At 65.2% G+C, this 114409-nt stretch carries 102 protein-coding genes, 1 tRNA gene, 1 other RNA gene and 4 riboswitches (1 of these 108 cut by a window edge); of the genes, 49 read left to right on the top strand and 55 right to left on the bottom strand.

Annotation, left to right across the window (positions count from 1 at the left end):
• The 3 genes from gcvT to MO486_RS12035 form a co-directional block, all read right to left on the bottom strand.
• Window positions 1-324: the beginning of a glycine cleavage system aminomethyltransferase GcvT gene (gene gcvT / locus MO486_RS12045; RefSeq protein ID WP_242907963.1), read on the bottom strand. It extends 777 nt beyond the left edge of the window; the window shows 324 of its 1101 coding nt (coding positions 1-324); its start codon is at window positions 322-324; its stop codon lies off the left edge, out of view.
• Window positions 325-422: 98 nt separating this feature from the next.
• Window positions 423-854 (bottom strand): NfeD family protein, encoded by a 432-nt coding sequence (locus MO486_RS12040; protein ID WP_242907961.1) that lies wholly within the window; start codon window positions 852-854, stop codon window positions 423-425.
• A 3-nt stretch (window positions 855-857) separates the two neighbouring features.
• A complete protein-coding gene (locus tag MO486_RS12035; protein ID WP_242907959.1) occupies window positions 858-1808 on the bottom strand; it encodes an SPFH domain-containing protein in 951 nt (316 codons plus the stop codon).
• A 341-nt stretch (window positions 1809-2149) separates the two neighbouring features.
• On the opposite strand from MO486_RS12035, the gene MO486_RS12030 reads away from it, so the two are divergent.
• Genes MO486_RS12030 through MO486_RS16445 form a run of 3 tightly spaced genes read left to right on the top strand, consistent with a single transcriptional unit; the run spans window position 2150 to window position 4472 of the window.
• On the top strand, window positions 2150-2728 hold the full coding sequence (locus tag MO486_RS12030) for a sigma-70 family RNA polymerase sigma factor (RefSeq protein ID WP_242907957.1): 579 nt from the start codon (window positions 2150-2152) through the stop codon (window positions 2726-2728).
• Window positions 2721-3263, top strand: coding sequence for a hypothetical protein (locus MO486_RS12025; RefSeq protein WP_242907955.1), 543 nt, complete (start codon window positions 2721-2723; stop codon window positions 3261-3263). Before MO486_RS12030 ends, MO486_RS12025 begins: the two co-directional genes overlap by 8 nt.
• A 51-nt stretch (window positions 3264-3314) precedes the next feature.
• Entirely contained in the window at window positions 3315-4472 is a 1158-nt protein-coding gene (locus MO486_RS16445) for a PDZ domain-containing protein (protein WP_305037371.1), read from the top strand.
• A gap of 162 nt (window positions 4473-4634) precedes the next feature.
• On the opposite strand, the gene MO486_RS12015 is transcribed toward MO486_RS16445, so the two are convergent.
• A complete protein-coding gene (locus tag MO486_RS12015; protein ID WP_242907953.1) occupies window positions 4635-5606 on the bottom strand; it encodes an aldo/keto reductase in 972 nt (323 codons plus the stop codon).
• Between the two features lie 81 nt (window positions 5607-5687).
• Here MO486_RS12015 and MO486_RS12010 point away from each other — a divergent pair, with 81 nt between their 5' ends.
• From MO486_RS12010 to metE, 6 genes are all read left to right on the top strand, one after another.
• Window positions 5688-6824: a GGDEF domain-containing protein gene (locus MO486_RS12010; RefSeq protein ID WP_242907952.1), complete on the top strand. Its 1137-nt coding sequence runs from the start codon at window positions 5688-5690 to the stop codon at window positions 6822-6824.
• 123 nt (window positions 6825-6947) lie between these two features.
• Entirely contained in the window at window positions 6948-8246 is a 1299-nt protein-coding gene (locus tag MO486_RS12005) for a nucleoside transporter C-terminal domain-containing protein (protein WP_242907950.1), read from the top strand.
• Window positions 8247-8330: 84 nt separating this feature from the next.
• A complete protein-coding gene (locus MO486_RS12000; RefSeq protein ID WP_242907948.1) occupies window positions 8331-9299 on the top strand; it encodes a ribokinase in 969 nt (322 codons plus the stop codon).
• A 21-nt stretch (window positions 9300-9320) separates the two neighbouring features.
• Window positions 9321-9917, top strand: coding sequence for a DUF4893 domain-containing protein (locus MO486_RS11995; RefSeq protein ID WP_242907946.1), 597 nt, complete (start codon window positions 9321-9323; stop codon window positions 9915-9917).
• A gap of 26 nt (window positions 9918-9943) precedes the next feature.
• Window positions 9944-10957 (top strand): tRNA dihydrouridine synthase DusB, encoded by a 1014-nt coding sequence (gene dusB, locus MO486_RS11990; protein WP_242907941.1) that lies wholly within the window; start codon window positions 9944-9946, stop codon window positions 10955-10957.
• 75 nt (window positions 10958-11032) lie between these two features.
• Window positions 11033-11262, top strand: a riboswitch (cobalamin riboswitch).
• A 234-nt stretch (window positions 11263-11496) separates the two neighbouring features.
• The gene (metE, locus tag MO486_RS11985; RefSeq protein ID WP_242907939.1) at window positions 11497-13788 is read left to right on the top strand and encodes a 5-methyltetrahydropteroyltriglutamate--homocysteine S-methyltransferase; all 2292 of its coding nucleotides are present in this window, start codon (window positions 11497-11499) and stop codon (window positions 13786-13788) included.
• Between the two features lie 54 nt (window positions 13789-13842).
• On the opposite strand, the gene MO486_RS11980 is transcribed toward metE, so the two are convergent.
• Genes MO486_RS11980 through MO486_RS11970 form a run of 3 tightly spaced genes read right to left on the bottom strand, consistent with a single transcriptional unit; the run spans window position 13843 to window position 17485 of the window.
• Window positions 13843-14910: a metal-dependent hydrolase gene (locus MO486_RS11980; RefSeq protein ID WP_242907937.1), complete on the bottom strand. Its 1068-nt coding sequence runs from the start codon at window positions 14908-14910 to the stop codon at window positions 13843-13845.
• Between the two features lie 44 nt (window positions 14911-14954).
• On the bottom strand, window positions 14955-15776 hold the full coding sequence (locus MO486_RS11975; protein ID WP_242907935.1) for a UDP-2,3-diacylglucosamine diphosphatase: 822 nt from the start codon (window positions 15774-15776) through the stop codon (window positions 14955-14957).
• Window positions 15773-17485 carry a lysophospholipid acyltransferase family protein gene (locus MO486_RS11970; protein ID WP_242907933.1) on the bottom strand — a complete coding sequence of 571 codons (1713 nt, stop codon included), beginning with the start codon at window positions 17483-17485 and terminating at the stop codon, window positions 15773-15775. Before MO486_RS11970 ends, MO486_RS11975 begins: the two co-directional genes overlap by 4 nt.
• 207 nt (window positions 17486-17692) lie before the next feature.
• On the opposite strand from MO486_RS11970, the gene metK reads away from it, so the two are divergent.
• The 6 genes from metK (at window position 17693) to MO486_RS11940 (ending at window position 23843) form a co-directional block, all read left to right on the top strand.
• Window positions 17693-18916: a methionine adenosyltransferase gene (metK, locus tag MO486_RS11965; protein WP_242907931.1), complete on the top strand. Its 1224-nt coding sequence runs from the start codon at window positions 17693-17695 to the stop codon at window positions 18914-18916.
• 72 nt (window positions 18917-18988) lie between these two features.
• Window positions 18989-19066, top strand: a riboswitch (S-adenosyl-L-homocysteine riboswitch).
• 39 nt (window positions 19067-19105) lie between these two features.
• Entirely contained in the window at window positions 19106-20542 is a 1437-nt protein-coding gene (gene ahcY / locus MO486_RS11960) for an adenosylhomocysteinase (protein ID WP_242907928.1), read from the top strand.
• 73 nt (window positions 20543-20615) lie between these two features.
• Window positions 20616-21446, top strand: a complete 831-nt coding sequence (metF, locus tag MO486_RS11955; RefSeq protein WP_242907926.1) for a methylenetetrahydrofolate reductase [NAD(P)H] — start codon at window positions 20616-20618, stop codon at window positions 21444-21446.
• Window positions 21447-21552: 106 nt separating this feature from the next.
• Window positions 21553-22188: a hypothetical protein gene (locus MO486_RS11950; protein WP_242907924.1), complete on the top strand. Its 636-nt coding sequence runs from the start codon at window positions 21553-21555 to the stop codon at window positions 22186-22188.
• A 66-nt stretch (window positions 22189-22254) separates the two neighbouring features.
• Window positions 22255-22839, top strand: coding sequence for a hypothetical protein (locus MO486_RS11945; RefSeq protein WP_242907922.1), 585 nt, complete (start codon window positions 22255-22257; stop codon window positions 22837-22839).
• A gap of 92 nt (window positions 22840-22931) precedes the next feature.
• A complete protein-coding gene (locus tag MO486_RS11940) occupies window positions 22932-23843 on the top strand; it encodes a branched-chain amino acid transaminase (RefSeq protein ID WP_242907920.1) in 912 nt (303 codons plus the stop codon).
• A gap of 136 nt (window positions 23844-23979) precedes the next feature.
• Here the strand turns inward: MO486_RS11940 and MO486_RS11935 are convergent, their stop codons facing one another.
• The 5 genes from MO486_RS11935 to MO486_RS11915 form a co-directional block, all read right to left on the bottom strand.
• Window positions 23980-25287 (bottom strand): HAMP domain-containing sensor histidine kinase, encoded by a 1308-nt coding sequence (locus tag MO486_RS11935; RefSeq protein ID WP_242907918.1) that lies wholly within the window; start codon window positions 25285-25287, stop codon window positions 23980-23982.
• Window positions 25277-25957, bottom strand: coding sequence for a response regulator transcription factor (locus MO486_RS11930; protein WP_242907916.1), 681 nt, complete (start codon window positions 25955-25957; stop codon window positions 25277-25279). Before MO486_RS11930 ends, MO486_RS11935 begins: the two co-directional genes overlap by 11 nt.
• A 329-nt stretch (window positions 25958-26286) precedes the next feature.
• Window positions 26287-27186 carry a 30S ribosomal protein S6--L-glutamate ligase gene (rimK, locus tag MO486_RS11925; protein WP_242907914.1) on the bottom strand — a complete coding sequence of 300 codons (900 nt, stop codon included), beginning with the start codon at window positions 27184-27186 and terminating at the stop codon, window positions 26287-26289.
• Entirely contained in the window at window positions 27183-27656 is a 474-nt protein-coding gene (locus tag MO486_RS11920; RefSeq protein WP_242907912.1) for a RimK/LysX family protein, read from the bottom strand. Before MO486_RS11920 ends, rimK begins: the two co-directional genes overlap by 4 nt.
• A gap of 59 nt (window positions 27657-27715) precedes the next feature.
• Window positions 27716-27789: transfer RNA gene (locus MO486_RS11915), tRNA-Gly, on the bottom strand.
• A gap of 57 nt (window positions 27790-27846) precedes the next feature.
• Between MO486_RS11915 and thiS the strand changes: the two genes are divergently transcribed.
• Window positions 27847-28047, top strand: coding sequence for a sulfur carrier protein ThiS (thiS, locus tag MO486_RS11910; RefSeq protein ID WP_242907910.1), 201 nt, complete (start codon window positions 27847-27849; stop codon window positions 28045-28047).
• A gap of 59 nt (window positions 28048-28106) precedes the next feature.
• Here the strand turns inward: thiS and MO486_RS11905 are convergent, their stop codons facing one another.
• Window positions 28107-30788, bottom strand: a complete 2682-nt coding sequence (locus MO486_RS11905; protein ID WP_242907908.1) for a hypothetical protein — start codon at window positions 30786-30788, stop codon at window positions 28107-28109.
• 44 nt (window positions 30789-30832) lie between these two features.
• Window positions 30833-30911, bottom strand: a riboswitch (cyclic di-GMP riboswitch).
• Window positions 30912-30951: 40 nt separating this feature from the next.
• Window positions 30952-31040: riboswitch (cyclic di-GMP riboswitch) on the bottom strand.
• Window positions 31041-31217: 177 nt separating this feature from the next.
• On the opposite strand from MO486_RS11905, the gene MO486_RS11900 reads away from it, so the two are divergent.
• From MO486_RS11900 to MO486_RS11890, 3 genes are all read left to right on the top strand, one after another.
• Window positions 31218-32021, top strand: a complete 804-nt coding sequence (locus MO486_RS11900) for a thiazole synthase (protein ID WP_242907906.1) — start codon at window positions 31218-31220, stop codon at window positions 32019-32021.
• Window positions 32022-32038: 17 nt separating this feature from the next.
• Window positions 32039-32788, top strand: coding sequence for a tRNA (guanosine(46)-N7)-methyltransferase TrmB (gene trmB / locus MO486_RS11895; RefSeq protein ID WP_242908333.1), 750 nt, complete (start codon window positions 32039-32041; stop codon window positions 32786-32788).
• A gap of 279 nt (window positions 32789-33067) precedes the next feature.
• A complete protein-coding gene (locus tag MO486_RS11890) occupies window positions 33068-34909 on the top strand; it encodes an SLC13 family permease (protein WP_242907904.1) in 1842 nt (613 codons plus the stop codon).
• 77 nt (window positions 34910-34986) lie between these two features.
• Here MO486_RS11890 and MO486_RS11885 read toward each other — a convergent pair whose 3' ends face one another.
• Entirely contained in the window at window positions 34987-35346 is a 360-nt protein-coding gene (locus MO486_RS11885) for a Rieske (2Fe-2S) protein (protein ID WP_242907902.1), read from the bottom strand.
• 80 nt (window positions 35347-35426) lie between these two features.
• On the opposite strand from MO486_RS11885, the gene MO486_RS11880 reads away from it, so the two are divergent.
• From MO486_RS11880 to MO486_RS11865, 4 genes are all read left to right on the top strand, one after another.
• The gene (locus MO486_RS11880; RefSeq protein WP_242907900.1) at window positions 35427-35705 is read left to right on the top strand and encodes a hypothetical protein; all 279 of its coding nucleotides are present in this window, start codon (window positions 35427-35429) and stop codon (window positions 35703-35705) included.
• The gene (locus tag MO486_RS11875; protein WP_242907898.1) at window positions 35702-36421 is read left to right on the top strand and encodes a fumarylacetoacetate hydrolase family protein; all 720 of its coding nucleotides are present in this window, start codon (window positions 35702-35704) and stop codon (window positions 36419-36421) included. Before MO486_RS11880 ends, MO486_RS11875 begins: the two co-directional genes overlap by 4 nt.
• A 44-nt stretch (window positions 36422-36465) precedes the next feature.
• Entirely contained in the window at window positions 36466-36870 is a 405-nt protein-coding gene (gene mscL / locus MO486_RS11870) for a large-conductance mechanosensitive channel protein MscL (protein WP_242907896.1), read from the top strand.
• Window positions 36871-37007: 137 nt separating this feature from the next.
• Complete coding sequence (locus tag MO486_RS11865; protein WP_242907893.1) at window positions 37008-38453, top strand: M28 family peptidase; 1446 nt, start codon at window positions 37008-37010, stop codon at window positions 38451-38453.
• A 367-nt stretch (window positions 38454-38820) separates the two neighbouring features.
• On the opposite strand, the gene MO486_RS11860 is transcribed toward MO486_RS11865, so the two are convergent.
• The 3 genes from MO486_RS11860 to MO486_RS11850 form a co-directional block, all read right to left on the bottom strand.
• On the bottom strand, window positions 38821-39612 hold the full coding sequence (locus tag MO486_RS11860) for a TrmH family RNA methyltransferase (protein WP_345779213.1): 792 nt from the start codon (window positions 39610-39612) through the stop codon (window positions 38821-38823).
• Between the two features lie 89 nt (window positions 39613-39701).
• A complete protein-coding gene (locus MO486_RS11855) occupies window positions 39702-42827 on the bottom strand; it encodes an efflux RND transporter permease subunit (RefSeq protein ID WP_242907891.1) in 3126 nt (1041 codons plus the stop codon).
• 4 nt (window positions 42828-42831) lie between these two features.
• Window positions 42832-43890, bottom strand: coding sequence for an efflux RND transporter periplasmic adaptor subunit (locus MO486_RS11850; protein ID WP_242907889.1), 1059 nt, complete (start codon window positions 43888-43890; stop codon window positions 42832-42834).
• Between the two features lie 123 nt (window positions 43891-44013).
• On the opposite strand from MO486_RS11850, the gene MO486_RS11845 reads away from it, so the two are divergent.
• Window positions 44014-44538, top strand: a complete 525-nt coding sequence (locus MO486_RS11845; protein WP_242907887.1) for an O-acetyl-ADP-ribose deacetylase — start codon at window positions 44014-44016, stop codon at window positions 44536-44538.
• Complete coding sequence (locus MO486_RS11840; RefSeq protein ID WP_242907885.1) at window positions 44535-45158, top strand: DUF6498-containing protein; 624 nt, start codon at window positions 44535-44537, stop codon at window positions 45156-45158. Before MO486_RS11845 ends, MO486_RS11840 begins: the two co-directional genes overlap by 4 nt.
• A gap of 52 nt (window positions 45159-45210) precedes the next feature.
• On the opposite strand, the gene MO486_RS11835 is transcribed toward MO486_RS11840, so the two are convergent.
• From MO486_RS11835 to pyk, 4 genes are all read right to left on the bottom strand, one after another.
• Window positions 45211-46221, bottom strand: coding sequence for a class I fructose-bisphosphate aldolase (locus MO486_RS11835; RefSeq protein WP_242907883.1), 1011 nt, complete (start codon window positions 46219-46221; stop codon window positions 45211-45213).
• Between the two features lie 147 nt (window positions 46222-46368).
• Window positions 46369-46971 (bottom strand): energy transducer TonB, encoded by a 603-nt coding sequence (locus MO486_RS11830; RefSeq protein ID WP_242907881.1) that lies wholly within the window; start codon window positions 46969-46971, stop codon window positions 46369-46371.
• A gap of 40 nt (window positions 46972-47011) precedes the next feature.
• Window positions 47012-47587, bottom strand: coding sequence for a hypothetical protein (locus tag MO486_RS11825; RefSeq protein ID WP_242907879.1), 576 nt, complete (start codon window positions 47585-47587; stop codon window positions 47012-47014).
• 111 nt (window positions 47588-47698) lie between these two features.
• Window positions 47699-49165 carry a pyruvate kinase gene (gene pyk / locus MO486_RS11820; RefSeq protein ID WP_242907877.1) on the bottom strand — a complete coding sequence of 489 codons (1467 nt, stop codon included), beginning with the start codon at window positions 49163-49165 and terminating at the stop codon, window positions 47699-47701.
• 39 nt (window positions 49166-49204) lie between these two features.
• Between pyk and MO486_RS11815 the strand changes: the two genes are divergently transcribed.
• Window positions 49205-49801 (top strand): GNAT family N-acetyltransferase, encoded by a 597-nt coding sequence (locus MO486_RS11815; protein WP_242907875.1) that lies wholly within the window; start codon window positions 49205-49207, stop codon window positions 49799-49801.
• A gap of 61 nt (window positions 49802-49862) precedes the next feature.
• Here the strand turns inward: MO486_RS11815 and MO486_RS11810 are convergent, their stop codons facing one another.
• From MO486_RS11810 to gap, 6 genes are all read right to left on the bottom strand, one after another.
• The gene (locus MO486_RS11810; RefSeq protein ID WP_242907873.1) at window positions 49863-50072 is read right to left on the bottom strand and encodes a hypothetical protein; all 210 of its coding nucleotides are present in this window, start codon (window positions 50070-50072) and stop codon (window positions 49863-49865) included.
• Between the two features lie 110 nt (window positions 50073-50182).
• Window positions 50183-52453 (bottom strand): tetratricopeptide repeat protein, encoded by a 2271-nt coding sequence (locus tag MO486_RS11805; protein WP_242907871.1) that lies wholly within the window; start codon window positions 52451-52453, stop codon window positions 50183-50185.
• Entirely contained in the window at window positions 52453-54492 is a 2040-nt protein-coding gene (locus tag MO486_RS11800) for a DUF3857 domain-containing protein (RefSeq protein WP_242907869.1), read from the bottom strand. Before MO486_RS11800 ends, MO486_RS11805 begins: the two co-directional genes overlap by 1 nt.
• An 83-nt stretch (window positions 54493-54575) precedes the next feature.
• A complete protein-coding gene (locus MO486_RS11795) occupies window positions 54576-55748 on the bottom strand; it encodes a phosphoglycerate kinase (protein WP_242907867.1) in 1173 nt (390 codons plus the stop codon).
• Window positions 55749-55821: 73 nt separating this feature from the next.
• Entirely contained in the window at window positions 55822-57597 is a 1776-nt protein-coding gene (locus tag MO486_RS11790; protein ID WP_242907865.1) for a diguanylate cyclase, read from the bottom strand.
• 106 nt (window positions 57598-57703) lie between these two features.
• Window positions 57704-58708, bottom strand: a complete 1005-nt coding sequence (gene gap, locus MO486_RS11785; RefSeq protein ID WP_242907863.1) for a type I glyceraldehyde-3-phosphate dehydrogenase — start codon at window positions 58706-58708, stop codon at window positions 57704-57706.
• 75 nt (window positions 58709-58783) lie between these two features.
• Between gap and MO486_RS11780 the strand changes: the two genes are divergently transcribed.
• Entirely contained in the window at window positions 58784-59635 is an 852-nt protein-coding gene (locus MO486_RS11780; protein ID WP_242907861.1) for a S1/P1 nuclease, read from the top strand.
• 89 nt (window positions 59636-59724) lie between these two features.
• On the opposite strand, the gene MO486_RS11775 is transcribed toward MO486_RS11780, so the two are convergent.
• Window positions 59725-60075 (bottom strand): VOC family protein, encoded by a 351-nt coding sequence (locus tag MO486_RS11775; protein ID WP_242907859.1) that lies wholly within the window; start codon window positions 60073-60075, stop codon window positions 59725-59727.
• A 246-nt stretch (window positions 60076-60321) separates the two neighbouring features.
• On the opposite strand from MO486_RS11775, the gene MO486_RS11770 reads away from it, so the two are divergent.
• Genes MO486_RS11770 through MO486_RS11750 form a run of 5 tightly spaced genes read left to right on the top strand, consistent with a single transcriptional unit; the run spans window position 60322 to window position 64782 of the window.
• Window positions 60322-61188, top strand: coding sequence for an MBL fold metallo-hydrolase (locus tag MO486_RS11770; RefSeq protein ID WP_242907857.1), 867 nt, complete (start codon window positions 60322-60324; stop codon window positions 61186-61188).
• A gap of 11 nt (window positions 61189-61199) precedes the next feature.
• Entirely contained in the window at window positions 61200-61631 is a 432-nt protein-coding gene (locus MO486_RS11765) for a YeeE/YedE thiosulfate transporter family protein (RefSeq protein ID WP_242907855.1), read from the top strand.
• Window positions 61628-62047 (top strand): YeeE/YedE family protein, encoded by a 420-nt coding sequence (locus MO486_RS11760; protein ID WP_242907853.1) that lies wholly within the window; start codon window positions 61628-61630, stop codon window positions 62045-62047. The genes MO486_RS11765 and MO486_RS11760 overlap by 4 nt, the downstream gene beginning before the upstream one ends.
• Window positions 62044-62793, top strand: a complete 750-nt coding sequence (locus MO486_RS11755; RefSeq protein ID WP_242907851.1) for a sulfite exporter TauE/SafE family protein — start codon at window positions 62044-62046, stop codon at window positions 62791-62793. The genes MO486_RS11760 and MO486_RS11755 overlap by 4 nt, the downstream gene beginning before the upstream one ends.
• Before the next feature lie 27 nt (window positions 62794-62820).
• On the top strand, window positions 62821-64782 hold the full coding sequence (locus MO486_RS11750; RefSeq protein ID WP_242907849.1) for an acetyl-CoA hydrolase/transferase C-terminal domain-containing protein: 1962 nt from the start codon (window positions 62821-62823) through the stop codon (window positions 64780-64782).
• Between the two features lie 73 nt (window positions 64783-64855).
• On the opposite strand, the gene tkt is transcribed toward MO486_RS11750, so the two are convergent.
• The 14 genes from tkt to MO486_RS11680 form a co-directional block, all read right to left on the bottom strand.
• Window positions 64856-66847 carry a transketolase gene (gene tkt / locus MO486_RS11745; RefSeq protein ID WP_242907847.1) on the bottom strand — a complete coding sequence of 664 codons (1992 nt, stop codon included), beginning with the start codon at window positions 66845-66847 and terminating at the stop codon, window positions 64856-64858.
• Between the two features lie 280 nt (window positions 66848-67127).
• Window positions 67128-67373 (bottom strand): PDZ domain-containing protein, encoded by a 246-nt coding sequence (locus tag MO486_RS11740; protein ID WP_242907842.1) that lies wholly within the window; start codon window positions 67371-67373, stop codon window positions 67128-67130.
• A gap of 70 nt (window positions 67374-67443) precedes the next feature.
• Window positions 67444-68760 (bottom strand): dicarboxylate/amino acid:cation symporter, encoded by a 1317-nt coding sequence (locus tag MO486_RS11735; protein ID WP_242907840.1) that lies wholly within the window; start codon window positions 68758-68760, stop codon window positions 67444-67446.
• 47 nt (window positions 68761-68807) lie between these two features.
• The gene (locus MO486_RS11730) at window positions 68808-70442 is read right to left on the bottom strand and encodes a BatD family protein (RefSeq protein WP_242907838.1); all 1635 of its coding nucleotides are present in this window, start codon (window positions 70440-70442) and stop codon (window positions 68808-68810) included.
• On the bottom strand, window positions 70442-72202 hold the full coding sequence (locus MO486_RS11725; protein WP_242907836.1) for a VWA domain-containing protein: 1761 nt from the start codon (window positions 72200-72202) through the stop codon (window positions 70442-70444). Before MO486_RS11725 ends, MO486_RS11730 begins: the two co-directional genes overlap by 1 nt.
• Window positions 72199-73215, bottom strand: a complete 1017-nt coding sequence (locus tag MO486_RS11720; RefSeq protein WP_242907834.1) for a VWA domain-containing protein — start codon at window positions 73213-73215, stop codon at window positions 72199-72201. Before MO486_RS11720 ends, MO486_RS11725 begins: the two co-directional genes overlap by 4 nt.
• Window positions 73212-73670 (bottom strand): DUF4381 family protein, encoded by a 459-nt coding sequence (locus MO486_RS11715; protein ID WP_242907832.1) that lies wholly within the window; start codon window positions 73668-73670, stop codon window positions 73212-73214. Before MO486_RS11715 ends, MO486_RS11720 begins: the two co-directional genes overlap by 4 nt.
• A 1-nt stretch (window position 73671) precedes the next feature.
• Entirely contained in the window at window positions 73672-74595 is a 924-nt protein-coding gene (locus tag MO486_RS11710; protein ID WP_242907830.1) for a DUF58 domain-containing protein, read from the bottom strand.
• Between the two features lie 17 nt (window positions 74596-74612).
• Window positions 74613-75605: a MoxR family ATPase gene (locus MO486_RS11705; protein WP_242907828.1), complete on the bottom strand. Its 993-nt coding sequence runs from the start codon at window positions 75603-75605 to the stop codon at window positions 74613-74615.
• 125 nt (window positions 75606-75730) lie between these two features.
• A complete protein-coding gene (locus MO486_RS11700) occupies window positions 75731-77659 on the bottom strand; it encodes a type IV pilus secretin PilQ family protein (protein WP_242907826.1) in 1929 nt (642 codons plus the stop codon).
• Window positions 77660-77674: 15 nt separating this feature from the next.
• The gene (locus MO486_RS11695; protein ID WP_242907824.1) at window positions 77675-78223 is read right to left on the bottom strand and encodes a pilus assembly protein PilP; all 549 of its coding nucleotides are present in this window, start codon (window positions 78221-78223) and stop codon (window positions 77675-77677) included.
• A gap of 7 nt (window positions 78224-78230) precedes the next feature.
• Window positions 78231-78902: a type 4a pilus biogenesis protein PilO gene (pilO, locus tag MO486_RS11690; RefSeq protein WP_242907822.1), complete on the bottom strand. Its 672-nt coding sequence runs from the start codon at window positions 78900-78902 to the stop codon at window positions 78231-78233.
• Entirely contained in the window at window positions 78899-79624 is a 726-nt protein-coding gene (locus MO486_RS11685) for a PilN domain-containing protein (RefSeq protein WP_242907820.1), read from the bottom strand. Before MO486_RS11685 ends, pilO begins: the two co-directional genes overlap by 4 nt.
• Window positions 79624-80682, bottom strand: a complete 1059-nt coding sequence (locus MO486_RS11680; protein WP_242907818.1) for a pilus assembly protein PilM — start codon at window positions 80680-80682, stop codon at window positions 79624-79626. The genes MO486_RS11685 and MO486_RS11680 overlap by 1 nt, the downstream gene beginning before the upstream one ends.
• A 238-nt stretch (window positions 80683-80920) precedes the next feature.
• On the opposite strand from MO486_RS11680, the gene MO486_RS11675 reads away from it, so the two are divergent.
• Window positions 80921-83410, top strand: a complete 2490-nt coding sequence (locus MO486_RS11675) for a penicillin-binding protein 1A (protein ID WP_242907816.1) — start codon at window positions 80921-80923, stop codon at window positions 83408-83410.
• An 86-nt stretch (window positions 83411-83496) separates the two neighbouring features.
• Entirely contained in the window at window positions 83497-84153 is a 657-nt protein-coding gene (locus MO486_RS11670; RefSeq protein ID WP_242907814.1) for a hypothetical protein, read from the top strand.
• Between the two features lie 61 nt (window positions 84154-84214).
• On the opposite strand, the gene MO486_RS11665 is transcribed toward MO486_RS11670, so the two are convergent.
• The 11 genes from MO486_RS11665 to MO486_RS11615 all read right to left on the bottom strand — a co-directional run bounded on the left by MO486_RS11665 (window position 84215) and on the right by MO486_RS11615 (window position 96280).
• Window positions 84215-85516 carry a citrate synthase gene (locus MO486_RS11665; RefSeq protein WP_242907811.1) on the bottom strand — a complete coding sequence of 434 codons (1302 nt, stop codon included), beginning with the start codon at window positions 85514-85516 and terminating at the stop codon, window positions 84215-84217.
• A gap of 282 nt (window positions 85517-85798) precedes the next feature.
• Window positions 85799-86044 (bottom strand): type B 50S ribosomal protein L31, encoded by a 246-nt coding sequence (locus tag MO486_RS11660; protein WP_242908320.1) that lies wholly within the window; start codon window positions 86042-86044, stop codon window positions 85799-85801.
• A gap of 88 nt (window positions 86045-86132) precedes the next feature.
• Complete coding sequence (locus MO486_RS11655; RefSeq protein WP_242907809.1) at window positions 86133-87083, bottom strand: nucleoside hydrolase; 951 nt, start codon at window positions 87081-87083, stop codon at window positions 86133-86135.
• 8 nt (window positions 87084-87091) lie between these two features.
• A complete protein-coding gene (recG, locus tag MO486_RS11650; protein ID WP_242907807.1) occupies window positions 87092-89203 on the bottom strand; it encodes an ATP-dependent DNA helicase RecG in 2112 nt (703 codons plus the stop codon).
• 329 nt (window positions 89204-89532) lie between these two features.
• Entirely contained in the window at window positions 89533-90957 is a 1425-nt protein-coding gene (locus MO486_RS11645; protein WP_242907805.1) for a coniferyl aldehyde dehydrogenase, read from the bottom strand.
• A gap of 26 nt (window positions 90958-90983) precedes the next feature.
• Entirely contained in the window at window positions 90984-91367 is a 384-nt protein-coding gene (locus MO486_RS11640; RefSeq protein WP_242907803.1) for a RidA family protein, read from the bottom strand.
• A 56-nt stretch (window positions 91368-91423) separates the two neighbouring features.
• Entirely contained in the window at window positions 91424-93595 is a 2172-nt protein-coding gene (locus MO486_RS11635; RefSeq protein WP_242907802.1) for a bifunctional (p)ppGpp synthetase/guanosine-3',5'-bis(diphosphate) 3'-pyrophosphohydrolase, read from the bottom strand.
• A gap of 106 nt (window positions 93596-93701) precedes the next feature.
• Entirely contained in the window at window positions 93702-94001 is a 300-nt protein-coding gene (gene rpoZ, locus MO486_RS11630; protein ID WP_242907800.1) for a DNA-directed RNA polymerase subunit omega, read from the bottom strand.
• Between the two features lie 232 nt (window positions 94002-94233).
• Window positions 94234-94851, bottom strand: coding sequence for a guanylate kinase (gmk, locus tag MO486_RS11625; protein ID WP_242907798.1), 618 nt, complete (start codon window positions 94849-94851; stop codon window positions 94234-94236).
• Window positions 94848-95381: a GNAT family N-acetyltransferase gene (locus MO486_RS11620; RefSeq protein ID WP_242907796.1), complete on the bottom strand. Its 534-nt coding sequence runs from the start codon at window positions 95379-95381 to the stop codon at window positions 94848-94850. Before MO486_RS11620 ends, gmk begins: the two co-directional genes overlap by 4 nt.
• A 38-nt stretch (window positions 95382-95419) precedes the next feature.
• Complete coding sequence (locus MO486_RS11615; protein ID WP_242907794.1) at window positions 95420-96280, bottom strand: YicC/YloC family endoribonuclease; 861 nt, start codon at window positions 96278-96280, stop codon at window positions 95420-95422.
• A gap of 91 nt (window positions 96281-96371) precedes the next feature.
• On the opposite strand from MO486_RS11615, the gene rph reads away from it, so the two are divergent.
• From rph to MO486_RS11580, 7 genes are all read left to right on the top strand, one after another.
• The gene (gene rph, locus MO486_RS11610) at window positions 96372-97094 is read left to right on the top strand and encodes a ribonuclease PH (RefSeq protein WP_242908318.1); all 723 of its coding nucleotides are present in this window, start codon (window positions 96372-96374) and stop codon (window positions 97092-97094) included.
• Window positions 97091-97699, top strand: a complete 609-nt coding sequence (gene rdgB / locus MO486_RS11605) for an RdgB/HAM1 family non-canonical purine NTP pyrophosphatase (RefSeq protein ID WP_242907792.1) — start codon at window positions 97091-97093, stop codon at window positions 97697-97699. Before rph ends, rdgB begins: the two co-directional genes overlap by 4 nt.
• 61 nt (window positions 97700-97760) lie before the next feature.
• Window positions 97761-98915 (top strand): radical SAM family heme chaperone HemW, encoded by a 1155-nt coding sequence (hemW, locus tag MO486_RS11600; RefSeq protein ID WP_242907790.1) that lies wholly within the window; start codon window positions 97761-97763, stop codon window positions 98913-98915.
• Between the two features lie 83 nt (window positions 98916-98998).
• Window positions 98999-101314, top strand: coding sequence for a DUF1631 domain-containing protein (locus MO486_RS11595; protein ID WP_242907788.1), 2316 nt, complete (start codon window positions 98999-99001; stop codon window positions 101312-101314).
• On the top strand, window positions 101311-101661 hold the full coding sequence (locus tag MO486_RS11590) for a PilZ domain-containing protein (protein WP_242907786.1): 351 nt from the start codon (window positions 101311-101313) through the stop codon (window positions 101659-101661). The genes MO486_RS11595 and MO486_RS11590 overlap by 4 nt, the downstream gene beginning before the upstream one ends.
• A gap of 67 nt (window positions 101662-101728) precedes the next feature.
• Window positions 101729-103057, top strand: coding sequence for a Xaa-Pro dipeptidase (gene pepQ, locus MO486_RS11585; RefSeq protein ID WP_242907784.1), 1329 nt, complete (start codon window positions 101729-101731; stop codon window positions 103055-103057).
• Between the two features lie 26 nt (window positions 103058-103083).
• Window positions 103084-103407: a low molecular weight protein tyrosine phosphatase family protein gene (locus tag MO486_RS11580; RefSeq protein ID WP_242907782.1), complete on the top strand. Its 324-nt coding sequence runs from the start codon at window positions 103084-103086 to the stop codon at window positions 103405-103407.
• 7 nt (window positions 103408-103414) lie between these two features.
• Here the strand turns inward: MO486_RS11580 and MO486_RS11575 are convergent, their stop codons facing one another.
• Both MO486_RS11575 and MO486_RS11570 read right to left on the bottom strand, forming a co-directional pair.
• Entirely contained in the window at window positions 103415-104740 is a 1326-nt protein-coding gene (locus MO486_RS11575; RefSeq protein ID WP_242908316.1) for an aminopeptidase P N-terminal domain-containing protein, read from the bottom strand.
• 19 nt (window positions 104741-104759) lie between these two features.
• Window positions 104760-105293, bottom strand: a complete 534-nt coding sequence (locus MO486_RS11570) for a UPF0149 family protein (protein WP_242908314.1) — start codon at window positions 105291-105293, stop codon at window positions 104760-104762.
• A gap of 134 nt (window positions 105294-105427) precedes the next feature.
• On the opposite strand from MO486_RS11570, the gene MO486_RS11565 reads away from it, so the two are divergent.
• The 8 genes from MO486_RS11565 (at window position 105428) to MO486_RS11530 (ending at window position 114215) form a co-directional block, all read left to right on the top strand.
• Window positions 105428-110005 (top strand): EAL domain-containing protein, encoded by a 4578-nt coding sequence (locus MO486_RS11565; RefSeq protein ID WP_242907780.1) that lies wholly within the window; start codon window positions 105428-105430, stop codon window positions 110003-110005.
• 31 nt (window positions 110006-110036) lie between these two features.
• Window positions 110037-110258: a TIGR02449 family protein gene (locus MO486_RS11560; RefSeq protein WP_242907778.1), complete on the top strand. Its 222-nt coding sequence runs from the start codon at window positions 110037-110039 to the stop codon at window positions 110256-110258.
• Window positions 110259-110286: 28 nt separating this feature from the next.
• Entirely contained in the window at window positions 110287-110595 is a 309-nt protein-coding gene (locus MO486_RS11555; protein ID WP_242907776.1) for a cell division protein ZapA, read from the top strand.
• Between the two features lie 71 nt (window positions 110596-110666).
• Window positions 110667-110850, top strand: a non-coding RNA gene (gene ssrS, locus MO486_RS11550) — 6S RNA.
• A gap of 56 nt (window positions 110851-110906) precedes the next feature.
• On the top strand, window positions 110907-111530 hold the full coding sequence (locus tag MO486_RS11545; RefSeq protein WP_242907774.1) for a 5-formyltetrahydrofolate cyclo-ligase: 624 nt from the start codon (window positions 110907-110909) through the stop codon (window positions 111528-111530).
• Entirely contained in the window at window positions 111527-111994 is a 468-nt protein-coding gene (locus MO486_RS11540; protein ID WP_242907772.1) for an EVE domain-containing protein, read from the top strand. Before MO486_RS11545 ends, MO486_RS11540 begins: the two co-directional genes overlap by 4 nt.
• Window positions 111995-111997: 3 nt before the next feature.
• Complete coding sequence (gene rpiA / locus MO486_RS11535; protein ID WP_242907770.1) at window positions 111998-112645, top strand: ribose-5-phosphate isomerase RpiA; 648 nt, start codon at window positions 111998-112000, stop codon at window positions 112643-112645.
• A gap of 91 nt (window positions 112646-112736) precedes the next feature.
• Window positions 112737-114215, top strand: coding sequence for a hypothetical protein (locus MO486_RS11530; RefSeq protein WP_242907768.1), 1479 nt, complete (start codon window positions 112737-112739; stop codon window positions 114213-114215).
• Window positions 114216-114409: the final 194 nt, after the last annotated feature.

Genomic DNA, 114409 nt, shown 5'->3' with positions numbered 1-114409 from the left:
GAAGTCTTCGCCCAGGTAATAGACGATGAGGTCGTCGATCACGCCGCCGTCGGCATTGAGCATGGCGGTGTACAGGGCTTTGCCCGAGACCTTGAGCTTGTCGACAGAATTGGCGACCAGTTGGCGCAGGAAGTCGCGCACACGTGCGCCCTTCAGGTCGACCACGGTCATGTGCGAGACGTCGAACATGCCGGCGTCGCGCCGCACCAGATGGTGTTCCTCGACTTGCGAGCCGTAATGCAGCGGCATGTCCCAGCCGCCGAAGTCGACCATCTTGGCGCCGAGTGCGCGATGGGCGTCGTTGAGGATGGTTTTCTGGGTCATGCCGGCTCCGTGGGGGATGCGCGGCCGCACAGCGCGGCCGGAAGCCGGCAATTATCACATGTGGCGCCGGTGCGGCCGGCGCCACCGTATGGCTGCGATCAGGCGACTTCGACCTTCAAGGTCATGCCGTCCGCGGCGATGATTTTCACCGGTGTGCCCATGGGTAATTCCGGGCCGGTGACAGTCCAGTAGGCATCGGCAATCTGCACGCGGCCCTGGCCGTTGACGATGGCACGATCCAGCGGTACCACGCGCCCGACCAGCGCGGCGGCACGGCGGTTCAACGCCGGCTGGTCGCTCTGGCGCTGGCGGCCGCGGAAATACTTCCGGTAGATCTGGATCGAAACGAAGCTGAGCACGATGAAGGCCGCAACCTGCGCCAGCACCGGAATCCCCGGTACCAGGAACACGACCAGGAACACCACCACCGCGGCGAAGCCCAGCCACAACATGAAAGCGCCCGGCGCCAACGCTTCCGCCGCGAACAGCAGCAGCGCCACCGCCGCCCAGGTGAAGACATCCCAACGCATGGCTCAGCCCCCTTGGCGCGGCGCGACCGCGGTGCGGCTCGGTTGGCGATCCATCGCTTCCTTGGCCAGTTCGGCGATGCCGGCAAGCGAACCGATCACGCCGGCGGACTCCATCGGCATCATCACGAACTTCTGGTTCGGCGCCTCGGCCAGCGCCTTGAACGCCTCGATGTACTTCTGCGCGACGAAGTAGTTGATCGCCTGCACGTTGCCCTGCGCGATCGCGGTCGACACCAGCTCGGTCGCCTTGGCTTCGGCGGCGGCGAGACGCTCGCGCGCTTCAGCAGCGCGGAACGCGGCCTCCTTGTTGCCTTCGGCTTCGAGGATCACCGACTGCTTCTCGCCCTCGGCCTTGAGGATCGCCGCCTGGCGGAAACCCTCGGCTTCGAGGATGTTGGCGCGCTTCTCGCGCTCGGCTTTCATCTGTCGCGCCATCGAATCGACCAGGTCGCGCGGCGGCTGGATGTCCTTCAGCTCGATGCGGTTGACCTTGAGCCCCCACGGATGCGTCGCGGCATCCACCGCCAGCAGCACCTTGGCGTTGATCTCGTCGCGTTTGGACAGCGACTCGTCCAGGTCCAGCGAACCGATCGAGGTACGGATATTGGTCATCACCAGGTTGAGGACCGCCACTTCCAGCTGCGCGACCTCGTATGCGGCCTTGGCGGCATCCAGCACCGAAAAGAACACGATGCCGTCGACCTTCACCACCGCGTTGTCCTTGGTGATCACGTCCTGCGACGGCACTTCGAGCACCTGTTCCATCATGTTGATCTTGCGCCCGACGCCCTGGTAGATCGGCACCAGGAAATGCAGGCCCGGAGTCAGCGTATGGGTGTATTTGCCGAAGGCCTCGACGGTCCATTCGTAGCCCTGCGGCACCATGCGCACGGCCTTGAACAGGACGACGACACCGGCGACTAGCAGGACGATGGCAAGCAGCGATCCAGTCATTGCACGAACTCCCCTATGGATGGGTCGAGTATAGGGGCAGGCTGCGACCGTTTCCGTCCGGCGCGCATCTAGACTCGATACATGGCCAAAGGAGCTGATGACATGGGCGAAGTAGGTCGCGCCGGGCCTGAGGGCGTGCGAGGCAAGGAAGAGCGAGGACGCGTATGTCGATACGCAACCGAGCGATGACGCGGCATCGCGCGTCCTCAGGCCCGGCCCTTCGGGTTGCTCCTCAGTGGCCACCATGCGGCGCCGCGCGCCTTGACCTTGCAGCCAGCAAGGCGCTGCGGCACGCACCACCACCTGGCGGCCACTGAAGAGCAACGCGACCTACTTCGCCCATGTCATCAGCTCCTTCCAGCTTCGCGATCGAGGTGCCCGACGCCCTGCTTGCCCGCGCGCGAGCCGGCGAGCGGGCGGCGTTCGAGCAGCTGTACCGCTGGTTCGAGCGGCCGGTATTCACGCTGGCGCTGCGCATCGCCGGCAACCGCGAGGAAGCGCAGGACGTGTTGCAGGAAACGATGTTGAAGGTGCTTGGGCGGATCCGGGAATTCCGTGGTTCGAATGGCAGCCCGTTCTGGGGCTGGCTGCGGCAGATCGCGGTCAACGAGGCACTGATGCGGCTGCGCAAGGATCGCAAGTTCGCGCACGAAGTCGCGGTCGAGTGCGATGACGATTTCGCCGAGGACCACGGCCCGTTACCGCCGGCAGCAGCGGACGCCGCCGCACTGCAACGCGCGCTCGCCACCCTGCCCGTCGCCACGCGCAGCGTGCTGTGGCTGTACCACGCCGAAGGCTATACCCACGAGGAGATCGCGGTGCTGATGGAACGCACTGCCAGCTTCTCCAAATCGCAGCTCGCGCGCGGCACCCGTCGCCTGCGCGTGCTGCTCGATGTACCGGAGCCGATCCATGTCTGACACACGAACACCCAAGCAATGGAGTGACGCCTTCGCCGCCTTGCCCCTGGAGCAACCGGCGACAGACGGTTGGTCGCGTGTCGCTGCCCGGCTCGACGCGCGCAAGCGCGCACGCTGGCCGATGTGGCTGGCGACCGCGGCCGCGCTGCTGCTCGCCATCGCCCTGCCGTGGCGCATTGGCCAGCGCTCCACAGATCTCGCCCCGCATACCCCTGCCAAGCCTGCAATCGTCGCGACCACCGATTCACTCGAACAGTTGTATGCCGAATCCGCCCAACTCGAGGCCCTGCTGGCGATGGCGCGCGACGAGCGCGTGTCGAGCGGCAGCGCGGCCGCAATGGCGGGCGACCTCGACCGGCAGCTCGCCAGCATCGATGCCGCGCTGATGCAGCCGGACCTGCCACCCGCGCGGCAACTGGCGTTATGGCGCGATCGCGTCGAAGCCCTGCGTGCGGTGGTGGGTTTCGAAGGCACGCGCCGCTGGTTGGCCGCGCAAGGCGAGCGTTACGACGGCGCCTTGGCCTTGGTCGATTGACGGCTGCGACGTTTGCGGCGCTTCGATCATCTCTTGAATCGTGATCCATCCATGCACGAGGTCGATATGAAGTCCTTCGCTCCGAAACCGGCCGCACTCGGCCTTGCTCTGGCCCTGCTCCTCGGCAGCGGCATCGCGTCGGCGCAAACGCCGACGCCGAAACCAACCCCCAAGGCCGATGCCGCGGCGCAGTCCGAACTCGACGCTGCGCGGCGCGACCTGGACCGCGCTGCGCGCCGCGTGGCGGAACTCTCGCACCAGCTTGGCCATGAAGACGAGGACATCCGACGCGTCGAGCGCCGCATGGTCCGCAAGCCGGTGATCGGCGTGCTGCTTGCCCCGGACGAACGCGCTGGCGTCCGCATCGCCGGGGTCACGCCCGACAGTGCCGCAGCGAAAGCGGGACTACGCAGTGGCGAACGCATCGTCAGCATCAATGGCGTGCAGGTGCTCGGTAGCGATGGCGAACTGCGGGTCGAGAACGCACGCAAGTTGCTCGGCAACCTGGATACCAGGACCGAAGTGAAGCTGGTCACCTTGCGCGACGGCAAGACCGTGGTCACCAAGGTCACGCCGACGCTGGACCGACAGGTCGCCGTCATGCGCCGCGGTGCGCCGATCGCATTAAGCCTTCCCCGGCCGCTCGGCATCGATCCGGACATCCGTACCGAAATCATCACGATGGGCCCCGAAGGGCATTGCAGGGGCGACAACTGCAAAGTGCTGGCCGAAGCCTTCCGCTGGAACGGCCTCAACCTCGCCTCGATCGACCCTAAACTCGGTCGCTACTTCGGAACCACCCGCGGCGTGCTGGTGCTGAGCACCGGCCCGGACCTGGCCGGACTGCAAGCCGGCGACGTGATCCACAAAGTCGATGGCAAAACGGTGAACTCACCGCGCGAAACGATGGCCGCATTGCGCGGCAAGCCCGCCGATAGCCTGGTCGCGATCGATTATCTGCGAGATCGCAAATCGGCCAGCACCAAGCTCAAGGTGCCGAAAGCGCTGCCCCGCATACCGCTGCCGCCAACTCCGCCCGCACCGCCAGTGGCGCCGAGAGCGCCAGCGCCACCGCCTCCACCGCCGGGCACGGCGTTCGAGCACGAAATCATCCTCAACGGTGAGGCGCCGGCCATGGCCTTCGCGCCGGAGGCGCCGCTGCCACCCGAGGCGCCGGAGATCATCGAGATCCAAGTCGAAGCACGCTGACCGCCTCTTGTAGGAGCGGCTTGCAGCCGCGAGCTTTTGTTCTTGCCCCTGTGGGAGCGAATGTATTCGCACGCTGTTCGATTAGCGAAAGGGCGTGCGAATACATTCGCCCTCCCCGAACCCAAGCGCAAAGCTCGCGGCTGAAAGCCGCTCCTACAAAAACTAGGACGTCGCGGCCTCAAGCCGCGCCCAGATGCTTTCATCGAAGCGTTCGACGAGGTCGAGCGCCTCCAGGTTCTGCAGCAACTGTTCCTTGCGCGTGGCGCCGAGCAGCACCGTCGACACGTGGGGGTTGCGCAGACACCACGCGATCGCGAGCGGCGCCGGCGGCACGCCCAGTTCCTGCGCGAGTGCAGTGTATTTGCGGGTGCGTTCGATCCGCCGTGATTCGGCATCGCCTAATACCCATCGCTGCAGCCAGCCGTAGCCTTCCTGGCCGAGTCGCGAGTCGTTCGACACACCTTCGTTGTATTTGCCGGTCAGCAGGCCGGAGGCGAGAGGCGACCAGATCGTGGTGCCGAGGCCGTATTCCGAATACAGCGGCGCATATTCGAGTTCGACTCGCTCGCGGTGCAGCAGGTTGTATTGCGGCTGTTCCATCGTCGGCGCATGCAGATGATGTGCGCGCGCGATCTTGTGCGCCTCGCGGATCGCCGCGGCGGGCCATTCCGACGTGCCCCAATACAGCACCTTGCCCTGGCGGATCAGGTTGTCCATCGCCCACACCGTTTCCTCGATCGGCGAGTCGGGATCGGGGCGATGGCAGAAATACAGGTCGAGGTAATCCACGCGCAGGCGCTTGAGCGCGCCGTGGCAGGCGTCGACCACATGCTTGCGGGACAGGCCCTTCTGCGTCGGCCGCGGATCCTTGGCCGCACCGAAGAACACCTTGCTCGACACGCACCACGAATCCCGCGGGAAGCGCAGGTCCGCAAGCACGTCGCCCATCACCCGCTCCGCCTCGCCATCGGCATAACCCTCGGCGTTGTCGAAGAAGTTGATGCCGTGGTCCCAGGCCGCGGCGATCAGCTCGCGTGCTTCGCTGCGCCCGATCCGGGTACCGAAGGTGACCCAGGCGCCGAACGACAGCGCCGACAGCTGCAGGCCGGATGATCCGAGACGGCGGTATTGCATGGCTTTGGCTCTCCTGAAGCGTAGACGCAGTTTAACGCCCGTCCCCGCGCTATCCTCGCCATGGGCATGCTGGGGGAACCGATGGGAGCTTCGGGACAGAAGATTCGCGACATCGCGACCGCACTGCTGTCGCGGCCGGACGAGATCATGCTCGAGGTCGGTGCGGGTGGCGAACTGCTGGTGGCGCGGCTGCGCGTCGTCGTCGCGGCAATGCTGCTGCTGTTGCCGCTGGTGAATGCAATGACCGGTGGCACCGTCGCGGAAACGATGATCGGCCTGGCCGGTGCGGTTTTCGTCAACGTTTTCGCACAGGTATGGCTGGCGCTGGCGCGGCGCAAGCGGCGGTTCCAATGGTTGCCGTTCGCGTCCGGCGCCTACGATGCAACCGCTGCGACGCTGGTGCTGATCCTGCTGGCATTCAACGATCTGCCTTCCGCGCTCAACAGCATGATCGTCTGGTGCGGTTACGTACTGGCCATCGTGCTGACGGCATTGCGTAGCGATGGGCGTGTCACCTTGTTCGTCGGTGCGCTGACGATCGCGCAATATGCGTTGCTGATATTCGTGGTGTTCGCGATCGCGGCCTCGCCCGAGAACCTGATCTCCAGCGAGTACGGCACCGTCACCCTGAGCAACCAGGTCCAGCGGCTGGTGCTGCTGGTGATCTTCACCCTGATCACCACGATCGTGGTGTACCGGATGCAGCGTCTGGTGGAGATGTCCGGCACCGACGGCCTTACCGGACTACCCAACCGGACCTGGCTGCTGCACCGCTTCCCACGCCTGCTCGACGCGGTGCGCGGCGACGGTGTCAGCCTGTGCGTGGCGCTGATCGACCTCGACCATTTCAAGCGGATCAATGACGAAGTCGGCCACCAGGCCGGCGACCGGGCGCTGCTGCACGTGGTGACGACGCTGCAGGAGCAGATGGAAGAGGGCGAGTGGTTGGTGCGGTTGGGTGGCGAGGAGTTCGTGTTGCTACTGCGCAAGCCGCTGGGCACATCGTGGGAACGCGTCGACGGCATGCGCCGCATGGTCGCCGCGCGCCGCTTCATCCCCGATCAGGGCGCAGACGCATTGCCACTGACATTCAGCGCCGGCGTCTGCAGCTATCCGAACGAAGCCACCGATCTCTCCAGCCTGCTGCGTCGCGCCGATTTGCGCTTGAACCTGGCCAAGCGCAGTGGCCGCAATCGGGTGCTAGCGCGGGACGCGTAATCCAGGACTTGCGGACGCGCTCCGAGCAGGTCGCACCGAGCCTTCGGGTGACTCCTCGGTTGCCGCACTCCACTCCCTGCACTAGGCTGCGGCGTCGACGGTGACAGTACTCAGGGGTAGGGGATGGAAGTTTTAGCGCGGATCGGCTTCGGCCTGTTCGGCCTCGCAGTGCTGATCGGCATCGCCTGGCTGTTCTCGAATAACAGGAAAGCCGTCGACTGGCGCCTGGTGTTGACCGGTATCTCGCTGCAGGTCGCCTTCGCCGCGCTGGTGCTGCTGGTACCGGGCGGGCGCGACGTGTTCGACGCGCTCGGCCGCGGTTTCGTGAAGATCCTCGGCTTCGTCGCCGCGGGCTCGAACTTCATCTTCGGCTCGCTGATGGACACCTCCAAGTTCGGCTTCATCTTCGCCTTCCAGGTGCTGCCGACGATCATCTTCTTCGCCGCGCTGATGGGCGTGCTCTACCACCTCGGCGTGATGCAGACGGTCGTGCGCGGCATGGCCTGGGCGATCACCAAGGTGATGCGCGTGTCCGGCGCCGAAACCACCAGCGTCTGCGCCAGCGTCTTCATCGGCCAGACCGAGGCGCCACTGACCGTGCGCCCGTACATTTCGCGCATGACCGAATCGGAACTGATCACGATGATGATCGGCGGCATGGCGCATATCGCCGGTGGCGTGCTCGCCGCGTACGTCGGCATGCTCGGCGCCGGCGATCCGGTGCAGCAGGCGTTCTACGCCAAGCATCTGCTCGCCGCTTCGATCATGGCCGCGCCGGCGACGCTGGTCGTGGCCAAGCTGTTGATCCCGGAAACCGGCAATCCGTTGACACGCGGCACGGTGAAGATGGAAGTGGAGAAAACCGCCAGCAACGTCATCGATGCCGCTGCCTCCGGCGCGGCCGACGGTCTGCGCCTGGCGCTGAATATCGGTGCGATGCTGCTCGCCTTCATCGCGCTCATCGCCCTGATCAACTCCCCGCTGACCTGGCTCGGTGAAGTCACTGGGTTGCAGCAGGTACTCGGCAAGCCGACCGACCTCGCCGCGGTCTTCGGCTACCTGCTCGCCCCGCTCGCCTGGGTGATCGGTGTGCCGTGGCAGGATGCGACGACCGTCGGCTCGCTGATCGGGCAGAAAGTCGTGATCAACGAATTTGTCGCCTATCTGCAACTCGCCGACATCGTCAACGGCAAAGTTGCGGGGGTGACGCTGACCGACCAGGGCAAGCTGATCGCAACATATGCCTTGTGCGGCTTCGCCAACTTCTCGTCGATCGCGATCCAGATCGGCGGCATCGGCGGCCTTGCGCCGGAACGCCGCCACGACCTCGCCCGCTTCGGCCTGCGCGCGGTGCTCGGTGGTTCGATCGCGACCTTCATGACCGCGACGATCGCGGGCGTGCTGACATACCTGGGTTCGTAGGGTGGGTCTTGACCCGCCAGCGAATCTGTATCGACATGCGGCGGGTCAAGACCCGCCCTACGGGAATCATGAACCGCCAACGTCATGACTAACGTCGTCGTCATCGGGTCGTTCAACGTCGACCACGTCTGGACCGCAGCCACGTTGCCGCGACCGGGCGAGACGCTGAGCGGTGGGTATACAACCGGCCCCGGCGGCAAAGGCTTCAACCAGGCCACTGCGGCGGCACGGGCCGGGGCCGACACTTTGTTCGTCTGTGCTCTTGGCGATGACGTCGGCGCGCAACTCGCACGCGCGTTGGCGGCTGCCGATGGCATCGCGCTGCACGACCAGCGCAGCGAAGCGCCAACCGGCACGGCGGGCGTCTTCGTCGATGCATCGGGGCGCAACAGCATCGTGATCGGCCCGGGCGCCAATGCCACGTTGTCGCCGGCGTTCGCCGCACAACAAGCTGCTGCCGTCACCAGCGCACGCGTGCTGCTGGGCCAACTGGAAACGCCATCGGACGCCATCGCCGCGGCCTTCTCGCTCGCGCGCGATGCCGGCGTTACGACCCTGCTGAATCCCGCGCCGGCGAACGCGGCCGTGCCGGCTGCGCTGCTCGCGCTCACCGACGTGCTCACTCCGAACGAAACCGAGTTCTGCGCCCAGCTCGAACGCCACACCGGCGAACGTGCCAACGCCAACACGCTCACGACGCAGGACGACGCGACCCTGCACGCGCTGTGCCGCCGCCTGCTTCCACACGGCAGCGTCGTCATCACCCTCGGTGCTGCCGGCTGCTTCGTTTCGCACGCCGGATCCAATGTCCGCGGCGACGGGAATGCGCATTACCGCCTTCCCGCCGAAGCGGCCAACGTGATCGACACCACCGGTGCCGGCGATGCGTTCAACGGCGCATTGGCGGCATCGCTGGCGAACACGCCGGATGCGTCGTTCGCCGCGCACGTCCGTTTCGCCAATCGCTATGCCGCGCTCTCGACCGAAACCGCGGGCGCGGCCGCATCGATGCCGCGACTGGCGCAGGTCGCGGCTCGTTTCGGCACTATTTGAGCCCCCCATGGAGACAGGGTCATGTTGCGCGCATTCCTGATCACCGCATTGCTGCTGGCAGCCGATGCCACTGCAGCCGAACGCTGCAACTGGAAGGCGATCGCACTGCCGCGACATCAGGCGATGGTCGAAGCCGAAGTGACACCGCTGCTGACGCGCATTCCGACCCAGTCGGACGATCCCGAATACATTTCCGGCGCCGGCCTGGCGCGCACGCTGCTCGCACAGGCGCGCAAACCGCAACCCCTCGGGCGCATCGAGGGCGATTGGCGCGTGTGCTCGATCCAGGTCCATGCCGATTTCGCCTATGCCTACCCGACCTTCAAGGCGCGCATCGACAAGGCCGCCTGCGGTTATCGTTTTGCCAAGATCAGCGGATCGCAGCGGCGCTCCGGGTTCCTTTGGCCCATCGCAGGCGACGTACGCCAGCTGGCGTTCCTCGGTGCGAACACCGTCAACGACGACCCGCCGCTTGACTACGACCCGCGCCGGCCGTCGATCGACGGCTTCGAGCACACCAACAGCGCAGGCCGCCTCCTGCGCACCGGGCCCAACGAACTCCTGCTGATCCTTGATGCCGACGGCAGCAGGTTCGAGCTCTACCAGCTCACGCGGTAGCCGTACGGTCCGGCGATAATGCCCGGATGCAGATCGGCTCCCACAGCATCGTCCCGAAGGTGATCCTCGCCCCGATGGCGGGTGTCACCGACAAACCGTTCCGGGTGCTGTGCAAGCGCCTTGGTGCTGGTTCGTGCGTGTCGGAGATGACGACGTCGGATCCGCGTTTCTGGAATACCAGCAAATCGCGCCACCGCATGGATCACGACGGCGAACCGGCCCCGATCAGCGTGCAGATCGCCGGCACCGTGCCCGCCGTGATGGCGGAGGCCGCACGCTACAACGTCGATCACGGCGCGCAGCTCATCGACATCAACATGGGCTGTCCGGCGAAGAAGGTCTGCAACGCCTGGTCTGGTTCGGCGCTGATGCGCGATGAAACCCTGGTGGCCCAGATTCTCGAAGCCGTAGTCAACGCCGTCGACGTGCCGGTGACGCTGAAGATCCGCACCGGCTGGGCTGCCGATCAGCGCAATGCGCTGACCATCGCGCGCATCGCACAGGACGCCGGCGTGCAGGCACTCGCGGTGCACGGACGCACGCGCGACCAGCAATACACCGGCGTCGCCGAGTACGACACGATCGCGGCGGTGAAGGCCGCGCTGACGATCCCGGTGATCGCCAACGGCGATATCGACTCGCCGCAGAAGGCCGCGTTCGTGCTGCATCACTCCGGTGCCGACGCGGTGATGATCGGCCGTGCCGCGCAAGGTCGGCCATGGATCTTCCGCGAGATCGCGCACTACCTCGCCACCGGCGAATTGCTGCCGGAACCCTCGCTGCAGGAGGTCCGCGATGTGCTGCTCGGCCACCTCGCGCATTTGCACGCGTTCTATGGCGAACCGGCCGGTGTCCGCATCGCGCGCAAGCACCTGGGTTGGTATGCGAAGGATCGTCCCGAGCATTCCGATGAGCAGCGGGCCGCATTCCGTGCCCTCGTGAATCGCGCCGAGTCCGCCGAAGCGCAGTTGCAGCTGACACGCGATTATTTCGACGCGCTGATCGCCGGGGTCGCCCCGGAGTTGCCGGCCGCAGCCTGAGGCCTCGTATGCTCATGCCTACCCGGCCCGCATGCCCGCGGCATCGGTGCATTGACGCAACCCCTCGCCGCGCGTAACTTCCCCCTCGCCAGCGGTCTTTATCGCTCAATCCTTATGGAGCGATAAAGCTAAGAGGGAACCCGGTGCGGCTCATCGAGCCAATTCCGGGGCTGCCCCGCAGCGGTATGTGGAAACGACCTCCGTCATGCACTGGGTGAAAGCCTGGGAAGCGACGGACAGTAGGTGAGGCCCACAACGCCTCGTGTCCACGAGCCCGAAGACCTGCCGCAGGCCGGCGTGCCGCAACACGCGCAAGCGTGCAAGGCGCGTCGTCCGACCTGGGTTTCCGCGGGGAAACGCCGGAGCGTCCGCATGTGCCGCCACGACTGGCGGTGCGGTCGTTCCTGCCTGCCCGCGGTGTCCGGTTCGCCCGTGGGGGCGAAGGTCGAAACCGCGCGGCGCGATTCACAACAACGCGATTCGCTCACGCGGTTGCCTTCGTTCCTCTTGATCACCCATCCGGCAAGAGGAATTTCAACATGTCACTCGTTACACATCTGGGTTTCCCGCGCATCGGCCGCAAACGCGAACTCAAGCGCGCACTGGAAAACTACTGGCGCGGCGACAGCAACGCCGACGCGTTGCAGGCAACCGCGCGCGAACTGCGACAACGGCACTGGGCGCTCGCTCGCAAGGCCGGCACCGACGTGGTGCCGGTCAACGACTTCTCGCTGTACGACCACGTGCTCGATACCGCGGTGCTGTTCGATGCGATCCCGACACGCTATCGGCCGCTGCTCGCCGACGATCCCCTGCGTGGTTATTTCGCGCTCGCACGGGGCCACAAACGCGACGGCCACGATCTGCACGCGCTGGAAATGACCAAGTGGTTCGACACCAATTACCACTACCTGGTGCCGGAACTCGAACGCGGCCAGCGCTTCGCGCTGGTCGGCGACAAGCCGGTCGCCGAGTTCCTCGAAGCGAAGGCGCTCGGCCACGACGCCAGGCCGGTGTTGCTGGGGCCGGTGTCGTTCCTGTTGCTGGCCAAGACGGTCGACGGCAGCGATCGGCTCGATCTGCTCGATGCGCTGTTGCCTGCCTACGCCGAACTGTTGGAAAAACTCCACACCGCCGGCGCCGACTGGCTACAGCTCGACGAGCCCTGCCTAGCACTCGATCTGTGCGATTCCGCGCGCGCCGCATACCGGCGTGCGTATGCGCAACTGAACGTCCTGGCGCGACGTCCGCGACTGCTGTTGGCAACGTATTTCGGTGCACTCGACGACAACCTCGAGCTCGCCGCGACGCTGGGCATCGATGGCCTGCATGTCGACCTCGTGCGCGCACCGCAGCAACTCGATGCCGTGCTCAAGAGCCTGCCCGCGCGCGCCGTGCTCTCGGCGGGCGTTGTCGACGGCCGCAATATCTGGCGCAGCGCGCCGGATCAGACCCTTGCACTGCTGCGTCGCGCGCACCAGCAGCTCGGCGATGAACGGTTGTGGCTGGCACCGTCGTGCTCGCTGCTGCACACGCCGATCGATCTCGAACCCGAAACCGCACTCGACCCGCAGCTGCGCGGCTGGCTGTCGTTCGCCCGCCAGAAACTCGAAGAGCTGCGCTGGTACGCCGACGCGCTCGCCGGCAATGCCGAGGCGCAGGCGAGGCTCGACGCCCAGCAGTCGGTGCTGACGCAGCGCCAGCATGCGCCCGGCGTGGTGCGTCCACGCGTGCGCGAGCGCCTCGCTGCACTGGGTCCGGGTTCCTCCCAACGCCAGAGCGACTACCCCACCCGCCGCACGCTGCAGGCCAAGGCGCTGGCGTTGCCACCGTTGCCGACCACCACGATCGGCTCGTTTCCGCAGACCGACGAACTGCGCCAGGCGCGCGCCGCGCATCGTGCCGGCCGTCTTGGTGATGACGAATACGAAGCGCTGCTACGGCGCGAGGTGGAGATCGCCGTGCGCTTCCAGGAAGAGGCCGGCCTCGACGTACTCGTGCATGGCGAGCCCGAACGCAACGACATGGTCGAATACTTCGGCGAGCAGCTCGAAGGGTTCGCCTTCACCAAGCAAGGCTGGGTGCAGAGCTACGGCTCGCGTTGTGTGAAGCCGCCGATCATCTACGGCGACGTCGCGCGACCGAAGCCGATGACGGTGGCATGGTCGCGCTACGCGCAATCGCTGACCACGCGGCCGATGAAGGGGATGCTGACCGCACCGGTGACGATGCTGCAGTGGTCGTTCGTACGCGACGACCTGCCACGTTCGGAAGTGTGCGGGCAGATCGCACTCGCCCTGCGCGACGAGGTGCGCGACCTAGAAGCCGCCGGCATCCGCGTCATCCAGATCGACGAACCCGCATTGCGCGAAGGCCTGCCACTGCGCCGCGCCGATTGGCCGGCCTACCTGGCCTGGGCGGTGCGCAGCTTCCGCATCACCGCCAGCGGCGTCGACGACGCGACCCAGATCCACACCCACATGTGCTACTCGGAGTTCAACGACATCATCGAGGCCGTCGCGGCGATGGATGCCGATGTGATCTCGATCGAAACCAGCCGCTCGCGGATGGAACTGCTCGACGCGTTTGTTCGGTTCCAGTATCCGAACGAGATCGGCCCCGGCGTGTACGACATCCACTCGCCACGGGTGCCCGATACCGCCGAGATCACGGCCCTGCTGCGCAAGGCACTGGACGTGCTGACGCCGCAGCAGCTGTGGGTGAATCCGGACTGCGGCCTCAAAACCCGCGGCTGGCCGGAGGTCGACGCGGCGCTACGCAAGATGGTGGCGGCGGCGCAGGCGATGCGCGCCACGTTGGCAGCGGCATAACGCACCAAATCTGCATGTAACCGGGCCCCGCGGAACGATGCTTCCGCGGGGCTTCTAATCGGATGACATGTAATCGGCTGACATCGTCTCGGGACGGCAACCGGCACCGCATTCGGCTGGCTCGGGTTGCCGCCAGATGCGAAGCCACATCGCACCAAGGCGCCGTCGCGCCTGCCACGGCCATTGCAGTTGTTCGACCGGTATCGCACGCCAGCCACCACCGTCGCGGGCGGCCACGGCGAAACGGAACGAATAGTCGGGTTCGGCGCCCATGCGCAGGTCCGACAACACCAGTTCGCCATCGCGCGCTTCCGCTTTCACGAAGTGGTGGTTGAACCACAGCAGTCGCGCCACCGCGGGAAAACCGCGCACCGCTTCGAGTGCCGGGACATCGGAGCGATAGGCGCGGAATTGCATCGGGCCGCGGTCGGCCACCAGCGAACGCTCGCCTTCGACGAAGCCGTCCGGCGTAATCGCCACTACTCGCCACAACAACGTGTTGAAGGGCATCGGCACCGAGAAACGTGGCGCGTCCTCCAGCCCGATCATCGCCAGCGACCGTTGCGCTTCCCGCTCGATCATCGTCTTGGCCAGCAGCGACCAGCCGAGATAAGCGACCGCGACCGCCAGCCCGCACGACAGCGCACGTTGTGCCAGCAGCCGTTCACGAGCGAGCCAGGCCACCACGCACGCCAGCAACAGCGGCAAGGTCAACGCCGGATCGATGATGAAGAGGCTCGACCACATCGCCGGCGGCAGCGGCAACGGCCACAGCAGCTGCGTGCCGTAGACCGTGAAGGCATCCAGCAATGGATGCGCGAGCAGCGTGACCATGAATACCCAGAACCAGCGTCGCGGCGCTTCCGCCACGCGGCCGCCCCGCTGCTTGAACCAGGCCCAGAGCGCCCAGGCCATGAACGGCAACACCAGCAGCGAATGCGTCGCGCCTCGATGCCAGGTCATGCGCACGACCGGATCGTCGCTCAGCAGCAGTGGGAGCACGTCCAGATCGGGCAACGAATTCAGCGCCGCGCCGGCGAGCAGGGCCGCACGCCGATGCTGCGGCGGTGCGATGGCGGCAGCGATCGCGCCGCCGACGAAGAGATGGGTCAGGGAATCCATGACCGGCATGCTACCCCGGCCATCGACTCTGCCCGCGGCTTAGATCACGCCGCGCGCGGCCACGATGCTTCCATCACCAATTGCAACCGAGGTGGCAACGATGCGAGCGTCTCGCCGTTGTGCGACAACAACCGTAAGGTGCCATCAGGATCTTCCGCAAGCGCGGTGAGGCTTTCGACCCAGTCGCCGTCGTTGGCGTAGACCAGGCCATCCTGCTGGATCAGTGCCGCGCGATGGATATGGCCGCAGAGGATGCCGTCGAGGCCGCGCTTGCGTGCATCGTCGAGGCCCGCCTGGACGTAGCGGGCGATGTAGCGTTCGGCGGCGCCGCTCTGGCGCTTGAGGAATTCGGACAACGACCAGTAGCGTTTGCCCAGGCGACGCCGCACCAGGTTCAACAGTTTGTTGCCGGTGAGGATGCGGTAGTACAGCCAGTCGCCAAATTTTTCCTGCAGGCTGCCGAAGTGGGTAGCGCTGTCGTAGTCGTCGCCGTGGGTGACCAGCAGGCGGCGGCCGTCGGCGGTGGTGTGGATGGTGCGGCGGCGGATCGACATGCGCGGCAGCATCAGGCCGCAGAAGCGGCGGATCGGGCGGTCGTGGTTGCCGGGCACGTAAATGATCTCGGTGCCGTCGCGACGCAGCCGGTGCAGTGCTTCGACCACGCGGTTGTGCGCTGCGCCCCAGACCGCGCGCCTTTGCGCCATCCACCAGAGATCGACGATGTCACCGACGAGGTACAGGCGCTGGCATTGCAGGTTGCCGAGGAAATCCGCCAGCTCCGCCGCGTGGCAGTGCTTGGAACCCAGATGCACGTCGGAGAGGAAGACCGCGCGCCGATAACTGGGGAGCGCGGTCGCCGGGCTCATGCCGCGGCCTCCACTGGAGCTGCTGCTTCGAGGTAGCGCTTGCGCTTCTTCGGCTGCACGCGTTGCAGGTCGACTTCGATCAGGCCGTCGACCGAATCGCTGAAATCCGGATCGACGCCGAACGCGAGGAATCGTGCCCCGCCCGGCTCGCACAGGTCGGTGTACTGCTTGTAGAGCATCGGGACGGTGGCACCGAGCGCGTCGAGGTTGGCCTTGAGCACGCGGAAACTGGTGTCGGCGTCGAGTTCGCCGAACTGCGGCGGTGCGGCGCGATACACGAACGGCCGCTTCGACACCGCTTCGATTTCCTGCGCACCGAAGAACCGTGCGTAGTAAGCGACGATCTGCTCTCGTGCGGCGATCGGCAATGCGGCGCTGATCGACACCGCGCCGAACAGGTAGCGAACGCGCGGATGCAGGCGCAGATAGGCGCCGATGCCCTGCCACAGGTAATCGATGCTGCGACCACCCCAGTATTCCGGCACGACGAAACTGCGGCCGAGTTCCATGCCCTGCGCGATGCGCGGCAGCGCGTCGTCCGCATAGTGGAAGAGTGTCGCGGTATAGAGCCCCTTGAGGCCGTGCTCGGCCAGCACGGATGCGCCACGCGCAATGCGGTAGGAACCGGCGATCTTCGACTGGGCGTCATCCCACAGCACGATATGTTCGTACCAACTGTCGTAGACATCGAGGTCGAGACTGCGGCCGGTGCCTTCGCCGACCGCGCGGAAGGTCAGTTCGCGCAGACGGCCGATCTCGCGCAGCAATGGCGAATCGGCCTGCAAGCGGCCGACGCAGATGCGTTTGCCGTCACCCGTCATACCGAGTGGCGCCAAGCGTTCGACTTCTGCGCGCATCAATCCGGGTGCCACCGGGGTCGCCAGCGGCTCCGGACCGATCGGTACCTGTTCGCGTGGCGTGCCGAGCGCATACAGCGCACGGCGGACGTCGCGCAGCTGGCTTTCCGTATCGCCGTCTGGGGGGATCGTAATCGGATGCCCCACGCGTAACGCGGCGCGACGCGCATGCCGGGTGAACATCTCGCGCGCCAGCAGCGCCGTCCCAGCCGGCTTGAACATCGCCGAGATGCCGTAGAACAGCGCCGAATTGCGTGCCGCGATCCGCACCGGCAGCACCGGGGCATCGCAGGCGCGGGCGAAGCGCAGGAAGCCCCGGCGCCAGCGCGTATCGCGCACGCCACGCGGGCCGAAGCGCGAGACTTCGCCTGCCGGGAACACGATCACGCATTCTTCGTTGCGCAAAGCCTGCTCGACCGCGCGCAGGTTTTCCGCACTCGGCTTGCCGCCGAGGATGCGCACCGGCAGCAGCAGGCCGTCGAGGTTCTCGATCGCGCCGAGCAGGTCGTTGGCGATGATCTTCACATCGCTGCGTACGCTGCCCACGAGATGCAGCAGCGCGAGTGCATCGAGCGCACCGGAAGGATGGTTGGCGACGATCAGCAACCGCCCACGCGCTGGAATGCGCGCCCGTTCAGCATCATCGACCTCATAGCGTGCCTGCAGGAATTGCAGCGCCGCCTCGACGAAAGCGAAGCCGCGCAACGAGGCATTCGCGGCGAGGAAGGCATCGATCGCGTCCAGCCGCGACCAGCGTTCGATCGTGCGCAGCAAAGGTTTGGCGATCCGGGCGCGACGGCCACGGAACCAGTGCGGATAACGTTCGGCAAGGCGGCGTTCGAGCTGGATCATGGGCGCGGATTGGACGCAGTGCTGCACACTGGCCAGCAGCCTGCACGTGCTCCGCGACATTCAGGTGGCGGTTACGCGACAGCCCGATGACAGCGTCCCATAGCGTCCTATGGCCCTCTCAGGGCAAAAAAGCGCAAGATGCGCATCCGCGCCGGGGCCTGTACAATACCGGCCATCTTTTCATCCGAATTAAGGGATATTCGCCTGATGTCCAGCTACCTCTTCACCTCCGAATCCGTCTCCGAAGGCCATCCGGACAAGATCGCCGACCAGATCTCCGATGCGGTCCTCGACGCGATCCTCGCGCAGGACAAGCGCGCGCGCGTGGCTTGCGAAACGATGGTGAAGACGGGCGCCGCGATCGTCGCCGGCGAAGTCACGACCACCGCATGGGTCGACATCGAAGCGCTGGCACGCAAGGTCATCAACGACATCGGCTACAACAATTCCAATGTCGGCTTCGACGGCCACACCTGCGCCATCATCAACATGCTCGGCAAGCAGTCGCCCGACATCGCCGCCGGCGTTGACCGCAAGAAGCCCGAGGAACAGGGCGCGGGCGACCAGGGCCTGATGTTCGGCTACGCCTGCAACGAGGCACCGGAATTCATGCCGGCGCCGATCTACTACTCGCACCGCCTGGTCGAGCAGCAGGCCAAGATCCGCAAGCAGAAGAATTCCAAGCTGCCGTGGCTGCGCCCGGACGCCAAGTCGCAGGTCACCCTGCGCTACGACAGCGCGCACAAGGTCGTCGGCCTCGATGCGGTGGTGCTGTCGACGCAGCATGACCCGGGCATCAAGCAGAAGGACCTGGTCGAGGGCGTATATGAGCACGTACTCAAGCCGGTGCTGCCGAAGGAATGGCTGAAGTCGCTGCCGAAGAACAAGATCCACATCAACCCGACCGGCATCTTCGTCATCGGCGGCCCGGTCGGCGACTGCGGCCTGACCGGCCGCAAGATCATCGTCGACAGCTACGGCGGCATGGCCCGCCACGGTGGCGGCGCGTTCTCGGGCAAGGATCCGTCCAAGGTCGATCGTTCCGCTGCGTACGCCGCGCGCTACGTCGCCAAGAACATCGTCGCCGCCGGCCTGGCCGACCGCTGCGAAGTGCAGGTGTCCTACGCCATCGGCGTGGCCGAACCGACTTCGATCTCCGTCACCACCTTCGGCACCGGCAAGATCAGCGACGACAAGATCGAGAAGCTGATCCGCAAGCACTTCGACCTGCGCCCGTACGGCATCGTGAAGATGCTCGACCTGATCCACCCGGTCTACCAGGACACCGCCGCCTACGGCCACTTCGGCCGCAAGCCGAAGGAAGTGACCTATGTCGACGGCAACGGCAAGAAGCAGAAGGCCACGGCATTCTCCTGGGAGAAGACCGACAAGGCCGACGAGCTGCGCAAGGATGCCGGCCTGAAGAAGTAACCATCGCCATTCCGGACATTGCGTCCGGAACGGCAAACAAACAGGCACGCGGCGCAATACCGCGTGCCCTGCCCCGCCGAGGGGCGCTGCGACCGTCGCAAGGACGGCCAGGCTCGGCGAGGTTCCACGCAACAACGGCGCCCGTTAATGCGAGTCCGCAGTAGGGACTCCCAACAACGGAGCAACACCATGAACGCACAAGTCAAACCTGCCCACGATTACAAGGTCGCCGACATCTCGCTCGCCGACTGGGGCCGCAAGGAAATCGACATCGCCGAGCACGAGATGCCGGGCCTGATGTCCATCCGCAAGAAGCACGCCGCCGCGAAGCCGCTCAAGGGCGTCCGCGTCACCGGCTCGCTGCACATGACCATCCAGACCGCCGTGCTGATCGAGACGCTGAAGGACATCGGTGCCGACGTGCGCTGGGCGTCGTGCAACATCTTCTCCACGCAGGACCACGCCGCCGCCGCGATCGCCGCGACCGGCACGCCGGTGTTCGCATGGAAAGGCGAAACGCTGGAAGAGTATTGGGACTGCACGCTCGACGCGGTGACCTTCCCGGGCCACGCTCCTAATCAGTATCTCGGGCCGGAGTTGGTCGTCGACGACGGCGGCGATGTCACCCTGCTGATCCACAAGGGTTACGAGCTGGAACAGGGTTCGAAGTGGGTCGATGAACCGGCGTCCTCGCACGAGGAGCAGATCATCAAGAACCTGCTCAAGCGCGTCGCCAAGGAGCGTCCCGGCTTCTGGACCAACGTGGTCAAGGACTGGAAGGGCGTGTCCGAAGAGACCACCACCGGCGTGCACCGCCTCTACCAGATCGCCGAACAGGGCAAGCTGCTGGTACCGGCGATCAACGTCAACGACTCGGTCACCAAGTCGAAGTTCGACAACCTGTACGGCTGCCGCGAGTCGCTGGCCGACGGCCTCAAGCGTGCGATGGACGTGATGCTCGCCGGCAAGGTCGCGGTCGTCTGTGGTTACGGCGACGTCGGCAAGGGCTCGGCGCACTCGTTGCGTGCCTACGGCGCGCGCGTGGTGGTCACCGAGATCGATCCGATCTGCGCGTTGCAGGCAGCGATGGAAGGCTTCGAGGTCAACACCATCGAAAGCACGCTCGGCCGCGGCGACATCTACGTCACCACCACCGGCAACAAGGACGTGCTGACGCTCGATCACATGAAGGCGATGAAGGACCAGGCGATCGTCTGCAACATCGGCCACTTCGACAACGAGATCCAGGTCGATGCGCTGAACGCTTCCGGCGCCAAGCGCATCAACATCAAGCCGCAGGTCGACAAGTACGTGTTCCCGAACGGTAACGCGATCTTCCTGCTCGCCGAAGGCCGCCTCGTCAACCTCGGCTGCGCCACCGGCCACCCGAGCTTCGTGATGTCGAACTCGTTCTCGAACCAGACGCTCGCGCAGATCGACCTGTGGGCGAACAAGGACAAGTACGAGAAGACCGTCTACCGCCTGCCGAAGCAGCTCGACGAGGAAGTCGCGCGCCTGCACCTCGAGAAGATCGGCGTGAAGCTGACCAGGCTCACCAAGGAACAGGCCGACTACCTCGGCGTCGCAATCGAGGGCCCGTACAAGCCCGAGCATTACCGCTACTGAGTACTACAGGCGGGCGGCTCCGGCCGCCCGCCCTGTTTCTGGCAATGCCCCGGCCACCGAGACGGATGTTGCGATGACCCGCTTCCCGATTTCCTTCGAGTTCTACCCGCCCAAAACCGACGAACAACGCGCGCAGCTCGACAAGACTGCGGCGAAGCTCAAGGCGCAGAAGCCCGAGTACGTGTCGTGCACGTTCGGTGCCGGCGGTTCGACGTTGTCGTACACCCCGGAAACGGTCGAGCGCCTGCATCACACCCACGGCCTCGATGCCGCGCCGCATATTTCCTGCGTCGGCGGTACCCGCACCGAACTGGGCGAGTTGCTCGAACGCTACAAGGCGATGGGCTGCAAGCGCATCGTCGCGCTGCGTGGCGACCTGCCCTCGGGCATGGGCCATACCGGCGATTTTCGTTATGCCTCGGATCTCGTCGAGTTCATCCGCAAGGAACATGACGGCTTCTTCCATATCGAAGTCGGCTGCTATCCCGAGATGCATCCGCAGGCCGACGACGCGCTCGCCGATCTGCGCCACTTCAAGGCCAAGGCCGACGCCGGCGCCGACGGTGCGATCACCCAGTATTTCTACAACGCCGACGCCTATTTCCGCTTCGTCGACGATGCACGCAAGCTCGGCGTGCAGATCCCGATCGTGCCGGGAATCATGCCGATTTCCAACTTCACCCAGCTGCGTCGCTTCTCGGACGCGTGCGGCGCCGAGATTCCGCGCTGGATCGCAAAGCGCATGCTCGCCTACGGCGATGATGTCGAAAGCATCCGCGCCTTCGCCGCCGATTTTGTTGCGGATTTGTGCCGACGCCTGATCGACGGCGGCGCACCGGCATTGCATTTCTACACCCTCAATTTGTCGAAACCGACCCTGAACGTCCTCGCCAACCTGCGCTGAATTCTTGTGGAGTTCAGCGCAAGCGCGCATTCAAGTAGTTTTTGCGACGGTGCATTGATCCAGGCAGGGTGACGCTACGCACATCCGATTTGGTGGATGTGCCCTCATGAAAGCCGTCATTGCAGGATTCGTACTCGCCGTATTCATAGCGATCATGGGTTCGCAACCGTTGCAGGCCGCGGACGGCCTCCAGCGCTGTGAATCCCCCGACGGCATCCTCGTCTATACCGACAAGCCCTGCGCATTGTTCGGCGCTAAGGCAGTGCCGATGTCGGGTGAGATGCTGGGGCGCATCGCGCGCGAAGAAGCCCAGTCGCTCGCCGCTGCCATCGAGCAGGGCATCGCCATCGAGATTGATTTGCCGACGACGCGACCTGTCGGGCGGCGCTCGCTCGCCAATGGCTGCGCGCGCACACCGACGCAGCTGGCGATGGACCTGCAGGGTGCGTTCGCGCTGGGCAACGTCAACCGTGTGGCCGAGAGCTATCACTGGGTCGGCTTGGATCATGCCCGCGGCCAACGCATCATGGATCGTCTCGACCACCTTGCACGCCGGCCGGTCGTCGACAGCCACTATTACGCCGCACGGATTTACGGTGCGGATGACGCCGGCGCCTGGCTCGCGACCAGCGCTGCCGACTCCGGCAACGGGGGCGTGTTGCAAGTCGTGTTCGGCGAAGGCGGCTCGGTGACCGATTTCGAGGTCGTGCGTCATGCCGGCTGCTATTTCGTGAAGTTCTGATCGCAATCACGCTCACCACTCGCCTGCGCACTTTCCGCCATTCCCGGCCGGCGTTAGGCTGCGGGGATGCCTTTCCTGTCCCGTTTGCTGCTCCTGCTCGCACTCGTGCTCTGGCTGCCGTGGGGATCTTCCGCGCAGGCGCAGGTACGCCGCTGCACCCGACCGGATGGCACCGCGGTTTTCACCGATCAGAAATGCGCCGAGCTCGGCGCCGCCGATCGGTTGCCGCGGGCGTCATCGGAAGCACGCGGGTTGCGGCTCCGTCAGGTCGGCTGCTCACGCAACCTGCAGGACCTGGTCTACGAAATGACCACCGCGATCGACGCGCAGGATGCGAATCGCCTGGCCAGCGTGTACCACTGGGTGGGCATTTCGAGCAGCGGCGCGGAAAGCGTGATGAGCCGGCTCGATGCGATCGTCCATCGCCCACTGGTGGACATCATTCCGGTCACTGCGCGTCCTCCCGAAGATGTGGACGATCCCGATGGCAGCGGGAATCCTGGCGTCAGCGACGACTACTACCCGCAAACCACCGTGCGCGCGCCGACGGTGGCCTTGCGGGTCGAGCAGACCCTGGCCAACGGCAGCACGCCGTCCCATACGGTGTTCGGCTTGCGCCGCCACTTCGATTGCTGGTGGGTAAGCCTGTAGTGTCCTGCTAAAGCCGCCTGTTAACGCCATACGCGCAGCGTTCCAGCCTTGCGCTAGGGCAAAATAGCGGTTTCCCCGCGCAGGCAGCGAACATGAACTACCCCGAATGGATCTGGCACAACGGCAAGATCAAGCCATGGGCCGAGGCCACCACCCACGTGATGTCGCATGCGCTGCATTACGGCTCGTCGGTGTTCGAGGGCATCCGCTGCTACCAGACGCACAACGGTCCGGCGATCTTCCGCCTCACCGACCATAACCGTCGCCTGTATGCCTCGGCCAAGATCTACGACATGCCGGTGCCGTACACGCTGGAGCAGATCAACGCCGCGTGCCGTGAAGTGATCACCGCCAACAACAACACCACCGACTACCTGCGCCCGGTCGCATATCGCGGCCTCGGCGGTTTCGGGTTGTCCGCGGAAACACCGGTCGACGTCGCCGTCGCCACGTGGAAGATGGGCCAGTACCTCGGCGCCAGCGTGCTCGAGCAAGGCATCGATGCCTGCGTGTCGAGCTGGCAGCGATTCGCGCCCAATACCATTCCCGCGGGCGCCAAGGCCGGCGGCAATTATCTGTCGGGCCAGCTGGTCGCGCGCGAGGCGCGCCGCCTTGGTTTCGGTGAAGGCATCGCACTCGCTTCCACCGGCCTGCTGAGCGAAGGCGCCGGCGAGAATCTGTTCCTGGTGTTCGATGGCGCGTTGCATACCACGCCGGTGAGCGCCGCACTGCTCAACGGCATCACCCGCAACACCATCATCGCCCTCGCCCGCGACAATGGCATCGAAGTGATCGAACGCGACCTGCCGCGTGAATACCTCTATCTGTGCGATGAGTTGTTCATGTGCGGCACCGCGGCCGAGATCACGCCGATCCGTTCCGTTGACGGTCGCCAGGTTGGCGCCGGCAAGCCGGGACCGGTGACCAAGCAGTTGCAAGCACTGTTCTTTGGCCTGTTCGATGGCAGCACGAGGGACAAGTACGGCTGGCTCGAGCCGGTGTAAGTCCCTCCACCTGCTTGCAGGGGGGCTAGGAGGGGTTCGAGGCGCGTAAGCGCCGAGCCTGCTCCTCTCGCGACAAGATTCGGCGCTGCGCGCCTCACACCCCACCCCACCCCTTCCCTGCAAGCAGGGGAGGGAGTCAAAAACTCAACGTCGCCACCACGCCGCGTTCGGCTCCTGGCACGACGCGCACGTCCCAGCCGTACAGCTCGCACAGGCGACGCACGATCGACAGGCCGATGCCGCCACCCTGCGAATGTTCGGCATGGGTGCCGCGATAGCCGCGCTCGAACAGGCGCGCGGCGTCCTCTGGAGTGAGGCCCGGGCCGGAATCGACGACTTCCACGGAACTGGGGTGCAGGCGCACCACCACGTCACCCTGCGGGGTGTACTTCACCGCGTTGCCGATCAGGTTGCCCAGGGCCACGGCAACCGCAGCTTCCGGCGCATCCACGATCAATCCGCTCTCGCCTTCCAGCTGCAAGGTGAGCGGCTTGCCACCGAGCTGCGCGCGATGGGCATCGAGGAGTTGCTCGGCGACCTTGCCGACATCGCAGATGCCATGGCCCCGCTCGTTGCGCGACAGCAACAGCAATGCACTGATGAGATCGGTGCATTGCTGCTCGGCGCGTTGGATGCGGCGCAGCCGGGCCTGCATGCGGTCGTCGAGCTCCGGCCGCGACAGCAGGAGCTCGGTGGCACCGCGGATCACCGCCAGCGGCGTACGCAGCTCGTGGCTGACGTCGGCGTTGAATTCGCGATCGCGCTGCACGACTTCGGTCAGGCGCGCAGCATAATCGTCGAGCGCGGCTGCGAGCTGGCCGACTTCGTCGTCGGGGAAATGCTCGGCCAGTGCTTCTGGTTGCGAGCTGCGACCGGACTGCTTCAGGCGATTCGCAAGCTCCGACACCGGGCTCATCACCCGCGAAGCCGCCCACAACCCGACCAGCAAGGACAACAGGGTGAACACGACCACCGCGGCGTAGATCGCGCGGTTGAACTGTTCCTGCCCGCGCAACGTCGTGGTCATGTCGTAGGCGAGGAAGAACCACACCTGGGGCGTCTTGCGCACCGCCAGCCTGTACGAGAACGGTCGGCCCGCCTCGTCGACGCCGCTGAGGCCGTGGATGCCATCGGACAGCTCGTACCAATCGGGCTGGCTCTGGCGCACGCTTTCGAACTTGTCCGGCGTGAACGCGAATGCGCGCATCTGGTCGACCGGCAGGCTCGGGTTCCGCGGATCGCGCTCGTATTGCTGCGCATACAAGTCGATGTTGCGGTTCATCACATCGACGACCAGCTTGTCCTCGACCTGATCGCGCACTCGATTGACCGACCAGGCGAACAGCGCGGTCAGGCCGAAGCCGAGCAGCACGAACGACAGGATGATGCGGCTGCGGAGCCGCCGTCGGTAGCGACGCGCGCGGCGCGTACTCTCAGCCGCCATCGGGTGCGGCGATGCGATAGCCGATGCCGTGGCGCGTCTGGATCAGCGGCGTCGCGAACGGCTTGTCGACCACCGCGCGCAGGCCGTGGATATGCACGCGCAGCGAATCAGAATCCGGCAGTTCCTCGCCCCACACGCGGGTTTCGAGTTCCTGCCGCGTCACCACCGCCGGGGCGGCTTCCATCAGCGCCTGCAGGATCTTCAGCGCGGTCGGATTGAGTTGCAGCAACTTGCCTTCGCGCCGCACTTCCAGCGTGTCGAGGTTGTATTCGAGCTCGCCGACATTCAGCACCCGGGTCTGCACGCCGCGGCCGCGCCGTGCCAGCGCGTTCAGGCGCACTTCGACTTCCTGCAGCGCGAATGGCTTGATCAGGTAGTCGTCGGCGCCGGAATCGAAGCCGGCCAGTTTGTTGTCGAGTGAATCGCGCGCAGTGAGCATCAGTACCGGCGTCTGCTTGCGGGCCTCGTTGCGCAGTTTGCGGCATACCTCGAGGCCATCGAGGCCGGGCAGGCTGAGGTCGAGCACGATCGCATCGAAGTCATGGACCACCGCGAGGTGCAGGCCGGTGACACCATCAGCGGCGAAGTCGACGGTGTGGCCGCGATCCTCGAGGTAGTCGCCGAGGTTGGCGGCGATGTCCTGGTTGTCTTCAATGACGAGGATGCGCATGGCGGTTCCTGAATGTGTGGGGTTGTTCGACCCGGCGCTCGCGCTGGGGTTCCGCACGTCTTAACAATTCTGCCAGAGCCTGCCGCGATGAACGCATGCAGGACGACCGCAGACGGGCATGCAGACAAAAACAGGCCCAGGCACGGGAGCACCGTACCTGGGCCAAAGTAAAGCCCCGATTACCGTAATCTGCTTCGTCCGTTTCGGTTTGCCGAGCGGCTTACAGGCAGAGCTGCGGTCCGGACAGGCTACGCAGGGGGCGATTAAAGCCGCGTTAAAAACCTGTATGAAATGGCCTTAAAAATTCGTTAATCCGGCCAAGCGCCCATTCAGCCCGTGGCTTTGACCCGTTTGCGCTGGGCACTGCGATGGACGTGGTCGATCACCGCCCCCGCCACGTCCACGCCGCTGGCGGCCTCGATCCCCTCCAGCCCCGGCGAAGCGTTGACCTCCAGGATCAGCGGGCCGCGCCTGGAGCGGATCAGGTCCACGCCGGCCACTCCCAAGCCCAACAGCCTGGCGGCCCGGACCGCGGTTTCCTGCTCAGCCGCCGAAGGGGTCACTGCCTTGGCCGTGCCGCCGCGGTGCAGGTTGGAGCGGAAGTCCCCTTTCGGTGCCTGCCGGCGCATTGCTGCTACCACCTGGCTGCCGACCACGAAGCAGCGCAGGTCAGCGCCCTTGGCTTCGGCGACGAATTCCTGCACCAGGAAATTGGCGTACAGCCCACGCAACGCCTCGATCACGCTGCGCGAGGCCGACAGCTTCTCGGTCAGCATCACACCCGCGCCCTGGGTCCCTTCGTTGAGCTTGATCACGTGCGGCGTCGGGCCAAGCATCGCCAGCAGGTCGTTGGTGTCGTCGGGGTTGTCACCGAACACCGTCGCCGGCAGGCCCAGGCCCTGGGCCGCCAGTAGCTGGTGGCAACGCAGCTTGTCGCGCGCCTTGAGGATGGCGTCGGACGGATTCGGGGTGTAACTACCCATCAGTTCGAACTGGCGCAGCACTGCGCTGCCATAGCGTGTGACCGATGCGCCGATACGCGGAATCACCGCGTGGTAGCCGGCCAGGGCGCGGCCCTGGTGGTGCATGGCGAAGCCGTCGGACGCGATGCGCATGTAGCAGCGCAGTGGATCCAGCACGCGCACGCTATGCCCACGCTCGCGCGCGGCTTCGACCAGGCGCCGGGTGGAATACAACTTGCTGTTGCGCGAGAGGATCGCCAGTTTCATGGGTGCAGGTCGCTCTCGTCAGAAGCCCGCGCGAGTTGGGCCGGCAGGTCGCCGTGGAGGAAGGAGCGTGCCGGGTCGACCGTGAACGTGCGCGCCATCGCGGTGCGGCCAAGCAGCATCGGGAACAGCATGCCGCGGCGATCGGTCAGATTGATTTCAACCTCGCGCTCGATCCCTGCCAGGAGCAGCGGTGTCCGCAGAAAGATGCGCCGGCTGCGGTTGCCACCGGAATCGGTGACTTCACGTTCGTCATGCACCGGCGCGCTCGCTTCGATCACCTGTTCGTCGCGCACGCCGGTGGTGATGCGGAACCCTGCCCACGGCGCACCGCCTTCCACGAAGCGCCAGTACGCATCGACATGCAGCGATGAACTGCGCGCACCGGTGTCGATCTTGGCGCGGATCGCCGCGATCCCGAGCGCCGGCAACGCCAGCCACTCCCGCCAACCAAGCACGATCCGAGGGCGCATCGCGCCTCCTGCAAAGGAAAAACGGCGGCCACCGTAAGCGAGCCGCCGTCGAACGTATGTGGAGCGGGTGATGGGAATCGAACCCACGCTAGCAGCTTGGGAAGCTGCAGTTCTACCATTGAACTACACCCGCGTCCGGGGAAGTCTAGGCCTTGCGCGCACGGATTGGCAACGCGCGACAATACGCACCATGGATATCACCCTTAACGGCGAATCGCGGACGCTCCCGGACGATTACCGCATCCTCGACCTGCTGCGGAACGAAGGCCTGGCCGAACGCCGGGTTGCAGTGGAGATCAATGGCTCGATCGTGCCGCGCAGTGCGCATGCAGCTCATCCGTTGCAGCCGGGCGACCGGGTCGAAATCGTGCACGCCCTTGGTGGCGGATAAGCGCAAAAGAAAACCCCCGGGCCGAAGCCCGGGGGTTTGCTAGGTCTAGCTGCAATCGATTACTTGACCATCAACACCAGCGCTTGTGGCGCTTCGGAGCAGTGGCCAGGACCGGTCGAACCTTCGTTGTAGGACGCAAGCAGACCGGCTGTGGTGATCACCAGGTTCTTGTTGGTCTTCCAGAAGGTGTGGCTTGGCGGATACAGCGAGAACCATGCTTCTGCATCGGCTATCGCAGCGGCCACGTCGGCCGGAACACTCGCACCGGCATAGCCGTTCAACTTCGCCGCCATGTACTGGTGGGCGAGGTTGTAGTAGGCGTTGCCCTTCGGCGGAGTCCAGAACACATTGATCCAGCTGGTGCCACTGAGGAAGAACGTCGTGTTCTCCGCCTGTGCCCCAACCAAATCCCAAGTGTCGTCACGCTTCTTGGTGAATTGCGGCTTCGCTGCAAAGATCGCGTGCGTCTTCCAGTAGCCCTGCGTCAGGGTGCAACCCTGGTTGCAGGCATCCGAGACGAACACACCGATCACTGCCTCGTCGCTCTCGACCAGCCCGTCATCCAGAGCCAGCTTGAGCAGGTTCGGCACATAGAACGTGCATGCCGGAGTGAACTGCTCGAAGCCCGGCGGTGCCCAGTCGGCCAGGATATCCAGGTCGATGCCCGGGATTTCGGTCGCGGTGCGATACAGCGTGGCGCTGTTGCACAGCGGATCGATCACGGTGCCTTCCGGGAACAGCCCAGCACCGAGATTGAGACCCGGGGTGCCGTTGAACAGATCGCTTAGCGCGACACAATCATCCGCAGTCGTAGTCGGAGCACCGAAGCTGAAGGCCTGCGATCCGGTGTAAGTGCTTTCGCCCGGAACAGCGCACACCTTGGTCGTTTCATCCGCGTTGTAGCAAACCCACGGACGCACGATGCTTGCTTCGTTGATACCGCTACGGTCGTCGCCGACGTCGGCCACGTAGTCGCACGTGATCTCGTTGGTGCCGAGCACGCAGTTGCTGACGGTCGCGTTGATCGAGGCCGGCAAACCTGCCGCGTACTGCAACACATCGGTCGGATCGCCAGTGAACACCGGTTCCGGTGCATCGGCCGGCCAACTGACCGTGATCACGCCATAGACCTGCTGCCCGCTATCCGTGCCGGCATCCTTGGTGGCAGTCAGCGAATACACCGTGTCGTACACGCTGCCCGACAACAGTTCGATGGTGATGTCGTCGCACAGGTAGTTGCCCACGTACGGACCGCTGCCCAGCAGCGAGCAATGCACGGTCTTGTCTTCCACCGTCAGATCTTGCGGACGCACCACGATCTTCTTCTCAGGCGTCCAGTCGAAATCGCGATGGAAGCGGGTCAGTGCCGTCTTCGTCACCGTGACGACGTGGCAATCCACGTTCACGTTGGCCTGGTCCACCACCTCGCCGGTCGTGCCGGGGCCTGTGGTGTAGGTACCAGTCGCGGTGTTCGGGTTGTCGCCCTCGTCATCCGGGCAAGCGAAGGTGTGCGGATACTGGAACACGCCGTCGTCCGTGAAGGTGTGGTCCGGCGCGCCGGGCACCATGGTGTCGTCGAGCACCAGCTCATCGCCGAAGCTTTCCGACGGCTCAGCCGGGAACAGGAAGTTCGCGGTGGCCTCCGTGGGATCGGTCAGGACGGGCTGTCCATCCAGGCTGACCTGCGCCACTGCAGTGTTGACGCCGCCCGTACCTCCAGCGAGGAACGAGTAGGTCTTGCTGCTCAGGGTGATGCTGTAGGTGCAGCGATGGAATACGTCGCTACCATCGTCCACGTTCGCGCAGTTCAACGTCGGGTGGAACGGCGTGTTGGCTGCGTCGGCGTCGAAGATGATGGTGTCCGCAACGCTATCGACAGTGAAGCCCTGGTCGAGCGGATCGCTCAGCTCGATGACGCCGGACACCGTGAAGTTGCCCCACGGATCCTTGGCCGCCGTGATGGTGTAATCCACGTCGTGGGTATCGCCGTTGAACATCTCGATCGCTTCCGGATCGACTTCCTTGTTCAAGGTCCAGTCGTGGTAGCGAATCCAGGTGCCATCCGCCGTCTTCGAAATGTTCGGCGGGCGCACGATCGGCTCGCTGTTGAAGAAGCAGAACTCGATATGGCTGATGCCCTGGGTGATGCCGGCAGGCGAATCGAGGTTGTCGTCTTCGATCTGCGGGCCCGGATAACCACCCGGATAGGGATCCGGCCAACCGTAGTCGACTAGGTCATTGTTCGGACCAGGGACCGGAATCGATGCCGGCGGTTGCTCATAGGGATAGACGCTGGACGACTGCGGTGAGCCGCCAGAGCCTGCCTTGATGATGACGCCGCTGACGCCGAGGAAGGTCCCGTCGTTGTAGAAATTGATCGCGTTGTTGTCGCCGACAACGTCGGTGACTACGATCGTGCCCGCAAAGGACAGGCCGCCGCCGGGTGCCGGATCGCCAGATGGCACGGCCGTGCCGCTGCCGGTTTCATCGGAGGGCAAGTAGATATCCCAAGTGCCGGTGCCTTTGCCGTCGAGCTTGACGCCCATGGGGTAGCCGAGCCCGAGGGTCGAGCCGGTGTTTTCCATACAGGTGACCGGATTGCCGGTTGCCGGCTGTAGCGGCAACGCAAAGTAAGTTGGTGTCACATCCGGTCCATCCGCTTCGGCGGCAAGTGCTGCCGCCCCCACCGTGGCCACGGTGAGTGCCGCCCAGAGGGCGGGCTTTCTCCAGTTGAGTTTCATGTCTGCGGTTCCCGTTTGGGAGCAGAAAACGCTCCCCCATTACACTCGGTAGCTCAGCCGTGCCTGGGAGGGCACCCGGATGCTTTGCGGCCCCGGTTTGCACCGGGTGTGCGTTTGACGAGACCTGAGTGTTGAAGACCGCGCGATGCGAACCACCGGCGGTAACGGGAACCCGGCTATCCGCGGCGGGGGGAGTCGCCGGGACCCGTAGCTTTGCGACGCCGGCTTGCGCCGGGTGTGCTCTGTGCGTACCGCGCAATGGTGCACATCGCGCGCGGGTGGAACGCCGCCGCACGTGCAGGTTCAGGGGTGTCCCGACCGCACGGTTTTGATCCACTCGACCACCCACACGGTGCAGCCGACAAAAACCGGCCATGGGGCCGACCAGAGGACCACTTCGACCGACCAACGGCGCGGTAACATGCACATATGTCCGACACTCATTTTCCCGCGCCCGACGACGCCCTCATCGTCGCCGGCCGCCGCTATCGTTCGCGTCTGCTCACCGGAACCGGCAAGTTCAGGGATCTCGACGAAACCCGCCGCGCCACCGAGGCCGCCGGCGCGGAAATCGTGACCGTCGCCATCCGCCGCACCAACATCGGCCAGACGCCGGGCGAGCCGAACCTGCTCGACGTGCTGCCGCCGGATCGCTACACGATCCTGCCCAACACCGCCGGCTGCTACACCGCCGACGACGCTGTCCGTACCTGCCGGCTGGCACGCGAATTGCTCGACGGGCATCAACTGGTGAAGCTCGAAGTGCTGGGCGACCAGAAGACGCTGTATCCGGATGTGGTGCAGACCCTGAAGGCCGCCGAGATCCTGGTCGCCGACGGTTTCGAGGTGATGGTCTACACCTCCGACGATCCGATCCTCGCCAAGCGCCTCGAAGAGATCGGCTGCGTCGCGGTGATGCCGCTGGCGGCGCCGATCGGTTCCGGCCTCGGCGTGCAGAACAAATACAACCTGCTCGAGATCGTCGAGAACGCCAAGGTGCCGATCATCGTCGACGCCGGCGTCGGCACGGCCTCCGATGCCGCCATCGCAATGGAGCTGGGCTGCCACGGCGTGCTGATGAACACCGCCATCGCCGGCGCCAGGGACCCGGTACTGATGGCAAGCGCGATGAGGAAGGCGGTGGAAGCCGGACGCGAGGCCTTCCTCGCCGGGCGCATTCCGCGCAAGCGTTACGCCAGTGCTTCGTCGCCGGTCGATGGCCTGATCGGCTGATGGCGCCTTCCCCCCACATGACCGATCCCTTCAACAGCGACGGCGCCAAAGCCCCGCCCAAGCCCTTCACTGCCGAGCCTGGCCGCCGCCAGGTCCGCAGCTTCGTGCTGCGCCAAGGGCGTTTCACCCCAGCGCAGCAGCGCGCGTTCGATCTGCTGTGGCCACGCTTCGGGCTCGATTTCATGCCACTTGAGAGCCGGGGCATGCCGCGCGATTTCGACGCGGTGTTCGGGCGCAAGGCCAAGCGTGTGCTCGAGATCGGCTTCGGCAACGGCGAAGCGCTGCGCTTCGCCGCACAGCACGACCATGCGCGCGATCTGATCGGCATCGAAGTGCATGCTCCTGGCGTCGGTCGCCTGCTCAACGCGCTGGCCGAAGACGGCAGCGATCACGTCCGCGTCTACCACCACGACGCGGTGGAAGTGCTGCAACACGAGATCGCAGACGGATCGCTCGATGAAGTCCGCATCTACTTCCCCGATCCCTGGCACAAGAAGCGCCACAACAAGCGTCGCCTGGTCCAGCCCGACTTCGCGAAGCTGATCGTCAGCAAACTCGCGGTCGGTGGACGCTTGCACCTCGCTACCGATTGGCACGACTATGCGGAGCAGATGTGGGATGTGCTCGATGCCACGCCCGGCTTGCGCAACCGAGCCGGTCCGCGTGGCTCGGTATCGCGGCCGGAATGGCGGCCGCAGACCCACTTCGAGACCCGTGGCCAGAAGCTCGGCCACGGCGTGTGGGATCTCCTTTACGACCGGAATTAGGGCCAGTTAACACATATGGAGCGGGTCGCGTTGCTTCTCAGTGGCTGCCAGGCGGTGTTGCGCGACGCAGTGCCTTGCTGCTTGCAAGGCCAAGGCGCGCGGCGCCGTCTGACGGCCACTGAGAAGCAACCCGAAGGGCCGGGCCTGAGCGCACGCGATGCCGCGTCATCGCTCAGTTGCGTATCGGCATGCGCGCCCTCGCTCTTCCTTGCCTCGCACGCGCTCAGGCCCGGCGCGACCCGCTCCATATGCGTTAACTGGCCCTAAGACCGCAGCCGAATGGACACCGCGCTGACGCTCACCACCGACATGAAGCTCGTGCTCGGGCTGGTGGGTTTCACGATGGCGATGTTCGTCTTCGAGCGGATCCGCGCCGACGTGGTGGCGCTGGTGGTGCTGGTGTTGCTCGGGCTGACCGGGCTGGTCGCACCGGAAGAATTGTTCGGCGGCTTCTCTGGTAACGCGGTGATGAGCATCATCGCGACGATGATCCTCGGCGCCGGGCTCGATCGCACCGGCGCACTCAATCGCCTCGCCGGCTGGCTGCTGCGGCGCGCGAACGGCATCGAGCAGCGCCTGTTGCTGCTGACATCAGCGGTTGCCGGCCTCAATTCATCGTTCATGCAGAACCCATCGGTGATGGCGCTGTACCTGCCGGTGGCTTCGCGTTTGTCATCGCGCACGGGCCTGCCGTTGTCGCGTTTCCTGTTGCCGCTGGCTGTGGCGATCGTGATGGGCGGCGCGCTCACCATGGTCGGCAACTCGCCGTTGATCCTGCTCAACGACTTGATGGTGTCGGCCAACGCCAACCTGCCGTCGGGCGCGGCGACGCTGGAACCGCTGCACATGTTCACGCCGCTGCCGATCGGCCTGGGCCTGCTCGGCGCCGGCCTGCTGTACTTCTATTTCTTCGGCGACAAGCGACTGGCGCAGGACGATGTCGACGCGGGCGTGACGCCGGCGCGCACGCAGAGTTACTTCGCCCAGGCCTACGGCATCGAAGGCGATGTCTACGAATTGCACGTCAGCGCCGACAGCCCGTTGGTGGGCATGTCATTGGGCGAGGCCGAGGCGCTGCGCAACGCACCACTGTTGCTCGCGCTGAAGACCGGCAACGAAGAGCGCCTGGCGCCTCCGGCGGATGCACGCATCTGGGTTGGCAGCGTGCTCGGCGCGATGGGGCCCAAGCAGCAGGTCGCCGACTTCGCGCAAAACAATTTCCTGCGCCTGAGCACGCGCCTGCGCACCTTCGGCGACCTGTTCAATCCGAGTCGCGCCGGCATCGCCGAAGCAGTGGTGCCGCCGACTTCCAACTACATCGGCAAGACCCAGGCCGAGCTGCAATTGCGCAAGCAGTTCGGCATCAGCCTGCTTGCGGTCAACCGCGACAAGCAGGTACATCGCGAGAACGTTCGCCAGCTGCCGCTGCGTTCCGGCGACATGCTGGTGCTGCATGGCATCTGGCAGGACCTCGCGCAGGCATCCGAGGGCAAGGACTTCGTGGTCGTCACCGACTACCCGAAAGGCGAGCAGCGCCCGCACAAGTTCAAGATCGCGATGGGCATCTTCGCCATCACCATGCTGCTGGCGTTGTCGACGCGCATCCCGGTATCGATCGCCCTGATGACCGGCGTCGCCGGCATGCTCATCGCCGGCGTGCTGCACATCGACGAGGCCTACGCCGCGATCAACTGGAAGACCGTGTTCCTGATGGCCTGCCTGATTCCGCTGGGCTGGGCGATGGATTCCAGCGGTGCGGCTGCGTGGATCGCCGGCCACACCATCGAGCGATTGCCGGAAGATCTACCGGTGTGGGTGATCGAAGTCGCCATCGGCGTGCTTACCACGATCTTTTCCCTGGTGATCAGCCATGTCGGCGCCACCATCGTGATGGTGCCGATGGCGATCAACCTCGCCCTCGCCGCAGGCGGCAATCCGACCGCATTCGCGTTGATCGTCGCGCTGTCGGCCTCCAACAACTTCATGACGGCGTCGAATCCGGTGATGTCGATGATCACCGGACCTGCCGGCTACCAGCCGCGCGACCTATGGCGCATCGGCGGACCGCTGGCGCTGGTCTATCTGCTGATCGTCGTGATCGCAGTCAACCTGATGTTTTGATCGCAGGGTGGGCCTTGGCCCACCGTCGTCACTACGTCGAATTGGGAACGGTGGGCTAAAACCCATCCTACAGCCCACTACGTTTTGAGATAGACCGCGCCATCGCGGACCGCGACATCGACCGCGCGCAGGTATGCGCCACGGCACGGTCCGGCGACGCATTCGCCTGCCCCCAGTTCGAAGGTCGCGCCATGCACCGCGCAGACCAGGTGCCCGTCCTTCGATTTGAGGAACTTGCCCGGCGCCCAGTCGAGTCGGCGGCCGGCATGGGGACAGACGTTGAGCCAGGCGCGCACACCGTCGCCATCGCGAAACAGGATCAGCGATTCGGCGTCGCCGTCGAGCGTGGCTTCGACTTCGGCGAAGCCGCCGTCCTCGATCTGCGCGATCGCGACCAGCGATCCTTGCGCTTGGTCACTATTTAACGAATTTGTCACAACAATTCTCGCGCCTCGCCCGATACTCGCCGCCTCCGGCCGGACAAGGATTGTGTCACGGTCATTACGACATCCCGACGATGCCCGCCACCTCGTTTCGCTTCGACAGCAATACCTTCCGCAACGCCTTCGCGCCGCGCAAACCGCGGCATCCGCTGCTGCGGCTCGCGTTCGGCCTGGTGGGTCTTGGCCTGCTACTGGCATTGGTGTTCATCAGTGTGTTCGTCGGCGTCGCCATGCTGGCCGTCGGGCTGCTGTATCGGCTGTGGAAGCACCGCGGCAAACCCATCGCGCGTGACCAGCGCGTGGTCGACGGCGAGTTCCGCGTAGTCGGCAAGACCGCCCTGCCGTCGGCGTGACCGACGTCATCCCTGCAGCGAGTACGCCGCGTATTCCGGTCCGCGGCGGCGGCCTGCCCTCGGACAGCACGTTCCCGGTACGCCGCATCTACTGCGTCGGCCGCAATTTCGCCGATCACGCCAGGGAGATGGGGGCCAGCATCGATCGTGGCCAGCCGGTGTTCTTCTGCAAGCCGGCCGATGCCATCGTCGTCGATGGCGTGGTGCCCTACCCGCCGGGTACACAGGATCTGCATCACGAAGTCGAGCTGGTGGTCGCGCTCGGCCACGATGCGCCCATCGGCGTGCTCGATCCTGCCGACGCACCCGCGCTGGTCTTCGGTTACGGCATCGGTCTCGACCTGACCCGTCGCGACCTGCAGGCCGCGGCCAAGGCCAAGGGCCTGCCCTGGGATACCGGCAAAGCGTTCGACCATGCCGCACCGGTGAGCGAGATCGTGCCCGCGCATGAAGTCGGCCCGCTCGCTGCGCGCGGCTTGTCGCTCAAGGTCAACGACACGCTGCGCCAGCAGTCCGGACTCGACCAGATGATCTGGAACGTCGCCGACATCCTCCGCGAGCTGTCGAAGTTGTATGCCCTGCGCGCTGGCGACCTAGTCTTCATGGGTACGCCCGCCGGAGTCGGCCCGCTCCAGGCGGGCGATCGTTTTGTCGCCAGCCTGGACGACCTGATCACCCTGCGCGGCGTAGTCGCGCCCCCGCGCGCCCCGGGTTAACCTCGCCCGGCAGCCGGTGCGTGACCGGCGCCGGAGGAGCGCTCATGGGCATGGTCAGCGAGTTCAAGGAATTTATCGCACGTGGCAATGCGATCGATCTGGCCGTAGGCGTGGTCATCGGCGGAGCGTTCGGCAAGATCGTCACGTCACTCGTCGACAAGATCATCATGCCGCCCATCGGACTGCTGCTCGGTGGTATCGATTTTTCGAAATGGGCGATCACGCTGAAAGATGCAACGGTGGATGCGGCCGGCAAGGAAGTGCCGGCGGTGATGCTCGGCATTGGTGATTTCCTCAACACGATCATCCAGTTCCTGATCATCGCGCTCGCCATCTTCATCGTGGTCAAGGCCATCAACCGCATGCGCAAGCCGGTCGAAGCCACGCCCGCCGCCCCGCCGGAAGACGTGCTGTTGCTGCGCGAAATTCGTGATTCGTTGAAGCGGTAGGCGACTCGCTGAACAGCCCCAAGCCACGCTGCGGGCAGCGGCAAAAACTGCTCGGGTCGCGCATGACTTGAGACAGGGCCATACGAAGCCACGGGTTGCTAAGCTCGTGGCTTCGTGTTTCTCCGTTGGAGTCCTGCATGCGTTTCGCTTCGTGTCTGCTCGCACTTGCCCTTTCGCCTGCCGCGCTGGCCGCGGAGAACACGCCAACGGAGAGCACGCCGGCTCCAACCACCATCTCCGATGCCGCCATGCAGTCCGCCGCGCAATTGCGCGAACGCGCGCTGGCCGACAACACGGGCTGGGATGTCGTCGAATCGCTCACCACCGAAGTCGGTCCGCGCCTGGCCGGCAGCGAAGCCGATGCGCGGGCGGTGCAGTGGGCCGAAGCGAAGTTCAAGCAGCTCGGCTACGACAAGGTGTGGCTGGAGCCAGTGACGTTCCCGAAATGGGAGCGCCGCAGCGAACACGCCGAAGTGCTGGGCGCGAGTGCACAGCGATTGGCGATCACCGCGCTCGGCGGCAGTCCGGGCGGCACGGTCGAGGCCGAGGTCGTGCGTTTTGCCGACCTCGCCGCGCTACAGGCCGCGCCCAAGAATTCGCTCAAGGGCAAGATCGCGTTCATCGACTACACGATGGCGCGTGCGCGCGACGGCAGCGGCTACGGCCCGGGTGGGCGCGTGCGTGCGGCGGGACCGTCGGCGGCGATCCGCGCCGGTGCGAGCGGCTACCTGATGCGTTCTGCCGGCACCGATTCGCATCGCAACCCGCACACCGGCATCACCCGTTACGACGATGGGCTGACTCCGATTCCCTCGGCGGCGCTGGCGGCACCCGACGCCGACCAACTCACGCGCCTGCTCAAGCGCGGCCCGGTCCGTGTGCGCCTTGCGCTCGATTGCGGCTGGGACGGCACCGCGACCTCGCACAACGTGATCGGCGAAATCACTGGTTCAGGAGCGGGCGGCCGCGGCAAGCCTGACGAAGTCGTGGTGATCGGTGGCCATCTCGATTCCTGGGACCTCGGCACTGGCGCGATCGACGACGGCGCCGGCGTCGCCATCGGTATGGCCGCGGGGCACCTGATCGGCAAGTTGCCGCAGCGCCCGGCGCGCACGATCCGCGTGATCGCTTTCGCCAACGAGGAACAGGGCCTGCATGGCGGTGGCGCGTACGCGGCCAAGCATGTCGGCGACATCAACAAGCACCAGATCGCCGCCGAAAGCGACTTCGGTGCCGGCCGCATCTATGCCTTCAATACCAGCGCCCCCGATCACGCCAAGGCAGCGGCCGCGCAAATCGCCACCGCGCTGGCGCCGCTCGGCATCGCGTACGTCACCGACAAGGGCGGTCCCGGCCCCGATATCAGCCCCTTCGCGGCGCAGGGCATGGCGTGGGCGTGGTTGGCGCAGGACGGCAGCGACTACTTCGACTACCACCACACGCCGGACGACACCCTCGACAAGATCGACCCGAAGGCGTTGGCGCAGAACGTCGCGGCATACGCGGTGTTCGCATACCTGGCCGCGGATGCGGAAGGTAATTTTGGCAGTGAACTGAAGAAGGTCGAGCCGCCGAAGGAGTGAGCATCTGAAGCTCTTGCTTCGAAAGAAAAATGACTGACTGACTTGGCTCACAACCCGGAGGGCGGCGCACAGGATGTGCGCCGTTTTTCGACCGAGGCATGGATGCCGAGTCGAAAAATCTCCGCAGCCTCCCACGCCGCAGGGTGTGCTCTTGCCAAGGAGGCCATTTCTTTTGGTTACTTTTCTTTGGGCCAGCAAAGAAAAGTGACCCGCTGCGCAGCAGTGGAATGCTCTTACCTTCTAAAAGCGAAAGAGCCAAAGTCACTGGATCCCTGCTTCCGCAGGGATGACGAACAGGGCAAAGTCACTGGATCCCCGCGTGACCAGCCATTCGGCTGTTGAAAGCCGCGGGGATGACGAGCAAGGGCTAGTGTCGCAGTCGTGCCCACTCGGCCAGGAACACCGCAGTCGCTGCGGCGACATTGAGGCTTTCGACCGCGCCGCTGCCGGGAATCGACAGACGAAGATCGCAAACCGCAGCAAGCGCTGGGTCCATGCCCTCGCCTTCGGCACCGAGCACATACACCAACCGTGTCGGCAGCTCGTGTCCGAACAGCGCCGCGCCACCGCGCACCACTGTCGCCGCCAACCCGAACCCTGCCCCGTGCAACTGCGCGATGGCGTTGTCCTCTCGGCCCAGGCGCACGAATGGCACCGCTTCGGCAGCACCCTCGGCGACACGCGCTGCGGCACCCGACAGTGCCAGCGCAGAATGCTTCGGCAACAGGATCGCGCCCACGCCGAAATGCGCGGCCGAACGCAGGATCGCGCCGAGGTTGTGCGGATTGCCGACACCATCCAACCACAGCGCGCATTGCGGACCGGCGGGCAAGTCGCGTAGCCAGGTCGTCAACGGCTGCGGTTCTTCGCGCAGCACTTCCGCGACCACGCCCTCATGGTGCGAGCTCGCCGCGAGTTTCTGCAGGTCGCTGTCCTCGACCACGCGATAGCCGACGCGATTGGCGACGCACCACTTGAGCAAGGGCTGCAATTGGGGGATGCGCTGCTCGGTGAGATACAGCTTGCGGATCGCCTGTGGCCGGCGCGCGAATACGGCGCGGATCGCATTGAGGCCATACAGCCGCAATTCGACTTCACGATGTTCGCGCGCGTGCGAGTGCGCAGGCTCTCCATCGTGATGCACGCCTTCCCTCGGCATGCGCTGCGGAGCGTGTTGCGGCTCCGGGTGCTTGCCGCGAGGCGGCGCCTTCGAGCCACGTCCCGACCACGGCGAGCGCGGTTTTTCGCTCATCCGTGGCCTCCGACGGGCTGCACTTCGGCTTCCAATTGTTTCAACTCCTGCGCCACCGCTTCCGGCGAACGCGTATACGGTGCGAGCAGCGCGTAAAACGCCGGCACCACGAACAACGACAGCAGCGTCGAGAAACCGACGCCAAAGATCACGACCACGCCAATCGTGCCACGACTGGCCGAACCCGGCCCACCGGCCAGCACCAGCGGCAAGGCACCGACCATGGTCGCGATGGAGGTCATCAGGATCGGACGCAAGCGCACGCCGGCGGATTCGACGATCGCCTGATGCACGCTGCGCCCCTGGTCACGCAGCTGGTTGGCGAATTCGACGATCAGGATGCCGTTCTTCGCCGCCAGGCCAACCAGCATCACGATGCCGATCTGGCTGAAGAGATTGAGCGTCCCGCCGGTCAGCCACAACCCGATCAGCGCGCCAAGCACACCCAGTGGCACCGTCAGCATGATCACGAACGGGTGGATGAAGCTCTCGAACTGCGCGGCGAGCACCAGGTACACGATCAGCAGCGCCAGGGTGAAGGTCAGCAGCACCGCACCGCCGGCGCGCTGGTATTCGCGCGACTCGCCCTTCCAGTCGATCTGCGCCTGCTCGGGCAATTCTTCTTCGACCGCCTGCTGCAGCCAGGCGATCGCATCGCCTATCCGGTATCCCGGCGCAAGGCCGGCGTTGATCGTGATCGCGCGCAGGCGGTTGAAGCGATTGAGGCTGCCGGCCTCGGCCGTATCGCCCAGCGTGACCAGGTTCGACAGCGGCACCAGCTCGCCATCGCGTGTACGCACCTGGATCGCAGTCAGGTCGGCAGGGCTCGCGCGACCATCCTTTGTCGACTGGACGACGACGTCGTACTCCTCGCCGCCACGGACGAAGGTGGTGACGCGGCGGGAACCCATCATCGTCTCCAGCGCATGGCCGATGTCGGCCACGCTGACGCCGAGATCGGCGGCACGCTGGCGATCGATCTGGACGCGCATCTGCGGGCGCGTTTCCTTGTAATCGGAATCGGCGCCGACCAAACCCGGATTCTGTTCGATGCGCGCCAGCAGCCGGTCACGCCACTGCGCCAATTCGGCATAATCCGGCCCGCCGATCACGATCTGCACCGGCTGGCCGCGCGTGCGCACCAGGCCACCACCGACCTGGGTCGAAACGCGCACCCCAGGCAACTTGTCCAAGTCGCCTTTCACCTGCTTGGCGACGTCGCCGGTCTCGACATCACGCTCGCGCCAGTCCTTGAGGAACACGCTGACCCGACCGATATGCATGTCTTCGCTGGCGCCGAAGCTGCCCGGTACGCGCGTGTTCGCCCGTCGTACCGGCCCACCGTTGCCGACGTGCCTGGCCATGATCTGCTCGGCTTGCGTGATCTGCTTGACGGTGTAGTCGTAGCCCGCGCCTTCAGGGCCCGTCAGCGTGATATTGAACGAACCGCGATCCTCCGGCGGTGCGAGCTCCGACGGAACCAGCTTGAACAAGCCGAAGCTCAGCACGAGCGCGAGCAGCATCAATGCGCCGAAACGCCAGGGCCGCTCGACGTTGCCCTCGATGAAACGCTTGTAACGCGTAGTGACCGCATCAAGCCGCCCATTGACCCAACGATGCAGTGGGTTGGATTTTTCTTCGCGGTGCGGCCGTACCAGCTTCGAGGACAGCATCGGCGTCAAGGTCAGCGCGACGAAGGCCGACAACGCGACCGCGCTGGCAAGCGCGACCGACAATTCGCGGAACAGCCGCCCGGTGTTGCCCTGCATGAAACCGATCGGCAGGAACACCGCGACCAGCACGGCAGTGGTAGCGATCACCGCGAACGCAACCTGGCGGGTGCCGCGCGCCGCCGCAACCAGCTTGGGTTCGCCAAGATCGGCGCGGCGCTGGATGTTCTCAAGCACCACGATCGCATCGTCCACGACGAGGCCGATGCACAGCACCAGCGCGAGCAGGGTCAGCAGGTTGATCGAGTATCCGAAGGCGTACAGCGGGATGAACGCCGCGATCAGGCAGACCGGAACGGTCAGCGCCGGGATCAGCGCTGCGCGCACGCTGCCGAGGAACAGCCAGATCACGATCAGCACCAGCACGATCGCCTCGGCCAGCGTGTGGTAGACGCGCTCGACCGCGGATTCGATGAACACCGTGGTATCGAACGCGACGAAGATGCGGGTGCCTTCCGGCAGGCTGGGCTGCATGCGTTCGGCTTCGGCCCGCGCTGCGAGCGCCACGTCGAGGCTGTTGGCAGTCGATGTCTTGACGATGCCGAGGCCGATGTTCGGCTCGCCATTGCTGCGGAAATAGGAGCGGCGTTCGGCGGAAGCCAGTTCGACTTTAGCCACGTCGCCGAGACGCACCACGTAACCGTCGGCACCTTTGCCCAGCGGGATTTGCGCGAAGTCCTCGGGCTTTTCGTAATTGCGGGCAACGCGCAGGGTGAAGTCGCGCGCCTCGGATTCGATGCGGCCTGCTGGCAGCTCGACATTCTCCGCACGCAAGGCGTTCTCGACATCGTTGACCGTGATGCCACGCGCGGCGAGCGCATCGCGATCGAGCCAGACCCGCATGGCGTAACGCTGTTGCCCGCCGATGCGCACCTGCGCAACGCCATCGATGCTGGAGAGCCGGTCGACGACGTAGCGCTCGGCATAGTCGCTGAGCTGCAGCGTGTCCATGCCACTGGAACTCATGTTGAGCCAGAGGATCACGTCGGCATCGCTTTCGACTTTCGTCACCTGCGGCGGATCGGCTTCGTCCGGGAGGCGGTTGGCAACGCGGCTGACCGCACCGCGCACGTCGTTGGCTGCACCTTCGATGTCGCGCGAGAGAGTGAACTCGATCGTCACCGACGCGCGGCCGTTGACGCTGTTGGATTCGATCGTCTCGACGCCTTCGATGCCGGACAGCGCATCCTCCAGCACCTGGGTGACGCGGCTCTCGACCACGGCCGCCGAGGCGCCGGGATAGCTCACTTCCACCGAAACCACCGGCGGGTCGATCGCGGGCAATTCGCGCAAGGTCAGCCGCGAAAACGCCATCACGCCGAGCACGATCAGCAGCAGGCTGAGCACGGTGGCGAACACCGGCCGCTCGATCGAGAGGTTGGACAGCCGCATCTGCTCAGCCCCGCTTTGGCGTTGTCGGCGTCGTGCCCTCGGCGACACTCGCACCTGGACGCAACTTGCCAGTGCCGTCGACCACCACGCGATCGCCGGCTTTCAAGCCGGACACGATCTCAGCCTGTCCGTCACGGCGCGCTCCAACCGCGACTTCTGCCTGCTCGACGCTGTGGTCCGCCTTCACCCGGTACACGAAGGTCTTCTGACCGACCTGCACGATCGCAATCTCAGGCAACAGCAGTGCCTGCCGTTCCGATCGGTGCAGTTCGACATTTACCAACATGCCCGGACGCAGTGCGCGATCCGTATTGGGAAAATCCGCGCGCACCGTCACTGCGCGCGTGGCCGGATCGATGCGGGCATCGATGGTGCTGACCAAACCATCGAAAGTGCGCTCCGGATACGCGGCGACACGGCCACTGATGTGCTGGCCTGGAGCGACCTGGGCCAAGGCGGCTTCCGGTACCGGGAAGTCCACGTACATCCGTGACACGTCATCGAGCGTGGCGATCACGGTACCGGGCGTGATCAACGCGCCCGGGCTGATCTGGCGAATGCCGAGCACGCCGGCGAATGGCGCGCGGATGTTGCGGTCGCCGATGGCGGCACGCATCTGCGCAACGCGCGCCTGCGCGGCATCGCGAACGGCGCGTTGCGTATCCAACTGTGCGCGCGCGATCAGTTGCTGCACAGCCAGCTCATTCTGCCGACGGTACAGGCGATCGGCTTCATTCGCCGCAGCCTGCGCCTCGGTCAGCGCGGCCTGCTGTGCCTGTCCGCTCAACGTCACCAGCACCGCGCCGGCACCGACCTCGTCGCCACTGTCGAAGTGCACGCGCTGCACGGTTTCGCTGACTTTTGCCGTCACGGTGATCGATTCTCGCGCACGTGCGGTGCCGATCGCCTGCAGGGTGTCACTGAAAGTGCGCGGCTGCACGCGCGTGGTCGTCACCGGGACCGGACGATCATCGCCGCGGTTGTTCGCCGCCGCTTCATCCTTGCCGCAGGCGGACAGGGACAGCAGGAGCGCCAGGGCGCAGATCGCGGTGGGGATTCGCATGCGTTTCTCTGGCCTGAGTGGAGCCGTGGATCTACGGGCGGCCGGGGCATTCTAGCCGTGGGGCGGTAACGTCCGCGTAGGCCATCGGTTGACCTGCGCCGCCGCCGGGCTTGCAATGAGCACATGCGCATCGAAGTCATCCATGGCGACATCACCACGCTGGCGGTGGACGCCATCGTCAATGCCGCCAACGAGACCTTGCTCGGTGGCGGCGGCGTCGATGGCGCCATTCATCGTGCCGCGGGGCCGGGGTTGCTCGCGGAATGCCGCTCGCTGCCGGAAGCGGGGCCGGGCGTGCGTTGCCCGACTGGCGAGGCGCGCATTACCTGGAGCCATCGCCTGCCCTCGCGCTACGTGATCCACACCGTTGGCCCGATCTGGAACGGCGGCACTTCCGGCGAACCGGTGTTGCTCGCGAGCTGCTATCGGGCATCGCTGCACCTGGCCGCAGAACATGGCCTCGACTCGATCGCGTTTCCCGCGATCAGTTGCGGCGTTTACGGCTATCCCCCGGTACATGCGGCGCCGCTGGCAGTGGCGGAAGTACGGGCCTGGCTCGCGGTGCATCCGTTGCCGCAGCGTGTGGTGTTCTGCTGCTTCGACGCGGCGATGGCCACGCGTTATCGCGCTATCCTCGCCGGGCGATGAGCCCGTCCGCCCGCAACCTGCTCCTGTCCAATGCCGCCACGCTGACGGCCGCGCTGGCGTTCGACTGGAACGTCGGCTGGCTGCTGTGGCCGTACTGGATGCAGAGCGTGATCATCGGCTGGTATGCGCGCAAGCGCATGCTGGCACTGCACAAATTCAGCACCGAAGGCTTCACGTCGAACGACAAACCTGTTCCGGAAGACGACAGCGGCAAGCGCTCAACCGCGAATTTCTTCGCGCTGCACTACGGATTCTTCCACGTCGGCTACCTGGTGTTCCTGCTTACCGGGCACGCCGTCGTCGGCTGGCGCGACGCGCTCGTCCTCGCTGCCTGCGGCGTATCGTTCGTGCTCTCGCAACAGCAGACGTACGCCGCGCAACACGCCGCGGACGTGCGTGGCAAACCCAACCTCGGCACGTTGATGTTCACGCCTTACCTACGGGTCGTGCCGATGCACCTTGCGATCATTTTTGGTGCCGGCAGCACGGGCGCCTGGGCGCTGTGGTTGTTCACGGGCTTAAAGACGATGTCCGACCTGGGCCTCGACGCGATCGACCGGCGGATGGCGGTGCGTGCGGCGGACAAAGTGGCGACGGCGCCGGAGTCTTCGGCGTCTTGAAAACAAAAACGCCGGCGCGAGGCCGGCGTTTTCGATCTGGGCGAAGCGCGTGTTACGCCGCCTTGCTCCACTGGCCGAGTGCCGCCAGGCCATTGTCGCGTGCACGTGCGTACACGGTCTGTTGGGCCTTGGCGACGTTGTTCACCAGGTCCTGCGACCACAGCTTCAGTGCCGCCGACTGCATCGCGCGGCCGTAGGAGAACGACAGCGGCCACGGATTCGGGCCCATGCGGTTCATTGCATCGAGGTGCGCGGTCGCATCCTCGTCGCTCTGGCCGCCGGACAGGAACACGATGCCCGGCAGGATCGCCGGCACGGTCGACTTCAGGCATTGCAACGTGGCCGCAGCTACTTCGTCGACACTGGCCTTCTCGCCGCTGGTCGTGCCCGGAAGCACCATCGACGCCTTGAGGATGGTGCCTTCCAGCAGCACGCTGTTCTGGTACAGCGAGTCGAACAGCGAACGCAGCACGACTTCGGTCACTTCGAAGCAGGTATCGATGTCGTGGCTGCCGTCCATGATCACTTCCGGCTCGACCATCGGCACCAGACCCTGTTCCTGGCACAGCGCGGCGTAGCGCGCCAGCGCATGGCTGTTGGCTTCGATGCAGGTACCGGAGGGAATGTCGTCGCCGATGTTGATCACCGCGCGCCACTTGGCGAAGCGGGCGCCGAGCTTGTAGTACTCCTCGAGGCGAGCACGCAGGCCGTCGAGGCCCTCGGTGACCATTTCGCCCGGGAAACCGGCCAGCGGCTGCGTGCCCTTGTCGACCTTGATGCCCGGGATGATCCCGTTGTCCATCATGACCTTGGTAAACGGTACGCCGGACTTGGTCGCCTGGCGGATGGTTTCGTCGTACAGGATCGCGCCGCTGATGTGTTCGCCCAACTTCGGCGTGGTCAGCAGCAATTCGCGGTACGCGCGACGCTGCTCTTCGCTGTTCTCGATGCCGACGCCGGCGAAGCGCTTGGCGATGGTGGCGTTCGACTCGTCGATCGCAATGATGCCCTTGCCCGCGGCGACCATGGCCTGGGCGGTTTCAGCAAGCTGTTCGATGCTCATGGTTTCTGGTCTGACCCGACTGGAAACCTTCATTATAGCTGGCCTGGAAGGTTTATCTCCGGCCTGAAACAGCCCGGCAAAACATGACTCCACCTGCCCGCAACGGCAGGCGGAGCCAGACCCGGCTGGGAACCTCAATTGCCGTTGCTACCTCACTCCCGCGGCGGCGGCGGCGGCCTTGATCTGCGCTTGCTCTATCTGACGGTTCATGCGGTCCAGTTCGTACTTATCCTTGCCGTTCATGAACTGCCGGGATTTCTGTTCCTGCAAGAACGCGGACAAGTTCTCGATCTTGCAATTGCCCCTCAGGGCGGCAGGATCCGTCGCTTCCTTGCCCATGAAATGCATGGTGGCCACGGTATAGGTCGGTTGCGGGCTGCTCACTTCGGGACGGGGCTTGAACTTCCATTGCGACAAGGCATTGGCTCCCGCTTGCGTGAACGCATCCCAAAATCCAGTGGCTGGTTCCTTTTCACCCGTGCTGCTGCTCCAGCTCTTCAACAGCGCGAAATTAGACGTCGACCCATCGGGCTCGATCGAATAGCCGATCGCCACACAGACATTGTCACCACGTTCGGCAAACGACGCAGGATAACCAGGGGCTGCCAGCTTGACTCCGTCGGCCAGCATCCATGCATCGCGGATGCCGCCTTCGTTGACGACTCGAACCCGGTCCTTTGCCGTGCCTGCCGTGGCATAGAGCGCAACGAGCACTGCAACCGACGCGTAGAGCTTTAGTCGACGACTCATGAAATTCTCCTTGAGGAAAAGGCGCGCTTACCAGACAGGTTCACATGCGTGGTTGCCGCATGGTGTCCTGTTCGCGCAGGTTGGAATCCAGCTCCAGACGGTCGAACAAGGCGGTGTTCATCTTACGTCTGGTGCTGGTGTCTTGGCGAAGCTCCCGCAACCTGGTCGCCAGGTTGGGGATGGCGCAGTGACTGCGCAAATCCGATGACCCTGCGAAGATCATGGTCGCGACCGTGTAGACAGGACGCGGTGCCGTCACCTCCGGCCGCGGCTGGAAGCGCCATTGTGACAAGGCTTGGGCCGCGGCATTGGCAAAGGCCGCCCAGTAGTCCTGGCTCCCCTTGTTCGGGACATCGACACTGGTCCAGCTCTTCAACAATGCGAAATCGGAAGTACTGCCGTCCGGGTTGATCAGGTATCCGAGGGCGACGCAGACCTCGGCGGGCTGTTCGACATAAGCAGCCGGATACACCGGCATCGCCAGCTTGTAGCCCTGCGGCAGGGTCCATTCATCGCGGATCCCGCCTTCGTTGACTACGCGGATGCCTTCCGCGGCCAGGACGGGTGCGCAAAGTGCACCTGCCAGACAGCCTGCCAAGAAGCGGAAGCACGTCATCGCCGGACTCCGGCAACTACCCCAAGCGACGAAATAGCACCACGAATAGCCGCGGTCAATGACCGTCAGTCATGCTCCTGAATGGTGCCAATCGCCGATCTCAGACCAGCGCTACAGCTCGCCCAATCCTTCCGCCCCTCCGCCCGCCCCGACCTGCAGCAGACGCAGCGTATTGGTCGCCCCGTGGTGTTCCATGTGGTCGCCGCTGGTAAAGATCACGCGGTCGCCACCGGTCAGCAGGCCGCACTCGAACAGCTGCTTGACTGCGTCGCGCGCGGCTTCGCGCGGGGCCAGGCCACGAGTGTCGAAATCGACGGGGAACACGTCGCGCATCAGCGCCATGCGCCGGCGCGATCCGGCGTGGCGCGACAGGCCGTAGATCGGCACGCTGGTGCGGAAGCGCGACAAGTAGCGCGCAGTGCCGCCGGATTCGGTCATCGCCACGATCGCACGCACGCCGATGTGTTCGGACAGGAACATCGTCGCCATCGCGATGGCCTGGTCGGCGCGCTCGAGGTCGCGCGGGGCCTTCTCGAAATCGGTGTCCATCTGGAACTGTTTTTCGGCGCCGACGCAGATCCGCGCCATCGCCTCGACCGCCTTGACCGGGTAGCTGCCGGCCGCGGTTTCCTGCGACAGCATGACCGCATCGGTGCCGTCGATGACCGCGTTGGCGACGTCGAGCACTTCGGCGCGGGTCGGGATCGGGCTGTCGACCATCGACTGCAGCATCTGCGTCGCGGTGATGACGACGCGGTTGCGCAGCAGCGACTCGCGGATGATCTTTTTCTGCAGGCCTGGCAGTTCGGCATCGCCGATCTCCACGCCGAGGTCGCCGCGCGCGACCATCACGGCGTCGGAAGCTTCGACGATCTCAGTCAGGTTCTCGATCGCCTCGGTGCGCTCGATCTTGGCGACCAGGGCGGCATCGCTGCCGTGCTTGCGCGCAATCGCCCGGGCTTCTTCCATGTCGGCGGCGTTGCGGCAGAACGACACCGCGATGAACTCGGCGCCGATCTGCGCCGCGACTGCGATCAGTTCGCGATCGCGCTCGGTCAACGCCCCCAGCGACAAGCCGCCGCCGAGCCGGTTCAGGCCCTTGCGGTTCGAAAGCGCGCCGTCATTGAGCACGGTGGTGACGATGCGCTCGCCCTCGATCCGTTCGACGCGCAGCTGCATCAGGCCGTCATCGAGCAGCAACGTGTCGCCGGGATGCACGTCGCTGGGCAGGCCGAGGTAACTGATGCCGACCTCGCGTGCGTTGCCAGGCGGCGCATCGGTCCGCGCGACCAGATCGAAACGATCGCCGGCCTTGAGTTGCACGCGTCCTTCGGCAAAAAGCTCGATGCGCAGCTTCGGCCCCGGCAGGTCGGCGAGGATGCCGACTTCGACGTTGGCGCGTTGCGCGGCCTCACGCACCGCTTGCGCGCGCGCAAGCTGCGCAGCCGGATCGCCGTGCGAGAAATTCAGGCGGACTACATCGACCCCTGCACGCAGCAGGGCATCGAGCACGCCCGGCGCATCGGTGGCCGGGCCCAGGGTGGCGAGGATTTTGGTGCGGCGTCTATGTTCTGGCATGGTGACGAAACTATCACAGCGCCGCGACACGACAACACCATGCGCAGCAGTACCCACGATGCATCGATCAGTACCAGGCTCGCCTCCCTGCCCGCCTTCCCCAGGCTGCAGGGCAAACGGCTGCATCTGCGCGGACCGCGGGCGGAGGATGCCGACGGACTGTTCTCCCTGTTTTCCGATCCGGCGGTGACACGCTACTGGAGTCGGCCACCGATGACCGAACGTGGCGAGGCCGAAGGCCTGATCGCGGAAATCGATGAGGGCTTCGAGCAGCGCGAGAAGCTCAACTGGATCGTGGTCGGTCGTGACGACGATGCGGCGATCGGCACCTGCACCCTGTTCCACTTTGACGCCCGCCATCGCTACGCCGAGGTTGGCTACGCGCTGCGCTCCGACCTGTGGGGCCAAGGGCTCGCGCGCGAAGCGGTCGCGCTGGCGCTGGACTGGGGGTTCCGCACACTCGGACTGCATCGGATCGAGGCCGACATCGATCCACGCAACGATGCCTCGCGCGGACTACTGCAACGCCTGGGCTTTGTCAGTGAAGGCGTGCTGCGGCAGCGCTTTTTCGTCGGCGACGTGGCCACCGATTCGGAAATCTTCGGCCTGCTGGCGGACGACTGGCAACACCATTGACCTGGAAAGGCAAAAGCCCCGGATCAGCCGGGGCTTTTGTTTCATTCGTAACGTCCGGGTCTCAACTCGCTTCGCCGCAACTGGCAACGAACACGGCATCGTCGGTGCGTATGCCCCAACTCCAGTTGGACTGGCACCCGACCGATTCCGCACCGACCTGCTGGCCAGCCGCGTCAAAGTACTGGTAGTGACCGGCCAGGCAACCGCCGCCGCCTGCGAGGCTGGCGCTGGAGGCCATGGTCAGAACGATGCTGATGACGAATACCTTCATCCGGCCCATTGGAGTGCCTCTCCCTGCGATCGCGGCCACGGCGGCCGCGCCGGGCACGTTAGTGTGGCCAGTGCATGCAAGGCATGAAGACGAGGACAGCCATCACACTTTCATGGCTGCTTGCGAACAACCGGCTCGATATAGCGCTGCCGCCTGGCGTAGAGCGCCAACCGGTCGCGATAACCACGCGTGTCGTCTTCGTCGCTGCTTGCCGTTGCGGAGGCATTGGCCTTCTTCAACAGCTCGATCGCCCGTGCCTGCAGTTCCGCGGCGCGCTTGTAATCGCCTGCTGCGGCATGGCAAGCGGCGACGGTATCGAGTGCGGTCGCGCCGAGGCTTTCGACGTTGCCCATTTTCCCGACAGAGGCCAATCCGGCCTTGGCATCGAAGACAGCGGCATCGGCGGACGTACACAGCGCCCACGCCAGGTTATTGGATGCCCCGGCCGCACCTATGGTTTCGCCTGCCCGCCACAGTTCGAGTGCACGGCTCCTGGATTGCGGCGTCTGTTTCTTGTAGTAGAGCCAATAACCATAATCGGCATAGGCTCCTTCTTCCTTCGCCTCGATTGCGCGCTCCATCCAGCGCGTGCCTTCAGCTTCGTCGACGTTGCCAAGCTCGCCTTGCAGGTACGACATCCCGAGCATGTATTCCGAAGCGTGATCGCCTTTTTCGGCATCGGCCAGCAACCACTGCTTCGCCTGCCCGGGATCCTTCTTCATGCCTCGACCAGCGAGCGCCATCACGGCCAGGCGTCGACGCCCTTCGGCGACGTTATCCGCGTCGGCCAGCGCGCGATAAATCTCGACGGCGCGATCGACTTTGCCAGAGACGCCTGGGCGCTCCCATTCGTACAGTTCGGCGAGGAACAGCACCGCCTTGATGTCGCCGCTATCCACCGCGGCCATCAACCAGCCTTCGGCATCGGCCCAGCGGCCTTGCTGCGCGCTGAGGCTGGCCAGATAGCGTTGGCTCCAGGTATCGCCGCCGTGCGCTGCCTCGGCAAGCATGCGCTCGCCAGCTACGCGGTCGGCGGCAAGGCCATCGCCATCGAGCAAAGCCAGGCCATAGTTCGACTGCGCTTCGGCATTGCCCGCCTCGGCGGCACGCTTGCCCCATTCGAGGGTCTCCTGCTTGTGCTTGAGCCGTGCGTGATATCCCGCGAGCATCGCGTAACCGGAGCCGAGTCCGTTGTGCTTCGGCTCTGACAGGAATGCCACTTCAGCGTCATCGAATGCTGCTTTCGGATTGGCGACGAATTTCTCCCGGATCAGCAACAGCCGTGCGTTCGCGTTGCCTCGCGCTTGTGCCTGGACCAGACGTTGCCGCAGCGCATCCGGCAAGGCGCTCTTGTGGTTGATGGCCCAGAGTGCCGCATAGGTCAGCGTCGCACCGTCGTAGCGCCAGCGCTTGTCCGCTGCGTCGAGCAGCTGACGGGCGCTTTCCGCATCCGGTTTGACGCCGACACCCTCGGCATAGGCGTAGGCCAGCAAGGTCATCGGCAGCGCGTACTGCTTTTCCGCTTGCGGCAGTACCGCGTCGACGAAGCCGTCACCGCAACCCGGGAACGGCTTGCTGGCGCAGAGCGACAGCCAATTGAGTGCGGACTGGATGCCGCCACGTTCGGCGGTCACACGCAGCTTGGCGACTTTGTCCTTGGTGGCGGCCACGCCGATGGCGTCACGCACCGCCTGGATGTCGAGGCCGAGGATGTCGTTCGCCTTCACCTGGCTGTCGACGAACGCATCGACGTATTGGTTGCGGTTGAACGGAAAACCGGAAAAACGATCCTTGCGATCGATACGCTGGATCGTGTCGATGTAATCGAATTCCAGGTGGTGCTCGAGCTTGGCCTCGGGATCCCACGCTGCGATTACCAGTGGGAAATAGCGCTTGACCGCCACCTCGGCGTAGTAGTCGTAGCGGTACTCGAGGCCGCTGGCATGCAGCAACGCGTAGGCGTCGTCGGGACGCAGTACGCGGATCGGCTTGGGATTGATGGTGTTCGATGCCTGCGACAACGCCAACTTCGCCAGACCCGCCAGGGCAGTCAGGGCGTGTTCGGCACCGGTATCGTCCCCGACGGCTTCGGCGCAGAGCATGGCGGCGCGACGCAGGACGATACTCACAGGTGCTGCAGCGACCGCGGCATTCAGCGCATCGGCATGCTCGCGACACAACGCTGCATCGACGCCATCGGGACGGTACCCGACCTTGTCGAGCACGTCGTAGGCGGGATAAGCCTGCTCGAATTCGGCCTTGTCCAGGAACAGTTCCCACGCCCGCGCTGGATCGGTGCTGGCGATATCGGCGGACGCCTGCGGCTCGGCCGCCATCACCGGCCACGCCACGAGCGCGGCCAGCAAAAGACACGTGCGCATCATTCCTTGGCTCCGCCGTCGATCACATCCTTGAGCAGTGCCTTCAGCCGCTGGTCGCGCTGCTGCTGGTCCAGCCCGGCCGGCATGTGGAAGCGCAACCGCGCCGACAGGCTCTCGCGCAGTTTGCGCAATTCGCCGAGATGGGCGGCGACGCGTTCCGGCATCACTTCGGTTTCCTTCACGCGCATGTCGTAGACCAGCTTGACCGAACGGTCGGCGACCTTGAGGTCGCGCTTGTAGTCGAAGGCGGTGGAGGCATAGGAGACGTCTTCATTGCCGAAGGTAGCGCTCCAGCGTTCCGGCAATTCGATCTGGACCTCATGCCTGTAGTGCGATGGCTGGGCGAAATCCAGCGGGCCGGTACGCGCCATCGACGGCGGCAGCACGCTCGTGCCCTGCAGGGCTTCGCCATAGACTTCGAGCGCCCTGACCCCGCCTTCGTTTTCGAACGGCGACTTCAGTTCATAGGTCTCGACGGTCTTCAGCGTATTGGCTTCGCGGTCGTCGGCGAGCGTCGGTGACGCCAGCACGTCGAGGTCGCCATAGCGTTTGCGGTAATAGTCGGCGTAACGACGTGACAGATCCTCGCTACGCTCGCTCGCGAGGGAACGGCGCGCGTAATTGGCCGAGCGGCCCTGGTACACGGTTTCGATGCGCAGCTTGATGCTGCGTCCGTCGACGCTGGGCACATACTGTTCGACGGACTGGATACCATCGTTCGCATCCCGGCCCGGTGCGATGGTTTCCAGCGCCGCGACGCCTGCGGTGATCGGCAGGGCAACGCCATACGGGCTCAGGTCGCTGTCGCGTGGATCGCCGCCTTCCTGGGTCATGGTCGGATCGACCCACAGCACCGTGCCGGCCACGGTCGCGCGGACCACGACATGGTTGAACACCGATGCCGTGGGTACGAAATCCTTCAGCGCGCGCCCGCGTTGCGTGGACACCAGCGCTGGCACGCCTTGCAGGCCCACGCGCCCGAGCAGCGTCGAAAGCAGATAAGCCTTGTCCTTGCAGTCGCCGTAGCGGCGGCGCCAGGTTTCGGCCGGTGGCGTCGGACGATGGGTGTTGTCGCCCATTTCCACACCGAAATATCGGATCTCGTCTTGCACCGTGCGCAACAACGCCTTCATCCGTGCATGCGGATCGGCGATCTTCACCCACGCAGCGATCCTCGCCTCCAGGTCATCGGGCAGTGCATCGACCTTGGGATATAGCGGCAAGGCCCAGGTGACCACGTCGGCCCAGCTGCGATCGACGGCGATCTGCACCGTCGGGTACGGTTGGTACCAGAGCGGATAGTTCTCCTCGTTGATGACCGCGGCCGCGCCGTGCTTGTGGGCCAGCGCCTCCACGCCATCGGCGGTGGTGCGGATCACCGGTTCCGGGGCGGCATTCTCGCGATGCGCGCGCAACTTGCTGCCCGGATCGTCGAGGACGCGCAGATAGCTGTCGAGCACCGGGTTGTGCCATCCGAGCTGGGTCCAGTCAGCGGTCTGCCCGGCGAGGATCGGGTTGCTGCCGGCGACGGTGTAACTGACGCGGATGACGTCATCGACGCGGACGTCGTCGAGCACGATCAACGCGGTCACTTCACCATCGGCCAGGTCTTGTTCGAAACCACTTTCGCGCCGCGCCAGCGAGATCTTGTCCGGGAACAGGCGGTCGAGCCAACGACCGTCGCGGCGCAACTCAACGCGATGGATCAACAGCCGCTGGTAGTTCGGATTGAAGGTGATCTGGAAGCGGCCGGCCTCGCCGATGAGCGACTGCGATTTCGGCTCGAACACGTGGTCGGCATAGACCAGGTCGCGACCAGCACGGCGATCGGCCTGGATGTCGTACAGCCAGTAACGCCAGCGCGGTTCGTTCGCGCCCGGTGCCGTCGTATCCCATTGCGCCGGGATTTCGCGCCTGGTGATGAAGGCCGGTTCGGCCCCGACCGAGAAACGGAAGTCGCCGCGTACGTGTTCGGTATCGCCTGCACGCACCCCACCTGCCACCAGCGCCAACAGCAGCGCCCACTGCCCGAATCGCATCCCCGCATCCCCTGTGTACTGCTCGTATCGCAGCCTACTACAGGCAAATTCCGGCGCAACGGCCGCGCTGAGATGAATGCGGCTCAGGCGCGTGCTTTCAGCGCCGTGACCGCGGGCAGCTCCTTGCCTTCGAGGAATTCAAGGAACGCGCCGCCACCGGTGGAGATGTAGGACACGTCATCGGCAATGCCGTACTTGTCGACCGCGGCCAGCGTGTCGCCACCGCCGGCGATCGAGAACGCCTTCGATGTGGCGATCGCGCGCGCCAGTGTTTCGGTGCCATGGCCGAAGGCATCGAACTCGAACACCCCGACCGGACCGTTCCACACCACGGTGCCGGCATTCCTGATCAGCTCGGCGTAACGCCGCGCGGTGTCGGGGCCGATGTCGAGGATCATGTCGTCGGCATCGACCGCATCGACGGCCTTCACTGTCGCCGGTGCATCGGCGGCGAATTTCGGTGCGACGACGACATCGGTCGGCACCGGGATATCCGCGCCGCGTGCCTTCGCGTCGGCCATGATCTGTCTTGCAGTGTCGATCAGATCCATTTCGACCAGCGACTTGCCGACGCCATGCCCCATCGCGGCGATGAACGTATTGGCGATGCCGCCACCGACGATGAGCTGGTCGACCTTGCCGACCAGCGACGACAGCAACTCCAGTTTGGTCGACACCTTGGAACCGGCGACGATCGCCAGCAGCGGCCGTGACGGGTTGTCGAGCGCCTTCGCCAGTGCATCCAGCTCGGCCATCAGCAGCGGACCGCCCGCGGCGACCTTGGCGAACTTGATCGCACCATGCGTGGATGCCTGCGCCCGGTGCGCGGTGCCGAACGCATCCATCACGAACACATCGCACAACGCGGCATATTTCTTCGACAGGGTGTCGTCGTCCTTGCCCTCGCCGACATTCATGCGGCAGTTTTCCAGCAGTACCAGTTGGCCCGGCTGCACGTCGACGCCGTCGACCCAGTCCTTCACCAGTGGCACGTCGATACCGAGCAATTCGGATAAACGCAGAGCCACCGGCGCCAGCGAATCGGCTTCGCTCCACACGCCTTCCTTCGGCCGCCCGAGGTGCGAGGTCACCATCACCGCCGCACCCTGCTGCAACGCCAGCTTCAGCGTCGGCAAAGCGGCCGTGATGCGTTGCTCGGAAGTGATGCGGCCCGCCTCGATCGGCACGTTCAGGTCTTCGCGGATCAGCACGCGCTTGCCGGCGAGGTCGAGGTCGGTCATGCGGAGGATGGACATGGGGATTCAGCGGCGACAAAGGGGCCGCTATTGTCGCGGTCGCGGCCGCCACGTTCAAACCAAGGCCTACCCCTTACAGCGAGATGCGATTGCGCCCGGCGTTCTTGGCACGGTACAGGGCGGCGTCGGCGCGGCCGAGCATGACTTCGGGATCGTCGCCGTCGTCCGGCTCGATGCTGGCGACGCCGATGCTGACCGTGACCACGCCTATCGGAGAGCCGGCGTGGGCGATGTCGGCGTGGATCACGCTGGTGCAGATGCGTTCGGCGACGCCGCGCGCCTGCTCCAGCGTGGTATCGGGCAGGAACACGATGAATTCCTCGCCGCCGGGCCGCACCACCACGTCCTCGCGGTGGTAGAGCGCGCTGCGCACGGCACCGGCGAAGCGCTTGAGCGCGTTGTCGCCGCGCTGGTGGCCGTAGCGATCGTTGTAGGACTTGAAGTGGTCGATATCCAGCGCCAGCGCCGACAACGGTCGATCAGTCGTTCGTGCCTCGTGCCACAACAGCGCCGCCACTTCGCGGAAGCCGCGATAGTTGAGGCAGCCGGTCAGGGCGTCGGTGCGACTGAGGCGATCGAGCTCGGACACCGCCGTGCGCAATTCCTGCGTGCGCTGCGCGATCTCGCGCTCGCGTGCGCCGACCACCTGTTCCAGCGAACGGCGCAGGCGGCGCTGTTCGTCGAGGCTATGACTGGTCTCGCGATAGGCGTGACTGAGGCGGTTGGTGAGCTGATTCATGGCATCGGCCAGCGGCGCCAGTTCGCTGGGCATCGATTCGGACGGGATCCGCGGCGAGTCCTGGTCGAGGGCGAAACGCTGCATGCGTTCGAGCAGTTCGCGCACGCTGCCGGTTAGGCGCCGCATCTGCCACCAGGCGATTGCGAACACGCCGGCCGCCACCAGCAACAACAGGACCAGCAGCGCGAGTACGTTGCGGAACAGTTCCACGTCCAGGCCGTGTTTGGGTTGCAGCAGTAGCAAACGCCAGCCGACAGTGAGCGGTACGGCGACGCCATACGCATCATCACCGTCGCGCAACACGCCATTCACGCGTTGCAGTGTGCGCTCCTGCGGGTGCGTGGCGATGCGCTGGAGTTGCTGTGCGGGCGCGTCGCTGCCGATCCGATCGAGCGGTGCATACGGCAAGCCGGCGCTGGCGTGCACTACGGCTCCCGCGCGATCCAGCAGCAGCGCTTCGTAGCCACGTTCGCGCAGCAATTGCCCACGCAGGCCGGCGACGGTTTCGACCGTGATCGAAGCCTCGACGACACCGGCGAAACGTCCATGTTCGTACAACGGTGCCGACAGCGCGACCAACGCATCGTTGCGAACGCGGCCCAGGATGACATCCGAAACGTAACTGGTGCCCGTGCGCGCCGGTTCGGTGAAATAGGCACGGTCGCCCACTTGCAGATTCGCCTTCGAAGCTGGCGCTGGCGGATCGCGCAGCAGTAGTCCGCCCTTGGCGTCGGTAACCAACAGACTGCGGAACGCCGGGTAATGCCGGCGCAGTCGTTGCAGATCGGCACTCCAGCGCGCGCGGTCGGCGAGATTGCGTTCAGCACTGCGGCGCTCGGCCAAGTCGGCGACCGCAGCACGATGCGCGCGGAGGAAGTCGTCGAGATCGCGTGCGGTGGATTCGGCAACCGATTGCAGACGTTCGCCGGCGCGATCACGACGAGAAATCGCGTCACGCCAGGTAAACAGCGCCGACAGTGTCAGCGCCGGCAGGATGACGGCGAGCACCAGCAGCCGCGCGAACTCGCGACGCAGCGCCCAGTCCGGACCGGTGCGCTGGATGCCAGAGGGCTCGGCTGCGGCCATAAGCGGCCACGCTAACCGTGGCATGGCGACTCCCGCAACCCGTAAGGGGGTGACGGCAGGGGCACTGCGTCGCAGAAACGACGAAGCCCCGGGGTGCCGGGGCTTCGAAGTGACATTTGGGGTCGGTTGCTTACTTCCCCGCGACCACTTTGACCATTTCCAGGCACTTGGTGGAATACCCCCACTCGTTGTCGTACCAGCTGACCAGCTTGACGAAGGTACTGTCCAGGGCGATGCCGGCATCGGCATCGAAAATCGAGGTACGGGTGTCTCCGCGGAAGTCGGTGGCGACGACCTTGTCTTCGGTGTAGCCGAGCACGCCCTTCAATGCGCCTTCGGACTGCGCCTTCATCTCGGCGCAGATCTCGGCATAGGTCGCCGGCTTCTCGAGCTCGCAGGTGAGGTCGACCACGGAAACATCCGAGGTCGGCACGCGGAAGGACATGCCGGTGAGTTTCTTGTTGAGTTCGGGGATCACCACGCCGACGGCCTTCGCGGCGCCGGTCGACGAGGGAATGATGTTCTCGAGGATGCCGCGGCCGCCGCGCCAGTCCTTGTTGCTCGGGCCGTCGACGGTCTTCTGCGTCGCGGTGGTGGCGTGCACGGTGGTCATCAGGCCACGCTTGATGCCCCACTTGTCGTTGATCACCTTGGCGATCGGCGCCAGGCAGTTGGTCGTGCACGAGGCGTTGGAAATGATCGCCTCGCCCTTGTAGGTCTTGTCGTTGACACCGTAAACGAACATCGGCGTGTCGTCCTTCGACGGCGCCGACAGGATCACCTTCTTCGCGCCGGCATCGAGGTGCTTCTGCGCGGTGGTCTTGTCGAGGAAGAGGCCGGTGGATTCGATGACGACTTCGGCGCCGACTTCGTCCCATTTGAGGTTGGCCGGATCGCGTTCCTGGGTCAGGCGGATCTTCTTGCCGTTGACGACCAGCGTATTGCCTTCGACCTTCACGTCGCCCTTGAAGCGGCCGTGCACCGAATCGTACTGGAGCATGTAGGCCAGGTAATCGGGCTCGAGCAGGTCATTGATGGCGACGATCTCGATGTCGTTGCCGAAATTCTGCACGGCCGAGCGCAGCACGTTGCGGCCGATGCGGCCGAAGCCGTTGATACCAACCTTGATCGCCATTGGGGGTTCCTGAAGGGACGGGGGTCACGAAAGCGCAGTATTTTAACGGCTCCGCCGCCCCGACCCCACCCCGCCATGCGCCGATTGGCATTGTCCTCGCTGGTTTTCCTCCTTGTCCTCGCCGCCTCCCCCGCCGCACTGGCCTGGAGCGCCCTCGGCCACCGCCTGGTCGGCGCGTTGGCCGAACGCCACCTCACCCCCGCCGCCAAGGCGGAAGTCGCCCGGTTGCTGGCCGGTGAGCCTGACCCGGACCTCGACGGCGTTGCCTACTGGGCCGACGCGCTGCGCGACAACGACCCGCCGCGCTTCAAGCAGACCTCGCGCTGGCATTACGTCAATTACGCCTCGGGCACCCAGTGCGCGTTCGATCCGGCCAAGGACTGCCCCGATGGCAATTGCGTGATCGCCGCGATCGAGGCGCAGCGGCGCATCCTGGCCGACCGCAGCCAGCCGCGCGAGGCACGCCGCGATGCGTTGAAGTTCCTGGTCCATTTCATCGGCGACATCCACCAGCCGCTGCACGCCAGCAACCGTGCCGACCAAGGTGGCAACAAATTCCAGATCAGCCTGCGCACCGACCTCGAACCCGAGGCGTACGCACGCAAACATTATGTCGACGGCGTGATGGGCACCAACCTGCATTCGGTGTGGGACTACTACGTGCTCGGTAGCCGCGGCCTGAAACTGCAGCAGTACGCCGACCACCTCGACCGCCAGCCTTGGCCGCCATTGCCTGCCGAAGCGGCATCGACGCCCGAAGCCTGGGCTGGCGAATCCTGCCGCCTGATCGATGCGCGCCAGCTGTATCCCGCGCAGCATCGGATGGACTACGCCTATCTCAATGCGATGCGGCCGCTGGCCGAGCAACGCGTGCGGCAGGCGGCGTGGCGACTGGCGTCGCTGCTTAACGAGACGCTTGCGAAATAGCGTTTGGATCAAGCCTACCCGCGATGCGGGTTCGGCTTGTTGCAGGCGTCATTGTCCGAAGCCCAACGACTGTTGAGCTCCAGGGTGCATCAGGTATTCGTTGGGGGTTTTTGCCCGATCCACAACCGATTTCCGTCCGGATCATCGATGCGGAATTCAGTCATGCCGTAGAACGACGCTTCCAACTCGGGGATAGCCAATCCATTCCTACGCACCTGCTCGTGATACTCAGCAATGTCGTCCGGATACAAGTAGAGAACGGAATCACGAGGAATCGCTGGATGGGCGTTGATTGACTGATCCACCATCAGGCGACACTCGCCAAAGCACAGCATCGCCCAGCGCCAATCATCATTTCTCTGCTCGATGCTGAAGCAGAACTCGACACTCGCGGGCATGCTTCTCACTGGCAGCATCGGGATGAGGCGGGTCATCTTCATAGGAACCTTCTAAGGTGGTACGAGGCCCGACAGCGTGTTCGTCTCTTCGCCATTCCCGCGAATGCGGGAATCCAGTGGGACTGGTTTGAATCTTTTGTTTCTTGAGGCCTATGTATATACCGAGAGAGAGCGGCGGCAAAGGCCACAGCTCCTTCGCGGGAATGGCGAAGCAGAACCCCGGCCGACTGGGCGACGAGCGCGGCACGGCGGCTTATGATGGCCGCGACGTCGCCTCTGGAGCCGCGCATGCAGCCGCAGGTGCAAGCCTTCCACCACGCCGACACCGGCACCTGGAGCTACGTGGTGGCCGATCCGGCCACGCGCACGGCGGCGATCGTCGATCCCGTGCTCGATTTCGATGCCAAGTCCGGGCGGACGTCGACGCCATCGGCGCAAGCCCTGCTTGATCATGTCCGTAATCAGGGTCTGCAGGTGCGGTGGCTGCTGGAAACCCACGCCCATGCCGACCACCTGTCCGCCGCGCACTGGCTGAAGTCACAGCACTTCCCGGACGCAACGCTCGCGATCGGCGAAGGTATCCGTGACGTGCAAAAGGCGTTCCGCCCGATCTTCAACCTCGGGGAACACTTCCCGATCGATGGTTCGCAATTCGACCACCTGTTCGCCGACGGCGAGGCCTTCACCATCGGCGAGCTCGATGCGCGCGTGATCGCGGCACCGGGCCATACCAGCGACAGCAACGCCTACCTGATCGGCGATGCACTGTTCACTGGCGATTCGTTGTTCATGCCTGACGGTGGCACCGCGCGCTGCGACTTCCCGGGCGGCGACGCGGCGACGCTTTACCGTTCGATCCAGCGTCTGTTCGAACTGCCCGAGAACACCCGCGTGTTCGTCTGCCACGACTACGGGCCGGGTGGACGCGAAGTGCGTTGCGAGACCACGATCGGCGAGCAGAAGCGCGGCAACATCCATGTCCGCGATGGCGTCGACGAAGCGGGGTTCGTGACCATGCGCAAGGCGCGCGATGCCACGCTCGCCATGCCTGCGCTGATCCTGCCTGCGGTGCAGGTGAACATCCGCGCCGGCGCGCTGCCGGAAGCGGAGGACAACGGCGTGCGTTACCTCAAAGTTCCGCTCGACCGCATCTGAGCTGATACACCATGCCGACCGAATTCACTCCCATCCCCGCATTGATCGGCGGCGCCATGATCGGCTTGGCCGCGGTGCTGTTGCTGGCGCTGGTCGGCCGCGTCGCGGGCATCAGCGGCATCCTCAATGGCGCCATCGAGCAGCACGACGGACGCGCATGGCGCTGGTCGTTCCTGATCGGCCTGGTCGCCGGCGCCGCGCTTTGGTTCGCGCTCGGCAGCGGGGTTTCGCCGCCGCGCACCGGATTCCCGTTGCCGTGGCTGATCGCCGCCGGTCTGCTGGTCGGGTTCGGCACGCGGCTCGGCAGCGGCTGCACCAGTGGCCATGGCATCTGCGGACTGGCGCGCTTGTCGAAGCGTTCGCTTGCGGCGGTGGTCGCGTTCATGGGGGCCGGCATCGCGACGGTGTTCGTGTTGCGGCATGCGTTCGGACTGCTGCCATGACACGGCTGCTGTATGCCCTGCTCGCCGGCGCGGTGTTCGGGTTCGGGCTCGCGGTGTCGGGCATGACCGATCCCGACAAGGTGCTGAATTTCCTCGACGTCGCCGGGCGCTGGGATCCTTCGCTTGCCCTCGTCATGGCCGGCGCGCTGTTCGTCGCCACGCCTGGCTATGCGTGGATCCGTCGACGCCGCAGTACCGCGATCTGCGGTGATCCACTGCAACTTCCCGCCAGCACAAGCATCGATGCGCGGCTCCTCGTCGGCAGCCTGTTGTTCGGCGTCGGCTGGGGCATTGCCGGTTACTGTCCGGGGCCTGCGCTGGCCAATCTCGCACGCGGCACTGTGGAAGCGCTTGTGTTCGTCGCGGCTCTGCTGGCAGGCTCGCTGCTCGCCCGCGCACTCGACCGCCAGCCTTGACCGAATCCGAACTGATCCTCGCCGCGCTGTTCTTCGCAGTCGCGGCGCTCTACTCGTCGGTCGGCCATGCTGGCGCCAGCGGCTATATCGCGTCGATGGCCCTGCTCGGCTTCGCGCCGGAGCAGATGCGGCCGACCGCACTCGCGCTGAACCTGCTGGTCGGCGGTATCGGTCTGGTGCGCTTCTGGCGCGGCGGCCATGTGCGCTGGCGCAACGTCCTGCCGTTCGTGCTGGCCTCGGCGCCGGCGGCGTTCTTCGCCGCACAGGTGAAGTTGCCGAAGGAAAGCTATTCGATCCTGCTCGGCCTGGTGCTGCTGGTCGCCGCGGTCGGCGTATTCCGCCACGCCGCACGCGCCGAAAGCGAGGATGCAGAGGCAATCGGGCGAAAGGTGCCGTGGCCAATCGGTTTGATCGTCGGCGCATCGATCGGTGTGCTCTCCGGCCTCACCGGCACCGGCGGCGCGATCTTCCTCACGCCGTTGCTGCTGTTCGCGCACTGGATGCCGACGCGGGAAGCGAGCGGCACCTCGGTCGCTTTCGTGTGGATCAACTCGCTAACCGGCCTCGCTGGCCTGCTGCATGCAACAGGAACGCTCCCGCAGGCGTTGCCCGCATGGCTTGGTGTCGTGGCGGTGGGTGCGTTGCTGGGCACGCAGTTCGGATTGAAATGGCTGCCGGTGAAGGGCCTCCGTCGTGCACTCGGCGTGGTGCTCCTGATCGCGGCGGCCAAGTTGTTGTTCGCCTAGGACTACCGCGTCGGTTAGGCTGCCGGCATGCAGGTCCGCCCGCCGCCCGCGCTGTTCGACACCCTCGACGCTGCCGTCGATTTCGTGCTGTTGCGCACCGATGGCCCGCTCCACGTCGGCGCACAACTCGGGCTGGGCAAGCCGCACCGACTGTTGAATGCGCTGTACGAGCGCATCGAACACGAACCCGCACGGCGGCTGCACCTCTACACCGCGCTATCGCTCGATCCGCCCCAGGCCAGCGGCCATGGGCTCGAAGCACGCTTCCTCGGCCCGTTCGTCGAGCACCACTTCGGTGCCGATTTCCCGCGCCTGGCCTATGTGCAGGCGATGAAACGCGACGCGCTGCCGAAGCATGTCGAGATCGAGGAGTTCTATTTCCAGTCCGGCGCATTGCTGGATTCCGCCCAGGCGCAACGCCGCTACGCCAGCCTCAATTACACCCAGGTGGCCAAGGCGCTGGTGGATCGCGGCATGAACGTGCTGCTGCAGAAAGTCGCGCGCGAGCCGGGTGGCGCGCGATTGTCGCTGTCGTGCAATACCGACCTGACCTTCGATGCGATCGATGCCATCGTCGCGCGCGGGTTGCCACGGCCGCTGTTGATCGCCGAAGTCGATCCCGAATTACCCTGGCTGGGCGGTACGGCGGCGGTCGATGCGGATTTCTTCGATGCCGTAGTGACGCCGCCTGGGCCGTATCCGAAACTGTTCGGTCTGCCACGGCAGCCGGTGGCGGATGCCGAGTACGCGATCGGTTTCTACGCCAGCACGCTGGTGCGCGACGGGGGGACGCTGCAGATCGGTATCGGCGCGCTGGCGGACGCACTGTGCCATGCGCTGGCGTTGCGGCACATCGACAACAAAGCGTATCGACGCGTACTGGCTTCGCTCGATCCCGCACTGGTCGATCCGTTGCATACCGATCCACGTGATCTCGCCCCGTTCTCGATCGGCCTGTACGGCTGCAGCGAGATGCTCAACGAAGGCTTCAAACGCCTGGTCGAATGCGGCGTGATCCGGCGCAAGGTGGTCGACGACGCGGCGTTGATGCGGCGTATCAACGATGGTTCCGCGAGCGAAGCGGACCATGCGACGCTGGAACGTGACGGCGAATTCCTCCACGGCGCGTTCTACCTCGGCTCGCCGGCGTTCTACGACTGGCTGCGCAACCTGTCGGATGACGAACGCCGCGGCATCGGTATGAAGCGCGTCAGCGAGGTCAATGAGTTGTACGGCGGCAATGAAACCCTGGAACGACTGCAGCGCCGCGATTCGCGTTTCTTCAACACCTGCATGATGGCGACCGCGCTCGGCGCGGCGGTCTCGGACGCGCTGGACGATGGACGCGTCGTGTCGGGCGTCGGCGGCCAGTACAACTTCGTAGCGATGGCGCATGCGCTGCCGGAAGCACGATCGGTGTTGATGCTGCGCGCGGCGCGCGATGCTGGAGGGCGCACCGGTTCCAATATCGTCTGGAACTACGGCCATACAACGATCCCGCGCCACCTGCGCGATGTCTATGTCAGCGAATACGGCATCGCCGACGTGCGCGGCAAGACCGACGAAGATTGCGTGCTTGCGATGACCCGCATCGCCGATGCGCGCTTCCAGAACGACCTGCTGGACACCGCCAAGCGCAACCGCAAGCTGCGCATGGATTTCGCCGCACCTGCGGCGTGGGCGAGCAACCAGCCGGCGCGCCTGCGTACCGTGCTGGCACCGCTGCGTCGCGACGGCACCCTGCCCGACTATCCGCTCGGCAGCGATTTCACCGTGGTCGAACAACGCCTGGTCAAGGCGCTGGGCTGGCTGAAGACGAATACGGCCACACGAGCCGGCAAACTGCGCACGGTGCTGCGGGCGATCGGCAGCAGCGCCAGCGACGATCGCGAGGCGCTGGTGCGCATGGGCTTTGAGTCCACCAGCGGATTGCGTGGGCGACTGGAGATGAAGCTGTTGTCGCTGGGCTTACGCGAAACTCGGGCGTAAATGTAGGGTGGGCTTCAGCCCACCATTCTCAATCCGGCATGGGCAATGGTGGGCCAAGGCCCACCCCACGAAATCAACCTAACGATTTCGCCGCGGCCACCACGCGCTCGACGGTGAAGCCGAAGTGCGGCATCAGCGCCTCGATCGGCGCCGAGGCGCCGAAAGTGTCGATACCCACTACCGTGCCGTCGAGGCCGACGTACTTGCGCCAGAAGTCGGTGACGCCCGCTTCGATCGCGACGCGCTTGCGGCAGGCATTGGGGAGCACGGATTCACGGTACTCGGCGTTCTGGCGGTCGAACACGTCGGTCGACGGCATCGATATCACGCGCACCTTGTCGCCGAGTTGTGCAGCGGCCTTCACTGCGAGATCGACCTCGGAACCGGTGGCGATCAGGATCAGTTCCGGTGCGCCCACGCTGTCGCGCAAGACGTAACCGCCGCGCTTGATGTTGGCGACCTGCGCTTCGTCGCGTGCCTGGTGCACGAGGTTCTGGCGCGAGAAGATCAAGCAACTCGGACCATCGTTGCGCTCGATCGCCGCGCGCCACGCCACCGCCGATTCGACTGCGTCACAAGGACGCCAGACGTCGTTGTTCGGGATGTAGCGCAGCGATGCCAGGTGCTCGATCGGCTGGTGGGTCGGGCCGTCCTCGCCGAGGCCGATGGAATCGTGCGTGTAGACGTGGATCGCGTGCGCGCCCATCAGCGCGCTCATGCGCACGGCGTTGCGCGCGTAGTCGCTGAACACGAGGAAGGTGGCGTCGTACGGGATGAAGCACTCGTGCAGGCCGAGGCCGTTGCTGATCGCGGTCATCGCGAACTCGCGCACGCCGAAGTAGATGTAGTTGGCATCGGCATCGTCGGAGTTCACCGACTTGCTGCCCTTCCACAAGGTCAGGTTGGAATGCGCTAGATCGGCCGAACCGCCGATCAGTTCCGGCAAGTGCGGCGCGAAGGCTTCGATCGCCATCTGCGAGGCCTTGCGCGAGGCGATCGTCGGGGCGTCGACCTGCAACTTGGCGATGTAGGCATCGGCGGCGGCGGTGAAGCCTTGCGGCAGTTCGCCGTGCGAGCGACGCGTGAGTTCGTCGGCGAGTTCCGGATACTGTGCGGCGTAGCGGTCGAACAACGTATTCCACTGGTCCTCGCGCACCAGGCCTGCGTTGCCTGCGCGCCACCCGTCGTAAAGCTCTTGCGGGATTTCGAATGCTGCATGCGGCCAGTTCAACGCCGCGCGCGTGGCAACGACTTCATCCTTGCCCAGCGGCGCGCCGTGGCTCGATTCCTTGCCGGCCTTGCCCGGCGAACCGAACCCGATCGTGGTGCGGCAGCAGATCAGCGTGGGCTTGTCGGTGGCCTTCAGTGCGGTCTCGATCGCACGCTTCACTTCGTCGGGATCGTGGCCATCGACCTTGCGGATCACCTGCCAGCCGTAGGCTTCGAAACGCGCCGGCGTGTCGTCGGTGAACCAACCGTCGACATTGCCGTCGATGGAGATCTTGTTGTCGTCCCAGAACGCGATCAGCTTGCCCAAGCCCCAGGTGCCGGCCAGCGACGCGGCCTCGTGCGAGATGCCTTCCATCAGGCAACCGTCGCCCATGAACACGTAGGTGTGGTGGTCGACGACTTCGTATTCGGGCCGGTTGAAGCGCTGAGCCAGCAGTTTTTCCGCCAACGCCATGCCGACTGCATTGGCGAAGCCCTGGCCGAGCGGACCGGTGGTGGTTTCCACGCCCGGGGTCATGAAGTTTTCGGGATGGCCCGGGGTCTTCGATTCCAGCTGGCGGAAACGCTTCAGGTCGTCGATCGACAACGCATAACCGGACAGGTGCAGCAACGCGTACTGCAGCATCGAACCGTGGCCGTTGGACAACACGAAGCGGTCACGGTTGAACCAGCCCGGGTTGTTCGGGTTGTGCCGCAGATAGTCGTTCCACAGCACTTCGGCGATGTCGGCCATGCCCATCGGCATGCCCGGATGACCGGACTTGGCAGCCTCGACCGCGTCGATGGCAAGGAAACGGATGGCATTGGCGAGGTCGCGGCGGCTGGGCGTCGTCATGGGAATCTGCAGGGATCTCTTGAGCGCGGATGCTCGGGCACCCGCGGGGCGGCGCCCGTCGGCGTGCGGGCCGGCCTATTGTCCCATCCGTGCCGGGCGCTGTCGCGGTTGCGGGGGCGGCGGCGCGGTGTTAGCGCCAATGAGGCTCGCACGTAGGGTGGGCTTCAGCCCACCGCCAATTTCCGGGAAAGCGATGGTGGGCTGAAGCCCACCCTACGGCCTCATTCGGGCCGTTTCACTGCGACCAGCGCGACGCTGTAGACCTCGCCGCTGGGCCGTTTCAGGTCCACGTGCAGGGTCTGCCCCACCTGCCGCTCGGCCAGGGACTCAGCTCCTTGGCTTTTCTACCCGTCATGGGCACGCCCTCGACCCTGTAGATCGTGTCGCCCACTGCGATCGGACTGCGCGCTGCCGGCGACACCGGCACGAGGCTGCCGACGGTGACGCTCTTGACCGTGGGGTTCAGGAAAAACCCCTCACCGCTGAACTTCAGGCCGAAGCCGAACCAGCCGCGTTCGCCGGCCACGGCCAACGCGCTCCACGACAGCAGCAGCGCGGCGACAACGCAGATCCATCCCTCTGGCTGCGGATGCGGGTCATGCCGGAGTCGTCGCAGGCGCGGGGACGTCGGTTTCGCCCCGAGAGACCATCGCGGCGATGCCGAGGTCGCCGGTGACGTTGACCGTGGTGCGGCACATGTCGAGGAAGTGGTTCACGCCCAGGATGAGGCCGAGGCCTTCCGCCGGCACGCCGACCATGGTGCAGATCAGGGCCACCACCGGTAGCGAACCTGCAGGGACGCCAGCGGTGCCAATGCCGCCGAGGATGCAGACGAACATCACCGTGACCTGCTGGGTCAGGCTGAGGTCGATGCCAAAGAACTGTGCCAGGAACAGCACGGTGATGCCTTCGAACAGCGCGGTGCCATTCTGGTTGGCGGTCGCGCCGACCGTCAGCACGAAACGCGACACGCGGCGCGGCAGGCCGAGGTTCTCATCGGCCACGCGCAATGCGGTCGGCAGGGTGGCGTTGCTGGAGGCGGTCGAAAAAGCCATCAGCATGGCTTCGTCCACGCTGCGAAAGAATTTCAGCGGCGACCAGCCGCCGATGAGCTTCAGTGCGATGGAATAGACCACGAACATGTGCAGCGCCAGCGCCAGCACCACGACCAGCACATAGCTCGCGAGCTTGCCTAGCAGCTCCCAGCCGAACAACGCGGCAAGGTTGAACATCAGGCAGAACACCGCGTATGGCGCCAACCTGATGACCAGGCCGATCAGCGTCATCGAGACTTCGAACAGCCCTTCGATGCCGCGCTTGAGCGTCTCCGCCGCGGCGGAACGGGTCAGCACCAGGCCGACACCGAGCATCAGCGCGAAGAACATCACCGCGAGGATGGTGTTGTCGGCCGCAGCCTTGACGACGTTGTCGGGCACGATCGCCAGCAACATGTCGAGACCCTTGGGCTGTGCCGTGCTGTCGCTGACGATGGCCTGGGCGCGTTCGGAGCCTTCGCTGAGCAATTGCTGCGCCTGCGCCGGATCGACGCCAGCGCCTGGCTTGAGCCAGTTCACAAGGAGCAGGCCGATCAGGACGGCGATCGCCGACAGCACTACCGTGTAACCCAGGGTGCGCCAGCCGATCCGGCCAAGCGCGCGCACGTCGCCCATCTCCGTGATGCCGACCACCAGTGCCGAGAACAGCAGCGGGATCACCAGCATGAAGATCAGGCGCAGGAAAATCGTCGCGAACGGCTGGGTGAGGTAAGTCGTCAACGACTTCACCCAACCGGCATCGGCGCCAACGCCGTAATGCACGAACAAGCCGAGCAACAGGCCGGCGACGAAGCCGATCGCCATCTTCCAGTGCAAGGGCAGGCCCGCTTTTTTCGCGGTTTGGTTTGGTGCGGACATGCGTGATCCCGGGTGCAAAGACCCGCGGAGCTTAGCAAACCGGTCGATCAGGTCGGCGGGTACAACGGCGGCAACGGTTCTGGTTTGCTCGGCGCGGATGGCCGCCATTGCGGCCCGCGCTTGAATGCCGCGCGCACCGCCGTGCGTGCAACTGCGGCATCGCCGCCAGCCCAGCGCGCGCGCTGCAACATGTCGATTGCGGCGCGCTGTGGTTCGGAATCGAGGCGTCCGCGGAGTTCATCGAGGCTATCCACCGGCGGGCTTGCCAACGCACACAGGCTGTCGGCGATTTCGCTGAGATCACCGGCATCAAGCACTCGCTTGAAGTGCGCCCGCGTCGTGCCGCCTGTCGCAGGCGGTGCGGCTGCCATTGGCGTCGTGGTTGCATGCGGCTGTCGATGCAGGCCCCACCACAACGTCACGAACCACAGGATCGCGAACAACACCGTCGCCAATGCCCACGGCAGGATGCGACCTTGCACGCCCGGCACGCGGATACGGCCGTCGTCGGCGTTCGCGGCATCGGTGGGTGGTGGTGTGGCGAAGTTGCCGACGCCCGGCGCGACTTGCAGCGACAACGCCGGCAGCGTCGCCGTCCGTGCTGCACCCGCAGTCACGTCCCACCATGCCAGGCGCGGTCCGGTGACACGCAAGGTACCTGCGCGTGCCGGCACGATCGAGAAGCGACGCGTCACAGTGGCTTGCGGACGGCCTGCGGCGAAGGATTCGTCGATGCGTGCCGGTTCGGGGAAGACCTGCGCACCATCGCCCATCGTCAGTTGCAGCTCTGGCAGCTGGGCTGCACTGGCGCCGTCGGCGACGGCTTCGACCGCGACCGTCGTCGCTTCGCCCGCGCGCACCTGTTGCGGCGTCGCCGTGTAGCGCAGGCGCAGGTCGCGTAGCGGCAGCCACGGTTGCGGTGCGTTCGCCGGTACAGCGCGCACATGCATCGTGCGCAACGGGGCGACCGTATCGAGTTCACGTCGGCGGTTGCCGAGGAGTTCGTCAAAAAGGTCGCCAACGCCATGTCCCCGGAAGCGCGCACCGGGAACGGTCAACGTCCCGCTGCGTTCCGCGATCAGCAGGTAGCGGCGTTCGAGCACGAAATAGCGGCGCCCACCGATCTCGCGGGAGTACTGCAAATCATCACCGACACGCTGCAGCGTCGCGCCTTCCGGTGCGGCCTGGTCGAGCTGCCCCGAGATCAGCGGAATCGCGGAATGCAAACGCACCGAGAAACGCACCGGTTGCTGGACGTAAGGGTCGGGATCATCGACTTCGCTTTCGATGAAGGCGTCGCCGCGTGCGCGTGACGCAGCCGCGACGTTGGGTGCCACGGTCAAGGTGAGTGGTTGCGTGAGTTGGTTGCGGACGCGCAGCGCCGGGATACCGAACACGCCATCACGCATCGGCCGCAATGCGACCGCATACAACGTGCGCGTCCGGGTCTGGCCGTTGCTGCTTTCAACCTCGCGGCGGCTGCTGTGGCCGCTGAGATCGAAGTCCTTCAGCAACGGTGTGTAGTCAGGCACGCCGATGAGCTGATCGGTCTCGATATTGAGGGTCGCGGTTTCGCCCATCGCGATGCGATCGCGATCCAGCCATGCACGCGTCTGCGCCTGCGCAACGACAGCGGCGAACAGGAGCACCAGCATCGTGATCATCCGCAGCGCCATGCGCATCAGTCTGCTCCCTGCCGCTGACGGCGTTCGTATTCGAGGCGGAATTTGGCGCGCAGCAAGCCACCCGGATCATCCGGGATGCGTTTGAGCCAGGCTTCTGTGGCGAGACGGCGTTCGCGCTCGGCCGAAGTCTCGGCGCGCGCTTGCGCTTGCGCTTGTGCACGCTCGCCTGCCTTGCCTCCGCGCGCCTGCGCCAGTGCGCGTTGCATGCGCTCGCGTTGTGCGGCGTCCGCAGCACGTTGCGTCTCGGCGTCGACAGGCTTGGCCGGTTGCGGCTGTTGTGCAGATTGCGATGGTGGCGATGGCCGCTGATTGCCGCGGGATTGCGCACCCTGCTGCTGTTGCGACTGTCCGGGCTTCGATGGTTGCGAGGAGGCGCCGGATTGCGGGTTCTGTCCGCCCTGCGATTGTTGTTGCTGGTTCTTCTGGCCGCGATTGTCCCGCTTTTGCCCTTGCGGCGGCTTGCGCTTCATCGCCGCCTCCACCGCCCGCTTGTTGGCAAGCGCGTCGGCCATGCCCGGTTGCACGCGCAAGGCATCGTCGTAGGCCGCGATGGCTTGCGGGTACTGGCCTTGTTTCGCCAAGGCGTTGCCGCGGTTGTAATGCGCATCGGCGCTGTCGAGACCCGTCCATGCCTGCGCGGCCCGGCCAAAATCGTTCTTGCGGTAGGCCTCGGTGCCCTGCGCCATGCGTGCATGCGCGAGCTGATCGGGACGGCGCCACAACGTACTTGACTCCTGTGCATGCGCAGGGAGCATGGGCAACAACGCAAGCGCCAGGAGCGCCGTCATCGTGGCGCCGCCACGGCGGAATGCGAGCAGCGCCAGCAGCAACAACGGCGGCAGCAGCCAGTAACCCTCGTCCTGCCAGTGTTGGCCGGTGGTGCCGCGAGCGCTGGCGGTGTCGGTTTGTTGCGGATCCAGCACGCCGAGCGCACGCAGATCGGCGGCATCCGTCGCCAGCGTCGCGTAGCGGCCGCCGCCGGCTTTCGCCAGCGCACTTAGTGAGCCGGCATCTAGCCGTGTACGTCCGATGCGACCATCGCGGTCGCGATAGGCGGCACCAGCCTCCGTGCCGAGTCCGAGCGCCGACACGCGATAACCACTGCGTGCGGCCGTTGCCGCTGCGCTGCGCGCCTCCGCATCGGCGTGATCGGTGAGCAGCAGGATATCGCCGCGATCGAAACCGGCTTGGTTGAGCAAGCGCATGGACCAGGCAATGGCGCGATCGGTGCGCTGGCCGTCGACCGGCATCACGTCCGGCGCCAGCGCATCGAGGAACAGCGCGACATTGCCGGCGTCATCGGTCAGCGGTGCAACAGTGAATGCATCGCCAGCGTAGGCGACGAGGCCAACCTGGCCGCCCGCACGCTCGCGCAAGAGCGTTGCGAGCTTGGCGCGCGCCTGCAGCAGGCGCGAAGGCGGCAAGTCCGACGCCATCGCGGTGCTGGACAGGTCCAATGCGATCACCAGTGGCGCCTTGCTCTGCCACAGCGGTTGCTCGCTCAGCTGCCACGCCGGTCCCGCCAGCGCGACCACCGCCAGCGCATACGCGAGTGCGCCGATCAGCATTGCGCCGCGCGTGCGCAGATCCGGGGCCGTCTCGAGCAGATGCGGCAGCAGGTGTGGATCGACCACGCCGCGCCACACGCTCTCACGTCGACGCCGCGCCCGCCACCACCATGCGAGCAAGGGCAACGCGAGCAAGGCCCACAACCAATCGGGGCGGACAAAATGCAGCGTCGGTAGGACGTCGATCACGTCAACCTCCGCTTCGCTGCGAAGGCGAGCAGCGCCAACACCAGCGCACCACCCAAGGGCCAGGCGTAACGCTCGATGCGCGGGCGCACACTCTGGCCGGGACGTTGCACGGGCTCGAGTCGGTCGATCTCGGCGTAGATTTCGGCCAGCGATTCGGTATCGCGAGCGCGGAAGAAGCGGCCGCCGGTCTGTTGGGCGATGCGTTGCAACCCGGCTTCGTCGATCTCATCGCCGCCACCCGGCATCGGCAAGCGGAAACCGAATACGGTCAGTCCGCCTTCGCCACCGAAGGCGATCGTGTGCACGCGCACGTGCTCTGATTTCGCCAGCTCCGCAGCCTTGTCCGGAGCGAGCGTGCCAGCGGTATTGACGCCGTCGGTGAGCAGGATCACGACGCGCTGATCCGCAGGCTGCGTGCGCAGGCGCTTGACCGCCAACCCGATCGCATCGCCGATCGCAGTTGCGCGCCCCGCGAGGCCGACCACGCTGTCCGCAAGCTGGTCGCGCACGGAGTCGCGATCGAGCGTCAGCGGCGTCAACACATACGCGCGGTCGCCGAACACCAGCAGGCCGACCCGATCGCCGGCGCGACGATCCAGGAAATCCGCGAGCACGGCTTTCGCCGCAGTCAAACGATCGACGACATTGCCGCCGAGTTCCACGTCCTCTTCGCTCATGCTGCCGGACAGGTCGACTGCCAGCATCAGGTCGCGGCCGACCTGCGGCGGTGCGATCGCAGGCCCGAGCTGCTGCGGCCGCGCCGCTGCGATGCACAGCAGGGCCCACGCCAACCACGCCAGCGCTCCGGGACCGCGTCCACGCACGCTGCGTCCACCTGTTGCGGCTACCGCATCGATGCGCGCGCCATACGGGACCTTCAAGGCTGCAGACGCGCTGCGTCGCGATGGAAGCAACCAGCGTGCCAGCCATGGCAATGGCAACGCGCATAGCAGCCACGGCCAGGCGAAATTGCCGAGCGCCTCCTGCAATGCAACGAGCTGCGGCAGGCTCATCGCTTCGCCGTCATCCACGACAAGTAGCGCATACGCGCCAACGGGCGCAACGCCGCGACGTCCTTGGCACCGACATCGGATCTGAACGCACCTTCCAACAACAAGCGCCCCGCGCCTTGGGCGAACACGGGCTGCTTCAGGCCGGCATCGAGGAACTGCAACCAGACATCGCCGGTATAACGATCGGCCCCGGCGTCATGGCGTCGCGCCGCCCGCCGCAGGAGGTCCGACATCGCCGCGACCTGCCCCGCCGGCGAATCGGCACGTTGCAAGGCGGCATCGAACAATGCAGCGATCGCCTGTTCACGGCGGCGGCGGCGTTCGGAAAACCACCACGCAACTGCAATCAGCATCAGGAGAATGGCCGCCAGCAGCCACCATCCCGGTGCCGGCGGCCACCACGGCGGCGGCAAGGTTTGATGGATGTCGCGCAGCGGCAGGCTGTCAGGTTGCATGTCAGGCCACCTGCGGCTGCACGCGGCCGAGCAGTGGCAGCCATGCCTCGCTGGCCGCATCGGTCGACAAGCCATGTACGCGAACGCCACGCGATGGCAGTACATCGAGCGCGGCATCCAGCGGCACGACGAATTCATTGCGCCAACGTTGCCGTTGCGCGGCTGCCGCCAAGTCGAGTTCGACCCGGTGGTCGCCTGCCATGAACGGCAATGCCGCCTTCGGCGGATCGCGTTCCAGCGGATCGGTGAGCAGCAGCACCACGATCTCGTGATGCGCCGCGAGCCCCGTCCAGCGGCGCGTATCGATGGCGGCGATGCTGGTCGGATCGGCCAGCACGATTAGGCGCGAACCAGGCCGCAGCAGACGCTCGGCGTGCTCCAACGCGAACACGAGGCCTGCATCATCGGTGGGCGGCGCGCTGTACCAGCGCACCAGCGCATCGAGCACGCGCAACGCCCCACGCGGACCGGATGCCGGCGGCACCGGCGCCTCCTTGTTGCTGCCGCGTAACGCCGCGAGCCGATCGCCATCGCGCACCGCGGCCCACGCCGCGATCGCACCGGCACGCGCAGCCTGTACCGATTTGAAACGCACGCGGGTCCCGAAATACAACGCCGGGGTGGTGTCGGCAACGATCAAGGTCAAGCGCTCACGCTCGGCCTGGAACAGTTTGGTGTGGGGGCGGCCGCTGCGCGCGGTGAGTCGCCAGTCGATATGTCGCGCGTCGTCGCCGATCGTGTACTCGCGCGATTCGGCGTATTCCATGCCGCGCCCGCGCATCGGTGATAGCGCATGGCCACTGACCCCATGCCGACCGCGCTTGGCCGCACGCCGTCCTTGCGCGACAGCACGCAGCGCGACAAGTTCTGCCAGCGTCGGCACGATGCCGTCGCCAGAGTGATGCGCAGCAACGTCTGTAAGCATCGCCTCGTCCCTCGCGCTCAGGGCAGCGGCACCTTGTCGAGCAAGGCGTGCACCAGGCGGTCGCCATCCCAGCCTTCGGCGGTGGCTTCGTAACTCGGCAGGACGCGATGCCGCAAGACATCGGGTGCAATCGCGCGCACGTCGTCAGGAGTCACAAAATCCCGGCCGGCCAGCCAAGCGCGCGCTCGCGCGCAACGCTCCAGCGCGATCGAGCCACGCGGGCTCGCGCCCCAGGCGATGCGGCGCGCGAGACCCGCGTCGTAGCGCTTCGCATCACGCGAGGCCAGCACCAATTCGATCAGATAACGTTCGAGCGTCGGCGCCACATGCAAGTCGAGCACCGCGGCGCGCGCAGCAAACACGTCCGCCTGCGATACCTTCGCGAGCGTCGTCGTTGCTGGCTGCAGGTTGTCGCGTGCACGCTCGCGGGCAAGGCGCAGGATCTCGGTCTCGGCCGAGGCTTCCGGATAGCCGATGCGCACATACATCAGGAAGCGGTCGAGCTGCGCTTCCGGCAACGGGAAAGTGCCTTCCTGCTCGATCGGATTCTGTGTCGCCATCACCAGGAACAGCGGCGGCAGCGGATAGGTATGGCGACCGACAGTGACCTGGCGTTCGCCCATCGCCTCAAGCAGTGCCGATTGCACTTTCGCCGGTGCGCGGTTGATCTCATCTGCGAGCAGCAGCGGATGGAAGATCGGTCCTGGCTGGAATTCGAAACGTCCATCCTGCGGTCGCCAGACTTCGGTGCCGGTCAGGTCTGCGGGGAGCAAGTCGGGTGTGAACTGGACGCGCGCGAAGTCGGCGTCGAGGCGCGACGCCAGCGCACGGATCGCACTGGTCTTGGCCAGACCGGGCGCGCCTTCTACCAGCAAATGGCCGTCTGCGAGCAAGGCGATCAGCAGGCGTTCAATCAACGCGGATTGGCCAACGATGGTTTCCGACAATTGCTCGCGTAACGCACCGAATATGTCGTGCAGGCGGGATGTGGGGTCGCTGCGGCTGTCCATCGGAAGTGCGCTCGATACTGCGTCGGAGCGATTTTGACCCATCCACGCCGTGAAGGTTCAGACGGCGCCTGAACGACGACGGGGGCCATGCGGCCCCCGTCGTGGAATTACATGTACTGCTGCGATCAGTTGCGTTGCGAAACCTGCATCACCTTCGGGGTGACGAAGATCAGCAACTCGGCCTTTTCCTTGGTGCGACCCTTTTTCTTGAACAGGTTGCCGAGCACCGGCAAGTCGCCAAGGAAGGGAACCTTGGTCATCTGGCTGCGATCACTGAACTCGTAAACACCGCCGATGACTACGGTCTGGCCGTCGTTAAGGAGCACAGCGGTGTTGACCTCGCGCTTGTTGATCTGTGGCACGGAACCGCCAGCCGCCTGGACGAAGCTATCGATCTCGTCCTTCTTGACCGCCATGTTCAAGAAGACGCGGCCGTCGTTGGTGATGGTCGGGGTGACTTTCAGTTCCAGCACGACATCCTTGAACTGGACGGTCGGGACGTTGTTGCTCTGGCCGCCGGTCACCGTGACGTAACCAACCTCCTTGCCTTGGCGGATCACCGCTTCCTTCTGGTTGCTGGTGACGACGCGTGGATTCGAGATGACTTCACCGCGACCTTCCTGCTGCAACGCCGACAATTCGATATCCAGCATGTAACCCGCGTTAATGAGCGACAGCGCCAGGGAGCCTGCAGCGCCAACGACCGGCAGGTTGACGTTAAGACCCTTGGTGATGGTCGGTATCTGCAAGGGGTTCGGTGGCGGATCCGCGCTGTTTGCCTGCGCCGTTCTGGCCAGCGAGTCGCCAGTCTTGGTGTTGGAGTCGACATTGCCGTTGAAGAGGACATTGTCCTTATAGCCGGCGATACCGAACTTGGCGCCCAATTCGCGTGCGAACGATTCGGTCGCAATCACGATACGCGCTTCGATCAAAACTTGATCAACCGGCTTATCCAGCAAAGACACCAGACGCTTGATTTCAGCGACTTTAGCCGGGATGTCGATCACGAGCATAGTGTTGGTGCGGCGATCAAAACTGATACTGCCTCGGCCCGAGAGGAACCCGCGCTGCGCGCCGCCGGCACCTGCGGAACCGCTGCCAGACTTGCTCTCCTCGGTTAACAGCTTGGCAATGTCTTCCGCGTTGCCGTAGTTGATCGGGATGAACTCCGTCACCATCTCGGCGCGACCTTCAATCGCAATACGCGCGTCTTCCCTGCTCTGCTCGAATTTGGCGAGCTCGTCCTGCGGTGCGATCCAGACCACATTGCCGTCACGCCGCTTGTCGAGGCCCTTGGCGCGCAAGACGATGTCCAGCGCCTGGTCCCACGGAACGTTGATCAGGCGCAAGGTGACATTACCGGTCACGGTGTCGGAGGCAACGATGTTGAGATTCGACTCTTCGGCGATCAGCTGCAGCACCGTGCGCACCGGCACGTCCTGGAAGTTGAACGTCACCGGGCGACCGGTGTAGGCCCGGGCGGAGCCTGTCGAGACAGTTGCGCCCATCGCGCTGGTCGCGCCGACTGCACGCGCTGGTGCGGCGCGCGGCACGATCTCGACTACGTATTCGTTACCACTCTGGTAGGCCAGCGACTCGTACGCGCCCGAGGTGCTCAGCACCAACTTGGTGCCGGCGCCGCTGGCACGGGCATCGATGCGCTGAACGGGAGTAGCGAAATCGGTGACGTTAAGAGGTTTCTGCAGCGACGGCGGCAACTTGGCGTTGCCGACATCGATGATCACCGTCGATCCCTCGTTGCGCAGGTCCGGCGTGGCTCCACTGCCGCTGAAGCGCAGGCTCAACCTGCCTGCGCCGCCGTCTCCACGCTTGAAGTCGATGTTCGACACGCTCACGGTGCCTGGCAGCTGTTTGGCAGGATCCAGGCTGGGGACCGGTGCGGTGGCCGCTTGCGCCATCAGCAAACGTGCGGGCTGCGCGGCATCTACCGCGCTGAACGCGGTTAACAGGCCGATCGCGAGTCCGCACGCACCGGCGCGCAAGGACATGGGGCGCCGTGCCGGCCGCATACGTTTGGCGTTGAATACGGTCATCGTGCTATCCCCCAATCATTGATCTTCGAGTGCGACCGAAGCGGGACGCTCCAGCCAGCCACCCGCGCCATCCGGCACCAGTTCTACTATTTCGATCCGATCTTCGAACACGCCGGTCACGCGACCGTCGCTCTGCCCCATGTACACGCCAGGACGCACCCGATAGGTGACCTTGTCCGGCGCCATTACCAACGCAATCAGCCCTTCACCTCGGCCGATCGTGCCGACCATGTCGAGGCTGTCGAGCGGGAATTGCTCCAGCGTTTGCTTGGGACGGCTCGGATCCGGGCGCGGACCACTACCGCCGCTTTGGTCTGTGAACAACTCACTGAAAGGATCCCGCAGGGCTTGTGCCGCATATTCGAAGGTTTCGAACTGCTGCATGACCGGCAGCGGATCAAGCGGAGGCGCAGGACGCGCTTTGACCTCGGCGATCCACTTCTCGAGATTGGGTGCTTCACCCGGCGTACTGCTAATACCGCGACCGCAGCCAGCAAGGGCGACGACAAGTGCCGCCCACAGCAGCGTGCGTGAACCAGCGGGCGTGGTTTGCATCATGCGCATGCGCATTTTAGGTTCCTCCTCCCTGCGCCGGAGTTGCAGCAGCTTGTTGCTGAGCTGCAGTCTCTTCTTCGTCCAGGTAGCGGTAGGTCTTCACCGTACCGGCCAGCTGGAGGATGCTGTTCGGCCCGATCTTGGCGCCTGGCGTCGCGCCCCTGGGCGTCAGCACGATGTTGTGCATGGTCATGATCACCACGCGCGGCAATGAAGCGACACCGCTGACGAAGGCACCGAACTGGTGATAGGTACCTACCATCCGCAAGTCGATCGGCTTCTCCGCGTAGAACTCCTTGGGTGCCTCGGGGCCAGGCTGGAACAACTCGTTGGTGATGCCAGTAGCCAGCGCCGTCTGCGAGATGTCGATGATCAGGTCCGGCATCTCGGTCTTGCTCGGCAGCTGCCGCAGCATCTGCTGCAACTGCTGCTCCATCTGGGCCAGTTGCTGTTTCAGTGGCTCGAGGTTGGACGCACGGCCCTGCTTGGTTTCGAATTCGGTGCGCAGGTCGGCTTCCTGGCGTTCCAGGGTAGCCAGTTCCGTCCGCTGGTCCTGCACGATGAAGTACCACACCAGTCCGATGATCACGGCACCGATCAGCACGCACAGGCCGACCTTGTATTGCTGTGGCCAGATCGCAGTGTTGTTGAAGCTGAGATCCCTCAGCGCCATCTTCTTCTGGCTCATGGCGCGCCTCCTGCGGCAGCGGGTGCGGTGGTCGTTGCCGGGGCGGCAGGCGCGGCCGGGGTGGTGGCTGGTGCACCCGGAGTGGCGGTCGGCGCCGGGGTGGTGGTCGGCGCAGCTGCAGGTGCGACAGGTGCGGCCGGCGCATCAGGCACGCCATCGCCATCTGTGTCCTTAGGCGCGTTCGGATTGGCCAGCTTGACCTTCAGGTTGAACTCGTAGGGCAGGCCCTTGTTCTCACCCTTTGCCTCGATCACCGACAGATCGGGGTTGGTCATCCAACCCGAGCCTTCCAGGTTGCGCATGTAGGTACTGACTCGCGCGTTCGACTGCGAACGGCCGACCAAGGTCAGCATGTCGCCTTCCTGCTTGATCGTGGTCAGGGTGACGCCGTCGGGAATGGTGCGCACCAGCGAATCGAACAGGTGCACCATCTGCGAACGGTTGGCCTGCAACTGCTCGATGACTTCCTTGCGCGCCAGCAGCTTGGCTTTCTTCTTGTCGAGTTCCTCGATCTCCTTGATCTTCTTGTCGACCTCGGTGATCTGATCCCGCATATAGGCGTTGCGGTCGTTCTGGCCGCTGATCTGCGCCTTGAAATAGCCGACGATCAGGAAGGCGAGCACTGCCGCGGCCAGGGCCGACAGGCCGACCATCACCAGGAACTCCTTCTGCCGAAGCTTGCGGCGTTCGGCGCGCCAGGGAAGTAGGTTGATCCTGGCCATCAGTCGAAGCTCCTCAAGGCGAGGCCGCAGGCAATCATCAGCGCGGGGGCGTCCTGCGCCAGCGCATGCGCCTGCACGCGCGGGCCGAGCGTCATCTGCGCTAGCGGGTTGGCGACCACGGTCGGCACACCGAGCTGCTCCTCGACCATTTCGGCGATGCCGGGGATGGAGGCGCAGCCACCGGCCAGCACGATCTGGTCGACCCGGTTGAACTCGCTGCCGGCGTAGAAGAACTGCAGGAGACGACTGATCTGCTGGACCATCGCTTCCTTGAAGGGTTCGAGCACTTCGATCTCGTAGCTCTCCGGCAGCCCGCCCTGGCGTTTGGCCAAACCGGCTTCTTCATAGCTAAGACCGTAACGGCGCATCACTTCATCAGTGAGCTGCTTGCCGCCGAAGACCTGCTCGCGGCTGTAGATGCTGCGGCCATTGCGCAGGATATTGAGGGTCGTCATCGTCGCGCCGGTGTCGACCATCGCGATGATGCCGCCACGTGGAGCCGACAAACCTTCGGAGAGCAACGCGAACGCGTTCTCGATCGCGAATGCTTCGACGTCCATGACCCGGGCGGTCAAGCCGCCGACTTCCAACGCCGAAACACGCGCTTCGACGTTTTCCGAGCGCGAGGCCGCGAGCAGCACCTGCACCATCTCGGCATTGCCCGGCATCTGACCCAGCAATTCGAAGTCGAGGTTCACTTCCTCGATCGGGTACGGGATGTAATTGACCGCCTCGAGCTCGACTTGGGATTCCAGGTCGTCCTCATCGAGATCGCCCGGCATCGGGATGATCTTGGTGATCACCGCCGAACCTGCGACCGCGGCGGCCGCGTGCTTGACGCGGGTGCCGGAGCGCGCGACGGCACGACGAATGGCTTCGCCCACCGCCTCGACCTCGACAATGTTCTTCTCCACCACCGCGTTCGGCGGCAAGGGCTCGACGGCGTAGTGCTCGACCCGGTAACGGTTACCGGCTCGCGAGAGCTGCAATAGCTTGACCGCAGTCGAGCTGATATCGACGCCGATCAAGGGCGGCTGACTTTTTGTGATCAGTCCCACGGTTTCTCCCCTATTCACGGGCGCTTACGCGCACTTCGTGCCCTAGAGCATTAAATAACGGACTTTTCACGAGTTGGCAACCACCCCCCACCTCGGGTGACGCCTTCCCCCTTTGTTACTTCCCCTTCGCTAACGGCATCGAGAGTCGAATCCGGACGTCGTCCGTACACCACCGGGCCGTTCCCCCTGCCTCCTCTATACTCCGCGGCCACGACACCCGCAATCGGAACCTGCGTTGATGCCTCGTTTTCGTGACCTGCTGCGCTGGACGCTGCTCGCGTTCGCCGGCGTAGCCATCCTGGGTGTGCTTGCTCTGGGCCTGCTCTACTTCCTGATCACCCCCAAGTTGCCCGATGTCGACACCCTGCGCCACGTCGAATTGCAGGAGCCGTTGTACGTCTATGCGAAAGACGGCCGCCTGATGGCGTTGTTCGGCGAAACCCGACGCTATCCGGTCGACATCGCCAAGGTGCCGAAGCAGGTCAAGGATGCTTTCATCGCCATCGAGGACGCGCGCTTCTACAAGCACCATGGCGTCGACTACAAGGGCGTGGCGCGTGCGGTGTGGCTGATCGCCACCACCGACAACAAACGCGTGCCGGGCGGTTCCACCATCACCCAGCAGGTGGCACGACAGTTCTTCCTCAGCTCCGAGTACAGCTACACCCGCAAGCTCGCCGAGATGCTGCTGGCGATGCGGATGGAACAGGAACTCAGCAAGGAAGAAATCTTCCAGCTCTATTTGAACAAGAGCTTCTTCGGCAATCGCGCCTACGGTATCGGCGCGGCGGCGGAGTTCTATTACGGCAAGTCGCTGGACCAACTCACGCTCGACGAAGCAGCGACGCTCGCCTCGATCCCGAAATTCCCCTCCAGCGGCAATCCGATCACCAATCCCGAACGCGCCCGCATCCGCCGCGACTACGTGCTGCAACGCATGCGCGAACTGCGCTACATCAGCAAGGCAGAGGAAGCCGCCGCGCAAGCCGTGCCGATGCACGCCACGCCGCACGAACGCCCGGTCGAGGTGTATGCGCCCTACGTAGCCGAGATGGTGCGACAGGAAATGGTCGCGCGCTTCGGGGGCGACGTGCTGACCAAGGGCTACCACGTCACCACCACCATCGATCCGGCCCTGCAGGCCGCGGCCGACCAGGCGATCCGCACCGGCATGGCCACCTATGACCACCGCCATGGCTGGCATGGCGCGGAGAAGCAGATCGCGCTCGGTGCCAACGACACATCCGAGACTCTGCGCGCGCACCTGCGCAACATCCCCGCCCAGGCCGGATTGCTGCCGGCGCTTGTGACCCGTGCTGGCGAAGGCACCGCCACCGTGTTGCTCGCCGATGGCAGCGAAATCGAACTCGATGCCCGCGCCAGTGAATGGACCGGACGCAATCCAGCGGCGTTGCTCAAGCGCGGCGATCTGGTGCGAGTGCGCAAGCAGGAACCGAAAACCGACGAAAAGGCCCCGGCAAGCGCCAAGCCAACGCCCGTGTCTTATGCGCTCGAGCAGTTGCCGCGCGCGCAATCGGCATTGGTGTCGCTGGAAGTCGAAACCGGCGCGCTGCGTGCGCTGAGCGGAGGTTTCAGCTTTGCCGGCAACAAGTTCAATCGCGCCACCCAGGCGCGGCGCCAGCCTGGTTCGAGCTTCAAGCCATTCCTGTACGCCGCCGCGTTCGAGCGCGGCTTCAACCCGGCGTCGATCGTGCTCGACGCTCCCGTGGTGTTCAAGGATCGTCGCGGCCATATCTGGCGGCCGCAGAACGACACCGGCAACTTCGCAGGGCCGATGCGCCTGCGTGAAGCGCTGGTGCAGTCGCGCAACCTGGTTTCGGTGCGCCTGCTTGATGCGATTGGCGTCGATTACGCACGCAAATACATCAGTCATTTCGGCTTCGACGAAGCCAGCCTTCCGCCGAACCTGTCGATGTCCCTCGGCACCGCTTCGCTGCCACCGCTGCAGATGGCGCGCGGCTACGCGGCCTTCGCCAACGGCGGTTTCAAGGTCACGCCATGGTTCATCGACGAGGTCAAGGATCGCAACGGCCGGGTCATCTTCAAGGAGAAGCCGGCCACGGCCTGCCATAGTTGTGGGCAACGTGCGGGCGCCGAACGCACTTCGAATGTTGTCGACGGCTTCGACTTCGGCCCGGGCACGCCCAGCGCGCAGGCCAAGCCGGCCGCGGACAAGACAACGGCCAACCAGTCGGCCAAACCTGCGGCGGATGCCGTCCTGGCAGAGCGTGCGATCGACGAGCGTGTCGCCTACCAGCTGGTATCGATGATGCGCGACGTGGTCCAGCGCGGCACCGGCACCGCGGCCAAGGTGCTCGAGCGCGAGGACGTCGGCGGCAAGACTGGTTCCACCAACGATCACCGCGATGCCTGGTTCTCCGGTTTCGGCGGCGGCATCGTCACCACGGTGTGGGTTGGCCGCGACGACTTCAAATCGCTCGGCTACCGCGAATACGGTGGCAAGGCCGCCCTGCCGATCTGGATCGACTACATGCGCGTCGCGCTGAAGGACCGACCGTTGATGACGAACGAACCGCCGGAAGGCATGGTCGAAGTCTCGGTCGGCGCCGGCGGACGGCTGTTGCCGCAAGGCAGCGGCGGCATCGTCGAATGGGTCAAGGCCGAAGATCTCGAGCGCATGGAAAGCACCATCGATTACGGTCCGGAAGACGCGGTGCCGAGCGAGGAAGCGTTCGACATCTTCTGATCCGGCCACGGGCGTATCGCCGGCCACGCGCCCGTGACGGCAACTTGCGGTAGAGTCGGCTCAGGTTTCGACCGGGAGGACGCCACATGCACCGCGCCCGTCAGCACGCCGAAACCCGTACCCGCGAACGCCGCCACCGCCTCGCCCACGAGGCCGCGCGGCTGATGGCCGAAGGCGGCATTCGCGACTACCACCTCGCCAAGCTGAAGGCCGCCGAACGGCTCGGCATCCATGACGATGCCTCTTTGCCGCGCAATCGCGAGATCGAGGACGCGTTACGCCAATACCAACGCCTGTTCCGGGGCGAGGCACAGGCCAGCGGGCTGCATCAGCGCCGCGAAGCCGCACTGCGCGCGCTGGATTTCTTTGCAACGTTCGATTCGCGCCTGGTCGGGCCGGTACTGGAAGGCACTGCAGATGAACATACCCCGGTGGCGTTGCATCTCTACAGCGATGACCCCGATGCTGTAGCACGGCATCTAGAGCAGCATGGCATTCCCGCCGAATCGCGCTCGCGCCGCGTGCGGCTGGACCGCGAACGGATGGGCGAATTCCCGGTTTGGTTGTTCAGTGCCGAAGACCTGACCTTCGACCTCACCGTCTTGCCGCATGACGCGTTGCGCCAGGCTCCGTTGTCGGGGATCGACGAGAAGCCGATGCGCCGCGCATCCGCAGCGCAACTGCGGCAACTGCTTGCTGACGAAGAAATCGCCGGTTACGAAAACGGCACCATCCCTTTGTAGCCATGCCAACAAAAAGCCCCGCGTCGCGGGGCTTTTTTTTTGCTGGCCTCGTTGCACCCGATCAGCGCCTGTCGATGCCGACATAGTCGCGAGTCGCCGCACCTGTGTAGATCTGCCGCGGGCGACCGATCTTGTTCTCAGGATCGTTCTGCTGCTCCAGCCAATGCGCGACCCAGCCAGCGGTGCGGGCGATGGCGAACATCACCGTGAACATTTCGACCGGGATGCCGAGCGCCTTGTAGATGATGCCGGAGTAGAAATCCACGTTTGGATAGAGCTTGCGCTGCACGAAGTAATCGTCCTTCAGCGCCGCTTCTTCCAGCTTCATCGCCACGTCCAGCAGCGGATCGTTGACGCCGAGGTCGTTGAGCACCTTGTGGCACATCTCACGGATGATCTTGGCGCGCGGATCGAAGTTCTTGTAGACGCGATGGCCGAAACCCATCAGGCGGAAGCCCGATTCCTTGTCCTTGGCCTTGTCGACCGCCGACTGCACGTTCTCCGGGCGGCCGATCTCGGCAAGCATCTTCAGCACGGCTTCGTTGGCACCGCCATGCGCCGGTCCCCAGAGCGCGGCGACGCCGGCAGCGACGCTCACGTAAGGATTGGCGCCGGTGGAACCGACCAAGCGCACGGTCGAAGTCGACGCGTTCTGCTCGTGGTCGGCGTGCAGAATGAAGAGCAGGTCCATCGCCTTGGCGGCGACCGGGTTCAACTCCAACGGTTCGCTCGGCACTTCCTTCATCATGTGCAGGAAGCGCGTGGTGTACTCGAGGCTGTTCTTCGGGTAGCGCATCGGCCAGCCGATCGAATAGCGGTGGCAGGCCGCGGCGATCGTCGGCACCTTGGCGAGCAGGCGGATCGCCGAGAGACGACGCTGTTCCGGGTCTTCGAGATCCAGGTCGTTGTGATAGAAGCTCGCCATCGAGCCGAGCATGCCGACGAGCATCGCCATCGGGTGCGCATCGTGGCGGAAGCCGTACAGGAAGGTGCGGAAGGCCTCATGCATCATCGTGTGATGCGTGACTTCGTGCTCGAACTTGCTGAATTCACCAGCCGTCGGCAACTCGCCATTCATCAGCAGGTAGGCGACTTCGAGGAAGCTCGACTTCTCCGCCAACTGCTCGATCGGATAACCGCGATACAACAACACACCGGCGTCGCCATCGATGTAGGTGATGGCCGAACGGCAGCTGGCAGTCGCGGTGAAACCGTTGTCGTAGGTGAAGCAGCCAGTTTCCTTCGGCAGCTTGCCGATATCGATGCACGGAGCGCCAAGGGTCGGCTGGTGCACCGGCAGGGTGACGGTCTTGTCGCCGGCGGTCAGCGTGACCTGATCGAGGCGAGACTTGTTATCGGACACGAAACACTCCTCATGTCGGCATGCCGCAGGGAGGGCCGCGGCCGAAGGGATGACAGGGAACCGCGGGCGCGCCGCGTCGCAAAATTATCGCATACGGATTCGCAGCCGCATGGTGATGCGGCCACGATCAATGCTCGTTCCGGCTAGAGCTACTGCTCCAAAATTGCCGCTTCGAAATCGTCGCGACAAAAGACAACGGCCACCTTGCGGCGGCCGTTGTCTTGGAATGCTTGAAGCGTTGGACCTGGAGAACGCACCCGCTATGCGGGCACGGTCAAACCGTCACTTCTGCGCGTAACGCTTGCGGAACTTGTCGACGCGGCCGCTGGTATCCATGATCTTGTTCTGACCCGTGTAGAACGGGTGCGAGGCCGAGGAAATTTCGACCTTGATCAACGGATATTCATTGCCGTCGGTCCACTTCACCGTCTCCTTGCTGGAGAGGGTGGAGCGGGTGAGGATCTTGAATTCGGACGTCACGTCTTGGAACACGACGTCGCGGTATTCGGGATGGATGCCGGCCTTCATGATGGCTGCCACCGGGTCTGTGCAGGGAAAGAGCGGCATTTTAGCCAGTCCCCGGACCTCGGCGCAACCCAAGCGGCTGGCGGGGTGTTCAGCCGGCCGCCAAAGCGGCCTGGAGCAAGGCCTCGAAGCGTGCCTGGTCGTAGTGCACCAGGATCGTGGCGTTGTCCGGCCGCCCACCCTCGCGCCGCCAATCGACCACGGTGGCGCCGCGGCTGTGGCTGCCGGCCAGCTCGATGGCCAGCGGCCGCTCGACGGTCTCCTGCGTGCTCCCGGGCTCCAGCGCATGCGCCATCGCTAGCGCATCGGCCGAATGCCAGTTCTCGCCACGGCGCTCCCCGGCCCATTGCCGGGTCTTCCGCGAGATCACATCGTAGAACCGCGCTCGTTCCCCACCCGACTCCAGCCACCTCTCGAAGACATCGTGGCGAAAGCCATGCCGCATCACCGCTTCCCAATCGACCAGTTCGATCTTGCCGCCCTTATCCGGCGTGAACGCATCGAACACGACATGCGCTGCCTCGGGATCGAAATAAATATTGAACTCGGCCGCGGCGGTCATGTTGCCGTGGCCGGTGACGGCGCCGCCCATCACCACGCAGCGGGCGATGCGCTGCGGCAAGGCCGGATCTAGCTTGAGTGCCAGCGCGAGGTTGGTCAGCGGTCCGAGCGCGACCAGTAGCAACCTGCCGGCGTGCACGTGCGAGAGACGCAGGATCGCGAGCGCGGCATGCTCGGTTTCGGCCCTGCGTGCGGCGGGTTCGTAACCGACGTCACCGAAACCATCGCGGCCATGCACGAAACCTGCATCAAGCGCCGGATGCAGCAGCGGCGTTGCGCAACCGGCGAACACTGGCGCATCGCTACCGGTGACTTCGCACAACTTCAGCGCATTGCGCACGGTGTGCTCAAGGCCGACATTGCCGGCGGCGATGGTCAGGCCGACGACTTCGTGGTGCGGATCGTTGAATGCCATCAGCAGCGCGAGCGCATCGTCGACGCCGGGGTCGGTATCAATCAGTAATGGGATTTTGCTGGTCATGGTTTCAATTATGCGCTGGCATAACGCGCGGCTCCGCCGACCCAGCGCTGGACGATGCGGTCGGCGATGTCGGGGGATTCGGCCAGCAGCTGGTCAGCGAGCTCGCGGACTTGCGGCAGCAAGCCGGCATCGCGCGCGAGATCGGCGACACGGAACGTGGCGAGACCAGTCTGGCGGGTACCGAGCAATTCACCGGGGCCGCGCAGTTCGAGGTCCTTTTCGGCGATGACGAAACCATCGTGGGTCTGGCGCATGGTTTCCAATCGCTGCTTCGCCAGCAGCGACAACGGCGACTGGTACAGCAGCACGCAACTCGAGGCTGCGCTGCCACGACCGACCCGTCCCCGCAGTTGGTGCAACTGTGCCAGACCGAGGCGTTCGGCGTTCTCGATGATCATCAGCGACGCATTCGCGACATCGACGCCGACCTCGATCACCGTGGTCGCCACCAGCAAATCCAGCGTGCCGTCCTTGAACGCGCGCATCGTCGCCTGTTTCTCGATGGCCTTCATGCGGCCGTGGACGAGGCCGACGCGCAGTTCCGGCAGGGCCGCGGACAAGGCCTCGAACGTGCTCTGCGCGGCCTGCGCGACGACTTCGTCGCTGTCGTCGATCAACGTGCACACCCAGTACGCCTGCCGACCTTCAGCGCAGGCGCCGCGGATACGTTCGATCAACTCCGGCCGGCGTTCGGCGCTGAGGGCGACCGTCTGTACCGGGGTGCGCCCCGGCGGCAGTTCGTCGATCGCGGAGACATCGAGATCGGCGTAGGCGGCCATCGCCAGCGTGCGCGGGATCGGCGTCGCCGTCATCACCAGCTGGTGCGGTACGACGGCATCGACGCCGACGCGGCCACCCGCTCCCTTGTCCCGCAAGGCGAGACGCTGGTGTACGCCGAAGCGGTGCTGTTCGTCGACGATGGCCAGCGCGAGGTCATTGAAGGCAACACCTTCCTGCATCAGCGCGTGCGTGCCGACCACCATCTGCGCGTCGCCGGATGCAACTTCGGCCAGCACGGCTGCGCGCGCCTTGCCGGTGACCTTGCCCGCCAGCCACGCCACGCGCACGCCGAGTGGTTCCAGCCAGCCACGCAGGTTGTTGAGATGCTGTTCCGCGAGCAGCTCTGTCGGCGCCATCAGCGCGGCCTGCTTGCCGGCTTCGACCGCGAGCATCGCGGCCATCGCCGCAACCACGGTCTTGCCGCTGCCGACATCGCCCTGCACCAGGCGCAGCATCGGATGGGGCTGCGCGAGATCGTGGCGGATCTGTTCGAACACGCGATGCTGGGCCTGGGTCAGTGCGAAGGGCAGTGCGTCGCGCAAGCGTTCCGCCAACCTGCCCTTCCCCGCCAGTGCCGGCGCGCGATGCTGCTGCAAGGCGATGCGCTGGCGACGCAGGCTGAGGTGGTGCGCGAGCAACTCTTCCAGTACCAGCCGACGCTGCGCCGGATGCGTGCCGGCGAGCAGCGCGGCGACGTCGGCATCGCGCGGCGGCCGATGCACGGTCAGCAGGGCTTCGCGCAGCGATGGCAAGCGCAGGCTGTCACGCATGGCGCGTGGCAACAGTTCCAGCGCCTCGTCGTCCGGCAACTTGTCGAGTGCGAGCCCGATCAGCCGCCGCAGTGACGCCGGGCCGATGCCTTCGATTGCCGGATACACCGGATCGAGTTGTTCGCCGAGCGCGCTCTCGTGTTCGATGACGCGGTAACTCGGATGCACGATTTCCAGCCCATGCCCGCCCGCACGCGGCGTTCCATAGCAGCGCACCCGCGCACCTGGCGAGAACTGTGCGACCTGCGCGGCGCGGAAATGGAAGAAACGCAGCACCAGGGTCGCGTGCGAACCGTCGCCGATCGCCACTTTGAGGGACGGCCGGTAACGGAACCCGCGTTCGACCGCTTCCACCGTGCCTTCCACCTGCGCTGCAACGCCCGGCTGCAGCGCTCGGATCGGCGTAAGTGCGGTGCGGTCCTCGTACTGCCGTGGCAGTTGCAGCCACAAGTCCTGCAGCGTCAGCAGGCCGCGCGCGGCAAGCTTTTCCGCCACGCGCGGACCGACGCCTGGCAGGCTGCTGAGCGATTGGGTGTTGAGGTCGACGGCCCTGCCGTCCTTGCGCGCCATCGACTAGGGCCTGCTAACACATATGGAATGGGTCGCGCCGGGCCTGAGGGCGTGCGAGGCAAGGAAGAGCGAGGGCGCGTATGTCGATACGCAACCGAGCGATGACGCGGCATCGCGCGGCCTCAGGCCTGGCCCTTCGGGTTGCTTCTCAATGGCCGCCATGCGGCGCCGCGCCGCTTGACCTTGCAGGCAGCAAGGCGCTGCGCGGCGCAACACCACCTGGCGGCCATTGAGAAGCAACGCGACCCATTCCATATGTGTTAGCAGGCCCTAAGCATGCCGGGATTGCGCGCAAACAAAAACCCCGGCGCCAGCTTTTCGACGCGGATTTATCGCACCAGCAGCTTCACCACCGCATCGGCCAGGCCCGTGTACGGCGGCTTGAGCTTGTCGCTCAGTGGCATGCCTCGCTGGCGCAGCACCGGCATCGCCTTGCTGAAAGTGAGGAAGCCTTCGTGCCCGTGGTAGTGGCCCATGCCGCTGGCGCCGACACCGCCGAACGGCAGGTCGCTGCAGGCGTAGTGGAGCAATGTTTCGTTGACGCAGACCCCACCGGCGACCACGTTCGACAGCAGCTTGTCGGTTTCGCCCTTGTCCTTGCTGAAGACGTACAGCGCCAGCGGCCGGTCGTGGGCATTGATGTAGGCGATGGCTTCGTCCGGCGTGCGATAGCTCTTGATCGGCAGGATCGGGCCGAAGATCTCGTCGCGCATGATCGCGGCATCGTCGCCTGGCTCGAGCACCAGCGTCGGCGGCAGCAACCGTTCGGCTTCGGCGCGCGCGGCGTCCCTGACAGGCGCCAGTTCGATCACTTCGAGCCCGAGCGCGCGCGCATCGTCGAGATAGCCACGCAGGCGGCGGTATTGGCCTTCGTTGATGACGCGGGTGTAGTCGGTGCTGCCATCGAGCTGCGGGTAACGCTGCGCAATTTCATCGCGCAAGGCCTGCACCAACTCATCGCGGCGCGAATGCGGCACCAGCACGTAGTCGGGTGCGATGCAGGTCTGGCCGGCGTTGTAGAACTTGCCGGTGGTGAGGCGCCCGATCACTTGCGAAAGCGCGACATCAACGCCGATCACCGCCGGCGATTTTCCACCCAGCTCCAGCGTCACCGGCGTCAGGTTCTGCGCCGCAGCGGCCATCACCTTGCGGCCTACCGCAGTGGAACCCGTGAACAGGAGGTGGTCGAACGGCAACGCCGCAAACGCGCCACCCACCTCGGCACCGCCGATGGCCACTGCGACACGGTCAGCCGGGAACACGTCGGCAAGCAACGAACGCAGGAACTCACTGGTGCGCGGCGTGTGCTCCGACGGTTTCAGGTAAACGTGGTTACCGGCGGCGATCGCAGTGGCCAGCGGCACCAAGGCCAGGTTCACCGGGTAATTCCATGGCGCGATCACACCGACCACGCCGAGCGGCACATAGCGCACCTCGGCCTTCGCCGGCCACAGGCGCCAACCGGGCGAACGCCGCTGCGGCCGCATCCAACGGCGCAGGTGCTTGAGCATGTGGTCGATCTCGGCGAACACCGTCATGCCCTCGCCCAGCAAACTCTCGTGGCGCGAGCGATGGCCGAAGTCGGCGCTGACTGCGGCGACCATCTCATCCAGTCGCGCCTTCAGCGCATCCCGCAGGCGTTGCAGGTCGGCGCGACGTTGTGCGTAATCCGGGCGCTTGGCGAACCAAGCATCGCGCAACATCTGCAGCGTGGGGGCAAGTTCACTGACGGGCGTGGTGCTGGCGATGTCCATAGGATCTCTCGGTGCTGCAGCGAGGCTCAGTCGAGCACCATCACCGCTTCGATCTCGAACGCCGAGCCGCGCGGCAATCCCGCGACCTGGACCGTCGAACGCGCCGGGAACGGAGCCTGGAAATATTCGCCCATCACCGCGTTAACGGCGGCAAAATCGCCGAGATCGGTCAGGAACAGGCTGAGCTTGACGATGCGGTCGAGCGAACCGCCCGCGGCTTCGCACACGGCCTTGAGGTTGTCGATGGCACGACGCGCCTGCGCGGAGATATCGCCCTCGACCAGCAGCCCCGTAGCGGGATCGAGCGGAATCTGGCCGGAAAACCAGACGGTGTTGCCGACGCGAACGCCCTGCGAGTACGGGCCGATGGCAGCAGGCGCCTGGTCGGTGTGGATGATATGGCGGGACATGGGGTGACTCCGGGAGAGTGACGATGCAGTTTAACGGAGCGTTGCACAGCGATTGGTCACAAGCGCTGGACCCCGTGCACCACCGCCAGCCGCCGCACGCGCCGGATCACCTCGGCCAGATGCTTGCGGTGGCGCACTTCGATGATGAAACGCATAGTCGACAAGTGCACGTCGCGGTCGACGTATTCCACCGAGTCGATGTTGGAATTGCTCGCTGCCACCGCGGCCGCGACCTGGGCCAGCGTGCCCGGTTTGTTCTCGGTGTCGATGCGCAACCCGGTGCGGTAATCGCCGTGCACTTCGCGATCCCAGCCGATCGGCACCCAGCGCTCCGGCGATTTGCGGTACTCGGCGACATTGGGGCAATCCAGGCGGTGCACGACGATGCCGCGGCCAGCGGTGTGGTAGCCCATGATCTCGTCGCCCGGGATCGGCAGGCAGCAGTTGGCGAAACTGATCACGCCGCGTTCGCTGCCGGTGATCAGGATCTTGTCCTCGACCTGCAGCGCACGCGCGGCATCGAGCAGGTCCGGCGTGTCGGGAACCTGCCGCGCCAGCACCTGCGCGACCTGGTTCGGCATGCGGTTGCCGAGCGCAATATCGGCCAGCAGCGCTTCGAGGCGTGGATAACGGTGCTCGCCAAGGTACGCGTCGAGACGCGCCTGCGGCAAGCGGTCGAGCGAGGTGTCGAGGTTCTCGAGCGCGCGGTCGAGCATGCGGTGGCCGAGCTGCACCGCGTCCTCGTGCTCGAGATGCTTGAGCTGGTGGCGGATCGCGGTGCGTGCCTTGCCGGAGACCACGAACTCCAACCACTGCGGTTTCGGCGACGACGACTTGGCGGTGATGATCTCGACGGTCTGGCCGCTGACCAGCTTGGTCCGCAGCGGCACGAGCTTCTTGTCGACGCGCGCCGAGACCGCGTGGTTGCCGACGTCGGTATGCACCGCATAAGCGAAGTCGAGCACCGTGGCATTGCGCGGCAATGCCAGGATCGCGCCCTTGGGCGTGAACAGGTAGACCTCGTCCGGAAACAGGTCGACCTTCACGTTCTCGAGGAATTCGAGCGACGAGCCGGTGGCCCGCTGCGATTCGACCAGGTTGGCGATCCAGGCATGCGCGCGGTTCTGCGCGCTGTTGGGCAGGTCCCCACCATGCTTGTACGACCAGTGCGCGGCGATGCCGCGTTCGGCGATCAGGTCCATTTCCTCGGTGCGGATCTGCACCTCGATCGGCGAACCGTACGGACCGAACAGCACCGTGTGCAGCGACTGGTAGCCGTTCGCCTTCGGGATCGCGATGAAATCGCGGAAGCGGCCGTCGAGCGGCTTGAACACCGCATGCACGACGCCGAGCGCGTGATAGCACTCCGGGACGGAAGGCACGACCACGCGGAAGCCGAATACATCCATCACCTGGTCGAGGCTTTTCTGCTCGATGCGCATCTTGTTGTAGATGCTCCACGGCGACTTGATCCGCCCGACCAGGCGATACGCGAGCCCTTCCTTGGTCAGCCGCTGCGCCAACTGCGCTTCGATCTTGACCATGGCCTCGCGCCGCACCACCGGCTGGGTGCGGATGCGCTTTTCGATCACAGAGTGCCGCCACGGGTGCAGCGCGCGGAAGCCGAGATCCTGCAGCTCGGCCTTGATCAGGTTCATGCCGAGGCGTTGCGCGATGGGCGCGTAGACATCCAAGGTTTCGCGGGCGATCCGGCGTTGCGCGTCCGAGCTCTGCGCGCCGAGCGTACGCATGTTGTGCAGGCGGTCGGCGAGCTTGATCAGGATCACGCGCAGGTCGCGCGCCATCGCCAACAGCATCTTGCGGAAGCTTTCGGCGGCGGCCTCCTGGCGATCCTGAAACTGCAGTTTGTCCAACTTGGTGACGCCATCGACCAATTCGGCCACGGTCTCGCCGAACTCGCTGGCGATCGTCGCCCGAGTGAGCGGAGTGTCCTCGATGGTGTCGTGCAGGATCGCCGCGATCAGGGTTTCGACATCGAGCCGTTGTTCGGCGAGCACCGTCGCCACCGCCATCGGGTGGGTGATGTAGGGCTCGCCGGATTTACGGGTCTGGCCGACGTGGGCCGCGGCGCCGACGGTCCAGGCATAACGCAGCTGCCGTATCTGGTCCGGTGGCAGGTAGTGGGCGGCCTTCTCCAGCGCGCAGACATAGTCCGGCACCGTCTCGTCGGACGGGATCGTGGCCTGTGCTTGTTCGCTGGGACTCATGACTGGAATCTACGGGCCGCGGCTACGGGGTGCAATGCGCGGGCCAAAAACAAACGGCCCCGCCGAAGCGGGGCCGTTCTGGAAGCTGGTTGTTGCAGCGTCGCGATCAGTCGTCGCCCTTGGACATGTCGTCGTCGGCGACCACTTCGGCGGCGGCCCATTCGAGGGCTTCGCGCTCCTTGCGCTCGCGCTCGGACTTGTCGACCGCGTCGATGTAGTCCTGGGTGATCTGGCGTGCGGCGATTTCGCGCAGGGCAAGCACGGTCGGCTTGTCGGCGTTCTCGCTGTTGTCGATCTTGGGTTCGACGCCATTGGCGAGCTGGCGCGCGCGCTTGGCGGCCATCATCACGAGTTCGAAGCGGTTGTCGACCACTTCCAGGCAATCTTCGACGGTAATGCGGGCCATGGGGCTCCCGGCGGCGCTGGGCCGTCCGATTCAATACAGAGGGGGCGCGGATTGTAGCCGCCCGGCCGGCCGTGAAGCAAGCCCGGCCTTATAAATCAGCCATTTACCCTGTAGGAGCGGGGGTGAGGGCGGGGGGGGGGGCCGGGGCCGGGGGGGGGGTAGGAGCGGCTTACAGCCGCGAGCTTTACCCGTGCGACGAAGAGCTCGCGGCTGTAAGCCGCTCCTACGAAGGCTAATCGTCGGCCAGCAGCGCGGTGATCAGGCGGGAATGCCGGGCCACCTGGTGGTCGCGGCGCAGGCGGCTGGCGGTGAAGATCGCGCACATCTCGTCGACGGCGGTGTCGAAGTGCTCGTTGACGATCACATAGTCGAACTCGCCGTAATGCGACATTTCCTCGCGCGCGGCGGCCAGCCGGCGTCCGATCACCTCTTCGCTGTCCTGCCCACGCGCGCGCATGCGTTGCTCGAGCGCCTGCCGCGACGGCGGCAGGATGAATACGCTGACCGCATCGGGCACCTGCCCCCGCACCTGTCGCGCACCCTGCCAGTCGATCTCCAGCAGTACGTCTTTGCCCTGCGCGAGCTGCGGTTCGACCGACTGGCGCGCGGTGCCCTTCCAGTCGCCGTGCACCAGCGCGTGCTCGAAGAAGTCGCCGGCCGCGACCATGCGCTGGAATTCGTCGGCACTGACGAAGTGGTAGTGCTCGGCGTGGCGCTCACCCGGGCGCGGCGCGCGCGAAGTGAACGAGATCGACAGGCAGATGTTCGGATCGCGCGCCAGACAGGCGTTGACGATGCTTGATTTCCCCGCGCCCGAGGGTGCGGCGACGATGTAGAGCGTGCCCCTCATGCGGCCCCTTGCAAGTCGAGTGCGAGTACGACGTCATCGTACTCGTTGCCGCCGACGCGGAAGCGACGCTCGCCCACGTGGCGATAACCCATCCGCTCGTAGAACGCGATCGCATCGCGATTACCTGCGTACACGCCCAGCAACAGGCGTCGGCAACCGCGCTGCCGCGCATGCGCGATCGCCGCATCCATTAGTCGGCGGCCGATGCCGGCGCCGTGGAAACGGTGCAGCAAGTAGATCCGTTTGACCTCGAGATCGTCGTCGCGCGGATCGGCGATTGGCAGCGCCGGTGGCGTCAGTGCCAGATAACCCACGGGCGCCTGGCGCACGTTCGCGATCCATAAGCGGTAATGCTCATCCACCAGCCATTGGCGATAGATGTCAGGCGCATGCTGCACCAAGCAGTGCGCCAGGATGTCGCCGCCAGCGAGGATGCCGGCGAAGGTTTCCAGGAACGTCGCCTGCCCCAGCAATGCAAGCGCCTGTTCGTCGCCGGGCACGCAGGCGTGGATGTCGATTGGATCGGCCACGTCGTTACTCGATGTGCACACGCTATTCAAATTCTGGTTTATTCGATGTTCTGGATCTGCTCACGCACCTGGTCGATCAGCACCTTCAGCTCGACCGCTGCCTGTGAAGTGCGGGTATCGACCGACTTGGAGCCCAGCGTGTTGGCCTCGCGGTTGAACTCTTGCAGCAGGAAGTCGAGGCGGCGGCCGACCGGTTCCTTCTGCACCAGCACGCGGCGGATTTCGACGATATGGCTGTCGAGCCGGTCGAGTTCCTCGTCGACATCGAGCTTCTGCAGCCACAGCACCAGCTCCTGCTCGACCCGGCCCGGATCGGCCGGCGTGGGCAGATCGGCCAGGCGCGCCTGCAGTTTCTGCCGCTGGCCGGCGCCGATCACCGGCATCAGCGTGCGCACGTCGGCGGCGATGCGGGCGATGCCGTCGACGCGCTCTGAAATCACCGCGGCCAGCTTGCCGCCTTCGCGCTCGCGCGCGGCGACGAACTCGCCCAGGACCTGCTCCAGCAACGCGAGTGCCTCGGCGTGCAACCCCGCCGGGTCGGTCGCCTGCGCATGCAGCACGCCCGGGAACTGCAGCAATTCGGTGAACTCGATCCGCATGGCCGGGAAGCGCGATTGCAGGTCCAGCGCCAGTTCCGACAATTGTCCGACTACGCGCGGGTTCAATTGCAGCGCATCGTCGCCTTCCAAGGGGCGCAGTCGGAAGGTCAGATCGAGTTTGCCGCGCGAAATGCGCGACGACACCCGTTCGCGCAAGGCCGGTTCCAGTGCACGCAGCTCTTCCGGCAGGCGTACGCCGATCTCGAGGAAGCGGTGGTTGACCGCGCGCAGCTCGCAACCGAGCGTGCCCCATTCGGTGGCGCGCTCGCCGGAGGCGAAGGCGGTCATGCTGCGAATCATGCGGTGATCCAGGGTGACGAAGGTGCCGATGGTAAACTCGCGCGCCCTGCTCCGGTGAATTTCCACGCATGAATACCCTGCTATGAACAATATGCCCCGTCCCAGTGGGCGCACACCGGACCAGCTGCGCACGGTGACGATCACCCGCGGTTACACCCGCCATGCCGAAGGCTCGGTGCTGGTCGCGTTCGGCGACACCCGCGTGCTCTGCACTGCCAGCGTCGACAACAAGGTGCCGGGCTTCCTGCGCGGCAAGGGTGAGGGTTGGGTCACCGCCGAGTACGGCATGCTCCCGCGCGCCACGCATTCGCGTTCCGATCGCGAGGCGGCACGCGGCAAACAGGGCGGACGCACGCTGGAAATCCAACGCCTGATCGGCCGTGCACTGCGCGCCTGCGTCGATCGCGGCGCGCTGGGCGAACGCACCATCACCCTCGACTGTGACGTGCTGCAGGCCGATGGTGGCACCCGCACCGCCGCCATCACCGGCGCCTACGTCGCGCTGGTCGATGCGGTGCGCTGGCTGCAGGCGCGCAAGGAAATCAGCAAGGACCCGATCTTCGGCGCCGTCGCCGCGGTTTCGGTCGGCGTCTACAACGGCGTACCGGTGCTCGACCTCGATTACGCCGAGGACAGCAACTGCGACACCGACATGAACGTGGTGATGAACGACGGCGGCGGCTTCATCGAGCTGCAGGGCACGGCCGAGGGCCATGCGTTCCGCCGCGAGGAGTTGAACGATCTGCTCGCGCTGGCGGAAAAAGGCATCGCCGAATTGCTGGCCGCGCAGCGCGAGGCATTGGCGGCGCGATGAAGCTGGCAAGCACGAAACTGGTGCTCGCCAGCAGCAACGCCGGCAAGCTCGTGGAACTGCGCGACCTCCTCGCCGGTGGCGGCTTCGATCTGCACGCGCAATCCGAGTTCGGCGTGGATGATGCCGACGAAACCGCCAGCACCTTCGTCGAAAACGCGCTGCTGAAGGCACGGCATGCCGCGCGTGCAACCGGGTTGCCGGCGCTCGGCGACGACTCCGGCCTGTGCGTCGACGTGCTTGGCGGTGCACCGGGGCTGTACTCGGCGCGTTACGCCGGTACGCAGGGCAATGCCGGCGCCAACATCACCAAACTGCTCGATGCCTTGAAGGATGTGCCGGATCCGCAACGCACCGCGCATTTCTACGCAGTAATCGTGCTGCTGCGCCACGCCGATGATCCAAAGCCCTTGATCGCCGAAGGCAGTTGGTCGGGGCGCATCCTCGATGCACCGCGCGGTCAGGGCGGTTTTGGTTACGACCCGGTGTTCTTCGACCCCGAACACGGCTGCAGCGCCGCGGAGCTCGATCCGGCGGTGAAGAACCTCATCAGCCATCGTGGGCGGGCGCTGGCGGCGCTGAAAGCGCGCTTGCCTGAAGTTCTGTAGGCACCGCGACAGCCGCAGCCGGTTCAGGGTCGCAGCCACGGCCGCTTCTACAATAGCGACGATGCTCACGACCCCGCCCCTGTCGCTCTACGTCCACCTCCCTTGGTGCGTGCGCAAATGCCCGTACTGCGACTTCAATTCGCACGAGGGTCGCGGCGCACTGCCGTTCGCGGCCTATGTCGAAGCGCTCATTGCCGATCTCGACTTCGACCTGCCACTGGTATGGGGCCGCACGGTGCAGACGGTGTTCTTCGGTGGCGGCACGCCTTCGCTGTTTCCGCCGGAGGCGATCGATGCCTTCCTGCAACAGGCCAGCAGCCGCCTGCGCTTCGCGCCGGGGCTGGAAATCACGCTGGAAACCAATCCCGGCACCGCCGAGCACGGCCGCTTCGACGCGTATCGCGCCGCGGGCGTCAATCGCATCAGTTTCGGTATCCAGAGTTTCGACGACGGCTGCCTGCAGCGATTGGGCCGTATCCACGACAGCGCCGAGGCCGAGGCCGCGGTGAAGCTGGCGCAGGACGCCGGCTTCGACAACTTCAACCTCGACCTGATGTACGCATTGCCGCAGCAGACGCTGGCGATGGCCGCGTACGACGTGGAGCGCGCGATCGCGCTGCAACCTACGCATATCTCGCACTACCAGCTGACGCTGGAACCGAACACCGTGTTCGCCGCGAAGCCGCCAACCGGCATTCCCGACCTCGACGCCAGCTGGGACATCCAGGAGCGTTGCCAGGCGCTGCTGGCCGAAGCGGGCTACGCACAGTACGAAGTCTCGGCCTATGCGCGTCCGGGCCGGCAATGCGCACATAACCTCAATTACTGGCGGTTCGGCGATTACCTCGGCATCGGCGCTGGTGCGCACGGCAAGCTCACGTTGGGCAGCGAGCAGTCGATCCTGCGTCGCTGGAAGGTCAAGCATCCGACTGATTACCTGGCCAAGGCCGGCAGTGCTGCGGCGATCGGCGGCGACGAGCGGATCGAAGCATCACGCCGCCCGTTCGACTACATGCTCAACGCGTTGCGCCTGAACGAAGGCTTCTCGCTGGACGCGTTCGAGGCCCGGACCGGGCTGGGACGGGACGCGATCGCCGGTGAACTGGCCGAGGCGGAAACCCGCGGATGGCTCGCGACCGAGGCCGGGCGCGTGGTTCCAACGGAGTTCGGCCGACGTTTCACCAATGACGTGATAGAGCTCTTCCTAACCGACTGATCTGCAAGGCCCCGGGGACCCGGGGCTGGCCCGGGCACCCGGAGCGTGATAAGAATCACCAAACGCATCGCGTGAGCGTCCGAATGCCTGTTTCGTTCGATCTGCCCGGCACCCAGGTGTCGCCTCCAACGCTGGCTACGGCAAACCTGCCGCGCCGCGTCCGGCGTGTGCTTGAACACCTGTTGAGCATGGTGTCGGACGAGATGGCACGACTGCTCGGCACCATGCTCAATGAATTCGAGCAGCAGCAGTTCCGACTGGCCGATCACGCCCGCCACCCGGGTATCCAGGCGAGCCACATGGAAACCCTGCGCACGATGCGCCTGGGACGTGCCGATCTGGTGCCGCGCTATCTGATTGGCCTCGAAGCAGCGCTGGCCGGCATCCGCGATCCACGCGTGCTGGCCGCCATCACCAGCCCCGTATCGGTGCCTTTCCGTCATCTGAGCCTGGTCGAAGACGAGGCGATGGACGAGGAATCGGTGATGCGCGACATCGCCATGCGCCATGAATCGCGCTCCAGCCTGCCGCTGCACTTGCTGGGCCAGCGCTTCGGCGTGCTTGCAGGCGCTCCGGCTTTCGATGCCGAACGCATGCCCACCGGTCCGCACGCGTTGTGCCGCATCCTGCGCGAGGCCAGCCAGAGTCTGCAGATCGGGCTGGAAGCACGGTTGCTGCTGTTCCGCACCTTCGACCGCACCGTGATGCAGCAGTACACCCACCTCGCCGAAACCATGAATGCGATGCTGGATCGCGACGGTGTGCTGCCGGGCCTGGCCTACGTGCCGATCCGCGCGCGACCGACGCAGCAAAACGTGGAAGGGGCGGCCGAACGCCGTAGCACCGACCGCGCCCCCGCACCGGCGGGCGGCGCCCCCCGCGGACGCCGCAAGAACGATGATCCGCGCGGAACGTTGCGCGAAGGCGCGCGTCCGCACACCGCATGGCTTGGCGAATCCGATCCAGACGCCGGCGGCATCGACGAAGACGCCGCGTTCTCGCTGCTGCAGCAACTACTGTCTGGCCGCCGCGACCTGATCGGCAAGCTGCGGCCCGAGCACAAGGGTCGCATCCAGCTCGAACTCTCGAACGCCGAGATCCAGCAGGCGCTGGACAACCTGCAGACACAGCCGGCGGTCGCGCCCACGGGCAGCCCGCGCAGCCTGCTCGACATCAAGCAATCTCTGCTGGCGCAGTCGCGGCAACTGCATGGCAAGGGCGCAACGTTGTCGCGTGAGGACAGCGACACCTTCGAACTGCTGTCCATGCTGTACACGCAGATCGAACGCGAAGTGCGCCGCGACACACCCGCCGTCGGCCTGCTCGCCCGGCTGCAGGTGCCGCTACTGCGCACCGCGCTGCAGGACCGCGCCTTCTTCGTGCGCCAGCAGCATCCGGCGCGGCAGCTGCTGAACGCCGTCGCCGAATCCGGCGCCAACTGGCTCGGCAACGACGAAGTCGAACCACAGCTCGCGCACCACCTGCGGATGGCGGTCGAACACGTGGTCGAGCATTTCGACGACGATCCGGCCGCGTTCGAGACTGCCAATCGCGAGCTGCAGGGACACCTGCAGCAAATGGCGCGCAAGGCCGAAGTCACCGAACGCCGCCACGTCGAGGCCGCGCGCGGCAAGGAAAAACTCGAGCTGGCCAAGCGCCGGTCCATCGAGGTCATCGAAGCCGCGATGCGCGACCAGCGCCTGCCCAAGTTCGTGCGCGCCCTGCTCAACCAGGCCTGGTCCGACGTGCTCACCCTCACCCTGCTGCGGCACGGCGAGGAATCGGACGAGTGGGAGCAGCAACTCGTCGCCACCCGCCACATCGTCGCCGCCACCGGCAAGAGCGGCAGCGCGGAACCGGGCCTCGCCGAGCGCATCGAAACCTCGCTCACCCAGGTCGGCTATCACATTGAAGAAGCCGCGGCGATCGCGCGGCGCCTGACCACCGGCATCGGCGAGGACGAGGACGATCCGGCCACGCGCACCGAGCTGGCGATGAAGCTCAAGGCCCGCGGGCGCCTGGGCGAAGACCCGGAAGCGCCCAAGCCCAAGCTGCCACCACGCACGGCCGACGAACAAGCCGCCTACGAACAGCTGCGGGTGTTGCCGTTCGGCAGCTGGTTCGAATTCGTCAGCAACCAGCAGGGTGATCGCGTGCGCCGGCGCCTGTCCTGGTACAGCCCAATCACCGACAACGCATTGTTCGTCAATCAACGCGGCCAACGTGTCGGTGAGCAGTCGCTGGACAGCCTGGCGCGAATGATGGCGATCGGCCAGGCGCGCGTGGTCACTTCCGACCGCGGCCGGCTGGTCGACCGCGCGTGGCATAGCGCGCTCAATGCGCTACGCAGTTTCGCGGGCAGCGGTAATGGCAACAGTGCCGAGGAGGTCCAGGGATGATCGACGAATTCCGCCGCGCACGCCGGCGCAAGGTTGCCGATACCGTGATGGTCGTCGACACCATGGTCGACAGCGTGGTCGGCCGCATCGGCAACCTGTCGGAAACCGGCATGCTCCTGATGGCCAACGGGCCGATGGTCGAGGACGCGCTGTACCAGTTCCGCTTCAACCTCAACGATGCCCGGGGCCGCGAGACCTCGATCGAAGTCGGCGCGCACTTGTTGTGGCAGGACCGTACCAGTGCGTCGGGTCAGGCCTGGACCGGCTTCCGCTTCATCTCCGTCGCCGAGGACCAGATGCGGCAACTGCGCAGCTGGATCGATGCGCCCGGCGGCAATTACGAGTAACTAAAGTCACGCGCCCACGATCGGCGCTTGCGGCAAAATGGCGGTTCACTTCGCTGCCGATGCCGCCATGAACGCGTCCAACCCCGCCTCGCTCTATGCCGACCACGTCAACGTGCAGCGCAGCCGCGCCGATGAAGCCCTCGCGCGAGGCGGTTTCGATCACCTCGTCGCGCCCAGCGGCACCCTGCACTACCAGCTGTTCGACGATCGCGACTATCCCTACGTGGTCAATCCGCAGTTCAAGGCCTGGCTGCCGCTGACGCGCAATCCCGGCAGCTGGCTGGTGTACACGCCAGGCCAGAAACCTAAAGTGATCTACCTGCAGCCGTTCGACTACTGGCACGTGGTGCCGGAAGCGCCGAGCGGGGATTGGGTCGAACACTTCGACATAACCGTGATCCGCAAAGCCGAAGAAGCCCTGCAACACTTGCCCAAGGACGCAGCACGCTGCGCGATCCTGGGCGAGCCGCAGAGCACGGTCGGTGCGTTTGCCCCGAACAACCCACCGGCGGTCGTCAACTATCTCGAATATCACCGCGCCTACAAGACGCCGTACGAGATCGCGATGATGCGTGCCGCAACGCGGATCGGCGTGCGCGCGCACCGCACGGCGGAACGCCTGTTCCGCGCGGGTTCCAGCGAATTCGGCATCCACCTCGGCTATTGCCAGTCGGCAGGCCAGGACGCCAACGACTTGCCCTACAGCAACATCATCGCACTCAACGAACACAGCGCGGTACTGCATTACACCGACCGCGACCGCGTGCCGCCCAAGCAGGCGCACAGTTTCCTGATCGATGCCGGCGCCAGCTTCCATGGCTACGCATGCGACATCACACGCAGTTATGCGCACGACAGCGGTAGCGAATTCCAGGCGATGATCGAGGCCACCGATGCCGCGCAACTGAAGATGTGCGACCAGGTCCGCGCCGGCACCGACTACAAGCAGATCCATCTCGACGCGCATCTCGCGCTCGCCGGCATCCTCAAGGATTTCGGCCTGATCAACGTGACGCCGGAAATCGCCGTGGAAACCGGCGTCAGCTCCGCCTTCTTCCCGCACGGCATCGGCCACGGCATTGGCCTGCAGGTGCACGACGTCGCAGGCTTCGCCGAATCCGACCATGGCGGCACGATCCCGAAGCCCGATGGCCATCCCTACCTGCGCCTGACCCGCGTGCTCGAACCGGGCATGGCGGTGACGATCGAGCCTGGCATCTATTTCATCGACATGTTGCTCGACGAACTGAAGGACAAGGGCTTCGGCCCGAGCGTCAACTGGGATCGCGTTGCGCAGTTCAAGCCTTACGGTGGGATCCGCATCGAGGACGATGTGGTGTGTACCGAAGGCGCGCCGGCCAACCTGACGCGCGAGGGATTTGCTGAAGCCTCGTGAAGCATGCCCTTGTGAAGCATGCCGTTGTGAAGCACGTCCTGTTCGTCTGCAGCCAGAACCGCTTGCGCAGCCCAACTGCGGAGCAGGTTTTTTCGAGCCTCGACACGATCGAGGTTGCATCTGCCGGATTGAATCAGGATGCCGAGGTCCCGCTTGGCAATGAACTTGTCGAATGGGCGGACGTCATCTTTGTGATGGAGAGCGCCCATCGCAGCAAGCTGCGCCAGAAATTCAAGGCGCAGCTGAAAGACAAACGTGTCGTGTGCCTCGACATCCCGGATGACTATGACTACATGGATGCCGAGCTGATCCGCTTATTGGAAGCGAAAGTACCGCGCCACCTTCCGTAGGCGGCGCTCAACGTTCCGCCATCAACGCTTCGATTTCGTCCGCGCTGCGCGCCAGCTTGTCGGTCAGCACGCGATAGCCGTCTTTGGTGACCAGCACGTCGTCCTCGGTGCGGATGCCGATGCCACGCCATTTCGCGGCCACTGATTTGTCGTCCGGTGCGATGTAGAGGCCGGGTTCGATGGTGAAGACCATGCCGGGCTCGAGTAGGCGCGATTCGCCATCGAGGCGGTATTCGCCGACGTCATGGACGTCGAGTCCGATCCAGTGGCCGGTCTTGTGGCGATAGAAACGCTTGTAGTGGCCTTCACCCAGGTTCTTTTCCAGCGAGCCTTTCAGCAGCCCGAGCTGCAACAGACCTTCGGTCAGTGTCTCCACAGCCGCTGTGTGGCCGGCTTCGTAGGCCACACCGGGCTTCGCTTGCGCCAGTGCGGCCTGCTGGGCGGCGCCGACGAGGTTGTGCAGCGCGCGCTGTTCCTTGTTGAAACGGCCGTTGATCGGGAAGGTGCGTGTGATGTCGGAGGCATAGCCGCGGTATTCGGCGCCGGCGTCGATCAGGACCAGATCGCCATCCTTCGCTTGCGCACTGTTGGCGCGGTAGTGCAGCACGCAGGCGTTGCCGCCGGCGCCGACGATGCTGCCGTAGGCAGGCTCGGCATCATGCATGCGGAAGACGCGTTCGATCTCGGCCTGCAGTTCGTATTCGCGTACACCGGGCCTTGCCGCGCGCATCGCCGCGCGATGCGCTTCGACACTGATGTCGGCGGCACGCTGCATCAGCTTTAGCTCGCCCTTCGACTTGAACAGGCGCAGCTCGTCGAGCAGATGGCCGAGTTCGAGGAATTCGTGCGGCGGCTGTGCACCCTGCCGCACCATGGCGCGCACGCGGTTCAACCAGCCGATCAGCTTGAGGTCGAACTCGGCGTCGCGGCCGAAGTGGTAGTAGACGCGCGAGCGACCTTCGAGCAGGCCGGGCAGGATTTCGTCGAGGTCGGTGATCGGGTACGCATCGTCCATGCCGAACTGTTCGACCGCACCTTCGGGTCCGCTGCGCGGGCCATTCCAGGCTTCGCGATCGGGGTCGCGCTCGCGGCAGAACAGCAAACTCTCGCCGTGCTTGCGTCCGGGCACCAGCACGAGTACGGCTTCGGGTTCGGGGAAGCCGGTGAGGTACCAGAGGTCGGAATCCTGGCGGTATGGGTAATGCGTGTCGCGGCTGCGAATGCGTTCGACCGCGGCCGGCAACACCAGGATGGCGTCGTCGCCGGCCATCCGCATCAGTTGTTTGCGGCGGCGCGCATAGCCCTGCGAGGGAATACCGGTCGCCGTGCTCAGCGGATTTGCAGTCATACGCTCAATTGAATTGCTGGCGATGTCGCGGGCCGAGCACGCAATCGCCATGGATCAACAGCGTCGCGACGCGGACGAATTCCTCGATCTCGGCAAGCGCATCCTCGTCTTCGTCGTCGCCATCGTCCTGCGGGGTGGCGGCGGCGAGCCTGGCGATGTCGGACAAGGCTTCCCCGCCTTCGTCCGACAGCGGTGGGTTGTGGCCGGCGGCGAGGCCGAAACCGCCGAGGAAACCGCGGCACCAATCGAACAGCGCACCGCTGCGCTCGGACAAGCCGACATCGGCATCGGGTAGCAGCAGTTCGAAGCCGAAGCCGCGGTCATCGAGTTGGTCGACGCTGGCTGCGCGCAGATGATCGAGCACGCCCTCGCACGGCGGCTGCGGCAGGGTGGCATCGGCCATCACCTGGCCCAGCCAATCGGGGGTGTCGTCACCGCCGCCAGCCAGCCAGCCGCACAGCGCACCATGCAGTTCCGCCGGGGTCTGCGCCAGCGCGAGTTGGGCGATGGCAGTGCTGACTTCGGACCAACTCGGCAACTCGGCGTCGGGCACGTCGAAAATTCTCGCTTACGGACCCGCGCAGTGTAGCAACCGCCATGCGGGCCGGGCTTGTTGCGCAAGCAGTCGCATCCCGACACACTGCACGTCGACACGCACTGCATGGGGTGTTCGTGCGCGTTTTTCGCACTTTGGGCGGCACTGGTTTGCGTCGGCGCAGCGTCGCCTTGACGCTGGTCGCGGCGTTGCTGGCGATCGCCCCGGCGCTATCGGCCACCCGCGATTACTACTTCCAGCGCATTGGCGGCGAACGCGGCCTGGCGCAGAACACCGTCACCGCGCTGGCACAGGATCCGGACGGGTTCATCTGGGTCGGGACCCAAGGCGGACTGCATCGTTACGATGGCCAGCGCTATCGCCTATTCCGCCACGATCCGCGAGATCCGGCCAGCCTGCCCGACAGCTACATCACCGCGCTTGCGGTCGAAGGCCAGCGGGCGTTATGGATCGGCACGTATTCACAGCACGTCGCCCGGCTCGACCTGGCCGACGGCAGCATCCGCCGCTATCCGGCCGCGCAGGCCGACCAGCAGGCGCCACAGAAACAGGTGCTGGCATTGCTGGCGCAGGGCGGCAAGGTATGGATCGGCACGCCCGCGGGGCTGGAGCGGCTCGATGCCGTCAGCGGCGGCCGCGACGTGGTGCTTCGGCTCGACCCCAAGCACACCCTGACCGCACCCTGGCAAGCCTTGCGCGCCGGACCCGATGGCGTGGTCTGGTACGCCAACGGTACCGGGCTGTACCGGATCGGCGCGCGCGGCGGCATCGAGCGCATCGGCCCGGCGCAGCCGATGCGCAGCCTACTGTTCGATCACAACGGACGACTCTGGGTCGGCAGCGCCGACGGCTTGTTCCGACTGCAGGACGATGGTCGCGACTTACTGCCGGTATTGCCACGCCCGCAGGACAATGAAGGCGGGACCGACATCCGCGCCCTGATCGAAACTCCCGACCAGCATTTGTGGCTGTCCGCATTTGGTAGCGGGCTGCGCCGCTTCGACCCGACTACCGGCGCGGTGGAAACGATCCGCGAGATTCCCTCGATCCCCGCCAGCCTGCCAGAGGATTCGATCGGCAGCCTGCTGCTCGATCGCGGCGGCGCACTCTGGCTTGGTGGCCAGTTCCGCGGCCCGGCGGTCACCGACCCGGGCGGCACCCGTTTTCGCTACCTGCTCGATCTCGATCCGGGCACCGGCGCCAGCGCCGCTGCCAACAGCATCCGCTCCATATTCGAAGACACCGCCGGTGATTGGTGGCTCGGCACGGACGGTGGCCGCCTGCTGCGCTACCGGCAGGGCACGGATCGCTTCGAGGACATCAGCCCCAAGTTGACCGCGCTGTTCCCGGCACCGACGTCGACCGCGCCGTTGCGGACCATGGCGTTCGCACCGATGGGCGACGGCCGGTTCTGGATCGCCACCACCCGCGGCCTGGCCCGGCTGGATCCACGCGATGGCAGCATCGGGGCAGTAGCGCTATCCGGTTTCGAGGGGCTCGGCATCCGCAGCCTGGCCCGCGACCGTGACGGCAGCCTCTGGCTGGGCAGCCAGGGCGACGGCCTGCTGTACTACCAACCCGCGACTGGCGCAGTCCGACGCCGCGGCGAGACCAGCGCGCCGAGCAGTGGTCGCGCGCTGGTGCATGCGGTATGGGTGGATCGCCGCGGCCGGGTCTGGAGCGGCACCGCGGACGGTCTCGACCTGCTCGATCCCGGCAGTGGCAGCATTCGCCATTTCCGCCATCAACCCGACCAACCCGACAGCCTCGCCGGCAACCTGGTGCGCGCGGTGCTGGAAGCGACCGACGGCACCCTCTGGATCGCTACCCATTCCGGACTGAGCCGGGTGGTGGAGACGAAAGATGGCCGCATTCATTTCGAACACCCGCTAGCCACCGCGCTGGGCACGGCGCCGGTACCGGTGGTGTTCTCGCTGGCCGAATCGCCGCGCGGCCTGTTGTGGCTTGGCACCGATTCCGGCCTGTTGCGCTTCGACCCGGCGCGCGGCCATGTCCGCGGCTATGGCCTCAGCGATGGCTTGCAGGACCTGGAATTCAACGGAGGCGCGGCACTGCAGTTGGCCGACGGGCGCTTGATGTTCGGTGGCGTGCGCGGCCTGAACCTGTTCGACCCCCGCCTGATCCATGACAGCCCATACCAGCCGCCGGTGCGGTTGCTATCGGCACGGATCGGCGCCGACGCAGCCGACGGAGGCATCTTGTGGCACTCGCAGGAACTGAGCGTTCCTCCTGATGCCGGCATCGTGCGCCTGCGCATCGGTGCGCTCGACTACGCCGGTGGCACCGACATCCGCTATCGCTATCGCATGGAGGGTTTCGACGCAGGCTGGATCGACAACGGCAGCCAGTCCGAGGTCACCTACACCCGCTTGCCGGCGGGCAATTACATCTTCCGCGTCCAAGCCACCAACCGCGATGGCGTGTGGAACCCGCAAGAGCTGCGCGTCCCGGTGCGGGTCGAGCCACCGCTCTGGCGGCATCCCCTCGCCCTGGCCGCGTATGTCCTGCTGGCGTTGGGCCTGCTCGCCGCACTCGGTTGGCAACTGCACCAGCGCCGCAAGCGCGAACGTGGCTACTTCTCCCAGATCCGCGATCGTGAGGAACGCCTGCAATTAGCGCTGTGGGCCTCCGGCGAATTGTTCTGGGACTACGATCTGAATCGCCGCGAACTGCACAGCATGCGTGCACAGGATGGCAATCCGCACCGGCCCGAAATCGCCGTCAAGAGCGAAGTCGAGCAGCAGCATGAAATCCATCCGGAAGACCTGCCGCGGGTGCAGGACCGCCTGCGCGAACACCTGCGCGGGGGCAGCTCGTTGTTCACTTCCGAACACCGCGTGCGCGGTCCCGGCGGCTGGACCTGGGTACGCGCGCGGGGCCGCATCGTCGAACGCGGCCCTGACGGCCGCGCCCTGCGCATCGCCGGCACCGCCCGCGATATCTCCGCCAGCCGCAATGCCGAGCGCGAACGCCGTATCGCCAGCGAGGTCCTGCGCAGCATGGCCGAAGCGGTGGCGGTGCTCGACCGCGACTTCCAGTTCATCTCGATCAACCCCGCCTTCAGCCGCATGAGCGGCTACAACGATGCCGACGTGATCGGTCGTTCCTCCAGCCTGCTCGACAGCACCCAGCACGATCCGGAGTTCTATCGCCAGGTGCGCCAGGAGCTCGAACGCAACGGTCACTGGTCCGGCGAGATGTGGCAGCAGCGCAAGGACGGCGACGAATTCCTGTGCTGGATCGAGAGCAGCGCGGTGCACGATGCCAGCGGCCAGCGCGGCCATTACGTCGCCGTGCTGTCCGACATCACAGACAAGAAGCGCGCCGAACAGGAACTGCGCTATCTCGCCAATTACGACACCCTGACCAGCCTCCCCAACCGTGCGCTGCTGTCCGAGCGGCTGTCGCGCGCGATCGTGCGTGCGCGCCGTCAGGACAGCCGGATCGCAGTACTTTTCCTCGACCTCGACCGCTTCAAGGACATCAACGACTCGCTCGGCCACGCTGCCGGCGACCGCATCCTGCGCGCCACCGCCGCGCGCCTGCAGCAGACCGTCGGCCCGCAGCACACCGTGGCCCGGCTCGGCGGCGACGAATTCACCGTGGTGCTGGAGAACATCGACGCTCCCGAGGAAGCGGAGAAAATCGCGCGCGAGATCATCACGTCCTTCGAAGTCCCGCTGGACATCGACGACCACCAGGATGTCGCGATCACGCCGTCGATAGGCATCAGCATCTACCCAGACAACGCGCAGGTGCCGACCGACCTGCTCAAGCACGCCGACACCGCGATGTACCAGGCCAAGGCCGCCGGCCGGCGCATCTACATGCGCTACACCGAGTCGATGGACATTGCGATCCGCCGCCGCGCGACGATTTCCGCGGCACTGCGCAAAGTGCTCGATCGCAACGAACTACGCCTGGTGTTCCAGCCGAAGCTGTCGCTGTCGCAGCCACGCATCACCGGCGTCGAAGCATTGCTGCGCTGGACCAGCCCGGAGTACGGCGAGATCCCGCCGATGCAGTTCATCCCGCTAGCCGAGGAGAGCGGTTTGATCCTCGATATCGGCGAATGGGCGCTGCGCGAGGCCTGCTACACGCTCAAGCGCTGGCGCCAGCATGGACTGGAACGTCTGACGATGGCGGTGAACGTGTCCGCGCTGCAACTGTTGCGCGGCGACTTGCCGAACATGGTCGCTCGGGTGCTCGAAGAAACCGACGTGCCGGCCGAATACCTCGAACTGGAACTCACCGAAAGCGTGGTCATGGCCAACGCCGCGCAAACCGCGGCCACGCTGCAGGCGATCCGCGACCTCGGCGTGCAGCTCGCGGTCGATGATTTCGGCACCGGCTATTCCTCGCTCGCCTACCTCAAGCGACTGCCAATCACCACGCTGAAGATCGACAAGGAGTTCATCGGCGACCTCACCCGAGATGCCGACGACGAAGCCATCACCAGCACGGTGATCACGATGGCGCATTCGCTCGGCCTGAACGTGGTCGCCGAAGGCGTGGAGGAAGAAGCGCAGATGCAGTTCCTGCGCGCACATGGCTGCGACGAAATCCAGGGCTACTGGCTGTCGCCGCCGATCGACGCCCACCGCTGCCTGGCGCTGATCCGCAACTGGGCGCCTGCGATCGGCGCGACCCCGGTATTCTCCACCTTGCCTTGACCGGCCCCGACCCGCTCCCTATCGTGCCCGCATGGATACCGCCGACGCCCTTGCCCAACTGCGCTCCCTGGCCGCACGCTTCGACCAGCTCGCCACGCTGGCGCAGCGCCTGACCGACGAAAACCGCAGCCTGCGCCAGCAGCAGGAACAACTCGCCAGCGAACGCGCACAGCTGCTGGCGAAGAACGAACAGGCGCGCTCGCGGGTCGAAGCGATGATCACCAGGCTGAAATCGCTGGAACAACACACATGAAGCCCATGCTCATGAGGATCCGGCACACGTGACAAAATCGACCAGCGAGCCGGTCAGTATCCGCATTCTGGATCGTGAATACACGGTCGGCTGCGAGCCCGACGAACGCGACAGCCTGACCGCCGCGGCAAAACTGCTCGACGCAAAGATGCGAGAGATCCGCGGCAGCAACCGCATGGCCGCACTCGATCGCGTCGCCGTGCTCGCCGCGCTCAATCTCGCGCATGAATTGCAACAACTACGCAATGACAGCGACAGCCGCGATCGCGAGCTCAAGCGTACGCTCGGCGATCTGCACCGCAAACTCGACGGCTTGCTCGAACAACCTGCACGCTGAACGCGTTGTTGCACATGCGCGGCCGACGAACGGAAGTTGGCAATCGCGACGAGCGCGTTATACTTCGTTCGCGTCCTCTGCTGTGTCGACGGCGCGCGCAAACATTCGCCTTGTCCCTTATTGACGACCACGGGGATGCAGCGGGTGCCGGGTGTGCAAGTCCGCCACGAGCGGGAAGCCCGAAGGCAGCCAAGCGTTCCCACTTGAACCCCGGGTTCAAGGTCGTTTCGCGCGCATCTTCACGGCGGAGGATGTTTTTTTCTGCGGCGCATTCATGCGCCAATCCCCGTGCGTTCGCCTGACTTCAGCCCATGACGACTGATCGCAACGCACTGCGTCGAGAACTGCGTGCGCGCCGCCGCGCGATTTCCGCTCCCGAACGCATCGCTGCCGCCGAGGTGCTCGCCGGACGGCTGCTCACGCTGCCGTTCGCACCCGTTTCCGGCTATGTCGCCGGCTATTGGGCGATGGACGGAGAAATCGCGCTGCACGCCTGGCAACTGCGTTTGCCACCCGAATGCATTTATTGCCTGCCGCTGTTGCACGATGACGGCCGCCTGCGTTTCGCCCCATGGCGCCCAGGCGATGCACTGGTCAGCAATCGTCACGGCATTCCAGAACCCGATATCACGCCCTCCTCGCTGCTCGACGCGCAGCAGATGGCATTGGTCGTGCTGCCGCTGGTCGGTTTCGACCACACTGGCCATCGGCTGGGGATGGGCGGCGGCTGGTACGATCGCAGCTTCGCGTTCCGCCACGAGCGTGCAGCCCAAGGACGGAACGCCGCGCCGCCATGGCTGGTCGGTGCCGCGTTCGCCGCGCAACAGACCGATGCGCTCGCACCCGCGGATTGGGACGTCGCGCTGGATGCGGTCTGCCACGAACGCGGCACACTTCTGTTCGGTACCAACCCGCAAGACACGATGCCCGCATGAGCCGAGTCCGCCGCTACTGGTTGATGAAATCCGAGCCTGACGCATTCTCGATCGACGACCTGCAACGCGTCGGTACCGAACCGTGGAACGGCGTCCGCAATTACCAGGCGCGCAACAACATGCGTGCCATGCACGTTGGCGACGGCGTGTTGCTCTATCACTCCAGTTGCGACGTGCCTGGGATCGTCGGCACCGCGAAGATCGTCAGCGACGCATATCCGGACCCCTCCCAATTCGACCCGAAGTCCGATTACTTCGATCCGAAGAGTACCCGCGAAGACCCGCGTTGGTCGCTGGTCGACGTCGCTTTCGAACGCAAGTTCAAACGCACGCTTCCACTGGAAGAGATCAAGCAGCACGCCGATGCACTCGGCGAAGAGTTCGCGCTGATCCGCCGCGGCAGCCGTCTGTCTGTGCTGCCGGTGTCCGCAGCACAATGGAAACTCCTTCTTTCCCTGGAATAAGCCATGTCTGAAGCCAAGCGCCTGGCGGCGGAAAAAGCCATCGATTACGTCGAGGACGGCATGATCGTCGGCGTCGGCACCGGTTCCACCGTCGCCTACTTCATCGACGCGCTCGGCCGCATCAAGCACCGCATCGCCGGCGCGGTATCGAGTTCGGAGCAAAGTACGCAGCGCCTGCGCAGCCACGGCATCGAAGTCCTCGACCTCAACGCTACCGGCCCGCTGCCGCTATACGTCGACGGTGCCGACGAATGCGATCCGTTCAAGCGCCTGATCAAGGGCGGAGGTGCGGCGCTCACACGCGAGAAGATCATCGCCGAGGCAAGTGGAAAGTTCGTCTGCGTCATCGACCCTGCCAAGCGCGTCGACGTACTCGGCAAGTTCCCGTTGCCCGTCGAAGTGATCCCGATGGCACGCAGCCTGGTCGCGCGCGCGATCGTGGCCAAGACCGGCGGCCAGCCGGTGTGGCGCGATGGCGTGGTTACCGACAACGGCAACTGGGTCCTCGATGTGCACGGGCTCGCCATCGTCGATCCGGTCGGCCTCGAACGCGAACTCGCGCAGATCCCAGGCGTGGTCTGCGTCGGGCTGTTCGCGCGACGCCCGGCGGATGTGGTGATCATCGGTGGCGAACCGCCGATCCTGCTCTAAATCAATGAACCCTAAATCGCTGATCCGGAAGCATCTCGGCGACTGAGACGCGGCGGCGCGATACTGGCTGTCCAAGCGATTCGGTTCCGCCATGACCCTGCGTTGCCTGTTCGTCGACTTCAACTCGTACTTCGCTTCAGTTGAGCAGTACGACGAGCCACGCCTGCGCAATCGCCCGGTCGGCGTGGTCCCGGTAATGGCGCCAACCACCTGCTGCATCGCTGCCAGCTACGAAGCCAAGGCGCATGGCGTGAAGACCGGCACCGCGGTGTGGGAAGCCCTCGAACGCTGCCCGGACATCATGCTGGTTGAGGCGCGGCCGGCGCGTTACGTTGAACTACATCACGAGTTGATGGCGGCGATAGGGGACTGCATCCCGCACGGCAAGGCCGAGTCGATCGACGAAGTACCGTGCTGGCTCCTTGGGCGTGAACGCCAACGCGACAACGCCGAGGCGATCGCGTGCAAGATCAAGCAGACCTTGATCGATCGCGAATACAGCCCCGCGATCCGCTGCTCGATCGGGATCGCACCAAACAAGTTCCTCGCCAAGACCGCGTCCGACATGCACAAGCCGGACGGGTTGACCGTACTTGAGCAATCAGATTTACCGCACGCCCTGCACGGGTTGGAGCTGCGCGATTTCTGCGGCATCGGCCCCTCGATGGAACATCGCTTGCGCGCAGCCGGCATCCACACTGCGCAGCAACTCTGCGCCGCTCCACGCGAATACCTGCGCGCAGCCTGGGGCAGCATCGAAGGCGAACGCTACTGGTTGCAACTCCGCGGGTTCGACGTTCCCGAACGCGCCACCAAGCGCGGTTCAATCGGACATTCGCATGTACTCGGTCCGGAGTTGCGCAACTACGATGGCGCCCGCTCAGTGCTGTTCAAGCTACTGGCCAAAGCGGCGATGCGGTTGCGGCACGAGAAGTTTCTCGCCGGCGGGCTGTCGATCCGTATTCGTTTCGTCGGACTGGAAGCGCGATTTGAGCGCGACCTCGCCTTCGCACCGATCGACGACACTCCCACGCTACTGCGTCTCATCGGGGAGCAACTCGCCGCCCTGGAACGCGCCATGCAACAAGGCCGCTGGCATGCCAAGCGGAACCCGCCGCTATCGGTCGCGGTGACGCTGGGGAACCTCGAACCCGTCGGCAGCGTCACCGCCGAGCTGATGGAGGAGCGCCATCGGGCCAAGACCATGAGCTCCGTACTGGATCGCATTAACCAGCGCTACGGCAACAACACCATGTACTTCGGCGCGATGCAGGAAGCCGTGATGCAGGACGCCGCGCCCATGCGGATCCCCTTCTCAAAGATCCCGGAGACCGGCCTCGAAGAAGACGCGGTCACCCGCAAACATGGACGCGAGCGGCAGCAGGAAGTCACCGACGAGCTCTGGCTGCAACGCGAGCGACAGTTCAAAGTGTTGGCCGAAGCCTCGCACCGCGAGGCCAATGAGCGGCGCAAGCCAAATGGCGATGGCATGGCCCCCAAAGCGGGGGCCGGCGGCTGGTCACCTGTACGCCGAACCAGGGATAGCTCGGACAAGCCGTCATTGTTCTAGGCCTATGCCATAACTAAATCAAAGTTAATAAGGATGATTTAGTCATTCTGTTTTCGGTCGTCCAAAGACCCTGCAGCGTGAGCTACGGGGTTTTGGATAAAGGCCCTGGCGATGACCTACTCTCGCAGGCACGCGGGCCGGGGTGGGTGGTGCCGCACGTACAAAGAAGAAGGCCCGTCCTTGCGGACGGGCCT

This window comes from Lysobacter sp. CFH 32150 (genome assembly GCF_022758295.1).
Lineage (GTDB): Bacteria > Pseudomonadota > Gammaproteobacteria > Xanthomonadales > Xanthomonadaceae > CFH-32150.
Note: the sequence above shows the minus strand (reverse complement) of the source record. Positions and strands in the feature narration are given on the sequence as shown.

Bases quoted from the DNA above. Each gene is read 5' to 3' on its own strand.
- MO486_RS11705 (WP_242907828.1), bottom strand. From the start codon at position 75,605: ATGGACAGCCGCAGCGACCCCACATCCCGCCTGCACGACATATTCGGT.
- MO486_RS11945 (WP_242907922.1), top strand. From the start codon at position 22,255: ATGCCTTTCCTGTCCCGTTTGCTGCTCCTGCTCGCACTCGTGCTCTGG.
- MO486_RS11810 (WP_242907873.1), bottom strand. From the start codon at position 50,072: ATGAAGGTATTCGTCATCAGCATCGTTCTGACCATGGCCTCCAGCGCC.
- rpiA (WP_242907770.1), top strand. From the start codon at position 111,998: ATGTCTGAAGCCAAGCGCCTGGCGGCGGAAAAAGCCATCGATTACGTC.
- MO486_RS11890 (WP_242907904.1), top strand. From the start codon at position 33,068: ATGGACACCGCGCTGACGCTCACCACCGACATGAAGCTCGTGCTCGGG.
- MO486_RS11670 (WP_242907814.1), top strand. From the start codon at position 83,497: ATGCACCGCGCCCGTCAGCACGCCGAAACCCGTACCCGCGAACGCCGC.
- MO486_RS11790 (WP_242907865.1), bottom strand. From the start codon at position 57,597: ATGCCACGGTTAGCGTGGCCGCTTATGGCCGCAGCCGAGCCCTCTGGC.
- MO486_RS11950 (WP_242907924.1), top strand. From the start codon at position 21,553: ATGAAAGCCGTCATTGCAGGATTCGTACTCGCCGTATTCATAGCGATC.
- thiS (WP_242907910.1), top strand. From the start codon at position 27,847: ATGGATATCACCCTTAACGGCGAATCGCGGACGCTCCCGGACGATTAC.
- pilO (WP_242907822.1), bottom strand. From the start codon at position 78,902: ATGAGCCAGAAGAAGATGGCGCTGAGGGATCTCAGCTTCAACAACACT.
- MO486_RS11860 (WP_345779213.1), bottom strand. From the start codon at position 39,612: ATGCCGAGGGAAGGCGTGCATCACGATGGAGAGCCTGCGCACTCGCAC.
- MO486_RS11635 (WP_242907802.1), bottom strand. From the start codon at position 93,595: ATGAGTCCCAGCGAACAAGCACAGGCCACGATCCCGTCCGACGAGACG.
- MO486_RS11700 (WP_242907826.1), bottom strand. From the start codon at position 77,659: ATGACCGTATTCAACGCCAAACGTATGCGGCCGGCACGGCGCCCCATG.
- rimK (WP_242907914.1), bottom strand. From the start codon at position 27,186: ATGAAACTGGCGATCCTCTCGCGCAACAGCAAGTTGTATTCCACCCGG.
- MO486_RS11590 (WP_242907786.1), top strand. From the start codon at position 101,311: ATGATCGACGAATTCCGCCGCGCACGCCGGCGCAAGGTTGCCGATACC.
- MO486_RS12015 (WP_242907953.1), bottom strand. From the start codon at position 5,606: ATGCAATACCGCCGTCTCGGATCATCCGGCCTGCAGCTGTCGGCGCTG.
- MO486_RS11865 (WP_242907893.1), top strand. From the start codon at position 37,008: ATGCGTTTCGCTTCGTGTCTGCTCGCACTTGCCCTTTCGCCTGCCGCG.
- MO486_RS11800 (WP_242907869.1), bottom strand. From the start codon at position 54,492: ATGCGATTCGGGCAGTGGGCGCTGCTGTTGGCGCTGGTGGCAGGTGGG.
- metE (WP_242907939.1), top strand. From the start codon at position 11,497: ATGTCACTCGTTACACATCTGGGTTTCCCGCGCATCGGCCGCAAACGC.
- metK (WP_242907931.1), top strand. From the start codon at position 17,693: ATGTCCAGCTACCTCTTCACCTCCGAATCCGTCTCCGAAGGCCATCCG.
- pyk (WP_242907877.1), bottom strand. From the start codon at position 49,165: ATGCCAGAACATAGACGCCGCACCAAAATCCTCGCCACCCTGGGCCCG.
- MO486_RS11845 (WP_242907887.1), top strand. From the start codon at position 44,014: ATGCGCATCGAAGTCATCCATGGCGACATCACCACGCTGGCGGTGGAC.
- dusB (WP_242907941.1), top strand. From the start codon at position 9,944: ATGCAGATCGGCTCCCACAGCATCGTCCCGAAGGTGATCCTCGCCCCG.
- MO486_RS11975 (WP_242907935.1), bottom strand. From the start codon at position 15,776: ATGAGCCCGGCGACCGCGCTCCCCAGTTATCGGCGCGCGGTCTTCCTC.
- MO486_RS11795 (WP_242907867.1), bottom strand. From the start codon at position 55,748: ATGTCCATCCTCCGCATGACCGACCTCGACCTCGCCGGCAAGCGCGTG.
- MO486_RS11715 (WP_242907832.1), bottom strand. From the start codon at position 73,670: ATGCAACCTGACAGCCTGCCGCTGCGCGACATCCATCAAACCTTGCCG.
- MO486_RS11560 (WP_242907778.1), top strand. From the start codon at position 110,037: ATGGATACCGCCGACGCCCTTGCCCAACTGCGCTCCCTGGCCGCACGC.
- gap (WP_242907863.1), bottom strand. From the start codon at position 58,708: ATGGCGATCAAGGTTGGTATCAACGGCTTCGGCCGCATCGGCCGCAAC.
- MO486_RS11780 (WP_242907861.1), top strand. From the start codon at position 58,784: ATGCGCCGATTGGCATTGTCCTCGCTGGTTTTCCTCCTTGTCCTCGCC.
- MO486_RS11840 (WP_242907885.1), top strand. From the start codon at position 44,535: ATGAGCCCGTCCGCCCGCAACCTGCTCCTGTCCAATGCCGCCACGCTG.
- MO486_RS12030 (WP_242907957.1), top strand. From the start codon at position 2,150: ATGTCATCAGCTCCTTCCAGCTTCGCGATCGAGGTGCCCGACGCCCTG.
- MO486_RS11695 (WP_242907824.1), bottom strand. From the start codon at position 78,223: ATGCGCATGATGCAAACCACGCCCGCTGGTTCACGCACGCTGCTGTGG.
- MO486_RS11940 (WP_242907920.1), top strand. From the start codon at position 22,932: ATGAACTACCCCGAATGGATCTGGCACAACGGCAAGATCAAGCCATGG.
- MO486_RS11855 (WP_242907891.1), bottom strand. From the start codon at position 42,827: ATGCGGCTGTCCAACCTCTCGATCGAGCGGCCGGTGTTCGCCACCGTG.
- recG (WP_242907807.1), bottom strand. From the start codon at position 89,203: ATGGCGCGCAAGGACGGCAGGGCCGTCGACCTCAACACCCAATCGCTC.
- MO486_RS11905 (WP_242907908.1), bottom strand. From the start codon at position 30,788: ATGAAACTCAACTGGAGAAAGCCCGCCCTCTGGGCGGCACTCACCGTG.
- MO486_RS11930 (WP_242907916.1), bottom strand. From the start codon at position 25,957: ATGCGCATCCTCGTCATTGAAGACAACCAGGACATCGCCGCCAACCTC.
- MO486_RS11835 (WP_242907883.1), bottom strand. From the start codon at position 46,221: ATGAGCATCGAACAGCTTGCTGAAACCGCCCAGGCCATGGTCGCCGCG.
- MO486_RS11970 (WP_242907933.1), bottom strand. From the start codon at position 17,485: ATGATCCAGCTCGAACGCCGCCTTGCCGAACGTTATCCGCACTGGTTC.
- MO486_RS12025 (WP_242907955.1), top strand. From the start codon at position 2,721: ATGTCTGACACACGAACACCCAAGCAATGGAGTGACGCCTTCGCCGCC.
- ahcY (WP_242907928.1), top strand. From the start codon at position 19,106: ATGAACGCACAAGTCAAACCTGCCCACGATTACAAGGTCGCCGACATC.
- MO486_RS11545 (WP_242907774.1), top strand. From the start codon at position 110,907: ATGACGACTGATCGCAACGCACTGCGTCGAGAACTGCGTGCGCGCCGC.
- MO486_RS11825 (WP_242907879.1), bottom strand. From the start codon at position 47,587: ATGACGTGCTTCCGCTTCTTGGCAGGCTGTCTGGCAGGTGCACTTTGC.
- MO486_RS11805 (WP_242907871.1), bottom strand. From the start codon at position 52,453: ATGCGCACGTGTCTTTTGCTGGCCGCGCTCGTGGCGTGGCCGGTGATG.
- MO486_RS11760 (WP_242907853.1), top strand. From the start codon at position 61,628: ATGACACGGCTGCTGTATGCCCTGCTCGCCGGCGCGGTGTTCGGGTTC.
- MO486_RS11735 (WP_242907840.1), bottom strand. From the start codon at position 68,760: ATGTCCGCACCAAACCAAACCGCGAAAAAAGCGGGCCTGCCCTTGCAC.
- MO486_RS11750 (WP_242907849.1), top strand. From the start codon at position 62,821: ATGCAGGTCCGCCCGCCGCCCGCGCTGTTCGACACCCTCGACGCTGCC.
- MO486_RS11595 (WP_242907788.1), top strand. From the start codon at position 98,999: ATGCCTGTTTCGTTCGATCTGCCCGGCACCCAGGTGTCGCCTCCAACG.
- pepQ (WP_242907784.1), top strand. From the start codon at position 101,729: ATGAACGCGTCCAACCCCGCCTCGCTCTATGCCGACCACGTCAACGTG.
- MO486_RS12000 (WP_242907948.1), top strand. From the start codon at position 8,331: ATGACTAACGTCGTCGTCATCGGGTCGTTCAACGTCGACCACGTCTGG.
- MO486_RS12040 (WP_242907961.1), bottom strand. From the start codon at position 854: ATGCGTTGGGATGTCTTCACCTGGGCGGCGGTGGCGCTGCTGCTGTTC.
- MO486_RS11640 (WP_242907803.1), bottom strand. From the start codon at position 91,367: ATGTCCCGCCATATCATCCACACCGACCAGGCGCCTGCTGCCATCGGC.
- MO486_RS11655 (WP_242907809.1), bottom strand. From the start codon at position 87,083: ATGACCAGCAAAATCCCATTACTGATTGATACCGACCCCGGCGTCGAC.
- MO486_RS11530 (WP_242907768.1), top strand. From the start codon at position 112,737: ATGACCCTGCGTTGCCTGTTCGTCGACTTCAACTCGTACTTCGCTTCA.
- rph (WP_242908318.1), top strand. From the start codon at position 96,372: ATGCCCCGTCCCAGTGGGCGCACACCGGACCAGCTGCGCACGGTGACG.
- MO486_RS11730 (WP_242907838.1), bottom strand. From the start codon at position 70,442: ATGCGCATGGCGCTGCGGATGATCACGATGCTGGTGCTCCTGTTCGCC.
- metF (WP_242907926.1), top strand. From the start codon at position 20,616: ATGACCCGCTTCCCGATTTCCTTCGAGTTCTACCCGCCCAAAACCGAC.
- trmB (WP_242908333.1), top strand. From the start codon at position 32,039: ATGACCGATCCCTTCAACAGCGACGGCGCCAAAGCCCCGCCCAAGCCC.
- MO486_RS11675 (WP_242907816.1), top strand. From the start codon at position 80,921: ATGCCTCGTTTTCGTGACCTGCTGCGCTGGACGCTGCTCGCGTTCGCC.
- MO486_RS11830 (WP_242907881.1), bottom strand. From the start codon at position 46,971: ATGAGTCGTCGACTAAAGCTCTACGCGTCGGTTGCAGTGCTCGTTGCG.
- MO486_RS11935 (WP_242907918.1), bottom strand. From the start codon at position 25,287: ATGGCGGCTGAGAGTACGCGCCGCGCGCGTCGCTACCGACGGCGGCTC.
- MO486_RS11815 (WP_242907875.1), top strand. From the start codon at position 49,205: ATGCGCAGCAGTACCCACGATGCATCGATCAGTACCAGGCTCGCCTCC.
- MO486_RS12005 (WP_242907950.1), top strand. From the start codon at position 6,948: ATGGAAGTTTTAGCGCGGATCGGCTTCGGCCTGTTCGGCCTCGCAGTG.
- MO486_RS11765 (WP_242907855.1), top strand. From the start codon at position 61,200: ATGCCGACCGAATTCACTCCCATCCCCGCATTGATCGGCGGCGCCATG.
- MO486_RS11645 (WP_242907805.1), bottom strand. From the start codon at position 90,957: ATGGACATCGCCAGCACCACGCCCGTCAGTGAACTTGCCCCCACGCTG.
- MO486_RS11710 (WP_242907830.1), bottom strand. From the start codon at position 74,595: ATGCTTACAGACGTTGCTGCGCATCACTCTGGCGACGGCATCGTGCCG.
- MO486_RS11770 (WP_242907857.1), top strand. From the start codon at position 60,322: ATGCAGCCGCAGGTGCAAGCCTTCCACCACGCCGACACCGGCACCTGG.
- MO486_RS11880 (WP_242907900.1), top strand. From the start codon at position 35,427: ATGCCCGCCACCTCGTTTCGCTTCGACAGCAATACCTTCCGCAACGCC.
- tkt (WP_242907847.1), bottom strand. From the start codon at position 66,847: ATGACGACGCCCAGCCGCCGCGACCTCGCCAATGCCATCCGTTTCCTT.
- MO486_RS16445 (WP_305037371.1), top strand. From the start codon at position 3,315: ATGCACGAGGTCGATATGAAGTCCTTCGCTCCGAAACCGGCCGCACTC.
- MO486_RS11720 (WP_242907834.1), bottom strand. From the start codon at position 73,215: ATGAGCCTGCCGCAGCTCGTTGCATTGCAGGAGGCGCTCGGCAATTTC.
- MO486_RS12035 (WP_242907959.1), bottom strand. From the start codon at position 1,808: ATGACTGGATCGCTGCTTGCCATCGTCCTGCTAGTCGCCGGTGTCGTC.
- MO486_RS11980 (WP_242907937.1), bottom strand. From the start codon at position 14,910: ATGGATTCCCTGACCCATCTCTTCGTCGGCGGCGCGATCGCTGCCGCC.
- MO486_RS11685 (WP_242907820.1), bottom strand. From the start codon at position 79,624: ATGGCCAGGATCAACCTACTTCCCTGGCGCGCCGAACGCCGCAAGCTT.
- gmk (WP_242907798.1), bottom strand. From the start codon at position 94,851: ATGAGGGGCACGCTCTACATCGTCGCCGCACCCTCGGGCGCGGGGAAA.
- MO486_RS11660 (WP_242908320.1), bottom strand. From the start codon at position 86,044: ATGAAGGCCGGCATCCATCCCGAATACCGCGACGTCGTGTTCCAAGAC.
- MO486_RS11775 (WP_242907859.1), bottom strand. From the start codon at position 60,075: ATGAAGATGACCCGCCTCATCCCGATGCTGCCAGTGAGAAGCATGCCC.
- MO486_RS11615 (WP_242907794.1), bottom strand. From the start codon at position 96,280: ATGATTCGCAGCATGACCGCCTTCGCCTCCGGCGAGCGCGCCACCGAA.
- rpoZ (WP_242907800.1), bottom strand. From the start codon at position 94,001: ATGGCCCGCATTACCGTCGAAGATTGCCTGGAAGTGGTCGACAACCGC.
- mscL (WP_242907896.1), top strand. From the start codon at position 36,466: ATGGGCATGGTCAGCGAGTTCAAGGAATTTATCGCACGTGGCAATGCG.
- MO486_RS11920 (WP_242907912.1), bottom strand. From the start codon at position 27,656: ATGCGCCCTCGGATCGTGCTTGGTTGGCGGGAGTGGCTGGCGTTGCCG.
- rdgB (WP_242907792.1), top strand. From the start codon at position 97,091: ATGAAGCTGGCAAGCACGAAACTGGTGCTCGCCAGCAGCAACGCCGGC.
- MO486_RS11850 (WP_242907889.1), bottom strand. From the start codon at position 43,890: ATGCGAATCCCCACCGCGATCTGCGCCCTGGCGCTCCTGCTGTCCCTG.
- MO486_RS11540 (WP_242907772.1), top strand. From the start codon at position 111,527: ATGAGCCGAGTCCGCCGCTACTGGTTGATGAAATCCGAGCCTGACGCA.
- MO486_RS12010 (WP_242907952.1), top strand. From the start codon at position 5,688: ATGGGAGCTTCGGGACAGAAGATTCGCGACATCGCGACCGCACTGCTG.
- MO486_RS11900 (WP_242907906.1), top strand. From the start codon at position 31,218: ATGTCCGACACTCATTTTCCCGCGCCCGACGACGCCCTCATCGTCGCC.
- hemW (WP_242907790.1), top strand. From the start codon at position 97,761: ATGCTCACGACCCCGCCCCTGTCGCTCTACGTCCACCTCCCTTGGTGC.
- MO486_RS11995 (WP_242907946.1), top strand. From the start codon at position 9,321: ATGTTGCGCGCATTCCTGATCACCGCATTGCTGCTGGCAGCCGATGCC.